This is a genomic window from Armatimonadota bacterium (genome assembly GCA_031081585.1).
Classification (GTDB): Bacteria; Sysuimicrobiota; Sysuimicrobiia; order Sysuimicrobiales; family Humicultoraceae; genus Geohabitans; species Geohabitans tengchongensis.
In genome coordinates, this window is sequence record JAVHLY010000006.1 from 1 (window position 1) to 102373 (window position 102373).

General features: G+C 73.7%; 104 protein-coding genes. 21 read left to right on the top strand and 83 right to left on the bottom strand.

What is annotated here, in order from left to right:
• Positions 1–411: aminotransferase class V-fold PLP-dependent enzyme (locus tag RB146_03470; GenBank protein MDQ7828040.1), on the top strand; the 411-nt coding region annotated here is incomplete at its 5' end.
• Between the two features lie 9 nt (positions 412–420).
• On the opposite strand, the gene RB146_03475 is transcribed toward RB146_03470, so the two are convergent.
• The 36 genes from RB146_03475 to RB146_03650 all read right to left on the bottom strand — a co-directional run bounded on the left by RB146_03475 (position 421) and on the right by RB146_03650 (position 34768).
• The gene (locus tag RB146_03475; protein ID MDQ7828041.1) at positions 421–1779 is read right to left on the bottom strand and encodes a TrpB-like pyridoxal phosphate-dependent enzyme; all 1359 of its coding nucleotides are present in this window, start codon (positions 1777–1779) and stop codon (positions 421–423) included.
• Positions 1780–1895: 116 nt separating this feature from the next.
• On the bottom strand, positions 1896–2276 hold the full coding sequence (locus RB146_03480) for a VOC family protein (protein ID MDQ7828042.1): 381 nt from the start codon (positions 2274–2276) through the stop codon (positions 1896–1898).
• A gap of 168 nt (positions 2277–2444) precedes the next feature.
• Positions 2445–3566: an NAD/NADP octopine/nopaline dehydrogenase family protein gene (locus RB146_03485; protein MDQ7828043.1), complete on the bottom strand. Its 1122-nt coding sequence runs from the start codon at positions 3564–3566 to the stop codon at positions 2445–2447.
• 5 nt (positions 3567–3571) lie between these two features.
• Complete coding sequence (locus RB146_03490; protein ID MDQ7828044.1) at positions 3572–4729, bottom strand: enolase C-terminal domain-like protein; 1158 nt, start codon at positions 4727–4729, stop codon at positions 3572–3574.
• Positions 4726–5616 carry a RibD family protein gene (locus RB146_03495; GenBank protein MDQ7828045.1) on the bottom strand — a complete coding sequence of 297 codons (891 nt, stop codon included), beginning with the start codon at positions 5614–5616 and terminating at the stop codon, positions 4726–4728. The genes RB146_03490 and RB146_03495 overlap by 4 nt, the downstream gene beginning before the upstream one ends.
• On the bottom strand, positions 5613–5888 hold the full coding sequence (locus tag RB146_03500) for a lipoyl domain-containing protein (GenBank protein ID MDQ7828046.1): 276 nt from the start codon (positions 5886–5888) through the stop codon (positions 5613–5615). The genes RB146_03495 and RB146_03500 overlap by 4 nt, the downstream gene beginning before the upstream one ends.
• Before the next feature lie 10 nt (positions 5889–5898).
• Positions 5899–6918 (bottom strand): alpha-ketoacid dehydrogenase subunit beta, encoded by a 1020-nt coding sequence (locus RB146_03505; protein MDQ7828047.1) that lies wholly within the window; start codon positions 6916–6918, stop codon positions 5899–5901.
• Positions 6915–7925, bottom strand: coding sequence for a thiamine pyrophosphate-dependent dehydrogenase E1 component subunit alpha (locus tag RB146_03510; GenBank protein MDQ7828048.1), 1011 nt, complete (start codon positions 7923–7925; stop codon positions 6915–6917). Before RB146_03510 ends, RB146_03505 begins: the two co-directional genes overlap by 4 nt.
• 15 nt (positions 7926–7940) lie before the next feature.
• Positions 7941–8774 carry a TIM barrel protein gene (locus RB146_03515; protein MDQ7828049.1) on the bottom strand — a complete coding sequence of 278 codons (834 nt, stop codon included), beginning with the start codon at positions 8772–8774 and terminating at the stop codon, positions 7941–7943.
• Positions 8771–9583, bottom strand: a complete 813-nt coding sequence (locus RB146_03520; GenBank protein ID MDQ7828050.1) for a carbohydrate ABC transporter permease — start codon at positions 9581–9583, stop codon at positions 8771–8773. The genes RB146_03515 and RB146_03520 overlap by 4 nt, the downstream gene beginning before the upstream one ends.
• A complete protein-coding gene (locus tag RB146_03525; GenBank protein MDQ7828051.1) occupies positions 9573–10505 on the bottom strand; it encodes a sugar ABC transporter permease in 933 nt (310 codons plus the stop codon). Before RB146_03525 ends, RB146_03520 begins: the two co-directional genes overlap by 11 nt.
• Positions 10502–11302, bottom strand: coding sequence for a sugar phosphate isomerase/epimerase family protein (locus RB146_03530; protein MDQ7828052.1), 801 nt, complete (start codon positions 11300–11302; stop codon positions 10502–10504). The genes RB146_03525 and RB146_03530 overlap by 4 nt, the downstream gene beginning before the upstream one ends.
• Positions 11303–11306: 4 nt before the next feature.
• Entirely contained in the window at positions 11307–12578 is a 1272-nt protein-coding gene (locus RB146_03535; protein ID MDQ7828053.1) for an ABC transporter substrate-binding protein, read from the bottom strand.
• Between the two features lie 20 nt (positions 12579–12598).
• Positions 12599–13375, bottom strand: coding sequence for an SDR family NAD(P)-dependent oxidoreductase (locus RB146_03540; GenBank protein MDQ7828054.1), 777 nt, complete (start codon positions 13373–13375; stop codon positions 12599–12601).
• Positions 13372–14232 carry an IclR family transcriptional regulator gene (locus RB146_03545; protein ID MDQ7828055.1) on the bottom strand — a complete coding sequence of 287 codons (861 nt, stop codon included), beginning with the start codon at positions 14230–14232 and terminating at the stop codon, positions 13372–13374. Before RB146_03545 ends, RB146_03540 begins: the two co-directional genes overlap by 4 nt.
• A gap of 161 nt (positions 14233–14393) precedes the next feature.
• Positions 14394–15743 (bottom strand): dihydroorotase family protein, encoded by a 1350-nt coding sequence (locus RB146_03550; protein ID MDQ7828056.1) that lies wholly within the window; start codon positions 15741–15743, stop codon positions 14394–14396.
• A gap of 31 nt (positions 15744–15774) precedes the next feature.
• On the bottom strand, positions 15775–16416 hold the full coding sequence (locus tag RB146_03555) for an isochorismatase family cysteine hydrolase (protein ID MDQ7828057.1): 642 nt from the start codon (positions 16414–16416) through the stop codon (positions 15775–15777).
• Entirely contained in the window at positions 16395–17657 is a 1263-nt protein-coding gene (locus RB146_03560) for an amidohydrolase family protein (protein MDQ7828058.1), read from the bottom strand. The genes RB146_03555 and RB146_03560 overlap by 22 nt, the downstream gene beginning before the upstream one ends.
• Positions 17654–18571: a dipicolinate synthase subunit DpsA gene (locus tag RB146_03565; GenBank protein MDQ7828059.1), complete on the bottom strand. Its 918-nt coding sequence runs from the start codon at positions 18569–18571 to the stop codon at positions 17654–17656. The genes RB146_03560 and RB146_03565 overlap by 4 nt, the downstream gene beginning before the upstream one ends.
• A complete protein-coding gene (locus RB146_03570; GenBank protein ID MDQ7828060.1) occupies positions 18568–19692 on the bottom strand; it encodes a Xaa-Pro peptidase family protein in 1125 nt (374 codons plus the stop codon). Before RB146_03570 ends, RB146_03565 begins: the two co-directional genes overlap by 4 nt.
• Before the next feature lie 56 nt (positions 19693–19748).
• Positions 19749–21182, bottom strand: a complete 1434-nt coding sequence (locus RB146_03575) for an amidohydrolase (protein MDQ7828061.1) — start codon at positions 21180–21182, stop codon at positions 19749–19751.
• 14 nt (positions 21183–21196) lie between these two features.
• A complete protein-coding gene (locus RB146_03580; GenBank protein ID MDQ7828062.1) occupies positions 21197–21586 on the bottom strand; it encodes a VOC family protein in 390 nt (129 codons plus the stop codon).
• Positions 21587–21589: 3 nt separating this feature from the next.
• Positions 21590–21781: a 2-hydroxymuconate tautomerase gene (locus tag RB146_03585; GenBank protein MDQ7828063.1), complete on the bottom strand. Its 192-nt coding sequence runs from the start codon at positions 21779–21781 to the stop codon at positions 21590–21592.
• Positions 21769–22632, bottom strand: coding sequence for an ABC transporter ATP-binding protein (locus RB146_03590; protein MDQ7828064.1), 864 nt, complete (start codon positions 22630–22632; stop codon positions 21769–21771). Before RB146_03590 ends, RB146_03585 begins: the two co-directional genes overlap by 13 nt.
• 107 nt (positions 22633–22739) lie before the next feature.
• Positions 22740–23555, bottom strand: coding sequence for an ABC transporter permease (locus RB146_03595; protein ID MDQ7828065.1), 816 nt, complete (start codon positions 23553–23555; stop codon positions 22740–22742).
• Between the two features lie 17 nt (positions 23556–23572).
• A complete protein-coding gene (locus tag RB146_03600; protein ID MDQ7828066.1) occupies positions 23573–24544 on the bottom strand; it encodes an ABC transporter substrate-binding protein in 972 nt (323 codons plus the stop codon).
• A gap of 68 nt (positions 24545–24612) precedes the next feature.
• Positions 24613–25407: a GntR family transcriptional regulator gene (locus tag RB146_03605; GenBank protein MDQ7828067.1), complete on the bottom strand. Its 795-nt coding sequence runs from the start codon at positions 25405–25407 to the stop codon at positions 24613–24615.
• A gap of 166 nt (positions 25408–25573) precedes the next feature.
• Positions 25574–27520 (bottom strand): ABC-ATPase domain-containing protein, encoded by a 1947-nt coding sequence (locus RB146_03610; GenBank protein ID MDQ7828068.1) that lies wholly within the window; start codon positions 27518–27520, stop codon positions 25574–25576.
• 10 nt (positions 27521–27530) lie between these two features.
• Positions 27531–28724, bottom strand: coding sequence for a M20 family metallopeptidase (locus tag RB146_03615; GenBank protein ID MDQ7828069.1), 1194 nt, complete (start codon positions 28722–28724; stop codon positions 27531–27533).
• A 20-nt stretch (positions 28725–28744) separates the two neighbouring features.
• Positions 28745–30124, bottom strand: a complete 1380-nt coding sequence (locus RB146_03620; protein MDQ7828070.1) for a S41 family peptidase — start codon at positions 30122–30124, stop codon at positions 28745–28747.
• Positions 30125–30254: 130 nt separating this feature from the next.
• Complete coding sequence (locus RB146_03625; protein ID MDQ7828071.1) at positions 30255–30977, bottom strand: cytochrome c biogenesis protein CcdA; 723 nt, start codon at positions 30975–30977, stop codon at positions 30255–30257.
• Between the two features lie 138 nt (positions 30978–31115).
• Positions 31116–31889: an SAM-dependent chlorinase/fluorinase gene (locus RB146_03630; protein ID MDQ7828072.1), complete on the bottom strand. Its 774-nt coding sequence runs from the start codon at positions 31887–31889 to the stop codon at positions 31116–31118.
• 35 nt (positions 31890–31924) lie between these two features.
• Positions 31925–32725: a DNA-formamidopyrimidine glycosylase family protein gene (locus RB146_03635; protein ID MDQ7828073.1), complete on the bottom strand. Its 801-nt coding sequence runs from the start codon at positions 32723–32725 to the stop codon at positions 31925–31927.
• A gap of 2 nt (positions 32726–32727) precedes the next feature.
• The gene (locus tag RB146_03640) at positions 32728–33594 is read right to left on the bottom strand and encodes a DNA-formamidopyrimidine glycosylase family protein (protein MDQ7828074.1); all 867 of its coding nucleotides are present in this window, start codon (positions 33592–33594) and stop codon (positions 32728–32730) included.
• Positions 33595–33615: 21 nt separating this feature from the next.
• Complete coding sequence (locus RB146_03645; protein MDQ7828075.1) at positions 33616–34272, bottom strand: O-methyltransferase; 657 nt, start codon at positions 34270–34272, stop codon at positions 33616–33618.
• 265 nt (positions 34273–34537) lie between these two features.
• On the bottom strand, positions 34538–34768 hold the full coding sequence (locus RB146_03650; GenBank protein ID MDQ7828076.1) for a hypothetical protein: 231 nt from the start codon (positions 34766–34768) through the stop codon (positions 34538–34540).
• Between the two features lie 286 nt (positions 34769–35054).
• On the opposite strand from RB146_03650, the gene RB146_03655 reads away from it, so the two are divergent.
• The 3 genes from RB146_03655 (at position 35055) to RB146_03665 (ending at position 36880) form a co-directional block, all read left to right on the top strand.
• Complete coding sequence (locus tag RB146_03655; protein ID MDQ7828077.1) at positions 35055–36104, top strand: S41 family peptidase; 1050 nt, start codon at positions 35055–35057, stop codon at positions 36102–36104.
• Between the two features lie 176 nt (positions 36105–36280).
• Positions 36281–36481 (top strand): cold-shock protein, encoded by a 201-nt coding sequence (locus tag RB146_03660; GenBank protein MDQ7828078.1) that lies wholly within the window; start codon positions 36281–36283, stop codon positions 36479–36481.
• A gap of 126 nt (positions 36482–36607) precedes the next feature.
• Complete coding sequence (locus RB146_03665) at positions 36608–36880, top strand: YggT family protein (GenBank protein MDQ7828079.1); 273 nt, start codon at positions 36608–36610, stop codon at positions 36878–36880.
• Here RB146_03665 and RB146_03670 read toward each other — a convergent pair.
• A complete protein-coding gene (locus RB146_03670; protein ID MDQ7828080.1) occupies positions 36863–38092 on the bottom strand; it encodes an MFS transporter in 1230 nt (409 codons plus the stop codon). The two genes, RB146_03665 and RB146_03670, sit on opposite strands and share 18 nt — an antisense overlap.
• Before the next feature lie 75 nt (positions 38093–38167).
• Here RB146_03670 and RB146_03675 point away from each other — a divergent pair, with 75 nt between their 5' ends.
• Positions 38168–41062, top strand: coding sequence for an FAD-linked oxidase C-terminal domain-containing protein (locus RB146_03675; GenBank protein ID MDQ7828081.1), 2895 nt, complete (start codon positions 38168–38170; stop codon positions 41060–41062).
• Positions 41063–41203: 141 nt separating this feature from the next.
• Here RB146_03675 and RB146_03680 read toward each other — a convergent pair whose 3' ends face one another.
• From RB146_03680 to speD, 14 genes are all read right to left on the bottom strand, one after another.
• Complete coding sequence (locus tag RB146_03680; GenBank protein ID MDQ7828082.1) at positions 41204–41977, bottom strand: DUF72 domain-containing protein; 774 nt, start codon at positions 41975–41977, stop codon at positions 41204–41206.
• 39 nt (positions 41978–42016) lie between these two features.
• The gene (gene hisIE, locus RB146_03685; GenBank protein ID MDQ7828083.1) at positions 42017–42769 is read right to left on the bottom strand and encodes a bifunctional phosphoribosyl-AMP cyclohydrolase/phosphoribosyl-ATP diphosphatase HisIE; all 753 of its coding nucleotides are present in this window, start codon (positions 42767–42769) and stop codon (positions 42017–42019) included.
• Positions 42766–43554 (bottom strand): imidazole glycerol phosphate synthase subunit HisF, encoded by a 789-nt coding sequence (gene hisF, locus RB146_03690; protein ID MDQ7828084.1) that lies wholly within the window; start codon positions 43552–43554, stop codon positions 42766–42768. Before hisF ends, hisIE begins: the two co-directional genes overlap by 4 nt.
• Positions 43548–44294, bottom strand: a complete 747-nt coding sequence (gene hisA, locus RB146_03695) for a 1-(5-phosphoribosyl)-5-[(5-phosphoribosylamino)methylideneamino]imidazole-4-carboxamide isomerase (protein MDQ7828085.1) — start codon at positions 44292–44294, stop codon at positions 43548–43550. Before hisA ends, hisF begins: the two co-directional genes overlap by 7 nt.
• Entirely contained in the window at positions 44291–44980 is a 690-nt protein-coding gene (hisH, locus tag RB146_03700) for an imidazole glycerol phosphate synthase subunit HisH (GenBank protein MDQ7828086.1), read from the bottom strand. The genes hisA and hisH overlap by 4 nt, the downstream gene beginning before the upstream one ends.
• Positions 44977–45603 (bottom strand): imidazoleglycerol-phosphate dehydratase HisB, encoded by a 627-nt coding sequence (gene hisB, locus RB146_03705; protein ID MDQ7828087.1) that lies wholly within the window; start codon positions 45601–45603, stop codon positions 44977–44979. Before hisB ends, hisH begins: the two co-directional genes overlap by 4 nt.
• Positions 45603–46751: an aminotransferase class I/II-fold pyridoxal phosphate-dependent enzyme gene (locus RB146_03710; protein MDQ7828088.1), complete on the bottom strand. Its 1149-nt coding sequence runs from the start codon at positions 46749–46751 to the stop codon at positions 45603–45605. The genes hisB and RB146_03710 overlap by 1 nt, the downstream gene beginning before the upstream one ends.
• A gap of 25 nt (positions 46752–46776) precedes the next feature.
• Positions 46777–47406, bottom strand: a complete 630-nt coding sequence (gene hisG, locus RB146_03715; GenBank protein ID MDQ7828089.1) for an ATP phosphoribosyltransferase — start codon at positions 47404–47406, stop codon at positions 46777–46779.
• Positions 47394–48701: an ATP phosphoribosyltransferase regulatory subunit gene (hisZ, locus tag RB146_03720; protein MDQ7828090.1), complete on the bottom strand. Its 1308-nt coding sequence runs from the start codon at positions 48699–48701 to the stop codon at positions 47394–47396. The genes hisG and hisZ overlap by 13 nt, the downstream gene beginning before the upstream one ends.
• Before the next feature lie 121 nt (positions 48702–48822).
• On the bottom strand, positions 48823–49656 hold the full coding sequence (gene efeU / locus RB146_03725) for an iron uptake transporter permease EfeU (GenBank protein MDQ7828091.1): 834 nt from the start codon (positions 49654–49656) through the stop codon (positions 48823–48825).
• Between the two features lie 221 nt (positions 49657–49877).
• A complete protein-coding gene (locus RB146_03730) occupies positions 49878–50216 on the bottom strand; it encodes a YerC/YecD family TrpR-related protein (GenBank protein MDQ7828092.1) in 339 nt (112 codons plus the stop codon).
• 118 nt (positions 50217–50334) lie between these two features.
• Entirely contained in the window at positions 50335–50904 is a 570-nt protein-coding gene (locus RB146_03735) for a Uma2 family endonuclease (protein MDQ7828093.1), read from the bottom strand.
• Positions 50905–51001: 97 nt separating this feature from the next.
• Entirely contained in the window at positions 51002–51988 is a 987-nt protein-coding gene (locus tag RB146_03740; GenBank protein ID MDQ7828094.1) for a kelch repeat-containing protein, read from the bottom strand.
• A 69-nt stretch (positions 51989–52057) separates the two neighbouring features.
• Positions 52058–52534, bottom strand: coding sequence for an adenosylmethionine decarboxylase (gene speD, locus RB146_03745; GenBank protein MDQ7828095.1), 477 nt, complete (start codon positions 52532–52534; stop codon positions 52058–52060).
• 191 nt (positions 52535–52725) lie between these two features.
• On the opposite strand from speD, the gene RB146_03750 reads away from it, so the two are divergent.
• On the top strand, positions 52726–53436 hold the full coding sequence (locus RB146_03750) for an SIMPL domain-containing protein (protein MDQ7828096.1): 711 nt from the start codon (positions 52726–52728) through the stop codon (positions 53434–53436).
• 18 nt (positions 53437–53454) lie between these two features.
• Here RB146_03750 and RB146_03755 read toward each other — a convergent pair whose 3' ends face one another.
• The 12 genes from RB146_03755 to RB146_03810 all read right to left on the bottom strand — a co-directional run bounded on the left by RB146_03755 (position 53455) and on the right by RB146_03810 (position 65891).
• Positions 53455–53958: a PaaI family thioesterase gene (locus tag RB146_03755; GenBank protein ID MDQ7828097.1), complete on the bottom strand. Its 504-nt coding sequence runs from the start codon at positions 53956–53958 to the stop codon at positions 53455–53457.
• A 49-nt stretch (positions 53959–54007) separates the two neighbouring features.
• Positions 54008–54715, bottom strand: a complete 708-nt coding sequence (locus RB146_03760) for a 5-formyltetrahydrofolate cyclo-ligase (protein MDQ7828098.1) — start codon at positions 54713–54715, stop codon at positions 54008–54010.
• Positions 54716–54822: 107 nt separating this feature from the next.
• Positions 54823–55737 carry an ABC transporter permease gene (locus tag RB146_03765; GenBank protein ID MDQ7828099.1) on the bottom strand — a complete coding sequence of 305 codons (915 nt, stop codon included), beginning with the start codon at positions 55735–55737 and terminating at the stop codon, positions 54823–54825.
• A 7-nt stretch (positions 55738–55744) separates the two neighbouring features.
• Positions 55745–56665 carry an ABC transporter permease gene (locus RB146_03770; GenBank protein ID MDQ7828100.1) on the bottom strand — a complete coding sequence of 307 codons (921 nt, stop codon included), beginning with the start codon at positions 56663–56665 and terminating at the stop codon, positions 55745–55747.
• Between the two features lie 96 nt (positions 56666–56761).
• Positions 56762–58309 carry a glutathione ABC transporter substrate-binding protein gene (locus RB146_03775; protein ID MDQ7828101.1) on the bottom strand — a complete coding sequence of 516 codons (1548 nt, stop codon included), beginning with the start codon at positions 58307–58309 and terminating at the stop codon, positions 56762–56764.
• A gap of 167 nt (positions 58310–58476) precedes the next feature.
• Positions 58477–59130, bottom strand: coding sequence for a DedA family protein (locus tag RB146_03780; GenBank protein MDQ7828102.1), 654 nt, complete (start codon positions 59128–59130; stop codon positions 58477–58479).
• A 7-nt stretch (positions 59131–59137) separates the two neighbouring features.
• On the bottom strand, positions 59138–60157 hold the full coding sequence (locus tag RB146_03785; protein MDQ7828103.1) for a hotdog domain-containing protein: 1020 nt from the start codon (positions 60155–60157) through the stop codon (positions 59138–59140).
• Complete coding sequence (locus RB146_03790; protein ID MDQ7828104.1) at positions 60157–61545, bottom strand: dipeptidase; 1389 nt, start codon at positions 61543–61545, stop codon at positions 60157–60159. Before RB146_03790 ends, RB146_03785 begins: the two co-directional genes overlap by 1 nt.
• A 150-nt stretch (positions 61546–61695) precedes the next feature.
• A complete protein-coding gene (locus RB146_03795; protein MDQ7828105.1) occupies positions 61696–62592 on the bottom strand; it encodes an ABC transporter permease in 897 nt (298 codons plus the stop codon).
• A complete protein-coding gene (locus RB146_03800; GenBank protein ID MDQ7828106.1) occupies positions 62564–63484 on the bottom strand; it encodes an ABC transporter permease in 921 nt (306 codons plus the stop codon). Before RB146_03800 ends, RB146_03795 begins: the two co-directional genes overlap by 29 nt.
• 86 nt (positions 63485–63570) lie before the next feature.
• Positions 63571–65130, bottom strand: coding sequence for an ABC transporter substrate-binding protein (locus RB146_03805; GenBank protein MDQ7828107.1), 1560 nt, complete (start codon positions 65128–65130; stop codon positions 63571–63573).
• A gap of 200 nt (positions 65131–65330) precedes the next feature.
• Positions 65331–65891, bottom strand: coding sequence for a YceI family protein (locus RB146_03810; protein MDQ7828108.1), 561 nt, complete (start codon positions 65889–65891; stop codon positions 65331–65333).
• A gap of 91 nt (positions 65892–65982) precedes the next feature.
• Here RB146_03810 and RB146_03815 point away from each other — a divergent pair, with 91 nt between their 5' ends.
• The 3 genes from RB146_03815 to RB146_03825 all read left to right on the top strand — a co-directional run bounded on the left by RB146_03815 (position 65983) and on the right by RB146_03825 (position 69614).
• On the top strand, positions 65983–66894 hold the full coding sequence (locus tag RB146_03815; GenBank protein ID MDQ7828109.1) for a hypothetical protein: 912 nt from the start codon (positions 65983–65985) through the stop codon (positions 66892–66894).
• Between the two features lie 198 nt (positions 66895–67092).
• A complete protein-coding gene (locus RB146_03820; GenBank protein ID MDQ7828110.1) occupies positions 67093–68058 on the top strand; it encodes an ornithine cyclodeaminase family protein in 966 nt (321 codons plus the stop codon).
• Positions 68055–69614: a leucyl aminopeptidase gene (locus tag RB146_03825; GenBank protein ID MDQ7828111.1), complete on the top strand. Its 1560-nt coding sequence runs from the start codon at positions 68055–68057 to the stop codon at positions 69612–69614. Before RB146_03820 ends, RB146_03825 begins: the two co-directional genes overlap by 4 nt.
• A 52-nt stretch (positions 69615–69666) precedes the next feature.
• On the opposite strand, the gene RB146_03830 is transcribed toward RB146_03825, so the two are convergent.
• A complete protein-coding gene (locus RB146_03830) occupies positions 69667–70374 on the bottom strand; it encodes an MBL fold metallo-hydrolase (GenBank protein MDQ7828112.1) in 708 nt (235 codons plus the stop codon).
• 60 nt (positions 70375–70434) lie between these two features.
• On the opposite strand from RB146_03830, the gene RB146_03835 reads away from it, so the two are divergent.
• Positions 70435–72162, top strand: coding sequence for an adenine deaminase C-terminal domain-containing protein (locus RB146_03835; protein MDQ7828113.1), 1728 nt, complete (start codon positions 70435–70437; stop codon positions 72160–72162).
• Between the two features lie 194 nt (positions 72163–72356).
• Here the strand turns inward: RB146_03835 and RB146_03840 are convergent, their stop codons facing one another.
• Positions 72357–72797 (bottom strand): peroxiredoxin, encoded by a 441-nt coding sequence (locus RB146_03840; protein MDQ7828114.1) that lies wholly within the window; start codon positions 72795–72797, stop codon positions 72357–72359.
• Positions 72798–72944: 147 nt separating this feature from the next.
• Here RB146_03840 and RB146_03845 point away from each other — a divergent pair, with 147 nt between their 5' ends.
• Entirely contained in the window at positions 72945–73397 is a 453-nt protein-coding gene (locus tag RB146_03845) for a VOC family protein (GenBank protein MDQ7828115.1), read from the top strand.
• Between the two features lie 74 nt (positions 73398–73471).
• Here the strand turns inward: RB146_03845 and RB146_03850 are convergent, their stop codons facing one another.
• The 9 genes from RB146_03850 to RB146_03890 form a co-directional block, all read right to left on the bottom strand.
• Complete coding sequence (locus tag RB146_03850; GenBank protein ID MDQ7828116.1) at positions 73472–74443, bottom strand: TGS domain-containing protein; 972 nt, start codon at positions 74441–74443, stop codon at positions 73472–73474.
• A gap of 331 nt (positions 74444–74774) precedes the next feature.
• Complete coding sequence (locus RB146_03855) at positions 74775–75290, bottom strand: DoxX family protein (protein MDQ7828117.1); 516 nt, start codon at positions 75288–75290, stop codon at positions 74775–74777.
• A gap of 164 nt (positions 75291–75454) precedes the next feature.
• A complete protein-coding gene (locus RB146_03860; protein MDQ7828118.1) occupies positions 75455–75886 on the bottom strand; it encodes an Hsp20/alpha crystallin family protein in 432 nt (143 codons plus the stop codon).
• 163 nt (positions 75887–76049) lie between these two features.
• Positions 76050–77372, bottom strand: a complete 1323-nt coding sequence (locus RB146_03865) for a hypothetical protein (GenBank protein ID MDQ7828119.1) — start codon at positions 77370–77372, stop codon at positions 76050–76052.
• Between the two features lie 25 nt (positions 77373–77397).
• Positions 77398–78528, bottom strand: coding sequence for a mandelate racemase/muconate lactonizing enzyme family protein (locus RB146_03870; protein ID MDQ7828120.1), 1131 nt, complete (start codon positions 78526–78528; stop codon positions 77398–77400).
• Positions 78525–79283 (bottom strand): coenzyme F420-0:L-glutamate ligase, encoded by a 759-nt coding sequence (gene cofE / locus RB146_03875; protein ID MDQ7828121.1) that lies wholly within the window; start codon positions 79281–79283, stop codon positions 78525–78527. Before cofE ends, RB146_03870 begins: the two co-directional genes overlap by 4 nt.
• A gap of 13 nt (positions 79284–79296) precedes the next feature.
• Positions 79297–79980 carry a prephenate dehydrogenase/arogenate dehydrogenase family protein gene (locus RB146_03880; GenBank protein ID MDQ7828122.1) on the bottom strand — a complete coding sequence of 228 codons (684 nt, stop codon included), beginning with the start codon at positions 79978–79980 and terminating at the stop codon, positions 79297–79299.
• Positions 79977–81239 carry a pitrilysin family protein gene (locus RB146_03885; GenBank protein MDQ7828123.1) on the bottom strand — a complete coding sequence of 421 codons (1263 nt, stop codon included), beginning with the start codon at positions 81237–81239 and terminating at the stop codon, positions 79977–79979. Before RB146_03885 ends, RB146_03880 begins: the two co-directional genes overlap by 4 nt.
• Complete coding sequence (locus tag RB146_03890; protein ID MDQ7828124.1) at positions 81236–82549, bottom strand: pitrilysin family protein; 1314 nt, start codon at positions 82547–82549, stop codon at positions 81236–81238. The genes RB146_03885 and RB146_03890 overlap by 4 nt, the downstream gene beginning before the upstream one ends.
• A 99-nt stretch (positions 82550–82648) precedes the next feature.
• On the opposite strand from RB146_03890, the gene RB146_03895 reads away from it, so the two are divergent.
• Positions 82649–83476: a crosslink repair DNA glycosylase YcaQ family protein gene (locus tag RB146_03895; GenBank protein MDQ7828125.1), complete on the top strand. Its 828-nt coding sequence runs from the start codon at positions 82649–82651 to the stop codon at positions 83474–83476.
• A 20-nt stretch (positions 83477–83496) separates the two neighbouring features.
• Here RB146_03895 and RB146_03900 read toward each other — a convergent pair whose 3' ends face one another.
• Complete coding sequence (locus RB146_03900) at positions 83497–84252, bottom strand: SDR family oxidoreductase (GenBank protein ID MDQ7828126.1); 756 nt, start codon at positions 84250–84252, stop codon at positions 83497–83499.
• A gap of 71 nt (positions 84253–84323) precedes the next feature.
• Between RB146_03900 and RB146_03905 the strand changes: the two genes are divergently transcribed.
• Positions 84324–85460 (top strand): DNA polymerase IV, encoded by a 1137-nt coding sequence (locus RB146_03905; protein ID MDQ7828127.1) that lies wholly within the window; start codon positions 84324–84326, stop codon positions 85458–85460.
• Here RB146_03905 and RB146_03910 read toward each other — a convergent pair.
• The 3 genes from RB146_03910 to RB146_03920 all read right to left on the bottom strand — a co-directional run bounded on the left by RB146_03910 (position 85406) and on the right by RB146_03920 (position 88023).
• The gene (locus RB146_03910) at positions 85406–85888 is read right to left on the bottom strand and encodes a peroxiredoxin (GenBank protein ID MDQ7828128.1); all 483 of its coding nucleotides are present in this window, start codon (positions 85886–85888) and stop codon (positions 85406–85408) included. The two genes, RB146_03905 and RB146_03910, sit on opposite strands and share 55 nt — an antisense overlap.
• 116 nt (positions 85889–86004) lie before the next feature.
• Positions 86005–87114, bottom strand: a complete 1110-nt coding sequence (locus RB146_03915) for a hypothetical protein (GenBank protein ID MDQ7828129.1) — start codon at positions 87112–87114, stop codon at positions 86005–86007.
• A gap of 21 nt (positions 87115–87135) precedes the next feature.
• Positions 87136–88023: an MBL fold metallo-hydrolase gene (locus tag RB146_03920; GenBank protein ID MDQ7828130.1), complete on the bottom strand. Its 888-nt coding sequence runs from the start codon at positions 88021–88023 to the stop codon at positions 87136–87138.
• Between the two features lie 197 nt (positions 88024–88220).
• Here RB146_03920 and corA point away from each other — a divergent pair, with 197 nt between their 5' ends.
• From corA to RB146_03935, 3 genes are read left to right on the top strand one after another with little or no spacing between them, the layout of a single operon-like run.
• Positions 88221–89174, top strand: a complete 954-nt coding sequence (corA, locus tag RB146_03925) for a magnesium/cobalt transporter CorA (GenBank protein MDQ7828131.1) — start codon at positions 88221–88223, stop codon at positions 89172–89174.
• Positions 89175–90548 (top strand): nicotinate phosphoribosyltransferase, encoded by a 1374-nt coding sequence (locus RB146_03930; GenBank protein MDQ7828132.1) that lies wholly within the window; start codon positions 89175–89177, stop codon positions 90546–90548.
• A 44-nt stretch (positions 90549–90592) separates the two neighbouring features.
• The gene (locus tag RB146_03935; protein MDQ7828133.1) at positions 90593–91504 is read left to right on the top strand and encodes a copper amine oxidase N-terminal domain-containing protein; all 912 of its coding nucleotides are present in this window, start codon (positions 90593–90595) and stop codon (positions 91502–91504) included.
• On the opposite strand, the gene RB146_03940 is transcribed toward RB146_03935, so the two are convergent.
• The 5 genes from RB146_03940 to RB146_03960 are packed head-to-tail and all read right to left on the bottom strand — an operon-like array spanning position 91491 to position 97504.
• Positions 91491–92291 carry a sugar phosphate isomerase/epimerase family protein gene (locus tag RB146_03940; protein MDQ7828134.1) on the bottom strand — a complete coding sequence of 267 codons (801 nt, stop codon included), beginning with the start codon at positions 92289–92291 and terminating at the stop codon, positions 91491–91493. The two genes, RB146_03935 and RB146_03940, sit on opposite strands and share 14 nt — an antisense overlap.
• Positions 92288–93439 carry an ABC transporter ATP-binding protein gene (locus RB146_03945; GenBank protein MDQ7828135.1) on the bottom strand — a complete coding sequence of 384 codons (1152 nt, stop codon included), beginning with the start codon at positions 93437–93439 and terminating at the stop codon, positions 92288–92290. The genes RB146_03940 and RB146_03945 overlap by 4 nt, the downstream gene beginning before the upstream one ends.
• 16 nt (positions 93440–93455) lie before the next feature.
• Positions 93456–95141, bottom strand: coding sequence for an iron ABC transporter permease (locus RB146_03950; GenBank protein MDQ7828136.1), 1686 nt, complete (start codon positions 95139–95141; stop codon positions 93456–93458).
• Positions 95142–95144: 3 nt separating this feature from the next.
• Positions 95145–96149 carry an ABC transporter substrate-binding protein gene (locus RB146_03955; protein MDQ7828137.1) on the bottom strand — a complete coding sequence of 335 codons (1005 nt, stop codon included), beginning with the start codon at positions 96147–96149 and terminating at the stop codon, positions 95145–95147.
• Positions 96149–97504, bottom strand: coding sequence for a M20/M25/M40 family metallo-hydrolase (locus RB146_03960; protein MDQ7828138.1), 1356 nt, complete (start codon positions 97502–97504; stop codon positions 96149–96151). The genes RB146_03955 and RB146_03960 overlap by 1 nt, the downstream gene beginning before the upstream one ends.
• Before the next feature lie 122 nt (positions 97505–97626).
• Between RB146_03960 and RB146_03965 the strand changes: the two genes are divergently transcribed.
• From RB146_03965 to RB146_03985, 5 genes are all read left to right on the top strand, one after another.
• A complete protein-coding gene (locus RB146_03965; GenBank protein MDQ7828139.1) occupies positions 97627–98466 on the top strand; it encodes a GNAT family N-acetyltransferase in 840 nt (279 codons plus the stop codon).
• A gap of 6 nt (positions 98467–98472) precedes the next feature.
• A complete protein-coding gene (gene menC, locus RB146_03970) occupies positions 98473–99579 on the top strand; it encodes an o-succinylbenzoate synthase (protein MDQ7828140.1) in 1107 nt (368 codons plus the stop codon).
• Positions 99580–99632: 53 nt separating this feature from the next.
• Positions 99633–100769: a sulfite oxidase gene (locus tag RB146_03975; protein MDQ7828141.1), complete on the top strand. Its 1137-nt coding sequence runs from the start codon at positions 99633–99635 to the stop codon at positions 100767–100769.
• A complete protein-coding gene (locus tag RB146_03980) occupies positions 100766–101926 on the top strand; it encodes an FAD-binding oxidoreductase (GenBank protein ID MDQ7828142.1) in 1161 nt (386 codons plus the stop codon). The genes RB146_03975 and RB146_03980 overlap by 4 nt, the downstream gene beginning before the upstream one ends.
• Before the next feature lie 302 nt (positions 101927–102228).
• Complete coding sequence (locus RB146_03985) at positions 102229–102372, top strand: hypothetical protein (GenBank protein ID MDQ7828143.1); 144 nt, start codon at positions 102229–102231, stop codon at positions 102370–102372.
• Position 102373: the final 1 nt, after the last annotated feature.

The following is a 102373-nucleotide window of genomic DNA, read 5'->3' on the forward strand; positions in this document are numbered from 1 at the left end:
CTAGGACGGGCGGCCTCACGCCTGGTGGCGGAGCACGAGTGGCAGGGCACGCGCGACATCGCCGCCTGGCTCAGCGTCCCCGAGGCCATCCGGTTCGTCCAGACACACCTGGGACCGAAGGTCCGCGACCGCTGTCACGCCCTGGCCCGGCGGGCCCGCGTCGAGATCACCGCCCTCACCGGCCTGCCTCCGCTCAGCCCCGACGATGCGGGCTGGTACGCCCAGATGGTCAGCGTGCCCTTGCCCGTGGCCGACCCCGAGGCCGCGCAGCGGCACCTGCGCGGGGAGGGGATCGAGGTGCCGGTCTTCCGCTGGACCGACCGCTGCCTGCTCCGGGTGTCGGTGCAGGCCTACAACGAGCCGGCCGACATCGAGCGCCTGGTCGCGGCGGTGCGACGGCTCCTGGGCTGACCGGGCACCTCAGGGCTGCAGAGGCGCCAGGGCGGCCATCGCCGCCTCCACCGCCTCCTGCGGGTAGGCGAAGTCCTCCAGCCGGCCGGCCAGGAACTCCTCGTAGGCGCGCAGGTCGAAGTGCCCGTGCCCGCTCAGGTTGAAGAGGATCACCCGCCGCTCGCCGCGCTCGCGCGCCTCCACCGCCTCGTCGATGACCCGGCGGACGGCGTGCGCCGACTCCGGTGCCGGCACGATCCCCTCGGCCCGGGCGAACTGCACCGCCGCCTCGAAGACGGCCCGCTGCGGGTACGCCGCCGCCTCGATGTACCCGTGGTCGTAGAGCAGGCACAGCGACGGCGCGTCGCCGTGGTAGCGCAGCCCGCCGGCGTGGATCCCGGGCGGCACGAAGGTGTGGCCGAGCGTGTACATCTTGAAGAGCGGAGTGGTGGCGGCGGTGTCGCCAAAGTCGTAGAGGTAGCGCCCGCGGGTGAGGGAAGGACAGGCCTCGGGCTCCACCGCCACGAAGCGCGTCTTCGCCCCCTTGAAACGGTCGGGCAGGAAAGGGTAGGCCAGGCCGGAGAAGTTACTCCCCCCGCCCACGCACCCGATGACCACATCCGGCCCTTCCCCGGCCAGCTCCATCTGCCGGCGGGCCTCCAGCCCGATCACCGTCTGGTGGAGGAGGACATGGTTGGCCACGCTGCCGATGGCGTACTTGGTGTCGTCGTGGGTAGCGGCGTCCTCCACCGCCTCGCTGATGGCGATGCCGAGGCTGCCCGGCGAGTCGGACTGGCGCTCCAGGACGTCCCGCCCCGCCCGCGTCCGCTGGCTGGGGCTCGGCACCACCTCGGCGCCCCAGGTCTCCATCATCACGCGGCGGTAGGGCTTCTGCTCGTACGAGACCCGCACCATATACACGGTGCACGCCAGGTCGAAGAGCCGGCAGGCCAGGGCCAGCGCCGAGCCCCACTGCCCGGCCCCCGTCTCCGTGGTCAGGCGTCGGGTCCCCGCCTGTCTATTGTAGAAGGCCTGGGCCACGGCGGTGTTGGGCTTGTGGCTGCCGGCCGGGCTCACGCCTTCGTACTTGTAGTAGATGTGCGCGGGCGTCTGGAGGGCCTGCTCCAGCCGGTAGGCGCGGTGGAGCGGCGTGGGGCGCCACAGGCGGTAGACGTCGCGCACCGGTTCGGGGATGGGGATCTCCCGCTCGGTGGAGACCTCCTGGAGGATGATCTCCGTGGGGAAGATGGGAGCCAGGTCGTCGGGACCGATGGGCTGCTTCGTCCCCGGGTGGAGAACGGGCGGCAGCGGGACGGGCAGGTCGGCCAGGACGTTGTACCAGGCCTTCGGCAGGTCGCGCTCGTCCAGGACGAACTTGGTCTGGGGCATGACACCATCCCTCCCGGTCGCACGACAGCTCCGTGCGGTGACTCCCTGAGGAACCCAGCAGGGGCCATTCGCCGCGGCCCGCCCGGCTTCCCGCTGGGCGCCCCCTCCGCGCCCCCCTAGGCGTCAGCCGGCTTCGATGGGGGTTCGATGGGGGCGTGCAGCTCGACCATGCGGCCGTCGGGGTCGTAGAGGTAGGCCGAGCGCCCCCAGGGAAACCGCGCTGGTCCCAGGACCGCGTAGCCGGCGGTCCGCAGGCGCTCGCACTCCGCCTCCAGGTCGTCCACCTCGAGGGCGATGTGGTCCACGTCCGCAGGCCAGCCGGGGGCGGGGGGCCCATCGCCGACCGGGTGGACGAGCAGCGTGACTCCGTCCACCGAGAAGTGGTAGGCACCCTGACCCGAGGCCGGGATCGGGTGCTCCAGCAGGGCGGCGTAGAACGCGGCCACAGCGTCCGGTTGCCTCGTGAACCGGGCCACCTCGCTGATGCGGCGCCTCATCCCTCCCCCCTTCACCCCAGTGAACGCCGAGGAGTCCATGACTTCGAAGGCTCTTCACATAGCGTCACTCAGCGTCGCTTAGCGTCACTCAGCGTCGCCGTCGGCGCCTCCTCCAGGGCGGCCGGTCCGGTCCCCATGGCGGGAACGGCGATTCGCGACCTCGCCGCCTCACCGCGGAAAACCCTCCCAGGGGCCGTTTGCCGCCAGTCGTTCCACCTCCGCCCGCGTCGCCCCGGCGATGCCCAGACGGCCCGCATGGAGCCCGACGGCCCGGTAGTCCACGCCGGTGACCACGGAGGCCAGGTGGATGAGCGCGTCCACCGTGGGCACCGACACGGCCGCGGCCTGCGCGAAGGCGGCCATGGGGACCAGGCCGTAGCCCACGTCCTCCTCGATGTACCGCCCCTCTAGGTTGGGCGGGGCCTTGATGTACCTGTTCGGGACGCTGTCGCGCAGCGCTTCGAAGACCGACCCGGCCTCCCAGGCGCGGCGCGACGTGAAGCCGGCCCGGTAGAAGAACTCCAGGAAGGAAGGCGTCTCGACACCGTAGGCCCGGGCGATCGCCTGGCGGTCCCGGTCCAGGGCCTCGATGGCCCGGGCCACCCCCGGGGTGGTCCCCTCGTAGTAGTAGTAGAACTGCCCGGCGGTGTGCTCGACCCACCCGGTGTTCAGCACCATGCCCGCCGGGTGGAGGACCGCGTTGAAGTTGGACAGCGAGGTGACCAGCACCGTGGGGACGGGCTGGAGCTGCGGGTAGTAGCGCGCCAGCCGCCGGCAGGCATCCTCCCTGAGGCGCGCGGGCAGGACGCCGGCGGCGACGGTGCGGGCGGGCCCGGTGATGTTCACCCTGGTCGGCGAGACCATGCGGCAGATGTAGGTTAGCGTGTTGAACTCGACGACGGGCACCGGAGGAGCACCGCGGTCGGCGAGCCGCCGGGCGACGTGCAGGGCGCTGCCGGTGTTGCTGGCGTTGAGGACCACCAGCTGGCCGGGCTCCAGGCAGTGCGCCAGCTGGTCGACGTAGAAGCTCTGACCCGGTGCGGGCACGGTGAGCATGACGACCTCCGCCCCGCGTACCGCCTCGGCCACCTCGGTGGTGATGCGCCCCACGGGTACGGTGGCCTCGCCCGGCGCTCCTGTGACCTCCACACCGCCCAGGCGCTGGAAGGGCAGGAGCCGCTCGGGACTCCGGTTGCACAGCGCCACGCGGAAGCCGCGCAGCCCCAGGTCCGCCGCTGCGGCCACGCCGCCGTTGCCCGCCCCCAGCACCGCCACGTCGATCCGCTCCACGGCGGCTAGCTCCAGGCCAGGCGGTAACGGCCCAGCTTGTCCGGGTCCACCGTAATCCCCAGCCCCGGCCCTGAGGGCACGCGCAGGGCGCCGGCACGGTATTCGAAGGGCGCGGCGAGGAGGTCATCGGTGTAGATCCGACCGGCCACCCGGGTCTGCTCCCGGCCGGCCACCGTGGTGATCGGGATGATGGCCGGCACCGTGACGGCCGCCGACGCTGCCCCCAGGTGCAGATTGGCCGCGTTGCCGATGCCAAACTCCGCCGAGCCGCCCACGTCGGCCTCCATCCCCGCTGCCTCCAGGACGGCGGCCATCTGGCGCGCCCGGTACAGGCCGCCCGGTTTGGTCACGTAGAGCGAGACGTACCGCGCCGCACCGGCCTCCCGCAGGTGGAGGACGTCGCGCGGCGTCCAGGCGCTCTCGTCGGCCATGATGGGGACACTGACCGCGCGGGCGACGGCCGCCAGTTCGTCGATCCCTTCCGTCGGCTGCTCGGCCAGGGCCAGCCCCCACCGCTCCAGGACCCGGAGGGTCCGGATGGCCACGGGGACGGTGTAGGCCTGGTTGGCGTCGAGCCGGATCTCCACGTCCGGTCCCACGGCTTCCCGCACCGCCTCCACGGTGCGGATGTCCCGTGCCGGATCGGGGCCGCCTTTGACCTTGATGTGCGCGATCCCCTCCCCGACGACCTGCCGCGCCTCCTCCACGGCCGCCTCCACGTCCATCAGGCCGATGCTGTGCCCCACGGGGATCCACTCCCGCACCTTCCCGCCCAGGAGCTCGTAGACCGGGACGCCCAGGGCCCTCCCCTTCAGATCGTGCAGGGCGATGTCCAGGGCGGCCTTGGCGTAGGGGTGGCCCTTGATGACGCGGTCCATGACCTGATGGACCCGGGGCAGGTCGAAAACGTCCTCCTCCCGGAGGGCGGGCAGGAGGAGGTCCTGCAGCACGTGGCGCACCGTCTGCGGCGTCTCGCCGTAGTGGGTGCCGTAGGCGCCGCCCCAGTCTGGCAGGCAGGGCGTCTCTCCCCACCCCTCCAGGCCGTCCTCGCCACGTACCCGCACGACGACGTAGCGGCCGATGGGTCCCTGCAGGCCCGCCCACCGGTGCACCCGGCGGGTCGGCAGGCCGACCAGCATCACCTCGAGCTCCGCAATCCTCATGCTCCGCCCTCGCCCGCTGCCCGCCGCCGCCCCGCCCTGGCGACCCGGGAGCGGAGGAAGAGGTAGTCGCCGGCGCGCCGGACGCTGTGGAGGGAGAGGTGGGGCGCCACACCCGGCAGGAAGCCGGCGCCCTCCACCAGGCTCGGACGGGGACGGCGGCGGGACCCATCGCCGATGATGAGAGGACAGATCGTCAGGAACTCGTCGTCGACGCAGCCGGCCCGCAGCAGGGTGCCGTAGGTCCGCGCGCCCCCCTCGCACAACAGCGTGCGCACGGCGAACCGCCGGACCAGCATGGCCAGCAGCCGGCGGACCTGCACGGTGGCCGTCCCGAATGCCAAGACCTCCACCCCCCCTCGCCTGGCTACGGCGCGGGCAGCCTTCACCCCCCTGGTGGTGGTGGCCACGAGGACGCGCTGCCCCGTGCGGAACACCCGGGCCCGGCCGGGCAGCTCACCCGTCTGGGAGAGGATGACCAGCAGAGGGACCCGCTCCCGCCCCTCGGCGCGTCGGAGGGCGGCGAAGGCGGCCGCGTCGGCAGGAAAGATGTGTTCCGCGGTCCACACGTGGGAGGGGGAGGCCCGCAGGGTGCCGTCCCCGACCATCACCGCGTCCGCCCGCGCCCGCAGGAGGCCCATGAGCCAGCGGTCGTGCGGGTTGCGCTCGCTGACGTCGGCCGCCCCCCTGTGCCCCGGCACGTTGAAGGAGATCCGCCCGTCGTGCGAGGTGGCGAAGTTGACGAAGGTGTAGGGACGGCGCTCCCCACGGGGCAGCCGCCAGTCTCCACCATAGATGGCCCGAAAGGGCTCCGGCAGGGGGAGATCGCCTTCCTGGTCCCGCTCGAAGAGCAGGGCAAAGGGCCGACCGGGGCCCGTGGGCGCGATCACCGCTCCCCGCTCCGCACCCGCATTGCCTCTTCCGGGGTCGAGGCGATGACGGCGATGGGCGTCCCCACCGTCACCGTGTGGCCTTCGCGGACCAGGATGCGGGCCACCACGCCGGCACAGGGCGCGGGCAGCTCCACATTCGTCTTCTCGGTTTCCACAATGCAGAGGACGTCGCCTTCGGTCACGGGCTCGTCCTCGTCCACCATCCACTCGACGATGCGCCCCTCCGCCATGGTCAGCCCCCACTTCGGCATGCGCACCGTCTCGACCATGTCCGGCACGCTACGGCCGCCCGGCCGCCATGACCGCCCGGATCCCTTGGACGATGCGCGCCTCGCCGGGGAGGACGGCGTCTTCGAGTTCCGGCGCATAGGGGACGGGCGCGTTGAGCCCGGCGACCCGGACGATGGGCGCGCGCAGGAGGTCGAAGCACTCCTCCGCCACCAGGGCGGCCACCTCCGCCCCAAAGCCGGCACGCCGGGGCGCCTCGTGGACGATGACCAGGCGTCCCGTGCGGGCCAGGGAGCGACGGAGGCCGGCGCGGTCGAAGGGTACCAGCGAGCGCGGGTCCCACACCTCGACGGAGATGCCCTCGGCCGCCACCGCCTCGGCGGCGGCCAGGGCGCGGGGGACCATGGCCAGGTAAGCCAGCACGGTGACGTCCGTTCCCTCCCGCACCACCCGCCCGCTGCCCAGGGACACGGTGTAGTCTGACGCCGGCACGGCGCCCCGGCTCGTGTAGAGCAGTTTGTGCTCGAAGAAGAGGACCGGGTCCGGGTCCCGGATGGCGGCCTTGAGCAGCCCTTTGGCGTCGTACGGGGTCGCGGCGGTGACCACCTTCAAGCCGGGCGTGTGGGTGAACCACGCCTCCAGGCTCTGCGAGTGCTGGGCGGCCGTCGCGCCGGCCGTTCCCGTGACCATGCGGATGACCAGGGGGACGTTCACCTGCCCGCCCGTCATGTAGCGCAGCTTGGCCGCCTGGTTGACGATCTGGTCCATGGCCAGGGTGGCAAAGTCGCCGAACATGATCTCCACCACGACGGGGATGCCGGCCAGCGCCGCCCCCAGGGCCGTGCCGACGATCGCCGCCTCGGAGATCGGCGTGTCGAGGACGCGGTGGGGACCAAAGCGCTGCCACAACCCCTGGGTGACCCCGAAGACGCCGCCGGGCTCGCCGATGTCCTCGCCCAGGAGGAGGAGCGCCGGGTCGCGCGCCAGCTCCTCCTCCAGCGCCTCCCGGATGGCCGCGGCGTAGCTGAGCTGACGGTCGGCCGCCTGCGGCTCAGGCCGGCGGGGGGTCATGCGAGTGCGCTCCCGTCGTGGGTCTCGACGTAGACGTCCTCCAGGGCTTCGTCGGCCGCGGGGCGCGGCGCCTGCAACGCGAAGCGGACGCCGGCCTCCAGCCGCGCCTCCACCGCGCGCTCGACCTCCTCCAGGTCGGCCGTGGTGAACCCCGCCTCGGCCAGCAAGCGCTCCCGGAAGGTGACCACGGGATCCCGGGCCTGCCAGGCGGCCACCTCGTCCGGCGGACGGTAGTGTCCCATGTCGCCTTCGTAGTGCCCGCGCAGGCGGTAGGTCTTGCACTCGACCAGCGTCGGCCCCCGCCCCTGGCGCGCGTCGGTCACGGCCTTGCCCACGACACGGAAGACATCGAGGACGTCGTTGCCGTCGGCGACCACCCCCGGCATGGCGTAGGCCACCGCCCGCCCGGCGATGTCCCGGATCGGCTGGTGCCTGTGCTGGGGGGTGAACTCGCCGTAGAGGTTGTTCTCGCAGATGAAGACGACCGGCAACCGCCACAGGGCGGCCAGGTTCAACGACTCGTGAAACACCCCTTGGTTGGAGGCCCCGTCGCCGAAGAAAGCCACGGCCACGCCGGCTGTGGGGGCCCCGGTCCCGGCCAGACGGGCGCGCACCGTCAGGGCGAGCGCCAGGCCCACCGCGATGGGGATGCCGCCGCCCACGATGCCGTTGGCGCCCATGATGCCCAAGGCCGCGCTGGCGATGTGCAGGGACCCGCCCTTCCCCCGGTTGTAGCCTTCGCGGCGGGCAAAGAGCTCCGCGTACATGCGTCCGGGATCGGCGCCGCGCGCCAGGATGTGGCCGTGCCCCCGGTGGGTGCTGGTGATGTAGTCCTGGGGCTCGAGGGCGGCGCAGGCGCCCACCGCCACCGCCTCCTGTCCGATGGAGGGGTGGAGGAAGCCAGGGATGTGGCCGGCCAGGCGCAGTTGGGCCGCCCGCTCCTCGAACCGGCGGATGAGCAGCATGTCCGCGTACAGCCGTCGGAGGAAGTCGGGGGTGTAAACCATGGAGGCGCGCATGGCTCACCCGCCCTCCCGGCGGGGAAACCGGTCGGCAAAGATCGCGTGGATGGCCCGCACAGCCTCCCCGGACGTGCCCCGCGGTTTCACCTCGAACACCAGGGTCCCGTCGAAGCCCAGCTGGTGGAGATGCCGGTTGAGGTTCACAAAGTTGATCTCCCCGGTCCCCGGCTCGTGACGTCCGGGGACGTCGGCCACGTGCACGGCGGCCACCCGGTGGTGACACCGCTCCAGCGTCGCCATGAGGTTGCCTCCCGCCTGCTGCTGGTGGAAGTAGTCGTAGGTCATCGCCAGGGAGGGGTGGTCGACGGCCTCCACGAGGCGCAGGCATTTCTCCGCCGTGTCCAGGAAGTACCCGGGGACCGAGACGGGGTTGATGGCCTCCAGCAACAGCACGACCCCGTGGGCCTGGGCCAGCGCGGCGGCCTGCCTCAACCCCTCCACCGCGTTCTCGAAGGCCTCCGCCTCGGCGAGCGGCCGGGTCGGGGGCACCACCGTCCCGTCCTGGCGGATCTCCTGGACGAAGGCGTGGACGGCCGGACACCCGACACGCCGGGCGCAGGCCAGGGACTCGGCCAGGCCGTCCAGGTTCGGGGCGTGCTGGGTGCGGTCAATGAGGGAGTAGCGGCGGTTGCCGAAGAAACCGGTAATGACCACGCCGGCGTGCGCCGCGGCGTCCGCCAGCCGGTCCATCTCCTTGGTGCGCCAGTCCCAGAACTCCACGCCCTGGAACCCCGCCTGGGCCGCCGCCGCCACCCGGTCCACCAGCGGGAGCTCCGCGAACAGGAACTCGATGGACGCCGACGTGCCGACCACGGACCCGGGCGGGCGGCTCATCCCTTCAGCCCCGACATGGTGTACGTGCCGACGATCTCGCGCTGGGCCGCCAGGAACAGGGCCATGGCTGGCACCGTGGCCATGGTGGCCGCCGCCATCAGAGGGCCGAAGAGGGTGCCCCCCTCGGCGCTGACGAACCGGGCCAGCCCCAGGGGCAGGGTGGTGGCCCGGTCGCGGGCGACCAGCAGCGGCCAGAAGTACTCGTTCCAGTTCTGGATGAAGAAGAGGATGGCCAGCGCCCCCAGCGCCCCGCGGTTGACCGGCACCACTACCCGCCAGAGGATCTGCCAGCGGGAAGCCCCCTCCAGCGCCGCCGCCTCCTCCAGGGAGGCGGGGAAGGCCAGGAAGTGCTGGCGCAGGAGGAAGATGCCAAAGGCGCTGGCCAGGTGGGGCACCGCCAGCCCCGGGATGGTGTCGATCCAGCCCAGGCGGGAAACCAGCAGGAAGTTGGGGATCATCGTGATCTGAAACGGCACCAGCATGGTGCCCACGGTCAGCAGGAAGATCGCCTCCCGCCCGGGCGGGCGGAGGCGGGCGAAGGCGTAGGCCGCCAGGATGCTGGAGAGCAGCTGCCCCGCCACCACCACGGCCGCCACCGCTAGGCTGTTGACGACGTAGCGCAGCATGGGCACCCGGGTCCAGACGTAGCGGAAGTTCTCCAGGGTGGGGGCGGTCGGCCACAGGCTCAACGAACCGAAGACCTCCCGCTCGGTCTTGAACGCCGTGGTCACCATCCACAGGAGGGGAAACACCTGCAGCGCCGCCGCGGCCAGCACCACGGTGAAGGCCAGGGGGCGGTTAACCCTCATAGTGGACGAACCGCTCCAGCAGCCGGAACTGCGCCCACGTCGCCCCCAGGAAGGCGACGAACATCACCACCGCCACCGCCGAGGCCAGTCCGGTCTGGAAGAACTGGAACCCGTAGTCGTAGATCAGGTAGACCAGGTTGGTCGTGCTACGATTGGGGCCGCCGGCGGTGAGGATCTGGATGGGCGTGAAGGTGTGCTGGGCCGTGGCGATGAGCGTGCTGAGACCGACGAACAGCGTCGTCGGCGAGAGGAGGGGCCAGACCACGTGGCGGAAGGTCTGCCAGGCCGAGGCGCCGTCCGCAGCCGCGGCGTCCAGGTACTCGGCGGGGATCGCGGCCAGCCCGGCCAGGTAGATCACCAAGTTGTACCCGAAGCTCTTCCAGGCCATGAGCACCACGATGGCCCAGAGGGCCCAGTCCGGGTCGCTGAGCCAGGAGCGCCCGGGCAACCCCGCCAGCGCCAGGGCCCGGTTGGCCACCCCGTGGATGGGATTGAGGATCCACAGCCAGACCATGCTGCCCACCGCGAAGGAGACCACGGACGGCGAGAACAGGGCCAGCTTGAGGACCGGCTGCAGCCGGCGGGAGAGCGCCAGCAGGCACACCGCCACGGCCAGGGGGACGCCGGCGGCCAGAGGGAGCACGGCACCGAAGTACTTGAGGGTGGTCCAGACGGCGCCCCAGAACTCCGCGGAGCGCGCCAGGTCCCGGTAGTTCTCCAGCCCCAGGTAGGTGCGTGTGGGCGCGATGAGGTTCCAGCGGAAGAGGCTGAGCTCAACGGTCCGGAGGACCGGCCAGTAGGTGAACACCAGCAGCACCACCAGCGCCGGAATTGCGTACAGGTAGCCCAGGGGGCCCCTCCCCGTGGCCTCCCAGCTGCGGGGTCGGCGCAGAGCCCACCCGGCGGCCTGGGCGCGCGTCACCGGGCCAGCCACCGGGCCAGCAGTGCCGCGCCCTCCCGCAGCCGGTCCAGGGCCGTGCCGGGCGCGTACTCGAGGACGCACTGACAGCGCGCCGGCAGCGCGTGCAGCACCGGGTGGAGCGCGGCCCACCCGATGGTCCCGTCGCCGATGGGCAGGTGCCGGTCGGCGACGCCGTCGTTGTCGTGCAGGTGCACGGCCACGAGGCGGGACGCAAGGGTGCGGAAGGCCTCGGGGAGGTCCCACCCCGCCAGGTAGGCGTGGCCCACGTCCAGGAGGACCCCCGCCGTGTCAGGCAGCCGGGCAGCCAGGGCTGTGAACTCCTCCTGGTCGCAGACCTCCTGCCCGTGCCAGCCCACGTTCTCCACCGCCAGCACCACGCCGGCCTCGCGGGCCAGCGGGGCCAGGATCCCGATGGCCTCCTCCGCCCGTCGCAGGCAGGCAGGCCGCGGCAGGCTGGGGTCGCCCCGCCAGCCGACGTGCACCACGACGTAGGCGGCCTCCAGCCGGTGCGCCCACTCCAGGGCCTGGCGGTAGACGCCCAGCGCGGCCTCGCGGACGGGCGCGGTGTAGCTGGCGATGTTCACGTCCCAGGCGGGCGGGTGGAGGGAGACGGGGCCGGCGAAGGCGGACCGCGCCCGCCGCACCTCCTCGAAGGCGTCGGCAGCCCACCACTGGGGGCCTTCCATGAAGATCTCGAGCGCCGGGATGCCGGTCCGTGCCAGCGCCTGCAGCCCCGCCCCGATCGGCTCGGTGAGGACGGCAAACTGCGACACGGCCAGGCCGGGCCCGCTGGGCATGGGCTCAGCGCCCGACCAGGTCGGTGATGCGCGCCTGCGCCTCGTCCAGGGCCTGGGCGACGGGCGTGCGGCCGCTCAGGATGGCCGTCACCGCGTCGAGGATGGCGCGCTCGGCCTGGGGCCCCTGGCTGCCGGGGAAGTTGGTCCACCGCACCACGGCGTCCAGCGTCTCCAGAGCCGGCCGGGCCAGCGGGTTGAGGGGGCGCACCTTCTGCGCCTCCACCATGCGCCGCAGCGGGGAGAGGTACCCCAGCCCGGTGGTCCACCGGCTCAACCCGTCCGCGGAGACCAGGTAGCGGATCAGCTTCCACGCGGCCTCCTGCTGCCGCGGGTCGAGGGCGAAGACGAAGAGGTTGTTGCCGCCGGCGACGACGCGGCGCGGGCGCGTCCCGAAGGTGGGGAAGGCCGCCGTCCGGAGCGTGAAGCGCGCGCTGCGCTGGAAGTTCTCCAGGTTGGCGATGGAGGCCACGTGCATGGCGATCTCTCCGCGCAGGAAGCTCGCCTGCGCTTCGTCGGAGGTGGCCAGCGGCGTGACCCGGTGGACGTTGACCAGGTCGCTGTAGAACTGGAGCGCCTCGCGGTTGGCCGGGGCGTTCACCGTCACCCGGCGGTTGTCGAGGCTCATGAACGCGCCCCCGGCGGACTCCACCAGCGACTGGATGACGAACGTGTCCCGGTTCCACAGGAAGACCCCGAACTTGCCCGTCCTGGCCCGAATGGCCAGAGCCGCCTGGAGCACCTCTTCCCACGTCGCCGGGGGGCGGTCAGGGTCCAGGCCGGCGGCCCGGAAGAGGTCCGCGTTGTAGAACATGACGGGGACGCTCAGGCTGTAGGGGATGCCGTGCTGCCGCCCGTGCTTCTGCCCGAAGGCCACCACCCGGGGCGCGAACCCGGCCAGCAGCTCCTTCCAGCCCGGGAACTCCTGGGCGGGCTTGTGTGGAAAGGTGTCGATGACGAACTCCGTGAAGTTGTAGCCGATCACGGCCACGGCCGGAGGGGTCCGGGCGGCGATGGCAGCCTGGAGGCTCTGCAGCAGGCCGATGTAGCCGCCCGGCTGCAGGCGCTCGACGACGCGCACGCTGCCCTGGGACTCGTTGAACCGGCTCACGACGCTGCGCAGGACCGGGCCGCCGAAGGTCTCGGAGAAGATGTGCCAGTACTCGATGGTGATGCCGCCTGCCGGCGCCCCCCCGGTCGGTCGCACCCCCCAGACCCCCGGGAGCAACAGCGCCAGCGCCATGGCCAGCACCACCCCGATGCCGCGTGTCGACCTCATGATCCCTTCCCCCCTCCCCCTCAGGTCATCACCAACCCGCCGTCCACGTGGATGGCGTGGCCGGTGATGTAGGCCCCGTCCGGTCCGCACAGGAAGGCCACCACGCCGGCCACGTCCTCGGGCGTCCCCAGGCGCCCCAGCGGGATCTGTCCCGGCCGCTCCCGCAGGAACGTCCCTGGCGCCCGCCCGTCGCGCGCCGTGACCGCGGCGTCCACCTCTTCCAACATGCGGGTGTGAATGTTGCCCGGGCAGACGGCGTTCACCGTGATGCGATGCGGCGCCAGCTCGACCGCCAACGCCCGGGTCAGGCCCAGGAGCCCGGTCTTGGACGCCACGTAGGCCACGTCTTGGCCGAAGGCCGTCTTGCTGGAGATGGAGGCCATGTTGACGATGGTGCCCTGCCCGCGGGCGAGCATATCCGGGACCACCGCGCGTGCGCACAGCAGCGGACCCGTGAGGTTGACCGCCAGGCTCTGGTGCCAGTCCTCCAGGGGGAAGCCCAGCAGGGGCGTGCGGCGGTAGACTCCGGCGTTATTGACCAGGATGTCGATGGGCCCCAGCGCCTCCCGGGCGTCGCGGCAGGCCCGGGCGATGCTCGCCTCGTCGCGCACATCGAGCCGGGTCGCGATGGCCCGCCCGCCGGCGCGGGTGATCTCCGCGGCCACGCCCGCGGCGCTGTCTTCCTCGATATCCGCCACGACCACGGCCCCCCCGTCCCGCGCCAGCCGCAGCGCGATCCCCCGGCCGATCCCCCGACCGGCTCCCGTCACCAGGGCGACCCGCCCCGCCAGCGTCACCGACGCCCTCCGACCGGGCGCCGGCGGCCGGCCCCCCGACCGCTCCCTGTCCGCCACCGGTCCGCCGTCAGGTGGCGCCGCCCACCCGTCCGGCCGGCCGGGTGACCCAGCTCCTCAGAGAGGCGCGCCGCCGTTTCCACCACCACCCGGGCCAGCGGCGGGATCCGCCCGGACGGGATGTCGGCCGCGATCCCCGAGATCCCGATGGAGGCCACGACCTCGCCACCCCTGCCCCGGACCGGCGCGGCGATGCAGCGGATGTTGCGGTGGAACTCCTCGTCGTCCACGGCGTAGCCCTGGCGGCGAACGACCGCCAGGTGCCGCTCCAGCGACGGCAGCGTCACGCGGGTCTTGGGTGTGAACTTGGTCAGTCGGGCGTCGGCCAGCACGGCGCGCAGCCTGTCCGGCGGCAGACCCGCCAGCAGGGCCTTGCCCACGGCGGTGCAGTGCGCGGGGGCGACGTGACCGATGCCGATGTCCACCTGGACGCGGGAGGGCCCCTTCTCCTGGCCGACGTAGACGGTCCACAGCGGGTTCTCTGGCGCCAGCACCGCCAGGTGGGCGCTCTGCCCGGTCCGCGTCACCAACGCGGCCAGGTACGGCCGCGCGCGCTGGGGGAGGTCCATGCGGGAGAGCACCCGCGCCGACAGGGTCAGCAGGCCGGCGTCCAGGTCGTACCGGCGAGTCTGCGGGTCCTGGCGCACGTAGCCCCGCCGGCTCCAGGCCGCCAGGATACGGAAGACCGTGGCCTTGTCCAGGCGCAGGACGCGGGTCAGCTCGGACACCCCCAGCGGCCCCTCGCTGGCCACCAGCGCCTCGATGACCGCCAGCGCCCGCTCCAACGTCCGCGTGCGCACCCCTCCTGGGTGGTCTGTTTTATTGAGCGCAACTCTGTTTCACTTCTTCCCGAACAAATACCTCTTCGACACCCGGGCGGGTCCCTTCCTCCTCCCGCGCCCCTACCCCCGCACGCCGGGACGGCGCGGCGGCTCCGACCTCTTCCGCCGTGGGCCGCGGCTCAGTACGACCGCAGGACCCGACCCGCCGGCGGTCCGATGACCTCCCCGTCGCGGAAGACCACGCGCCCCCCCTTGATGGTCGTCGTCGGCCAGCCGCGCAGGCGCATGCCATTGGCCGCGGTTTTGAACCGCGAGACCGTGGTCTGCGGGCTCACCACCCGCTCCCGGTCCATGTCGACCAGCACCAGGTCGGCGTCCTTGCCGACGGCGATGGCCCCCTTGCGGTCGTCGATGTGGTAGAGGCGGGCGGGGGTGAGACAGGCCACCCGGACCAGGTCCTGCAGGGTGATCCGCCCCCGGTGCACGCCCTCCGAGAGGAGCAGGGGCAAGGCCACCTCGATCCCCGGCATGCCGGCGGTGGCCTGCCAGAGGTCGTCGGTCTCGTGCTTCTCACACGAGATGTGGTCGGTACCGACGGTGGCGATGGCCCCGGAGCGCACCCCCGCCCACAGCCGCTCGCCGTTGGTGCGGTCGCGCAACGGCGGGTTCATCTTGCCGATGGCGCCGATCCGCGGTCCCGCCTCTTCCGGAAAGACCGTGAGGAACTGCACCAGCGTCTCCAGGATCAAGGGGCGCTGGGTCCACCGCTGCGCCGCCTCGATGCCCTCGGCGGCCGCCAGGTGCAGGACGACCGCGCGGCAGCCGGTGAGCTCGCTGAGGTAGGCCATCGTGTGGATGTCCGCCACCTCGCAGAAGGCCGGTCGGGCGTCGGTCCACGCCTGCAGGTCCCGCCGGCCCGTGCGCTGGACGGCCGGCAGCGTGTAGCGGATGATCTCGACGTCTTCGCAGTGGAGGGCGCAGAGGGCGTCGATCTGCGCGCACTGCCGCATGGTCAGGTAGGCGTCACCGTCGTCCAGGGGTTCGATGTCCAGCTCCGCCACGGCCCGGACACGGTAGTCCAGGTGCAGCTTGTAACAGAGGACCCCGAACCGCTCCCGGTACTGGGGAATCTCGTCGATGTGGCGGCGGTTCTGGATCTGAAGGTGGAAGACGACGTCGCAGTGAGAGCGCGCGGCCACCACCTGCTCCCAGGCCGGATAGACTTCCAGGTACGACGCCTTGGCGCGGGCGTGGGGCATCATCACCGTCGTGCCGCCCGCCACGGCCGCGGCGCTGGTCTGCTCCACGTCCACCTCGAAGGGGTAGTGGACCCCGAGGTGGATGTGGGGCTCCACCCGGCCCGGCAGCAGCACCTGCCCGCGCCCCTCCAGGACCTCCTCAGCTGCAGGGCCGTCCCCCTCGTCGCCCATGGCCACGATGCGCCCTCCCCGCACGGCCACCCAGCCCCGGAAGGTCAGGTCGGGGGTCACCACGTGGCAGTCGCGGACCACCAGATCGACTCGCGCCATCGCTGCCTCCTCCCGGACCCGTCCCCCCGCCTCAGGATCCCGGTGCGGGCGCGGGGGACGCGGCCAGCATCTCCAGGACCTGGTCGGAGGTCACCACCAGACCGCAGTAGTGCGCCCAGACGGCCAGGGCCATCTCGTGCCAGTCGCGGCGGATGCCGCCGATGCAGTCCGCGACGATGAGGAGGTCGTAGTCGCGCATGTACGCCTCGCGGACGGAGGTGTCGATACAGGCGTTGGTGGTGGTCCCGGTGACCAGGAGCGTGCGCCGGCCGAGAATGCGCAGCAGCACCTCGAGGCGCGTCCCGTAGAAGACGCTGAACTTGTGCTTCTCGATGACGTGGCTGCGCCCGTCCAACAGCGGCTTGAGCTCGTCGGCGATCTCCGCATCCCACGTGCCGGGCTGGCAGGCGATCCGGGCCCGCTTCTGGGTATGGGGCTGGATGCGGTGCAGGGTGCGGGTGCGGTCCTCGGGCAGGTGGTGCTGCACGGTCCAGATGTCGGGGATCGCCCGGGCCTTGCAGGCCTCGATGAGGCGCCGCAACGGCGGGAGGATGGCCGAGAGCAGTGTGGTGTCCACGCCGCTCAGCCCCAGGGTGCCCTGGGGGTGCAGGAAGGCGTTCTGGGCGTCGATGACCAGCAGCGCCGTATCGTTTACATCGAGGGTGTAGTCCATACCGGTGCCTCCTCCACGCCGCCGTCCGCCACGGAGAGGGGGGCCACCCGACCTCCCCGCACCACCAGCGCCCGGCGAGGCAAGCTGACCACCGGACCGTCGGGCGGCCGGCAGTCCAGGACCACCAGATCGGCCCGCCCGCCCGGCCGCACGCCGTAGTCGCCCAGGGCCAACACCTCGGCAGCGGCGGTGGTGACCATCGTCGTCAGTGCCGCGCGCTCGGCCTCTGTGGTGAGCTGCGCCGCAATGCCCAGGACGAAGGCCGCCAGCAGCGGATCACCGTTCCCATACGGCAAGAACGCATCCTGCACGTTGTCCGAACCGCAGACCACCTGCACGCCAGCGGCCAGCAGCTCGCGCACCGGGGCGATGCCCCGTGGGCCCGAGGGGTCGCCCCGGCCCTGCAGGAAGAGGTTGGTCAGCGGCAGGACCGCCACGGTGATCCGCGCTGTCGCCAGACCCTCGATCAGGGAGGCGCGCTCGGTGGCGTCGACGCAGGCCAAGGCGGAGCAGTGGCCGGCCACGACGCGACCGGCATAGCCATGGGCCAGGGTCGCCGGGATGAGCGCCGCCAGGCCAGGGCAGCGCGGCTCCGTGTGTTCGTCCACATGGAGGTCCACCCCCAGCCCGCGAGCCTCCGCCAGCTCGAAGAGGACCTTCAGGACCGGCCCCGGATCGTCGTCGATGCCGATGCTGGCGCCGAGACTGTCGCATCCCAGGCGGGCGGCCTCGACCAGCAATTCCCGGGTGGGGCGTTCCGGGAGCCCGTGCCGCGAGGCAAAGGCGACGACCTGCACACGCAGCCGATCACCGTACTCCTCGCGCAACGCCAGCGCCGCCTCGACGCCGAGCAGCCCGACGGCCGGATCCACATTCACGTGGGCGCGTAACGCCCCCACGCCCCAAGCCTGGACGGTATCCAGCAATCGGCGGCCCCGGGTCATCAACCCCGGGCGGTCCCTGACCTGGCGCAGAGCCGCCGTGGCGGTGACAGCGCCGGCCAGGTCGGCAGCCGGCCCGGTGAGGTCCAGCGAGAAAGCCTTGTCCAGGTGCAGGTGCGGTTCGACCAGCGCCGGCAGCACCCACCGCTGCGCGCCGGACCACTCCCCACGCCCCCGGCCCTCCAGCCGTGGCGCCACCTCCGCGATCCGCTCCCCCACCATGGCGATGTCGCAGGGCATCGGCCACCCGGGGACGGTGACGTCCCGCAGGATCAGGTCGTAGGCCGCTGCGGAGCTCACGGCGGCCACTCCGTGGCCAGGATGCGCGTGATGCCCAGCCACTGGCTGTACCCCACCGTCCGGGGGGCACGCCCGCCCAGGCCCCTCGCCCACACCACTGGCACCCCCAGCTCGCCGGCGGCAGCCAGGTCGACGGCCCCCGGCGGCCCGCTGAGGTCGATCAACAGGCACTGCGGGTCCAGGCGGGTCAGCACCTCGCGGGTGAAGAGGCGCGCCGGGGCCGTGTTGAAGATCACGCACATGTCGCGCGCACGCTCGGCGAGCGCCTCCAGGGGAACCGCGGCGCACCCCATCGCCCAGGCCCGCGCCAGCTGTGCGGGGTTCCTGGCGGCCACCGTCACGCGTGCGCCGAGCCCGCGCAGCGTAGCCGCCAGCACGGGACCGATCCTGCCGAAGCCCACGACCATGCAGGGGTGTCCGTGCAGGGTGACTTCCGTGTGCTCGATGGCCACCCGGATGGCCCCCTCGGCAATGGCGGGGGCGCGCAGCAACATCAGGTCCTCCTCCTGCTCGTACTCGCGGAGGCGCAGGTGCAGCGCCTGCGCAGCCTCGGCCATCTGCGGGCTGGCACGGCCGGTGATGAGGACGGCCCCGGGACGCACGCCCCGCAGGGTGGCCGTGTTCACCACCAGCGGGTCGGGGGCGTGGGGGGCGAAGAGACTCCCGTCCGCCGCGGGCAGGGGGACCGGGCAGATCACCACGTCGGCGTCCCGTACGGCTTCCGCCACCGTCGAGGCGGGAGTTCCGGGCACGTCGCCGGTGACAGGCAGCCCGCAGGTCCGGACGACGGCCCCGGCCCGCGCAGCCTGGCGGGCGATCTCCACCTCGCGGCCGTCCCCGCCCAGCACGGCCACGGTGCGGCCGCGCAGGTCCAGATCGGGTACCGCCCCCACGACCACGGCGTCCCCGTTCACGGCCGGTCCCCCGGCACCATCTGCCACAGCCGGCCCACGTCGTACTGGCAGGTCGCCACCTCGCACCCCGTTGCGGTCACGATCACGGTCTCCTCCAGCTGCATGCCCAGGGCCGGGAGGGTGACCAGCGGCTCGATGGCCAGCACCATTCCCTCCTCCAGGGTCGTGTCGGCGTAGCGGTTGAGGTAAGGCTCCTCGTGCAGGGTCAGGCCGAGGCCGTGGCCCAGGAAGTGCAGCGTCGGCAGCCTCCAGGCGTCCATCTTCTCGATGTACGCTCGGAAGATGGCGCGCGTGCTGGCGCCCGGGCGGATCAGGTCCAGGGCCAGGTGGCGGCACTCCACCAGCCGCCCCCAGAGCGCCTCCTGCTCCGGGGTCGGAGGGCCCACCACGGCCGTCCGGGCCACGTCGCACACGTAGTGCTGGACCGTCCCGATGACGTCGATGCGCACCACCTCCCCCGGCCGAATCTCCCGGCGGGTGGGCGGCCCGTTGAGCATGGGGGTACGCTCGCCCGCGGTCACGCTGAGCATGGTCAGGTTCTCTCCACCGGCCGCGCTGAAGGCGTCGGCGATGCGCCGGCCCAGGTCGGCCTCGGTCATCCCCGGCCACCACGTCTGCAGCCCGGCATGGGCCGCCTGCTCCGCCACCTGCGCGGCACGGCGCAACCGGGCCAGCTCCTCGGGGGTCTTGACCATCCGCAGGGCGGCCAGCACCTCGTCGACAGGGACGAGGTGGGCCACGCCGTCCAGCGCCTGCTCCAGGAGGCGGTAGTCGGCGTAGTTCAGGTAGGCTGCCTCGACGCCCACCGCCCCGCGCAGGCCCCGGGCCCGAATCGCCTCCGCCAGCACCAGCACCGGCCGCTGGGTGAACTCGTTGTAGGCGGTCACCCGGGCCACGTCCGCGTGGGCCCGGGCGAAGCCCTCCTCGACGTCCACGACGAACAGCTCCGCCTCGCCTTCGCCGGGCACCAGGGCGATGGCGTGACGGTGGCGGACCGTCCGCTGGGAGGGGATCAGGGCGCCGGTGGTCCAGCAGACGTTTTCGGGGGCCACGATCACCATGGCCGCCAGCCCCAGGCGCGCCATGGCCTCGCGCTGGCGCCGGCGGATCTCCTCAGGCATCGCCCATCCCCTCCGCCTCCCCGCCTCCCGGCCGGCCGGTAGCCAGCGCGCCCCGGTCAGTCATAGGCCGTGCTAACCGTGGGGGTGACCCCCGGGCGGATGCCGGCGCGTTCCACCACCCGACGGGCGTGCTCCCGCGCCAGGGCGTAGACCTCGTGCTCGTCCACCGTGAGGACCCGGCGGTCGCGCATGACCACCCGGCCGTCGATGATCACGGTGTGGACGGAGCTCACGCTGGCCGAATAGACCAGGGTCTGGATGGGGTCGCCGTAGGGGACCCAGTCGCACGCTTCGAGGGTGAAGAGCACCAGGTCGGCCCGCTTGCCCACCTCCACGGAGCCGATCTCATCATCCCACAGCAGGGCGCGGGCTCCGTCGATGGTGGCCATGCGTAGCGCCTGCCGCGCGCCGATGAGCGTGGGATCCATCCGGGCGTCCTTGAAGAGGCCGGCCGCCAGGTACATCTGGCGCATCATGTCCAGCGAGCCCGCCGCCGAGGGACCATCGCAGCCCAGGGCCACGGTGATCCCGGCCTGGAGCATCTCCGGGTACTTCCCGATGCGGGTGGCGCCCTTGGCCAGCTTGAGCGCGGTGCCCGGACAGAAGGCCACCTTGGTGCCGGCCTCGGCCAGGTAGGCGATCTCCTCGCTCCGCACGGCCACCACGTGGGCCAGAACCAGGTTGTCCTGCAGGGCGCCCCACTCGTGCAGCAGCGTGACCGGCCACTTCCCGGTCCGGCGCTCGCTGGCCTGCGCCTCCTCGATGGACGACGCGATGTGGTAGGTCGTCCCCACGCCGAGGCGTCGAGCCAGCGCCGGTGCTCCCGCATGGAGCTCCGGGGAGCAGGGCTCCTTCCCCTCGATGTTCACCCACACCCGGATGCGCCCCCCGCCGCTTCCGTGGTACTGCCGCACGCAGCGCTCCAGCTCGCCCAGCGCGGCCTCGGCACTGGGGAAGAAGTGGCGCTCGACCATCTCGGGAGTCCAGTGGGGCGGCAGCCGCTCAGGCAGGCGGTCGGCGGCGTGGCGCCCGGTCACCGCCCGCACGCCCACCCGCTCCAGGGCCCGTACGACGGCCCCCACGTCGCTCTGTGCCCCCATGTCCAGGGCGCAGGTGGTTCCGGTCTTGATCATCTCGATGCCGGCCAGCAGGGTGGCGACGTACTCGTCCTCGGCCCGCATGGCCGCGTAGACCGGCTTGGCCCAGTTGAAAACCCACGGGCGGGTCGACAGGGTGTCGACGAAGACGCCCCGGACCAGCTGCTCGGAGAAGTGGAGGTGGGCGTCGACCAGTCCGGGCATCACCAGGCGCCCGCGCCCGGGGATCACCTCGTCGAACGGCGTCTCGCCGTAGCGACGGTCGATCTCCTCCGTGGGGCCCAGGGCGGCGATCCGGCCGTCCTCCACCACGATGGAGTGCGCGGTGAGGACGCGGTCCTGGGGATCGACGGTGAGGACCACGTCGGCGTCGCGGATCAGCAGGCGTGCCATGGCTATGCCCGGCCTCATGCGGGGCCTTCGTCCCGCCACCGATCGTGCAGCTCGATGCGCGTCCCGTCGGGGTCGACGACGTAGATCGAGGTCCCGTACGCGGCGGTGGTCACCGGCCCCTCGGAGGGCAGCCCGGCCCGGAGGAGTCGCGCCCGCAGCGCGTCGAGGTCCCGGACGCGGAAGGCGATGTGGTCCACCAACCCCGGCCCGGCGGGGATGCCGGCCGGGCGGGCCGTCAGGCCGAGCCCCTGCTGCAGGACGACGAGGGGCCGGCCGTCGCGCAGCGTCCCGCGGTCCCGCACGGTGAAGCCCAGCACGTCGACGAAGAACCGCTCCGCCGCAGCCAGGTCCCCGACCTGCAGCAGCACGTGGCTGAGCCCCTCGGGACGAGAGGGCGCGGCCACCACCTACCGCTCCCGGTCCGACCCCAGGACCCCCGCCCGGGCCCAGTTGTGCCTGGGGACCTCGTGGATGATCACGTGGAGGTGATCCGCGCTGGCGCCAGCGTGGCGGACCATTGCCTCGGTGATCGCCGCCACGAGGCGGCGCTTCTGTTCCAGCGTCCGTCCTTCCCACATCTCCACCGTCACGACGGGCACGGCGTCACCCCCTTCTCGTCAGTGTGCTCGCGCACTCGGCCGGCCCCCCGGCCGCGGCCGGCCTCACCGGGCGGGCCCAGGAGGCCCTGGCTGCGGAACAGGTCGCGGATCCTCCGCACGGCGCTGTGGAAGGCGTCCTCCTCCCGCAGTGCGGGGGTCCGCGGCCGCCCCAGCGGGACCTCGACGGACTGGACCACGCGCCCGGGGCGCGGCGACATCACCACCACCCGGTCGGCCAGCAGGACCGCCTCCTCGATGGCATGGGTAACGAAGACCACGGTGTTCTGCCGGTCCTGCCACAACCCGAGGAGGTACGTCCCCAGTTCTTCGCGCGTAAAGGCGTCCAGCGCGGCAAAGGGTTCGTCCATGAGCAGGAGGGGCGGGTCGTGGATGAGGGCCCGGCAGAGGGCCACCCGCTGGCGCATGCCGCCGGAGAGCTCGTGCGGGTACCGGTGCTCGAACCCGGCCAGGCCCACGCGCTGCAGGAGCTGGCGGGCACGGTCGACGGCGGCGGCGCGGGAGAGGTTCTTGATCTCCGCGGGCAGGAGGACGTTGCCCAGGACGGTGCGCCACTCCAGCAAGGCGTCCCGCTGGAACACGACGCCCACGTCCGTGTAGGGGCGCGTCCGCACCTGGCCGTCGACGGCGATGGTCCCGCCGGTGGGAGGGATGAGCCCGGCGATCATCAGGAGCAACGTGCTCTTGCCGCACCCGCTGGGCCCGACCAACGCGACGAACTCTCCCGGCCGGACCGCCAGGCTCACCCCCTCGACGGCCAGGATATCCGCCCCGCGGGCGCGGTACCGCTTGGACACCCGCTCCAGGGCGATGCCGACGGCCTGTTGTGTCATGCCCAGTCCGGGACGCGTCTGGCCACGGGCGGCTACCCCTCACGCCCTCACGAACCGGTTGGTGCAGGAGTCTCCAGCGGCAGATACCGAGCCACCCTTCACCCCCATCACAGCGTCTCCCGGGCAGCCTCCAGCTGCTCCTCCCCCGGCCGCCAGCGGACCACCAGCCGTTCCAACACGCCGACGGCGTAGAAGAGCACGATGCCCAACGCCGACAGGACCGCGATGGTCGCAAAGAGCATCACCGTATCCAGATTGCTGTTGGCCTGGAGCTGGATGTACCCCAGCCCTTCGTTGGCGGCGATGTACTCCCCCACGATGGCGCCGACGACCGCGAGCGTAATGGCCACCTTCAGGCCCCCGAAGATGCTTGGCAGGGCCCGGGGGAGCCTCACCTTGAGGAAAACCTGCAGGGGGGTCGCCCCCAGGGACTGCGCCAGGTAGATGGTCTCGGGTTCCACCGAGCGCATCCCGATAACGGTGTTCACGACGATGGGGAAGAAGGCGATGAGGAAGGCGACCGCCACTTTGGAGAGCAGCCCGAACCCGAACCAGAGTACGAACAGCGGGGCCAGGGCGGTCTTGGGAATCGTCTGGAAAGCCACGATCACCGTGTAGCTCACCCGTTCGAAGACGCGCGAGTACACGATGCCGATGGCCACGGGGATGCCGACCAGGGTACTGGCGAGGAAGCCCAGCAGGATTTCCTGTGTCGTGGGCAGGGCATGGCGCAGGAAGAGGTCGTGGCGACTGACCAGCATCCCCGCCACCGCGGACGGCCGCGGGAGGACGAAGGCCGGCACCTGCAGGGCCCGGACACCCGCTTCCCACAGGAGCACACCGGCCAGCAGGACCCCCAGGGACGGACCGTGGGTCTGGAGCAGCCGCCCCGTGCTCTTCCCGACCCCGAGCCCGCGAGCCACTGGTTGCCCCGCGGATCTCAGTCGCCGACGAAGCGGTTCGTGAAGTACTCCGTGGGCGCCTTCACCTTCTGCAGCAGCCCCCCGCGCGCCAGGATCTCCACGGTCTTCCGCCACTCGTCCATGGAGTTCCAGCCCAGCGGCCGGCCTGCCACAGCGCGTGTCCGCACCAGCTCCAAGGTGAAGCTGATCTGCAGCGGTGTCGTCTCACGATCGAGGGCGTCCGGGAAGAGCCTCACCAGGATGTCGGAGGCCTCCACGGGGTGGCGCAGCGTGTACTCAAAGCCCTCGTTGGTCCCGGCCACCACGGCCCTGACTGTCTGCGGGTTCTGCTCCGCAAATCGCAGGCTGGTAACCAGTCCGTGGCCCAGGATGTTAAACCCGTGGTCGGCGACCCAGAGGAGGTTCAGGCGGCGCCCCGCCCGGACCTCCACGACCGGGACCTCGTTGGTGTAGAACGCCGACAGGACATCCAGGCGGCCCTGGAGGAACTGGGCCAGCCGGGCGCTGGGATCCAGGTTCACCAGCCGGACCTTGGACTCGTCGATGCCGTTAGCCCGGGCAAATGCCGGCCAGATCCGCTGGAAGGTATCCGCGGGCGAGGTGCCCACGCTTTTGCCCTCCAGGTCCCGCGGGGAGGCCAGGGGGCCAAACGACGCCAGGACCATGGGGCTCTTGCGAATGTAATTGGCCACCATGACGATCGGCATGTCCTGGGACACGCCCTGAGCCGTCTCGATGGCCCCCACGTAGGCGAACTCGTCGTTGCCATTGGCCAGCGCGGTCAGCGTGGGGCCGGCACCCGCCCCCTCGAGCACCCGCACGGAGACCCCGCGCTTGGTGTAGAAGCCCTTCTGCACAGCGACGAAGAGGGGCGCGAACTCCCCCTTGATCTTCCAGCTCAGGCGGATCGTCACCGTCGGTCGCGTCTGCGCCACGCTCGCGGCCGGGACGAACATGCCGCTCAGGAGGACCGTCACGACCGCCGCCAACCAAACCTTCCCCCACCGTGCCCTTCCTCGCCCTCGCATGGCCCACCCCCTCTGCTCCGCCGGGCCGTCTACCCCGACAGAGAGTCTCGGCCTCCGTCCGCCTCCCCGGTCATCGGCCCCTCGGTCCCCACGGACCGGTCCGCCGGCCCGTCTCCGCTGGCGCGCAGGGCCCGCACCGACGCCATCGTGGACTGCAGGTGTCTGGACATGCGCTCGGCCGCCTCCGTTGCGTTGCCGGCCTTGATCGCCTCGAGGATCAGACGGTGCTGCTCCACCGACTGCAGGGCGCGACCCGGGAGTGCCATCACCGCCCGCCGGTCGGCGAAGACGTAGTTGATCGAGCGCGAGAGGTAGACCAGGTAGGGGTTGCCGCCCAGGTCGGCGATGAGGCCGTGAAAGGCCAGGTCGATCTGCTCCAGGGCGACGATGTCCCGGCTGCGGGCGGCGACGGCCATCTCGGCCACGTTGGCCTCCAGTGCCGAGAGGTGCCGCCCCGCGTCCCCGGAGGCGTTGGCCACAGCCCGGGCGGCCAGGGCCGCCGCCTTCGTCTCCAGGACCTCTCTGACCTCAAGCAGAGCCAGGACATCGTCGCGGTGCGACTCCAGCCAGGGCAACCAGGCGGCCGGATCGCCGGCTCCGTCAGCGGTCGGTGACGCGACAACTGTCCCCCGCCCCTGGCGGACGTCGACCAGCCCGAGGGCCGACAGGATCTGGATCGCCTCCCGAACGGTGGATTGGCTCACGCCAAATCGGAGCGCCAGTTCCCTGACGGAAGGCAAGTGGGCCCCCGGACCCAGGCGGCCTTGGTGAATCAGCTCGCGGATCTGCTCGACCACCTGCTGCGCGGTGGTCTGCAGACGCACCGGGCGAAAGTCAACACTCATCCGTTTACCCGTTGGTCAGACCAATTCTAGCGCCTCATTACCGACATCGGCAATTCGAACACTTGTTCAATAAAGGTGGTATCTCACGGTGGGCCCCTCGGGGCCACCGCAATGCGGGTGACTCATACACCGTCCGTGGGAACGATCAGGTGTCGATCAAGCCCGGATCGCCAGCAGCGTCCGCCTGCCGCATCTCCGTGTCAGCTCCAACCGGCGCGTCAGCCTCCATCGGTGACGGCTGGCTCCGCCCTGACCCTGGTGGCGCGCCCAGCGGCATCGGGGGGGGCATGTGGCTGCCTGGGGAACGCCCTGCGTTTGCCCCCACCTCACCCGCGCCCGGCATCATGGGCTCCGCGGAGGGGGTGTCGGCTCCGCCTGCCTGTCGCACCACCAGCGTCCGCAGCCGGTTGATGGCTGCGGCCACCTCGAACCGCCGCGGCCGCGCGTAGTCGCCCGGGTGGCCCTCGAAGGTGGAGAGGACCTCGAGCCCGCGCCGGTCGATGTCCGCCATGAGCGCGTCCAGCACCTGGCTCAGCGTGCGGGTGCCGTCGAAGTACTCCTGCTCCAGGGCGTAGAAGATGGCGTCCCCGATGGCCCGGGTCTGGCTCTCGTCCACCACCTGCTCCACGGCGGAGAGGTCGATGACATCACGCCCGAAGACGATGGTCCGCAGCCCCCGGGCGTTCACCCGTACCCGCCGCCCCCGGTAGGGGTTGAACCCCTGCGGGAGGGGCAGACGCGGGCGGGGCGGGCCGAAGGGCCGTCCCTCCGGCACGCGCCGGTCCCCGTGCTCGGCCGCCAGCCGCCGGGCCTCCTCCGTCACCACCCGGGGCACGAAGTGGTCCATGAGGATGACCGTGTCGGCCACCCCCAAATAATCCCCCGACCCGCCGATCACCAGGATGGTGGAGACACCCAGGGCGTCGCGCAGGTGGCGCACCTGGTCGACGAAGGGGGTGATCGGCTCCAGCGCCTTCGGGACGAGCCGCTGCATCAGCTCGTCACGGATCATGAAGTTGGTGGCACAGGTGTCCTCGTCCATCAGGAGGACCTGCGCACCCACCTCGAGCGCCTCCATGATGTTGGCGGCCTGGGAGGTGCTGCCGCTGGCGTTGTCGGTGGAGAACGCGGTCGTCTCCACCCCGCCGGGCAGGGTGCCGATGAAGGGGCTGATGTCCACCCGGGCGATCCGGCGGCCGTCTTCAGCCCGGATCTTCACCGCCCCGGGGAGCGTGACGACGTACTCCCGCCCGTCGCCGGGGACGTGCGGGTAGACGCCGCGGACGAGGGCGCGGAGCAAGGTGGATTTCCCGTGAAAGCCGCCGCCGACAATCAGGGTGATCCCCCGCGGGATGCCCATGCCCGTGACCGGGCCACGGTTGGGCGCGTGCAGGGTGACGCGGAGCCCCTCCGGGGCGCGGAAGGGCACGGCACGGTGGGCGGGCAGGGGGAGCTCGGAGACGCCGCTCTCCCGCGGGAGGATGGCGCCCTCGGCGACCAAGGCGACGAGCCCGTGCTCGCGCAGGGCAGCCTGCAGGGCGGCGTGGTCCTCGGCGACCTCGACGTGCCGGCGGGCCGCCGCCCCATCGAGCCGCGACCAGTACAGGGCCGCCTCCAGCGCGCGCGGGAGCTCGTCGAAGAAGAGGGCTGTCGCGTCTTTGGGCAGCGGCCGGCGGCCCTCCGCGGGGAGCCCTGCCGCCAGTCGCACCTCCACGTACTCCTCCGTCAGCCGGACGGCGGTGCGCTCGAGGATCTCCTGCCCCCCGGCGTCCACCGTCACCTGCCCGGACCGGCCCGCGCCCCGACGCGGCCGGACATGCGCCCGCAGCGCCTCGGCCATGCGGCGCCCCAGGAAGTCCTCCAGGGCCACCCGTCGGACCCGCGTGGCCCACAGCTCCGGAGGGAGCTGGGCTTCGGCCATGTCGACCCGGATCCGGAGCAGGGAGGGCGGGGCGAAGGGGTCGGGCTGGACGTGGTCGATGTAGAGGACGTGGCGGGGGAAACGGTAGGCCCCCATCAGGGCCTTGTACGCTCCATAGCCCTTCCCCTCGATGGTCAGGAGCTTGTCGCGGAGGCGTTCCGCCGGCAGCATCCTCCGAGGGTCAGGACCGCCCCAGCAACCTGATGGCCACCTGGGCGTAGAAGGTCGCGGCGGTCATCACATCGTCCAGGTCGACGTACTCGTCCGACGCGTGGGCCAGCTCGGGGATGCCGGGGCCGAAGAGGATCGTCTCCACACCCCGCACGCTGAAGAAGCGGCCGTCGCTGGCCTGCTGGTAGCCCACCGGGCTGGGGTCCAGGCCCAGGGTGATGGCCGCCTCCTGGGCCGCCCGCACCAGCAGGGCCTCGGGAGAGGTCTCCACCGGCGGTCCCGTCTGAATGGGCTCGACGGTGACGTCCAGGTCCGGGTCCTCGTGCCGCAGGCGGGCGATCACGCGGTCGATCTCGGCCAGGGCCTCCTGCGGGCTCTCCTCCGGGAGGGTCCGGCGGTCGATGGTCGCCTCGCACCGGTCGGGCACGACATTCGTGGCGATGCCGCCGCGAATCGTCCCGAAGCTCAGTGAGGGCGGCGGCGTGAGCGGGTGGGTGCGCCGGGCCAGCGCCGTCCCGATCTCGGCGTCCAGCGCCGCCAGCACGCGGACCATCGAGCGGATGGCGTTCACGCCCGTCCAGGGCGTGGAGCCGTGCGCCGTGCGCCCCCGCGTGACCAGGCGGACCCAGAGCACGCCCTTCTCGGCGATGGCGATGCGGTTGTTGGTCACCTCCCCCACGATGACGCGGTCGGGGCGCAGGAAGCCGCGCGTGACCAGCATCTCCGTGCCGCGCGCTCCGCCCACCTCTTCGTCGCTGACGAGGGCGAGGAGCAGCGAACCGGCCAGCGGGACGGCCAGGCGCGCCAGCGTCTCCACCGCCACCACCATCGCCGCCGCACACCCCTTGGGGTCGCCGGCACCGAGCCCGTACAGCCGCGTGCCTACCAGCTGCGCGGCGAAGGGCGGGTGCCGCCACGCTCCAGGGTCGCCCGGGGGGACGGTGTCCAGGTGGGTGAGGAGGAGCAGCTCCGGCCGGCCGCGGCCGAGCCGCAGGAGCAGGTTGGGCTTCTTGGGCTCGTCGGCCAGAATCTGGAAGTCGAGGCCGGCGCTGCGCAGCCGGGACGCCACCAGGTCCACGGCGCGGCGCGTGTCCCCGGGCGGGTTGGTCGTGTCGGTGCGCACGAGCGCCCCCAGCAGCCCGCACAGCGTGGGCCGCTGTCGGGCGATCTCGGCCGTGACATCGGGGACGGTGACCTGGGCCATCGGACAGGGTGCCTCCGTGGCTAGGGTCGCGGGGACTGCGCCACCGTCGGTACCCGGCCGGCGGCCACCCGCTGCCGGGCGAGCTGCACCGCCCGGGCCAGCGGCGGGTCCACCCCCCGCTCCAGATCCTCGACGGTGAGCTCCAGGGTGACGTGCGGGGTCACGCCCTCGCGCTCCAGCCGGGCGCCCTTCGCCGAGCGCATCCGCAGGATCGTCACCGAGAGCGCCGAGCCGTCGGAGAGGCGGTAGAGCGTGCTCGCCTCCACGGCGCCGGCCGTCTTCGTCCCCACGATCAGGGCCCGCCCGTGCTCCTTCAACGCCGCGGCCAGCAGCTCGGCCGCCGACGCGCTGCCCTCGTCCACCAGGACCACCATCGGCACCGTCCGCGGCAGGAAGGCCGGCGCCCGGGTGCGCACGACCGTCGTCTGCCCGCCCCGCGTCGTCTCCTGGTAGATGGGGAGCCCCGCCGGGAGCAGCAGGTTCAGCGTCCCGCGCAGCTCGTGGAGGAAGCCGCCGCTGTTGCCGCGCACGTCCAGCACCAGCGCCCGCATCCCCTGCCCGAGCAGCCGCCCCAGCGCGGCCCGCATCTCCGCCGTCGTCCCCTCGACGAACTGGTAGAGCTGGACGTAGCCGATGCCGGGCTGGACCATCTCCGCGGCGAAGACGGAGGGCATCTCGATGGGCGCCCGCACCACGGTCACGACGAGCGGCGTGGGGCGGCCGGGACGCTGCAGGGTCAGCGTCACCGCCGTCCCCTCGGGACCGCGGATCAGGTTCACCACCTGGTCCACCTCCAGGCCGCTGGTGGAGACATCGCCGACGCGCAGGATGCGGTCGAACCGTCGCACGCCGGCGCGCTGGGCCGGGGTGTTGGGGATGACGTCCCGCACGTAGAAGCGCCCCTCGTTCGGCAGCAGCACGATGCCGACACCGGAGAAGAAGGCCTCGCGGCGCTGCTTGCGCAGGCGCTCGGTGTACTGCTCCGGCGTCATGAAGCCTGTGTGGGAGTCGTTGAAGGCGGCGGTCATCCCGCGGATGGCGGCGTAGGCCAGCGCCTGGGCCGAGAGCTTCCCCTGGACCGCCGCCTGTGCGGCGTCGAAGCGGGCGCGGAAAAGGCGGTCCGCCTCGCCGTCGGTGGTCCCCGGCGGCAGGGGCTCGAGGGTGACGGTCACGCCGGCCGCGGCCAGCGCCCGCTCCAGAGTGGTCAGCGCCGCGTTCAGCAGCCGCACGCGGTCGACCGGGTCGACGTAGTGCTGGTCGAGCACCCCGAGGGCCTCCAGGACCAGCCCGGCGTCGGCAGGTGCGGCCTGCCCCCGGCCGACATGCGGCGCCAGGAGCAGGCCCGCAGCCAGGACCACCCCGAGGGCCAGGACCTGCCACGGCGCAGCCCGTCGCTTCACGTCGCTCCTCCCATCAGCGCAGCCGCCTCCGCGCCGCGCACGGTCTCGACCCTCCCGCCCTCATCCCGCGGACGGCGCCGGTCCCGCACACCGCCGCCCGTCCACCGCCGCGCTCACGGTGCCAGCCCCCTCACAGCGCCGGCCGGAAGGGCAGCAGCCGGAAGAGCCAGGCGTTCACCGTATACACGAGGTCGGTCACCAGCGCCAGCCCCATGACCACCAGGAAGGCGCCGCTCAGCGCCGTCGTCGGTCCGGTCAGGCGGCGCAGGACGCCGAGCGTGTCGAACGCCAGGACGAGCGCCGCGGCGGTGACGAGGAACGGCACCCCCAGCCCGAGCGAGTAGGCGAAGAGCAACGTCGCGCCCGTCGCGGCATCCTGCTGCGTCGCCGCCAGCGTCAGCACCGCCGCCAGCACCGGCCCCACGCACGGCGTCCAGGCGAAGCCGAAGGCCATCCCCACGGGGATCGCCCCCAGCAGGCCAACGGGGCGGTGGGTCAGGCGGATGCGTCGCTCCCGCAGGAGGAACGGCGCACGGGTCAGCACCGCCACCCCCAGGAGGAGGACCACGGCCCCACCCACGCGGCTCAGCCAGACCCGGTTGGTCAGGACGAAGCCGCCGACCACCGAGGCCGACGCCCCCAGCGCCGTGAACACCAGGGCAAACCCCAGGACGAAGAGGGCCGTGGCGCTGAGCACGCGGGCCAGGTGACGGCGGCGCTCCCGCGGGTCCAGCGCGGGGAGCGCGACCCCCGAGACGAACGAGACGTAGCCGGGGATGAGGGGGACGATGCAGGGCGACAGGAACCCCAGCACGCCCGCCGCGAAGGCGACGAGGATGCCGACCTCAGCCACGTTCACACGCTCTCGAGCCCCTCTCCGCCTCGCCCCCAGCCTTCCCGCGCCATTCTAGCACCGCCACGCCGCTTCGCTCTGGCACCGGCGCTCCGCTCGTGCAACGGCGCTGGGGCCGCCGGTGTTCCTGGGTACGTGCTACGCCGGCTTCAGCCGCACCGGCGCGCCCGGCCCGAGACCTAGCACCGCCGCGGCGCTCCCCTCCCGGACCGCGACCTCCACGAGGCCGTCGCTGCCCGCCAGCACGAGGAGTTCTCCCGTCACCCCCTCGCCGTACGTCCGCCGCACCGCCACCTCCCGCGTGCTGCCCGGCGTCTCCAGGCGGAGGGCGCCGGCCCCGGGCAGCAGGGTCGCGGGGATGCTGGTGATCAGGTTCCCGAAGGGGTCGATGTAGAGGACCTCGCCGACCAGATCCTCCCCCTCCCGCCGCCCCACGGCCCAGGCGAGGTCGACGAGGTCCGTGACCGGCACGCCCAGGCGGTCGGGAAGTTCTCCCGCCAGCAGGCGGGCGGCGGCCGGGGCAAACAGGTCCCGCCCGTGGAACGTCGTGGAGGCACCCGGGAGCGCCACACCCGGGTCAAGGGTCCAGGCCTGCGGCCGCCCCAGACGGCGAGCCGCGGGGAGCAGCAGCCCGTTGTCCGGCCCGACGAAGAGGTGCCCCCCGCTGCGGACCACCAGCGGGCGGCGGGCGGTACCGACGCCGGGATCCACCACGGCCAGGTGGACCGTGCCCGGCGGGCAGAACGGCGCCACCGCGGCGAGCAGGTAGGCCCCCTGCCGGACGTCGTGGCGCGGCACGTCGTGGGTGATGTCCAGGAAGAGCGCCTCCACCCGCGCGGCCACGACGGCTTTCATCGCGGCCGGGTAGGGCGAGGCGGACCCGAAGTCGGAGAGCAGGGTGAGCAGCCGCATCCCGTGTCAGCCAGCCGACGCCCGGGAGCCGTGCATCACCGCTGGCAGGTGGGGCACCAGAACGACGGACGGCCGCCCAGGCGCCCCTGCCGGATCGGCGTGCCGTCGCGCGGGCAGGGCTGGCCGGCCCGCCCGTAGACCGCCAGCGGGAACCGCCCGTGCCGTCCGCGGGCGTCGACGAAGTCCGGCTCGCCGCCCAGGCGGACGGCTTCGCGCAGCACGGTGCGCACTGCGTCGTAGAGCGCCGCCCGCTCGGCCTCACCGAGGGACTCCACCGGCCGGTGGGGCGCCAGGCCGGCCCGGTGGGCGATTTCGTGAGCCCAGAGGTTGCCGATCCCGGCAACGCGCGCCTGGTCGGTGAGGACCGTCCAGACGGCGCCCCGGGCCCCCGCCAGGCGCGCCTCGAAGGCGGAGCGCGTGAAGGCGCGGCTCAGCGGGTCGATCCCCAGCTCCTCGACGCCGGGCACCTCGTGGTCCCGCAGCCGCACCAGGTGGATCTCGCTGAGCTGCAGCTCCCGGAACTCAAGGGCGCTGCCGTCATCGAAGGTGAGGAGGAGCGCGGTCTCCCGGTCGGGAGCGGGAGGGCGCCGGTGGAGCCGCACCGCGCCCCAGAGTTTGAAGTGGAAGCGCAGCGCGTGCCCGTCCACACGCAAGACGAGCGACTTCCCCAGCCGTTCCAGGCGCTCCACGCGCTTCCCGCGCAGCGCCCGCGCCAGGGCGGGGGCAGTGTGGGTGCGCACCGCCACCGGCCGCAACACCTCCACCGCGGTGATGCGCCGGCCCAGGATGGGGCGCAGGGTGCGGCGGGCGGTCTCGACCTCGGGCAGCTCGGGCACGGCTAGCGCAGGAGGCGGGAGAGGCGGCGGTCGGCGTAGACCTTGCCGCCGGTCTGGCAGGTCGGACAGTAGGTCGTCTCGTGCTCGGCGTAGTAGACGGCGGCAAGGAGCGTCCCGCAACGCGGGCAGGGCTCGCGGGCGTGGCGGTGGACGCGCAGCAGGTCGAGCGGCTCGCGCTGCGGCCAGGTGCCGGCGAAGCGGCGGCGGTGCGCCTCCACCGCCCGGTCGAGCACGATGCGGACGGCCTCGTAGAGGCGGCGGCGGGCTGCGTCATCCAGCGTGGCGGTGATGGCGAAGGGGGAGCAGCGGGCCTCCCAGAGGATCTCGTCGGCATAGGCGTTGCCGATGCCGGCCAGGAACGTCTGCGTGGTGAGGAAGCGCTTGGCCTGGGTGCGCGCCCGGTCCAGGAGGGCGTCCAGCACGTCGGGAGTGAAGGCCGCCTCCAGCGGCTCCACGCCCAACGCCGCGACCGGCTCGAGGCGCTCCGCCTCGGCGGTGGGGCGCACCCACAGCCCCGCCCGCTTCCTGGGGCCCGGCTCGACCAGGCGCACCTCTTCGCCGCCGTCCAGCCGCAGCACGAGGGCGACGTCGCGCGCCGGCCGGCGCGCGCCCGGGGCGAGCAGCAGACGGCCATCGCGCTTCAGGTGGAGGATCAGGGTCAGTCCCCCGCTCAGGTCGAGGAGGAGGAGCTTCCCGCGGCGGCGCGCGGCCTCCACGCGGCGGGGCGGCACGGCCGCGACGCTGCCGAGCGGCGGCTCCACGGTCTTGAGCAGGGAGGGGGCCAGGACGTGGACGCCGGTGACGGGGCGGCCGACGACCTTCGCCCTGAGCGTCTCCACCAGGACCTGCACGAAGGGCAGCTCAGGCATGGCGCGCGGCCGCCGCCTCCCTCACCGGCGCAGGCTGAGCGTCACCCCGTCGTGCAGCGGCAGGATCACGGAGAGGAGCGCGGGATCGCTGAAGGCGCGCGCGTTGTAGGCGCGGACGCCCTCCCGGGCCTCCTCGTCCCAGAACCCCGGGCCCGAGCCGGGGATGACCTCTCCCCCGAGGAGGGCGTTGTCCGCCAGGATGAGGCCGCCCGGCGTGGTCAGGCGCAGGGCGTGCTCGAGGTAGGCGGGGTACTCGGCCTTCACCGCATCCAGGAAGATCAGGCCGAAGCCGGGGTCCAGCTGGGGCAGCACGTCCAGGGCGGCACCCACGCGCACCTCCACCACCTCCGCCAGCCCCGCCTCCGCCAGATTGCGCCGCGCCCGCGCCGCCATGGACTCGCGCAGCTCCACGGTGAGCAGCCGGCCGCCCGTCTCGCGCAGCGCGCGGCCCATCCAGATGGCGGCGTACCCGATGGCGGTGCCCACCTCCAGGGCCCGCGCCGGGCGGGTCGCCCCGATCAGGGCCGCCAGGAGGTGGCCGACGTGGGGGCCGGAGATGGGGATGCGCTCCTCGCGCGCCTGGGCCTCCAGATCGGCCAGCAACGGGTCGCGTGGAGGCAGCAGGCCATCGAGGTAGGCGTTGAGTCGCGCTTCGAGCACGTCCGGCATGCGCGCCATACGGCAGCCTCACGCCCGCACGATTGGGGCGTCACCGGAAGGCGGCACCCCTGGGGGGACGGCACTACGGTAGCGCGGCCGGTCGTACCCGTACAGCCACGGGAACGATAGTGGAGAAGCGAGGGGGGGTGGAGGAGCGCCCGGACACCCACCCCATCGCCGGGGCCGCGACCCGGCCACCGGCCAGGTCGCGGTGAAGGAGGCAACGGGACCCGGCACCCGCAGGAGGTGCCGGGCTCGCCTCCACGCCCGGGCCTGCTCTTGCCTAACGCCCGGCCTGCTGGCGGACGATCCGCTCCGCCTCGGCCCGGCTGATCCAGTTGCCCGTCTGCTGGAAGACCAGCCAGCGCAGGTAGCCCGGCAGCGACATGTACATCGTCTGCTGGCTGAACGGCTCCAGCGTGCTGACGTTGGGCACCTGCTGCGCGGCGGCCCCCTGCACCAGCAGGGCGCCCACGACGAGCGCCGCGAGGACAAGGGACGCCAGGACTCGCATGGCGCACACCTCCCTGGATTCTGGCATCGGGTCGGGCGGTCCGCCCCAGGCGGCCCGCCCGGAGAAGAGTTTCCCCCGCCCCGGGGACCGGCTAACTCCTCCGCCCGACAGAGGGGCCGGAGCGGATCGGACAGAGGAGTTCCCCCGAACCGCCATCGAGACAGCCGGGAAGTGGCCGCAGGGTGCATGGAGGCTGCGGGGCCGACGGCTGGCAGGGGGCAGGGGCGCGGCGATGAAGCAGGCCCCGACGACTGGCAGGGGCGCGGCGGCGGGCAGGCGAAGAGTGATGCGACCGAGAGCGATGTCCCGCTGCTACTGCGTCGTCGCGCTCCTCGTCGTCGCCGCGCTCGCGCTCCCCGACCCGACCGCCGCCGCCGAGGCCCAGACCGCCCTGGCCGCGGTCCTGGGAGCCTACCACCGTCTCCACGACGAGCACCTGCAGCCGCTTGGCCCCGAGGTCCTGCTCACCCGCGCGCTGGCCGCAGCCTTCCGCCAGGTCAGGGTGGGGCGTCCCGTCCCGTCACCGGTGGTGGCCGACGTCGGCGAGGCGGGGCGTCCGGCAGGCGCCTTTGACCTGCGCGGCGACGAGGCCCGGGACCTGCAGCGGTTCCAGCAGGTCTTCCTGCTGGCCCTGGCGGGCGCGCCCCACCTCCCACCGTTGGTGGTGGGGCACGCGGCGATCCGCGGGATGACGCAGGCGTACCATGATCCCTACACCCGGCTGCTGGACGAGGACGGGGCTGCGGGGCCGCCGGTCCCCGGACGGACGGCCGTCACTGTCCGCGCCCTCGACGGCGGGCTGGCGCACCTGGTCGTGCCGACCCTGGCGGGGGCCGTGCCGCGTCAGGCCCTGCAGGCCATCACCGCGCTGCAGGCCCGCGGGACGCGAGGGCTGATCCTCGACCTGCGCGGCAACGGCGGAGGACCGGTCCTGGGCGCCATGCTGCTGGCCGGCCCGTTCCTGCCCTCCGGGCCCGTGGCGCGGGCGCGCTACCGCAGCGGGCGGACCGTCCCCTACCCTGTCCTGCCGGCGCGGCGGTTCGAGGGCGGCGTGGCGGTCCTGGTCGACGGGGGCACGGCGTCGGCGGCGGAGATCCTGGCCGCGGCGCTACAGGAGGAGGGCATCCCGCTGGTGGGCCGGCGGACGTACGGCAAGGCGCTGGTGCAGAGCGTGTGGCGCCTCCCCGACGGGGCGATCCTGCAGTACACGACTGCGCGCGTCCTCACCCCGCAGGGGCGGGACCTGGGCGATCACGGGCTCGCCCCCGACGTAGCGGTGGCCCGGGGTGAGGACCCGCTGGCCGCCGCGGCCGCGCTGCTGCGGGCGCGGCCCTGAGGGCTGAGGCCATACAGCGCGGTGTACTGCCTGAGGCCATACAGCGCGTTGCGTTCCCTCCCGGGGTGTGCTAGACTCCGCGCGGCAGGTAAGGCGCGGGGCGTCCCCGTACGTCAACAGCGCAGTATCTGTACGTCACCCGCCCAGGGCGGGACAAGAGGAAAGGGGTTGTCTCCATGGCAACTGGTACGGTCAAGTGGTTCAGCGCGGAGAAAGGCTACGGCTTCATCTCCGTGGAAGGCGGCAAGGACGTCTTCGTGCACTACACGGCGATTCAGGCCGACGGCTTCCGGAACCTCCAGGAAGGCCAGGCGGTGCAGTTCGACATCGTCGAGGGGAAGAAGGGGCCGCAGGCCGCCAACGTGATCCCGCTCTAAGACGCACCTGTCGGACCACGACCGGGAAGCCCGGGCATGCCCCGGGCTTCCGGCATTTCTCAGCCCCCGGGACACATCCCCCGGGAGACAAGGAAGTGGCCGGCGGGAGGTGAAGTAGCCGAGCCGATGGGACTGCTCGGTCTGGTGCAGCTCCTCTTCCGGCTCGTCTACCTCCTGCTGCTGGCCCGGGTGGTGATGTCGTGGGTCTTCCCGCGCGGTGTCGACCACCCCGTGGCGCTGGCGATCTACCGGCTCACCGACCCCATCCTCGAACCGCTGCGCCGGCTCGTCCCCCCCATCGGCGGCCTCGACATCTCCCCCATCCTGGCGTTCCTGGTCCTGGGCCTCCTCGAGCGGCTGGTCGTGGAGGCGCTGGTGGCCTCAGGGCTGGCCTTCTGAGTCCCCGTCCCGTCGGTAGCGCCTGCGCCCCCGCGGGAGGCCCGGCACCGTGAGCGCTCCCAGCGCCAGGAGGGCCAGGGTGACGGTGAGGGTGCGCTGCAGGCCCACCGCGTCGGCGACGGCACCGAAGAGGGTGAGGGTGAGGGCGGCCACGCCCCAGGCCAGACCCATGACGATGCTCGAGGCCAGGCCGGCGTGCTGCGGCAGGACCTCCTGGGCCATGACGATGGTCACCGGCGCGGAGAGGTAGATGATCACGCCGGCCACCGGCAGGAGGGCGAGGCGCCACCCCACCGGGGCCTGGAGGTAGAGCGCGAGGAGCGGCAGCGCGAGCAGGAAGGAGAGGGCCAGCACGGCCCGCCGGCCCCACCGGTCGGCCAGCATGCCGCCCGTGACACCTCCGATGGCGCCGATGCCCCCGAAGAGGAAGACGGCGGTGCCGCCCATGACCAGCGACACCCCCTGCTGCCGAAGCAGCAGCGGCAGGAAGGTCAGGAACGTCAGCGTCACGATGCTCCGGACGACCACGTAGGCCCACAGCAGTCCCAGCGTGCGGCGCTCCAGCGCCAGCGCCGACCCGAGCGTGCCGCGCCGCGCGGGCGGGGCCGTGGGCCAGCGGGCGACGGCCAGCGCCAGGGCTGCCGCCGCCACCACCCCGGGGAGGGCCGCCGCGCCTGTCGCGTCCAGGCCCTGCCACTGCACGATCGCCGAGATGTACAGGGGGCCCAGCGCGTAGGCCAGCTCGCCGCCGGCCACGAAGATGGAGAGCCCGGCGGCGCGCCGGTCGCCGCTCAGGTGGCCGGCCAGGGCCGCGCCCTGGGGGTGGAAGGCGGCGGTGCCGAGGCCGGCGGCGAAGAGCGCCAGGACGAGCACCTGGTACGCCGGCAGGAGCCCCAGCAGCGCCATCGCCGCCACGGTCAGCGCCGGACCCACGGCGGCCAGCACGCCGGTGCGCAGGCGGTCGGCGAGCAGGCCGAAGAGGGGCTGCGCCAGAGCCGCCGCCGTGTTGAGGATCGTGCCGAGCAGGCCGGCCAGCGCCAGGCTGAGGTCGAAGCGCGCGACCACCAGCGGCAGGAGCGGGGCCAGCCAGCTCATGTGGAAGTCGTTGAGGAAGTGGTTGGCCGTCACCCCGAGCAGGCGGCGGAGGTCGGGCGCGCGCGGCGGAGCGACGGGAGGCACGGCTGGAGCCGGACGGGTCGGTGCGAGGGACACGCCGCCCATTATACCGGAGGTCCCCCACGCGACGAGGAGACGGCGCGCGCGGCCGGCGAATCCCTTGGCGGAACCATGACGACGGAGACGCTCGCCCGACGGCTGCGCGAAGCCGTCCGCGGGGAGGTGCGCTTCGACGCCTTCTCCCGCGTCCTCTACAGCACCGACGCCTCGATCTACCAGATCCTGCCCATCGGCGTGGTCCTGCCCCGCGACGCCGACGACATCGCCGCGGCGCTGCGGGTCTGCGCCGACGCCGGCGTGCCGGTGCTCCCGCGCGGGGCCGGCACCAGCCTGGCCGGCCAGACGGTCGGGCGGGCCGTGGTGCTGGACTGCTCGCGCCACATGGACCGCATCCTGGAGGTCGACCCGGCGGAGCGGCGGGCGCGGGTCGAGCCCGGCGTCGTGCAGGACGTCCTGAACCAAGCCGTGGCCCCCTACGGCCTGCGCCTGGGCCCCGACACGGCCACGAGCAACCGGGCCACGCTCGGCGGGATGATCGGCAACAACTCCGCGGGCGCCCGCTCCATCGTCTACGGGAAGATGGTCGACCACGTCGAGCGCCTGCGCGTGCTGCTGGCCGACGGCACCGAACTCCACCTGGGGCCGCTGGACGACGCGGCGCTGGCGGCCGTCCGCGCCCGCCCGTCCCGCGAGGGGCGGCTGGTGGACACCGTCCTGCGCCTGGTCGAGGCCCACCGCGACGAGATCGACCGCCGCTACCCCAGGCTCCTGCGGCGCGTCGCCGGCTACAACCTGCCCGAGCTGCTCCTGCGGCCCTTCAACCTGGCCCGCCTGATCGTCGGCTCCGAAGGGACACTGGGCGTCGTCACCGAGGCCACGGTGCGCCTCGTCCCCCGCCCGCGCCACACCGCCCTGGCCGTGGTCCACTTCGCCGACCTGCTGGAGGCGCTGGAGGCCACGCAGGTCATCCTGCCCCACGGCCCCTCGGCGGTGGAGCTGCTCGACCGCATGATCCTGGAGATGACCCGCGCCCAGCTGGAGTACGCCCGCCGCCTCACCTTCGTGCAGGGGGAGCCGGAGGCGCTGCTCATCGTGGAGTTCAGCGGGGAGCGCCGGGAGGAGGCGCTGGAGCGCCTCGACGCCATGACGCGCGCGCTGGCGGCGGCCCGGATGGGGTACGCGGTCGTGCCCGCCGTGGAGGCGGCCGAGCAGGACAACATCTGGCGCGTGCGCAAGGCCGGCCAGGGGCTGCTGCAGGGGGTGAAGGGCGACACCAAGCCCATCACCTTCGTCGAGGACACGGCGGTCCCGCCGGCGGTCCTGGCCCCCTACATCCGGCGCCTGCGGGCGATCCTGGAGGCGCACGGCCTGCGCGCGGCCGTCTACGCCCACGCCAGCGTCGGCTGCCTGCACGTCCGCCCCCTCATCAACTTGAAGGACGCGCAGCAGGTGGCCACGATGCGCGCTGTCGCCGAGGCGGTGGGGGAGCTGGTCCTGGAGTTCGGCGGGGCGATGAGCGGCGAGCACGGGGACGGGTTGGTGCGCGGCTGGTTCCTGGAGCGCTACTTCGGGCCGGTGGTCTACGACCTCTTCCGCCACATCAAGCGCGCCTTCGACCCGCAGGGGCTGATGAACCCCGGGAAGATCGTGGACGCCCCACCCATGACCGAGGACCTGCGCTACGGCCCCGGCTACCGCACGATCGCCGTCCCCACCGTCTTCGACTGGAGCCGCGACGGGGGGTTCGCCGCCGCGGTGGAGCTGTGCAGCGGCGTGGGCGCCTGCCGCAAGACCACCGACGGCGTCATGTGCCCCTCCTACATGGCGACGCGCGAGGAGGAGCACAGCACGCGCGGGCGCGCCAACCTGCTGCGGGCGGTCCTCTCCGGGGTGCTGCCGCCCGAGGAACTCACCGGGCGCCGCCTGTACGAGGCCCTCGACCTCTGCCTGGAGTGCAAGGGGTGCAAGGCGGAGTGCCCGGCCAACGTGGACATGGCCAAGATGAAGTACGAGTTCCTGGCCCGCTACCACGAGGCGCACGGCACGCCCCTGCGCGCCCGCCTCTTCGCCCACGTCCACACCCTGAGCCGCTGGGGCGCCGCGGCGGCCCCCCTCGCCGGGGCGCTGGCCCGCTCCACCCCGGTGCGCTGGGCGCTGGACCGGTTCCTGGGGATCGACCGGCGGCGGCCGCTGCCGCCGCTGGCCCGCCCCACCTTCGACCGCTGGTGGCACCGGCGCAACGGGACCGCTCCGGCGCCGGACGCGCCGCGCGTGGCGCTCTTTGCCGACACCTTCACGCGCTTCACCGTGCCCGAAGTGGGGCGGGCGGCGGTGCAGGTGCTGGAGGCCCTGGGCTACCGGGTGGAGGTGCCGGCGGTGGGGTGCTGCGGGCGGCCGATGATCAGCAAGGGCCTCCTGCGGGAGGCGCGCCGCGCCGCCGAAGCCAACGTCCGCCGCCTCCTCCCCTACGCGGCCGCGGGAATCCCCATCGTCGGGCTGGAGCCCTCCTGCCTGCTCACCTTCCGCGACGAGGTGCCGGACCTGCTGCCGGGCGAGGACACGCGCACCCTGGCCGCGCACGCCGTCCTCATCGACGAGTTCTTGGCCCGCCACCTCGAGGCGTCGCCCGCGGGGCTGGGCGCGGTGGGGGACGGGCGCCGGGTACTGCTGCACCCGCACTGCCACCAGCGGGCGGCGGTGGGGACCGGGCCTGCTACGGCAGTGCTGCGGGCGGCGGGGTTCGCGGTGGACGTGGTGGACTCGGGGTGCTGCGGGATGGCCGGCGCCTTCGGGTACGAACGGGAGCACTACGCGCTCTCCATGGCCATCGCCGAACGCCGCCTGCTCCCGGCGGTGCGCGCGCTCCCCCCCGAGGTGGAGGTGGTGGCGATGGGCATCTCCTGCCGCCAGCAGATCGCCCACGGGACGGGTCGGCGGGCGAAGCACCTGGTGGAGGTGCTCGCCGGCGACGCGGGCCGCAGCGCCGTCCGGGCGGCGAGAGCCTAAGGGTCCGGAGCGGTCCCCGCTCGATCTCCAACCCGCAACGCGTGTAGCGCGGACGACACCGCGGAGTCGGCCAACCCGCCGCGCGGCGCCTCTTGCGCGCGGCGGGGGTCGAGGCCGGCGGCCTCGGCCGGCACGAGCGCCTCAGCCAACGCGCCGCGCTCCCCGGCCCGCGCGGGCGCCCGCCGGCTCGCCCGCGCGCACCAGCGCGGCGAAGCGGCGGGCGTCCTCCCACATGGCCACGTTGTTGAAGAGGACGTACGTCTCGCCGCGGCAGCGGGCGCGCAGGAGGGCCAGGTCGTCGTCGGTGTAGCGGTAGCGGTACCCGCCGCGCCCGTGCAACCGGTAGTAGCGCGGCCGACCGGCGACCGGCGACGCGACGAACGGGTCCACGGCGTGGATCAGGTCCAGCTCGCGGCACAGCGCGCGCACGAGGGTAGCCGGCCACGCACCGCGGGGCTCCCAGGCGAAGCGCAGGCCGTCCCGGTCGACCCGCGCGAAGAAGCGGCGCAGCCGCTCGACGTTGCCGTCGGAGGGGAGGAAGCTGGCCGGGCACTGGAAGAGGACCAGGCGGGCGCGCAGTACCCGGGCGATCTCCCGCGTCGCCTCCCAGGCCTGGGCCACCTCCTCGGTGGGGGCGAAGCTGCCGTAGCGGTCGTGGTGCGCCTCGGGGATGGCGCGGCCGAGGCGACGGTAGGTCGGGCTGGTGGGCGGGTGGGTGATGAGCTGCCAGGCCTTCAGGGTGAACTCGAAGGACTCCGGGACGCGCGCGCGCCACCGCGCCGCCGTGGCCGGGCGCGGCGGGCGGTAGAAGGTCTGCTGCACTTCCACCACCGGCATCTCACGGGCATAGAGGTCGAGCCGGCGGGGGAACCCGCAGCAGCCGACGCGGATGGCCTCGGGGCGTTGCACGGGCATGCGCTCGCGGCCCCCCTTCGCCGCGAGGGCGCAGGGCTCCTACGGACCGCCCCTCCCGGCGCGGCGGCGCCGCAGCACGCCGCGCACCGCCTCCAGGCTCACGCCGCGCTCGACCAGCAGCACCAGGGTGTGGTAGAGGAGGTCGGCCGCCTCCTCGGCCACCCGCTCATCGCGCTCGGCGACGGCCGCGCGCACGAGTTCTCCGGCCTCCTCACGGACCTTCGCCCCGATGCGCGCGCGCCCGGCTCGCAGGAGGGCGGTGGTGTAGGACCCTGCGGGCAGCTCGGCACGGCGGCGGACGAGCAGCGCAAAGAGCTCGTCCAGGATGTCGGGCGCCGCTCCCCCGGGTGTCGCCGGCGGGAGGAGGGTCGAACCATCGGGAGCGCGGAAGAAGCAGGAAGGCTCGCCGGTGTGGCAGGCGGGGCCGGTCTGGTCCACCAGCAGCAGCAGAGCGTCGCCGTCGCAGTCCACCCGCACCTCGCGCACCGTCTGGGTGTGGCCGGAGGTCTCGCCCTTGCGCCACAGCGCCGCTCGGCGGCGGCTCCAGTACCAGGCCTGCCCGGTGGCCAGCGTGCGCGCCAGCGCCTCGGCGTTCATCCACGCCACCATGAGGATCCGACCGGTGCGCGCCTCCTGCGCGACGACCGGCAGAAGACCGTCCGGGCCGAACTGCACGGCGCGCGTCCGCGCGTCCTCCGCAGCCCGCGCGTCCTCGGCAGGCCGCCCATCCTCGACCGACCGCACCGGCATGGGGTCGGGCTGCGGCCTGCCGGCGGCGTCCGTCCCGCTCATGGGATCGGTCCTCCCACCGGCGTCTCCCGGCGCACCGCCACGCCCCGCGCCTCCAGGTAGCGCTTCACCTCGTCGATGCGCACCGCCCCCGTGTGGAAGATGGACGCGGCCAGGGCGGCATCGGCCTTGCCCGCGGTGAGGACGGCGTGGACGTGCTCCGGGGTCCCCGCCCCGCCCGAGGCGATGACCGGGATCGCCACGGCCTCGGCGACGGCGCGCGTGAGCGCCAGGTCGTAGCCCTCCTGGGTGCCGTCGCGGTCGATGCTCGTCAGCAGGATCTCCCCGGCGCCCCGCGCGGCCACCTCCTGCGCCCACGCCACCGCGTCCCGCCCGGTGGGGCGGCGGCCGCCGTGGGTGTAGACCTCCCACCCGTCGCCGGCGGCGCGCCGCTTCGCGTCGATGGCCACGACCACGCACTGGCTGCCGAAGCGGTCGGCCGCCTCCTCGACCAGCGCCGGGTCGGCCACCGCCGCCGTGTTGACCGCCACCTTGTCCGCGCCCGCCCGCAGGAGCCGCCGCACGTCCTCCACCGAGCGCACCCCGCCGCCGACGGTCAGCGGGATGGTGAGACGGGCCGCGGCCGCCCGCACCGCCGCCTCGAGCGTCTCCCGGCCCTCCACGGAGGCCGTGATGTCGAGGAAGACCACCTCGTCCGCGCCCTCCCGGTCGTAGAGCGCGGCCAGCTCGGCGGGGTCGCCGGCGTCACGCAGGTTCACGAAGCGGACACCCTTCACCACCCGGCCGGCATCCACGTCCAGGCAGGGGATGATGCGCGCGGCTACCATGCGCCTCCTCCCGTGGCCGTTCCCGTTCCGACAGCCATCAGGTCAACCCGTCCCTCGTACAGCGCCCGGCCCACGATGGCCCCGGCCGCGCCCGCCTCCGCCAGCGCCGCCAGGTCCTCGGGGCGGCCCACGCCCCCGGCCGCCAGGACGGGGACCTGCACAGCCCGGCAGAAGGCCCGGACCGCCTCCACGTCCGGTCCTGTCAGCGTCCCGTCCCTGCTCACCGCCGTGTAGATGAAGCGCCGGATCCCCGCGTCGACCAGCCGCCGGGCCAGGTCGAGCGGGGCGTCCCCGGCCGCCCTCCACCCGTCCACCATCGCCCGCCCGCCCCGCACGTCCAGGGCCGCAGCGACCCGCTCGCCGAACCGCCCCGTCGCCGCAGGGGCCAGGGCCAGGGCGGCGGTGCCGAGCACCACGCGGGCCACGCCGGCAGCGAGCAGCCGCTCGACGTCCTCGAGCGTGCGCACGCCGCCGCCGGCCTGCACCGGCACGGGGACCGCCCGGGCGATCGCCTCGATGAGGTCGCGGTGCACGGGACGGCCGGCGAAGGCGCCATCGAGGTCCACCACGTGCAGCCAGGGAGCGCCCCGCTGTGCCCAGGTCCGCGCCACCGCCACCGGGTCGCCACTGTAGACGCGCTCGCGGGCGGGATCCCCCTGGACGAGGCGGACGCAGCGGCCGGCGCGCAGGTCCACCGCCGGGATCACCGCGAACGTGCGGAGCGGCGCGGGGAGCGTCATGGCACGGGCGCCGGATGGCGGGGCTCGCCGCCCAGCCGGCCCGCAGCGGCCAGGCGGACGATCCCTTCCAGCAGGCGGCGGCCGGTCGCCCCGCTCTTCTCCGGGTGGAACTGCACCCCGAGGAGCGCTCCACGGCCCACCACTGCCGCCACGGGGCCGCCGTAGTCGGTGACGGCCAGGACATCCTCCGTGCGGCCCGGGCGCACGACGTAGCTGTGGACGAAGTAGGCCCACGCGCCCTCGAGGCCGTCCAGCACCGGGTGCGCGGCCGTGCAGCGCAGGCGGTTCCAGCCCATGTGCGGGACCTTCAGCTCCGCCGGCAGCCGGACCACCTCGCCGGGGAGCAGCCCCAGCCCCTCCGCCCCGCCGCCTTCGCCGCTGCGCTCGAAGAGCAGCTGCATCCCCAGGCAGACGCCCAGCAGCGGGGTGCCCCGTCGCACCTCCTCCACCAGCCAGGCCGGAAACCCGGCGGCGGCCAGACGGGCCATGGCCGGCGGGAAGGCGCCCACACCGGGCAGCACCAGCAACGCCCACGGACCGGCTTCCGGCGCGGGCGCGGGCAACACCGTCACCGCCGCACCCGCGCGGGTGAGCGCGCCCACCAGGCTGAAGAGGTTGCCGGCCCCGTAGTCGATCACGCCGACGCGCGGGGCCTGCGGCACGGACGGGGCGCCCGGAGCGCTCACAGCACGCCCTTCGTCGAGGGGATGGCCTCGCCGCGCACCCGGGTAGCCCGTCCCAGGACGATCCCCGTCCCCTTGAAGGCCGCCTCCAGCACGTGGTGCGCGTTCTCGCCGTGCCACTGCACCAGGTGGAGCGTGACCGCGGCGTGCGTGGTGAAGGCACGGAAGAACTCCCGCGCGAGGTCGGTGGGGAACGTGCCGAGGAGCTGCGGCGGCACGGTCAGCCCGTAGTGCAGGTAGGGGCGGCCGCCCACGTCGACGGCGGCCAGCACGAGCGCGTCGTCCATGGGCACGTGCTGCGAGGCGAAGCGCACGATCCCCTGCCCGCTGCCGACGGCCTCGCGCAGGGCCTGGCCCAGCACGATCCCCGTGTCCTCGACGGTGTGGTGGGGGTCGACCGCCAGGTCGCCCCGCGCGTGGACCTCCAGGTCGAAGCCGCTGTGCCGGGCCAGGGCGGTGAGCATGTGGTCGAGGAAGGGCACCCCGGTCGCCACCACGCTCTCGCCGGCACCGTCCAGGGTGAGCGCCACGGTCACCGCCGTCTCGGCGGTGCGGCGCTCCACGCGCGCCAACCGCAGGGCGCGCTCCCCGCCGCCCGCTGCCGACGCGCGCGCCCCCGGCGGCATCAGGCGCCCTCCCCCAGCACGCGCCGCAGGGCGGCGACGAACCGGTCGTCCTCCCCCGGCTGCCCCACGCTCACCCGCAGGCAGCCGGCCAGCGCCGGCCAGGCGGAGACGTCGCGCACCAGCACCCCGTGCGCCAGGAGGCGCGCCGCCACCTCGGGCGCGGGCAGCGGCGTGCGAAAGAGGAGGAAGTTGGCGTCGGAGGGGAAGACGGTGACACCCGGCACCTCTCGGAGCGCACCGGCCAGCCGCTCCCGCTCCGCCACCACCGTCCGCACCCGCTCGGCCACGAGGTCGGGGCGTTCCGCCGCGGCCCGGGCCGCCTCCAGCGAGAAGACGTTCAGCGTGTAGGGTGGCAACGCCCGGCGCACCGCGCCGATGACCTCCGGGTCGGCGACGATCCAGCCGATCCGTGCGCCGGCGAGCGCCAACGCCTTCGACGCGGTACGCAGCAGGGCGACGTGCGGGTACCGGTCTAGCAGCGGCCGGTGCGTGCGCCCGGCGAAGGCGGCATAAGCCTCGTCGACCACCACGAGCCCGGGGGCGCCGCGCACGACCGCCTCCACGGCCTCGGGGGAGAAGGCGTTCCCGGTAGGGTTGTTGGGCGAGGTGAGGAAGACCACGGGCGCGGTCTCGCCCGAACCCGCCCCATCCGCTGCCGGTTCGCCCGCTGCCGTCTGGCGCGCGGTTGCGTGGCGCGCGGCCGCCAGCACCGCCCCGGGGTCGAGCGCGAAGTTAGGGCGCAGCGGCACCTCGACCAGACGCGCGCCGGCGCTCGCCGCCAGCGCCCGGACCATCGAGTACCCGGGCACCGGGAAGACCACGGCACCGCCGGCGGCGAAGGCCAGCAGCACTCCCAGGATGGCCTCGTTGGAGCCGTTCGTCGCCAGCATCATCTCCGGGTCGACGCCCTCCAGGCGGGCCAGCGCCGCGCGCACCTCCGCCGCGTCGGCCTCCGGGTAGCGGTGCCACGCCCGGGCGGCCACGCGCTCCAGGACGACGCGCTTGAGGTCGGCCGGCCAGTCGGCCGGGCTCTCGTTCCGGTTGAGCCGCACCGGCGCGTGCTGCGCGACCCGGTACAGGGGCAGCGCGGCCACTTCCGGGCGGGGCCGGGCGCGCTGCGGGATCGGGCGGACGCCGGGGCGCGGCATCACGCGGGGCTCACGAACGGCCGATTCATGTGGCCTGCACCGCAGGCGCCACCGCCTCGAGCAGCGCCCGCACGCCCGGCGCCTTGAGCCGCAGGCTCACCCGGTTTACCACCAACCGGGCGGTGGAGCGGAAGACCTCGGCCACCTCGACCAGGCGGTTCGCCCGCAGCGTGCGACCGGTCATCACCAGGTCGACGATGGCGTCCGCCAGGCCCACCTGCGGGGCCAGCTCCAGCGCCCCGTGCAGGACGATGACCTCCACCGGACGGCGGGCCTGCTCGAAGAACCGCGCCGTCACGCGCGGGTAGCGGGTGGCCACGCGCAGCGGGGCCGAGCCGGCGAGCAGCGCCTCCCGGCCGGCCGGCACCGCCACCACAGCCCGGCAGGCGCCGAACCCCAGGTCGGCCAGCTCGTAGACGTCGGCCTCCTGCTCGAGGAGCAGGTCCTGGCCGACGATGCCCGCGTCGGCCGCGCCGTGCTCCACGTACGTGAGGATGTCGAGCGGCTTGGCCACGAGGATGCGCCCGCCCTCCGGCCCCGGCAGGACGAGGGCGCGCTCGGGCGGCGGGGCGTCGAGCAGCCGGAGCCGCTGCAGCAGCGCCACGGCCTCGGGGAAGAGGCGGCCGGTGGGGACGGCCAGCGTCAGTGGCTCCACGCTCCCACCTCCGGACCCCCGGCCACCTGGTGGGCGTCCGCGGCGGCCACCACGTCGGCGGCCCCTGCCACCGGCACGCGCCGCTCGACGGTGGGACCGTCGCCGCGGAGCCGGCGCACGCGAGCACCGTCGCCGTCCACCCACATCACCCAGCGCGCGCCTTCGCGCCCGGCCCGGTCCAGGGTCTTCTCCCAGGAGCGGCCCGGCTCGGCGATGACGGCGGCCCCGGCCTCGCGCAGGCCGCGGGCCAGGCGCAACGCGGAGGCGCGCGCCGTCGGTTCCGCCCAGGCGATGAGGACGTCCAGCTCCTCCTCGCCGTCCGCGACGAGGGCCACCACGCGGTCGACGCCCAGGGCGAACCCCGTCGCCGGGGCAGGGGTCCCGAAGGCGGCCAGGAGGCCATCGTACCGCCCGCCGCCGAGCAGCGGGTAGCCCGAGCCGGCCCCGTAGCCCTCGAAGACGACGCCGGTGTAGTAGCTGAAGTCCCGGATGATGCTGAGGTCGACCGCCGCCGCCTCGCCCACACCGTGCTCCTCCAGCCGGCCCAGCAGCGCCTCGAGCCCCGCGAGCGCGGCCTCCCCGCGTTCCGTGCGCACCACCGCCCGCGCCGCCGCCAGGGCGTCACCCCCCTGCAGCAGCGGCAGCTCGCGAAGGAACGCGCCGAGGTGCCGGTCGGGGACCGTCGTCTCGATGCCGGCGAACTGCTTGCGGTAGAGACGGGCCACGAGCGCGTCCCGCGTCTCCGGGGGCAGCGCGCCCAGGGCGTCGTCCAGGAAGCCGATGTGGCCCACCGTCACGACCGGCCGGGCGATGCCGGCGCGCCGCAGCGCCTCCACGGCCAGCGCGATCACCTCGGCGTCCGCGTCTACGCCGTCCTCGCCCAGGCGCTCGACCCCGGCCTGCGTGAACTCCCGCAGCCGCCCCCGCCCCTCCTCCTGCTCCCGGTAGACCGGCGCCACGTAGGCCAGGCGCAGCGGCCCGGCGGCATCCGGCAGGAGACGGGTGGCGGCCAGCCGGGCGATGGAGACGGTCAGGTCGGGGCGCAGGGCCAGCAGCTCCCCCCGCCGGCCGACCACCTTGAAGAGGCGGTCCTGGATCCCGGGCCCGCCGCCGTGGACGAGCGTCTCCAGGTACTCCAGCGCGGGGGTGAGGACCTCGCGGTAGCCCCAGGCGCGGAAGGTGCCCCGCAGGCGGCCGACCACCCGCAGGTGGCGGGCCGCCTCGGCGGGGGCCAGGTCGCGCAGGCCGCGGGGCAGCGCGGCCCAGCGCTGGCGGGGGCCGGTGCGCAGGCGCAGCGAGACTTCACTCCTTTAGCAAGTTAAATTGCTACCGAAGCAAACTGCCGTTGAGGATACCCCGGCGGTGGCCGGCACGTCAACCCGGTGGGGCGGCAGGGCGGCCGCGGCGCGAGGTCGGCTAACCGACGCGCTCGGTCGTCGGGCGCAGCTCCCGGAGGGTGGGCGGGCGGAAGTAGGCCCACCCCACGAGCCCGAGGTAGCCCCCGTAGGCCACGACCTCCACCAGCGAGGGGTCGCCGTTGTAGCCGAAGAGCGCGGCCAGGAAACTCCCCAAGAGGGACCGTTCGTCCAGCACGGCGTTCGTGTTCCAGACGGGCTCCACGAGCGCCGGTACCAGGCCGGCCTCGTGGAACTCGTGAAGGCCGTGGGCGAGCAACCCGGCCGCGAAGAGGAGCAGCAGGATGCTGGTGACGTTGAAGAACGCCCGCAGGTTCAGCCGGTAGGTGCCGCGGTAGAGCAGGTAGCCCAGCACCGCCGCGGCCGCGAGGCCGAGCCCTCCGCCCAGCAGCGCCGCGGAGGCCGAGGCGGTCGTGATCGCCGCGATCATGAAGAGGACGGTCTCGAGCCCTTCCCGCCCCACCGCGACGAAGGCCAGCAGGCCCAGCGCCCACAGGGAGCCGGATTCCAGCGCCGTCTGCACCTGGGCCTGCAGGTGCGCCCGGATGCCGATGGCCTGACGCCGCATCCAGAAGATCATGTAGGCGAGGACGCCCGCGGCCGCCACCATGGTAGCGCCCTCGAAGATCTCCTCGGCGTGCCCCTCCAGGCCCCCAGCCGTGAGGAAGATCGCTACGCCGGCGGCCACGCTGAGCACGATGCTCGACACGGTCCCCAGCCAGACGGCGCCCGCCTTGTCCCGGTGTCCGGTCCTGGCCAGGTAGGCCAGGATGATGCCGAGGATCAGCGCCGCTTCCAGACCCTCCCGCAGGGTGATCAGCAGAGACGAAGCCATCGCTGCTCCTCTCCTGGGCCCGCGCGCGGGCTCGTGGGCCGGCGCGCGGGCTCGACGTGCCGGGGCCCGGGTGTCACGCCGCGGGTAGGCTACCTCGGTGCGTGCGGCGACAACAAGGGGATTGCCGAACAATCGTTGTTACCAGCCAACAGGAGATGCGTCGGCCTGCGTGCGGGTCTCCGCTCTCCAGGGTGGTGCAGGAACCAGGCCAGCGGGGCGCCTCAACCGCGGCCCCCCCGCCCCGGGCGCACACCCAGACGGGTGAGCACCAGGCGGTAGCCGTCGGCGCCGTACTCCAGGAAGCGGCGCACACGGCTGATGGTGGCGCTGCTGGCCCCCGTGCGCGCCGCCACCTCCTGGTAGGTCCGTCCCTCGAAGAGGAGGCGGGCGATCTCCAGGCGCTGCGCCATCGCCTTGAACTCGCCGATGGTGGCGACGTCCTCGAAGAACCGGTAGCACTCCTCCACGGAGGTGAGGGTGAGCACCGCCTGGCAGAACCGGTCGGCCAGCGGGTCCTTCAGGCGCGGGTTGATGGGACGCCGGGGGCGTGGCACGGCCATGGCTGCTGCCTGCTTCCCCGGCCTCGGCGCATCCTCCTGCGCCCGCTGAGGCCTGGACCCCCGGCATCACGCGGCCCATGGTGCCCGCGGATGAGCAGGCCCTTCGGCGTGCGTCCCCTCAGTCCTCGAAGAGGGGCTTCAGCTCCAGCTCAAAGCCCGGGAGCTCCGGATCCAGTGGAACACGCGCGGGCTCGCGACTGACCTCAGGCGCGCGGCCCGGGCGGTGAACCTCCACCGTTCGCGTGTAGGGGTCCACCAGCACGGCCACCCGCGCGCCGTTCCTCAGGTAGGCCTGCAGCTTCTCACGCACCTCTTCGGCGTCCTGCCCCCGTGAGCGGAGTTCAAAGACCGCGTCCGGGCACAGGGGCACGAACCCCTCCCGTTCCTGCCGGGTCAGGACCTCCCACCGCTCTCGGGACACCCAGGATGCGTCGGGAGAGAACAGCGCCCCGTCGGGAAGCCGAAATCCCGTGGAGGAGTCGAAGACGACACCGGTCCGGGTCCGCTCATTCCACCCCTGGAGCTGGTAGCCCAAGTTCACGCTGCGCCGCCCATGCTCTCCTCCCGGAGGGCTCACCACCAGCCTCCCGTCCGCGGTGCGCTCAAACTGATACCCCGGGTTCCGCTCCGAGAGCCGCAACAGCTCCTCGTCCGTTACCGCCCGCAGCAGGTCGATCCGAACCACCACGGAAGACCTCCTCCCGGGCTCCGGAGAGCTCCGGAGAGATTGTAGCGTGCCGGCGAGACGATCCGGCCGCGACGGCGCCCTTCCTCCGGAACCCGGATCAGTCGGGGATGTAGACCTCGTTGGCGCCGCTGAACGACCCGCCCGGGCGCGGCCCGCCGCTGAGGGCGTAGACGCGCCCCTCCAGCGCCACCGCGGCCAGCCCGTGGCGCGGCGTGGGCATGGGCGCGCGGGGGGTCCAGCTCCCCGTGCGCGTGTCGAACTCCTCGTTCTCGGGGTAGGTGGTGGGCCGGCCCAGTTCCCCGCCCATGACGAAGACGCGGGGACCCACCGCAGCCGCACCGTACCCGCTGCGCGGCGTCGGCATCGGTGCCGCCATGCGCCAGGTGTCGGCGGCCGGGTCGTAGACCTCGGTGACCGGCAGGTTCCGCCCACTCCGCCGTCCGCCGAAGGCATAGACCCTCCCATCCACCGCCACGGCCCCCAGGTGGTCGCGCGCCACGGCCATGGGGGCGAGCGCTCGCCACCGGTCCTGGTCCGGATCGTACAGCTCGACGGCCGTCACGTCGCCTCCCGGCCCCACGCCGCCCACGGCGATGATGCGCCCGTCCACGACCGCTGCGGCGAGCGCCCCGCGCGGGGTCGGCAGCGGCGCGCGCTGCCGCCAGCGGTCCTGTGCGGGGTCGTACTCGAAGACGGCGGCGAGCGGTGTCCAGCGCGCGTCGAACCCGCCGATGACGTAGAGCCGGCCGCCGACGGCGGCCGCGGCGGCGTGGTGCACGGCGATGGGCAGGGAGGTCCGGGGGTGCCAGGTGTTCGCGGCGGGATCGTACTCCTCCACCGCCCCCGTCACCCCGCCCGGGACCAGACCGCCAATGACGTAGATCCGCCCGCCCAGCGCGGCCCCCGCCACCTCGGTGCGCTCTGAGGGCATCCGTGCCCGGGACTCCCAGCGTCCCGCACCGGGGGCAGCCCGCAGCGGGACCGCCTGCGTGCTGAGGAGCGCCAGGACGGTCAGGAAGGCCAGGGCAGGGGCAGGCGGGGTGGAGACGGGGCGGAGGGCCTGACCGGGCGAGATGCGCGCCATCACCCGCGCAGGCGAGCGGGACGCAGGGACGGCCGGACCTTCATCGGTTGAGCACGGGTTGGGCGACGCTCAGGTGCGCACGGCCCGGCGCGGCTGGTTGACGCGCGCGGTCCGGCGCGGCTTGGAGGGCGCGCCGTCGAGGCGGGCGGGCAGCGTCTCCTCCCAGGTGACGATGCTGTGGAAGAAGACGCGGTCGCCCTCCTCCAGGCCGCGCGTCACCTCGGTGATGTGGACACTCGTGGCGCCAAACTCCTTCAGCGCGTACTCCACGGCGGCCTCGGGCTTGGCCTCGTTCCCACAGGTGAAGATGTCCAGCGCCACGTAGCGGAGCTCGGGCCAGGTGTGCACGGAGAGGTGCGACTCGGAGATCACGACGACGCCGGAGACGCCGTTCGGGTTGAACCGGTGGAAGGAGATCGCCCAGACCTGGACCCGAGCCGCCTCGGCGGCGCGCACCAGGATCTGCTCCACGCGCTCGACGCTCCCGATGACCTCCGGGGTGCAGCCGGAGGCCTCGACGATGTAGTGGTGACCCACGGCGTCCACTGGTCCCACCTCCCCCCGAACCGCAGCAGCGGTGTGCTCCCGGCGACGCGCAGTGCGCCGGCCTTCCATGACGGCGTGGAGTATAACACCCCCCCTCCCCCTGTCAACGCGACGGCTGGCATGAACCCCGGAGGCCGCTCGGACGTTTCACCGGCGGCGAGGCATCGAGGCTCGCCGGAGGGGTGAGGACCATGCGACGGACCTGGCTGGTGGGCGTGACCGCGCTCGTCCTGCTGCCGCTCCTGGCCGCAGCGGCCCCACGGGCCCATGGGCAGGGAGGGGCGCCACCACCCGACCGCAACGAGATCGTCACCCGCGGCACGGGACAGGTGGAGGTCCCGCCCACACAGGCCAGCGTGGAGGTGGGCGTCGAGGTGCAGCGCCCCACCGCCGCCGACGCCGCTACGGCGGTGGCGCGCACCGCCGAGCGCATCATCACCCGGCTGGCGGGATTGGGCATGGCGCGGTCGGCCGTCCGGACCTCCGGGGTGCAGCTCACCCCGGTCTACACCACACCCCGAGAGGGCGCACCGCAGCTCGCCGGCTACCGGGCGGTCTACACCCTCAGCGTGGTGGTCACCGACCTGGCCCTGGCCGGGCGGGTCCTCGACGAGGCGGTGCGCGGCGGCGCCACCACGATCCTCGGGGTCACCTTCGGGCTGCGGGACCCGTCGGCGGCGCGCCGGGAGGCGCTGGGCGCGGCGGTGCGGGAGGCGCGCGAGAAGGCCGAGGCCATCGCCCGTGCCGCGGGGGTGCAGATTCGGGGCGTGGAGCGGATCATCGAGGAGGGCGTGGAGGTCCCGGTCCGGGCGATGGAGCGCCTGGCTCTCGGTGCGCCGATGCCGGTGGAGGGCGGGCTGCTCACCGTCACGGCGCGCGTGACGATGGTCTTCCGGTACTGAGGGCGCCCGGGGGGCGCCTCAGGCGCCCCCCGGCGGGCGTGCCATCGCCTCGGGCAGGCGCACCGCCACTGCGCGGGCCCGGGCCGTGACGACACCGGCCGCCCGCAGCTCCGCCTCCACCACCACTTTGCGGTCGGTGACCTCCGTCGCCCGCCCGCGCAGCTCCAGCTCGGGACCGAGCGGCGTCGGCTTGAGGTAGTCGACCTGCAGCGACGCCGTGACGAAGCGCGCGACGGGTCCGTCGCCGAGCCGCTGCCCGGCCTGCGTTGCCGCCGCCGCGGCTGCGGTGGCGGTGCTGTGGCAGTCGAACAGCGAGGCGATGAGCCCGCCGTAGACGAACCCGGGGACGGCGACGTGGTGCGGCGCCGGGGTGAAACGGGTGCGGCTCTCCCGCCCGTCCCAGTAGGTCTTCAGGTGATAGCCCTGCGGGTTGAGGCGCCCGCACCCGTAGCAGTGGGCGAAGTCGTCCGGGTAGCAGTCCTGGACGGCAGGGCCCAGGGGCCCGCACGCTCCTGCCGTCATCGCGCCCGGACCGGTCCCCGTGGTCACTGCGGGGCGCCCGCTGCCGCCATCACCGCCTCGGCACTCTCCGCTGCTCCCGCAGGGCCTGCAGGACGGGGATGGCGGCGATCTGCGCCGGTATGAGGTGGCTCCAGAGCACCCCGCGCGGGCGACGCGGGCGGGCGGGGCGGATCACCGCGTCCGGCGTGACGATGAGGTCGACGCGAAAGTCGTGCGCCGTCTCCGGCAGGGGCTGGTCCACGACCTGCAGCGGGTGCACCGTCGTGGCGATGACGGTCTGCCGGTCGACGAGCCCCGCGGTGACGAGCAGGCCGAACTCGAGGTCGGAGTACCCGCCGCCCTTCCCCACTCGCGCGCCCCGGCGGTCCACGGCCACACTCCCGCAGACGATCAGGTCGATGCGCTCCATCTGCTCCACCCACACGGGTCGGCCCCAGCGAAACGCTCCCCGAATCGAGGCGGCCTGCCGGGGCGCGACGGTGAGCCGACGCGGGTCCAGTTGGACGAAGGGCTCGGGCGCCGCCAGCCGCGGGACGGCCATGTAGAGCACCTTGCCCTCGGCCAGCGCCCGGGCCCGCACGGGCAGCTGCGGGCTGTCGGGATTGGCCTTGACGACGCGGGCCGCCTGCCATTCGGGCGTGGCGGCCAGCCGCTCCGCCGCCGCCTCCGCCCCGACGAAGTTGGGGATGCGGCCAGGCGCGCCGGGGAAGCGGACTACCCCGCGGTCCTCCAGCAGGCGCCACAACCGCTCCCGCACGGCCGCCTTCGCGGCGTCTGCGGCCTGGGGGGGCGGGGCATCACCTGGCTGCGTGCCCCTGGAAGGATGGTGCGGGGCGGCGGTGCGCCGGGTGCGGCGGGCGGCCCTCACGGGCCCGACAGGCGCAGGCGTGGGTCGAGGGCGTCGCGGATGGCGTCGCCCAGCAGGTTGAAGCCCAGCACCGTGACCATGATGGCCAGTCCCGGGAAGACCACCGTGTGCGGGGCCAGCCGCAGGTACTGACGCGCGCTGCTCAGCATCGCTCCCCACTCCGCCGCCGGGGGCTGCGCGCCTAGCCCCAGGAAGCCCAACGCCGCCGCCGAGAGGATCGCGCCGGCGATCTGCAGCGTCGCCTGCACGATGATCACCGCCAGCGTGTTGGGGAGGACATGCCGGGCCAGGATGCGCACCGGGGTGGCCCCCAGAGCCCGCGCCGCTTCCACGAACTCCTGGGCCCGCAGGGAGAGGACCTGACCGCGCACCAGGCGGGCATAAGTGGGGACGCTCACGATGCCCACCGCCACCATCACCTGCACGAGCCCCACCCCCAGGATGGCCACGAGGATGATGGCCAGCAGGATCCCCGGGAAGGCCAGCATCACGTCCACCACCCGCTGCACGATCAGGTCGGTCCACCCGCCGAAGTAGCCGGAGAGCGCGCCGAGCGGCACCCCGGCACTGACTCCGATGGCGACGGCGATCACCCCGATGAGGAGCGAGAGGCGGGCGCCGTAGATCAGGCGGCTCAATACGTCCCGGCCCAGCTCGTCCCGACCGAGCAGCGCTGACCGTCCCGGCGGCTCCAGGCTGCGCTCCAGCGCCGGCTCGTAGGGGTCCTCGGGGGCGAGCAGGGGCGCCAGCAGCCCGGTCACCAGGAAGACCAGCAGGATGATCCCCCCGGCCAGCCCGGCCCGGTTGCGGACGAGCTGGCGCCAGACCGCCGCCCCCCGCGTGACGCGACCCCAGCGCACTGCCGGGACGGACCCGGTGGCGGGCAGCCGGACGGCGCGGACGGTGCGCACTGAGGGGTCACTCATAGCGGATGCGCGGGTCCACCAGCGCGTAGAGCAAGTCCACCACCAGATTCACCAGGACGAAGGAGAGGGCCACGAGCAGCACCGCCCCCTGCACCACCGGGTAGTCGCGGTTCAGCGTGGCGTCCACCATGAGACGGCCGATCCCCGACCAGGCGAAGACGCTCTCCGTGAGCACGGCCCCGCTCAGCAGCGTCCCCGTCTGCAGCCCCACGACGGTGATGACCGGGATGAGCGCGTTGCACAGGGCGTGACGGTTGATGACGACGCGCTCCGCCAGCCCCTTGGCCCGGGCGGTGCGGATGTAGTCGGCGCGCAGCACCTCCAGCATGGCCGACCGGGTCATGCGCGCGATGATCGCCGCCGAGGTGAAGCCCAGCGCGGCGGCCGGCAGGACCAGGTGGGCCAGGGAGTCGCTCCCCACCGCCGGCAGCCAGTTGAGCCAGACCGCGAAGACCAGGATGAGCATGAGGCCGGACCAGTAGATGGGCATGGAGAGCCCGGCGAGCGCCACCACCATCACGGCGGTGTCGACGAGGGAGTAGGGGCGGACGGCCGAGACCACCCCGGCGGTGACGCCCACGGTGGTCGCCACCAGCATTCCCGCAGCGGCCAAGCGCAGCGTGTTGGGGATCCGGTGGGCCAGCTCCTCGGTGACGGGGGCCCGGGAGCGGACCGACCGACCCAGGTCCCCCCGCAGCAGCCCGGCCATGAAGTCGGCGAACTGGACCAGCAGCGGCCGGTCCAACCCGAGATCCCGGCGGATGCCCTCGACCAGCTCGCGGGTGGCCTGCTGCCCGGCCATGATCTGGGCCGGGTCGCCCGGCACGATGCGGACCATGACGAAGACGACGAAGGCCACCCCGAACAGGACGGGGACGGTCAGCAGGAGGCGCTTGACGATGTACCGCCACATCGCCCTAACAACGACATATCTCCGTTGTCAGGCCCCGGAGACCAGCGGGGGCGGGGTCACCCCCCGCCCCCGCTCCCTGCCGGTGCCCGCCGGCAGTCAACGGCGGAAGAAACCCTGCATGGCCACCAGCCGCTCCGCCGGGTGCATGTAGACGTTCTGCACCTCGGCCCGGTAGGCGGTGACCTGCGACTCGCTGTGGAGGAAGATCCAGGGCGCGTCCTCCATGATGAGCGCCATCGCCTCGCGGTAGATCCGGTTCCGCTCCGCCTGGTCGAGCGTGGTGCGGCCCCGGTCGAGGAGCGCGTCCACCTGGGGGTTGCGGTAGAAGCCCCGGTTGAAGCCGGCCGGCGGCCACTGGCTGGAGTGGAAGAGGTTGTACAGCCCGTAGTCGGCGTCGCCGGTCACCGTCCCCCACCCCAGCATGTACATCTGGTGGGTGGCCTCGGCCTGGGGCTTGTTCGTGAAGGCGACGAGGGAGCCGATGTCCATGGGCACGAGCTCGACCTCGACGCCGACGCGGCGCAGCAGGCCCTGGATGGCCGCGGCAATCTCGGCGTCCCGGATGTAGCGCGCCACCGGGTGGTGGAGGGTGGCCCGGAAGCCGTTGGGGTAGCCGGCCTCGGCCAGGAGCTGGCGGGCCCGCTCCACGTTGTACTCGTAGGTCATGATCCTGGCGTAGCCGGCCACACCGGGCGCGATGGGCGCGTCGGAGACGCGTGCCGTCCCGCCGAGGATGGCCCGGACGATCGCCTCCTTGTTGATGGCGTAGTTCAGCGCCTGCCGGACGCGGCGGTTGTTGAAAGGCGGGCGGGTGACGTTGAAGCCGATGAAGATCGTCCGCAGGCTCGTCTGCACCTCCACCCGCAGCGCCCGGTTGGCGCGCAACCGCTCCACGTCGCGCGGCGGGACGCGCTTGGCGATGTGCACCGCCCCGCTCTCCACGGCGGCCACGCGGGCGCCGTCGTCGGGGATGACGCGCCACTGGATCGCGTCGAAGTGCCCCTTCTCGCCCCAGTACTCCTCAAAGCGGGTCACGGTGATGCGGTCGCCGCGGACCCACTCCCGGAAGCGGTAGGGGCCCGTGCCCACGGGGTTGCGGGCGTACTCGTCCGGCCCCAGGCGCTCGATGGCGGTGGGACTCTGCATGCAGACCCCGCCGTGAGTGAGGTTGAGGACGAGTGGGGCGAACGGAGCGTTGGTGAGCAGGACGAGCGTGTTCGCATCCAGGGCCACGACCTGCGTCACCCGGTCGATCAGCGATCGGAACGATGCCCGGGTGGCGGGGTCGAGCACCCGGTCGAGGTTCCACTTGGCCGCCTGCGCGTTGAAGGGCGTGCCGTCATGGAAGCGCACGGTGGGGCGCAGCCGGATGGTCAGCCGGCGCCCGTCGGGGGAGAAGGTGAAGGCCGTGGCCAGCCGCGGCTCCACGCGGCCTTCCGGGCTGAGCCAGAAGAGCGTCTCGCAGATGTGCTCCATGCGCTCGGCTGTGGGCGAGTCGGTGTAGCGGTGGCCGTCTAGCGTGGTGGCGTCGCTCCCCTCGGCGATGATCAAGGTACCGCCGCGGGCGGGCGCGGGAGCGGCTCCCGCGACGGCACCGGCCGCCAGCATCGCGAACGCGAGCAGACAGACCGCGAGTACTCTCATCCCGACCGATTCCTCCCCGTCGCCCGGCCCCGGCCGGGGCGGGCACTCACGATCGATACGTTGGGTCCCTGCCGTGAGGTGAACCCAGCCTGGCTTGTTCGCCTGCCAGGGCGACTTCCCCTCTTGACGCCCGGGCCGCGAGGTCCGGTCGCGTCGGCACTGGGGCCTCAGGCCTCCTCCCCCACCCCGGCCGGACGGGATCGGCGGTGCCGCCACACCTCCAGGGCCAGGGGGACCAGGGAGGCCGCGACGATGAGCAGCACCGCCACGCTGAAGTTGCGCTCCACCCAGGGGAGGGTGCCGAAGAGGTAGCCGCCGACCACGAAGAGGGCTACCCACACCACCCCGCCCGCGACGTTGTAGAGGAGAAAACGAGGGTAGGTCATCCGGCCGATGCCGGCCACGAAGGGGGCGAAGGTGCGCACCACCGGGACGAAGCGGGCCAGGATGATCGTGGCCGCCCCGTACTTCTCGTAGAACCGGTGCGTCCGCTCCAGGTGCTCCCGCCGGAAGAGGCGGGAGCGCTCTTGGCGGAAGACCCGCGGCCCCACGTGGTAGCCGGCCCAGTAGTTCACCGTGTCGCCGAGGATGGCAGCGGCCGCCAGCCCCACCAGCAGGACGCCCAGGTCGAGGGTGCCGCGCGCGGCGAAGGTGCCGAGCGCGAAGAGCAGCGAGTCGCCCGGCAGGAAGGGCGTGGCCACGAACCCGGTCTCGGCGAAGACCACCAGGAAGACGATGGCGTAGGTCCAGGTCCCGTAGGTGAGGAGGAGCGTGTCCAGGTGGCGGTCCAGGTGGAGGAGGTAGTCCAGCAGCGTCGTCACGGTACGGTCATACCCCCATCCCTGGCCGCAGCCCCCCGGCGATCCCCGGCTCCGGGGCCCCGCCGCCCCCGCGCAGCCCTGCCAGGCGGGCCTGCCGGGCCTGCCGCCGCTCCGCCGCCGCCTGCCAGCGCCGCCGCTCCGCCGCCGTCCGGGGCTCGTAGGGCGGGAGCGGTGCCGGCCGCCCGTCGGGGCCCACGTGCACGGCGGTGAGGAAGGCGGTGCAGGTGTGGCGCAGCTCCCCCGTGCGCGGGTTCTCCGCCAGCACCTTTACGCCGATCTCCATGGAGGTGCGGCCGACATAGTTGATGGCCGTGCGGTAGGTGACGATCTCCCCCACGAAGATCGGCGCGTAGAAGTCGAGCGCGTCCAGGGAGGCGGTGACGACCGGCCCGCGGGCGTAGCGCACGGCCTGGATGGAGGCGCACTCGTCCAGCTGCTGCAGCAGCGTCCCGGCGAAGAGCATGTTCGCGCCGACGGCATCCTCGGGGAAGACCAGGCGGGAGACCTCGGCGGCGAAGCGCAGCTCCTCCGGCTCGGCGGCCACGTCCCGGGCGCGCTGGCGGCGGTCGGCCAGGCGTTGCATCCGCGCCGCCTTGCGGGCGCGGGCCCGCTCCGCCAGCTCCCGCTCCTCTGCGGTGGCCGGCTCCACCGCCGCCCCCACCGGCCGCGGCCGGCCGCCGTCGTCCACGGCCACGAGGACCAGGTGGGCCGTGGTGGCGCGGCGCCGCTCCCCGGTGCGCGGCTGCTCCGCCTCCACCTCCACGCCCACCTCCATGGACGCCCGCCCCACGTGCTCCACCTGCGCCCGCAGGACCACCAGGTCGCCCACGCGCACCGGGGCGAGGAAGTCGAGGTCGTCCATGCTGCCGAGCACCACGTTGCCGCGGGCCAGCCGCATGGCCACCAGCGTGGCCGCCGAGGCGATCCAGGCCATCATCCGGCCGCCGAAGAGGTTGCCGTAGAGGTTGCCGTGCTCCGGCAGGACGAGGTGGACGACCTCCTGCCGGGTCTCGGCGATGGACGGCATCAGGCAGGCCGCCCTGGGAGCCCTGCGCTGCCCAGCAGCTCCATGAAGCGGATCACCGTCTCGATCCCCTGGTAGAAGTTGGGCAGGTGGAACTTCTCGTTGGGGGCGTGCAGGTTGTCGTCCGGCAGCCCGAAGCCCATGAGCACCGCCGGGGCCTTCAGCGCGTTCACGAAGGCGGCCACCACCGGGACGCTGCCCCCCTCGCGCATGTAGACCGGCGGCCGGCCCACCACCTCCTCGAGCGCCCGGGCGGCCAGGCGCACCGGTGGGGCGTCCGGCGAGACCTGCACGGGGTCGCCCAGCGACAGCGCCCGCACCTCGGTGCGCACCCCCGGCGGGGTGAGCGCCTGCACCCGCCGGGTGAAGGCGCGCAGGATCGTCGCCGGGCGCTGCCGCGGCACCAGGCGCATGCTGATCTTCGCCACCGCCCGCGCGGGGATCACCGTCTTGGCGCCGGGGCCGGTGAAGCCGCCGGCGATGCCGTGCACCTCCAGCGTGGGGCGGACCCAGCGACGCTCCAAAATGGAGTACCCGTCCTCGCCGGGGGCCGCGTCCACCCCGAGGTGCGCCAGGTAGGCCTGCTCGTCGAACCCCAGGCGCTCCCAGGCCTCCCGTTCCTCGGGGGCGGGCGGCTCCACCGCGGCGTAGTAGCGGGGGATGGTCACCCGTCCCCGCCGGTCCTTCAGCCCGGCGACGATGCGCGCCAGCGCCTCGACGGGATTGGGGGCCGCGCCACCGTACTGGCCGGAGTGGAGGTCGTGGCGCGCGCCCCGCGCTTCGACCTCCGTGTAGATCAGCCCGCGCAGCCCGGTCACGAGCGCCGGAACACCCGGGGCCCAGTACTGCCCGTCGCAGACCAGCGCCGCGTCGGCGGCCAGCTGCCGGCGGTGGCGCGGCACGTACTCCACCACCCGCGGGCTGCCGATCTCCTCCTCGCCTTCGATGAAGACCTTCACGTTCACGGGTAGGGTCCCCGTGGCGCGCAGCAGCGACTCGATGGCGAAGAGCTGCAGCATCAGCTGCCCCTTGTCGTCCGACGCCCCCCGCGCGTAGAGATCCTCCCCGCGCACGGTGGGCTCGAAGGGCGGCGTCTCCCACAGCTCCAGCGGGTCGGGCGGCTGGACGTCGTAGTGGCCGTAGCACAGCAGTGTGGGCCTGCCCTCGGCGCCCAGCCACTCGCCGTAGACGATGGGGTGGTCGCCGCTCGGGATCACGCGCGCGCTGAAGCCCAGGTCGGCCAGGCGGTGGCACAGCCAGGCGGCGGCGCGTTCCAGGTCGGGACGGTGCTCGGGGAGCGTGCTGACGGTGGGGATGCGGATGAGGTCCTTCAGCTCCTCCAGGAACCGGGCGCGGTGCTCTCGGGCGTAGGCTCGGGCGTCCGTGACCATCGTGACCTCCGGGTCGGACTGAGATGCGGAGCCGGCGACGGGCCGGCCGCCCCTGGAACCGTGGGCCACAGGGGAGTTCGCTGGAGGGGCGGGTTGCCCTCCCCGTCAGGGCAGGGTGACCCGCCTCGTCAAAGCGGGTGCCTCGACCTTTCAGGCCCGCAGGACCGTGCGCGGGTCGAGCGCGTCGCGCAGCCCGTCCCCGAGTAGGTTGAAGGCCATCACCGCCAGGAAGATCGCCAGCCCCGGGAAGGTGGCGATGAACCAGTAGGAGAGCAGGTAGGTCTGCCCTTCACCCAGCATTGTCCCCCACTCCGGGGTGGGCGGCCGGACGCCCAGGCCGAGGAAGCCCAACCCGGCGGCCGTCAGGATGGCGGTGCCCAGCTGGAGCGTGGACTGGACGATCACGGGCGCGACCGAGTTGGGCAGCACGTGCCGCGCCAGGACCCGCCACTCGGGAGCGCCGAGCGCCCGGGCCGCCTCGATGAACGTCTCCTCCCGCAGGGAGAGGGTGACCCCCCGCACCAGCCGGACGTAGACGGGGACCGCCGCCACCGCCACCGAGACCACGACGTTCGTCACCCCGACCCCCAGCACGGCGATGAGGGTGAGGGCCAGGAGGAAGCCGGGGAAGGCCAGGAGCAGGTCGATGATGCGCTGGACCGCCATGTCTACCATGCCGCCGAAGTAGCCCGAGACCAGGCCGATGGGCACACCCACCGCAGCAGCCAGGAGCACGGCGAGCAGGCCGATGAGCAGCGAGAGGCGTCCGCCATAGGCGACCCGGGTGAGGATGTCGCGGCCGAGCTGGTCGGTCCCCATCGGGTGGGGCCACGACGGCGGCTGGAGTACCCGGGTGAAGTCGGCCTCGTTGGGGTCGGCGGGCAGCACCACTGGCGCCAGGACAGACGCGCCGAAGAGGCCCAGCAGGATGACGAGCCCGGCCACCGCCGTGCGCCGGCGCCGCAGCCTGACCCAGGCTCCCCGGGCCGGAGCGGGACGCACCAGCAGCAGGGGGAGGTCACTCGTAGCGAATCCGCGGGTCGACATAGGCGTAGAGCACGTCCACGGTTAGGTTGACCAGGACGAAGGCGAGGGCGAAGAGGAGCACGATCCCCTGGATGACCGGATAGTCCCGCGCAGTGATCGCCGAGACCAGCAGCCGGCCGATCCCCGGCCAGGCGAAGGTGGTCTCCGTGAGCACGGCACCGCCGAGGAGCGCACCGAACTGGAGGCCGACGACCGTGATCACCGGGATGAGGGCGTTGCGCAGCGCGTGCCGCGTCACCACCTGCCGCGGCGGGAGTCCCTTGGCCCGGGCGGTGCGCACAAAGTCCATGCCCAGGGTCTCCAGCAGGCTGCCGCGCGTCATGCGGGCGATGATGGCGGTGGAGAAGGCGGCCAGGGTCAGCGACGGGAGGATCAGGTGGGCCGGTCCGCCGTAGCCGCCTGCGGGCAGCCAGCGCAGCCGCACGGCGAACAGCAGCATGAGCATGATCCCCAGCCAGAAGACCGGGACGGAGACGCCGACGAGTGCCGCCACCATCACCGCGTAGTCCAGCGGCGAGTTGGCGGTGGTGGCGGAGACGATCCCGGCGACCAGGCCGAAGAGCGTGGCCAGCGCCGTGCTGGTCACCGCCAGGGTCACCGTGGCCCGCAGCCGGCTGCCGATCTCCGCCGCCACCGGCGTGCGAGTGGCGGCGGAGATCCCGAGGTCGCCCCGCAGGGCCGCGCCCAGGAAGCGCAGGTACTGCTCGTGCAGGGGCCGGTGGAGGCCCAGCTCCACGCGCAGCCGCGCCACCTCCTCCTCCGTCGCCAGCAGACCGGCGATGAGACGGGCTGGGTCGCCGGGGATGAGCCGGACCATGAGGAAGATGACGACAGTGACGCCGAGCAGCGTCGGCACCGCGTAGAGCAGGCGGCGGAGGATGTACCGACCCAGGACCGGTCCCCCTCATGCCCGGACGGTGCGGGAAGGCGGGCCGCGGCGGCGCCCGCGAACCGACTGTCGCGGTGGCGTCCGGGCGGCTACTGCCAGGTGGCGTGGATGGCGTCCCACTTCTCGATCGGGGTGATGCTGACACCGCGCAGGTTCTTCACCGTGGCCACGTACCACTTCTGCGTCCACAGGAAGATCCAGGGCGCCTCGTTCCAGATGATCGTCTGGGCCTCTCGGTAGAGCGCCTTGCGCCGCTCCTGGTCGACGATGGTGCGCGCCTCCTCCAGGAGGGCGTCCACCCGGGCGTTCCGGTAGAAGGCCGGGGCCAGCCCGCGGTTCGGGTGCTGGGAGGAGTGGAACTGCCCGAAGAGCACCCCGTCGCAGTCCAGGACCACCCAGGCCCACCCCAGCACCAGCATCTGGAGGCGGGTCCGCTCAGGCGGCTGGGTGATCTCGGCCACGTAGCTCGGCCAGTCCATGGTGGCGACGTTGGCCCGGATCCCCACGTTGCGCAGCTGGGCCGCGATGGCCTGGGCGAACTGGAAGTCCTGGATGTAGCGGCCCGTGGGTGTGAGGAAGGTGACCTCGAACCCGTTCCCAACGCCCGCCTCGCGCAGGAGTTGCTTCGCCTTGATCGGGTTGAAGGGCCACCCGCCCGGCTGGACCGGGTGGTGGCCGAACATCATGCCGGGGCAGGGGGAGTCGGCCACCGTGCCCAGGTCGAAGAGCACGCTGCTCAGGATGGCCTTCTTGTTCACGGCGTAGTTCATCGCCTGCCGGACGCGGGCGTCCTTGAACGGCCCCCACTGCGTGTTCATGGCGACGAAGATGATCCGGTCGGTGGGAGCGACCACCATGGTGACGTTGGGGTGCTCGCGGAGCCGCCGCACGTCGGGGGCCGGCGGCAGCATGGCCATGTGCACGTCGCCGGCGAGCAACATGGCCTCCCGCGCCCCGGCGTCGGGGACGATGCGGAACATCACCTCTTCGAAGACCGGCCGCGGGCCCCAGTAGTTGGGGTTCCGGGTGACGAGGATGTGGGTGCCGCGCACCCACTCCTTGAACATGTAGGGGCCCGTGCCGGCACCGGTGGCGTCGCGGGTGAGGTTGGCCGCGCCGATGCGCTGGGCCGCGGTAGGCGAGATGATCGCGGTGGTGGTGTAGGTGAGGTTGGTCAGGAGCGTGGGGCTGGGCTTGCTGAGGACCAGGCGGACGGTCTGGGGGGTCGGCGTCTGGACCTCCTCGATGGCGTCGATCAGGAAGCGCGTGGGGACCCGAGTCCTGGGATCCAGCAGGCGCTCCAGGGTGAACTTGACCGCCTCGGCGGTGAGCGGCGTGCCGTCGTGGAAACGCACGCCGCTGCGCAGGGTGAAGGTGTAGGTGAGGCCGTCGCGGCTCACCTGCCAGCGCGTGGCCAGGTGGGGGACGACCCTGTTCTCCCTGTAGTCGTAGGCGACCAGGGTCTCGTAGATGTAGTCGACCATGTTGGCCACAGTCGTCGTGGTCTGCCCCGCGGGGTCGAGCGTGTCGGCGTCGATCCCCACGGCGATCCGGAGCGTCCTCGGCGGCGCCTGCGCCTGCGCCGGAGGGGAAGCCAATGCGGCCAGGACCACGCAGAGGAGCAGGACACCGTGCAGACGTCCTCGCATCGGTCCACCTCCCGCGGCCCGCTGCGGGCCGGCCCGCCCGGGCCGGGATGACTCCGCTGCGCTAATACGTGAAACCGCGAAGCGCTCCCTGCCCGCTGCCCATACCGGCCTCCCCGGCCCTGCGGCAGGCTCCCGCCGTTGGGAACGGCGGGCACGACAGGGGGACGGTGCCACCGGCCGGCCGCGCCGTGGCTGCGCCGTCACGGCGGGCGCAGCACGGCGGCGATCCGGATGAGGATGAGGTCCTCGGCCACGAAGATGAGGAAGCGCGGGACCGGCAGGCCGAACTCCGTGAAGCGGACGGTGGTCTCGCCCTGCGCCGCGTACCCCGCCCCCGTCAGGCGGACCGTCAGGGGGATCACCACCTCCCGGCTGACGGTGCGCACGGTGAGGCGCCCGCGCAGCGTCGCCGGGAAAGGCTCTCCACTCACCCGCTCGGCGGTCGCCGTCCCCTCAAAGCGGATGAAGGGGAACTCCCGGGTGTGCAGGAAGGTGGCGCCGCGCATCTGCGCGTCGCGCAGGGAGGCGCCTGTGCGGATGGTGCGGGCGTCGACCCGTGCCTCGACGGTGGCTGTGTAGCCGCCGTCCACCGCGCGGACGACGACGGTCCCGCTCACCTGGTCGGTCTCTCCGCTGAACCCCCCGCGGTTGTCCCGCACGTGGAAGGTGACCCGGCTCTCCCCCGGCACCACGACGAACGTCCCGGTGGGCAGGGCGAGCTGCACCACCCAGGCCAGCAGCCCCAGGAGGACCATGCGCATCCGGCTCTCCCTCCTCCCGACCATCGTGCCCCGCCCGTGTCACGGGAGCGTGGCGCCGTACCAGAGGCGTTCGTGGGAGAATAGATGGGCCATGCGCCTCTGGCTCACGCGCCTGGGCGACGCCCGCGCCCGGCAGGGGGCCGCCCGTCTCCTCGCCGCTGGCTGTGCCCTGGGCTTCCTGGTCACGATGGCCGTCCTGCAGGTCACGGGACGGGGAGGCGAGCGCTGGGTCTTCGTGCTGATCGTCTGGGGCGCGCTCGTCTTCCTGCCTCTCTGGCTGGTCCTCCAGGCCTTCCAGACCCTCGGCCCGGCGCTGCGGGGGTACGCCGCCGCGGCCCTGGCGACCCGGGAGGACCGCTACGCCCGCCCCGGCAGTGTCGCGATCGTGGTGGAGGAGCTCTTCGCGCGCACCGTGGTGATGCCGCGCATCGCCACCCCCGCGCAGGCGGCCCGGGCCCGAGAGGGCGCGGTGGCGCTGGTGGCCCGGGCGGCCCGGCACGACGACCTCCTCGGCGCACTGCACCGGGCCACCGCCCGCTGCGCCCTCGGGGTGGACGCGTGGGTGCGCGAGGTTGGGCGGTGGGCGGAGGTGGAGGCGGCGGACAGCATCCAGGCCCGCTGGAGCCAGACACGCGCCCTGGCTGCGCTGGCTGCCCTGACCCGGACGTTGCTGGCCGTCTACGAGGATGTCGCCGCCGACCGGCTGGGCCCAATGGGCCGGCCGCTCGCCGCCCGGGGCTTCGACGGGCGCTCCCTGGCCGCCTTCCTCGACGCGGCCCTGGACTACTGCGACGACCTCTCCCTGGAGGTGGAGGTCCCGCGCTGGGAGGAGCCTCCGCTGGCGCTGGCCCCGCCGCCGGTGAGCGCAGACCCCGAGGCGGTGCGCACGGCCTGGCAGGCCTACGCCGACGCCCCCGACCCCAGTCGCGCCGCGCTGGACGGGTTCCTGCGCACCGTCCTCCCTGAGCGGGAGCGCTCCCTCCGGGGGCTGTCGGTCAGCTGAGTTAGGGCCTCGGCCGGCGGGCGTGCCCGGCGGAGCGACCAGCTCGGTCCGGGCCGAGTTCCGTTCGGCTCCTCCGCGCTGCCATCCGTGCCATCCCGGCGCACCGTCGACCACCTCTGCGCCAGGCCCGCCACTTGGGCCTCGTACCCGTTTGCCTGGCGCGCACCGCAGTGGCCCACGAGAGCGCAGGGCGATGGTATGCTGGAGGCCGTGGCGCTCTACCTCCGCGAGGCCGACGTCGCCTCGCTCGTCACCCTGGACGACGTCATCGACACCGTGGAACGCGCCTTCGCCGAGGCGGCCGCCGGGCGGGCCGTCAACCGTCCGCGCCAGCGCGTCCAGGTCGAAGGCGGGGTGCTGCACGTCATGGCGGCGGGCCTGCCGGACTGGGGGGTGCTGGGCCTGAAGTCCTATGCCACCACCCGCGGGGGGCGCCGCTTCATCGGCCTGCTCTACGACCTCTACGACGGCCGGCTGCTAGCGATGATGGAGGCCGACACCCTGGGCCAGCTGCGCACCGGTGCCGCCAGCGCCGTCGCCACCAAGTACCTGGCCCGCCCCGGGGCGGGCACCCTCGGCCTCATCGGCACCGGGTGGCAGGCCCGCTCCCAGGCGGCGGCGATCGCCCGCGTGCGCCCCATCGCCCTGGTCAAGGCGTACAGCCGCACGCCGGAGCGGCGCGAGGCCTTCGCCGAGGAGATGACCGCCGAGCTGGGGGCCCAGGTGGTGGCCGTCGACTCCCCGGAGGAGGCTGTGCGCGACGCGGACATCGTCACCACCATCACCTCGGCCCGCGACCCGGTGGTGCAGGGGGCGTGGCTGCGCCCGGGCGTGCACGTGAACGCCGCCGGCGCCAACGCCCTGCCGCGCCGCGAGATCGACACCGGCGTGGTGACGCGCGCCGCCCGCATCGTCGTGGATTCCCTTGAGCAGGCCCGGCTGGAGGCGGCCGAGCTGACGGTACCGGTCGAAGACGGGCTGCTCACCTGGGAGCGGGTGGCCGAGCTGGCCGAGGTGGTGGGGGGGCAGGTCCCGGGGCGCCGGGACCCCGAGGAGATCACGCTCTTCAAGTCGCTGGGCATCGCGCTCGAGGACGTGGCCACCATGCACCTGGTCTACCGGCGCGCCCGCGAGCGCGGCGTGGGGGAGGAGATCGGCCGGTGATCGACCTGCAGGTGCTCACGACCGACCCCCGACGCCACGCCTGCGAGGCGCTGGTGGTGGGCGTCTTCGCCGGTGTGCGGGAGCTGGGGGGTGCGGCCGCGCACCTGGACCGCGCGCTGGGCGGCGAGCTGCGGCGCACGCTCGACGAGGAGGCGTTCTCCGCCCGTCCCGGCGAGACGGCGGTGATCCACACCCAGGGCCGCATCGCCCCCCGGCGCCTGATCGTGGCCGGGCTGGGGCCGGGGCCCGAGCTGGAGGGGGAGCGGGTGCGGACGGCTGCGGCCGCGGCCGTCCGCCGGGCCCAGGACCTCCACCTGCAGCACCTGGCCTTCGCGCCCCTGCCGGCGCCGGCCGACCGTCTGGCCGCTCTCACCCAGGCGCGGGTGGAGGGGATCCTGCTCGGCGCCTACCGCTTCACCCGCTACCTGAACGCACCGCCTCGGCCGGTGCGGCGTGCGGACATCCTGGCCGCCGACCGGGAGGATCGCGAGGCGGTGGAGCAAGGGGTGGCCTGGGGGCGCCTCTTCGCCGAGGCGACGGTCTTCGCCCGCGACCTGGTGAACGAGCCGCCCAGCGACCTCACCCCGGCGCGCTTCGCCGACCTGGCTGCCAGCCGCGCCCGCGAGCGCGGACTGGGCGTCGAAGTACTGGGACCCGACGCGATGGCGCGCCTGGGGATGGGAGGAATCCTCGGGGTGGCCCGGGGGAGCCGCGAGGAGCCCCGCCTGGTCGTCCTGACCTACGCTCCGCAGGGCGCGGGACGCACGGTGGCCCTCGTGGGCAAGGGCCTGACCTTCGACAGCGGCGGGCTCGACCTCAAGACGGCCGAGCAGATGCAGACGATGAAGTCCGACATGGCGGGGGCTGCCGCCGTGCTGGCCACGATGACCGCGCTCCCCGCGCTCGCCCCGCGGGTGCGGGTGCTGGGCCTGCTCGGGCTGGCCGAGAACATGCCGGGCCCGGGGGCGATGAAGCCGGGCGACATCCTGCGGATCATGAACGGCAGGACGGTGGAGATCACCAACACCGACGCGGAGGGGCGGCTGGTCCTGGCCGACGCCCTGGCCTACGCCGCGGAGCGGGCGGACGTGCTCATCGACGTCGCCACCCTCACCGGCGGAGCCCACGTCGCCCTGGGCCCGTTCGCCGCTGCGCTGCTCGGCACTGATGCCGGGCTGATGGAGGCGCTGCGCGCGGCCGGCGACGCCGCCGGGGAGCGGCTCTGGCCGCTGCCGCTGTACGAGGAGTACACCGAGGCGATGCGCGGCCGTGTTGCCGACCTGCGCAACTCGGCGGGACGCTACGGTTCGGCGGAGAAGGCGGCGGCGTTCCTGCGCGAGTTCACCGCTGGCCGCCCCTGGGCCCACCTGGACATCGCCCCGGTGGCCTTCCTGGAGAGCGAGGAAGGGACGGGTCCGTACCGCCCGCGCGATTGCGCCACCGGCTTCGGGGTGCGCACCTTCCTTCACTACTTGGCGCGCCTGGAGACCGGACCGCAGCGGCCGGGACGCGCGGCACCGCGCCCGCGCATCAGGAAGCCGCTGCGGGCCGCGTAAAGCGCGCCGGGCCGCCTGGGGGGCGCGCCCGACCGCCTGGGCGCGCGGAGTCCTATCCCTGGTGGGCCAGGACCCAGACCGCCCGCTGCGGCGGCAGGTCGGCCGGGCGGATCGTCGCCGTGTGGCCGCGGTGGGCGACATTGGGCTTCCCGCTGAGGAAGGGGTCCACCGGGCCGATGGGCCACCCCGCCGTGGCCGGCGTCTTGTAGTGCATGGGGATGACCAGGCGCGGGGCCAGCAGCTCCACGACCTGCGAGGCCTCCTCCGGGCCGATGGTGTAGTGGCCGCCGACCGGGACCATCAGGACGTCTGGGCGACCGATGGCCCCGGCCTGGTCGGCATCGAGGGTGTGCCCCAGGTCGCCGAGGTGGACGACGCGCATTCCCTCGACCTCGTAGATGAAGACCGCGTTGCGGCCGCGCTCCGCGCCGCGGCTGGCGTCGTGGTAGGTCGGGACCGTGGTGATGCGCACCTCCCCCACCGCCGTGTTCACCCGGGCCCAGTCGCCGCCGGGAGCGAGGCCGCGGATCACCGTGGGCGACCCCTTGGCCATGGCCACGTGGTTGTGGTCGAAGTGCTCGTGGGAGACGGTGACGGCCGTGGGCGCGACGTCGGGGATGGGGTAGCCGCACTCCGTGTTGAACGGGTCGATGAGGATGGAGGTCCCGTCCGCCGCGGACAGGAGGAAGCAGGCATGGCCGTAGTAGGTCAATTCCACCCGGATCACCTCCTGCGCCGCCGCCCCGGGCCGTGCCGCCACCGGACCGGCCCGGGCGTGCGCGTGCTGTCGCTGTGGACACTCCTATGGTAGGGCGGTAGCGTGCGCCGCACCACCCGCACCGCGGAGGACCTGCGGGCGCTCGCCGCCGTGGCGCGGGGCGAGGCGCCGGCCGACCTCTACCTGGCCGGCGGCCGCGTCCTCAACGTCTACTCGGGCGAGGTGCTGGAGGCCAACGTCGCCGTGGCGCGCGGGCGCGTGGCCTACGTGGGTCGGCGGCGCACGATGGTGGGCGAGCAGACCACCGTCCTCGACGTGACCGGCCGCCTCCTCGTCCCCGGCTACTTCGACCCGCACTGCCACCCGGGCGCCATGTACACGCCGGTGACGCTGGCGGAAGCGGTGCTGCCGCGCGGCACCGTGGCGGCCGTGGCCGACACCCTCTTCCCCCTGGTCTACGCCGACCCGGCCCGCCTGGAGCAGGTGCTGCAGGACCTGAGCCGCCTGCCCTTCCACTACTACTGGTTCCTGCGCCTGCACGCCCAGGCTCCGCTGCCGCAGGAGGCGGAGCGCTTCGCTCCGGACCGCCTCGATCGCCTGCTCCACCTGGAACCGGTGCGCACCGCCGGGGAGGTGACGCGGTGGCCCCTCCTCCATGCGGGCGATCCGCGCCTCACCGAGCTCGTGGCGGCCGTGCTGGCCGCGGGCCGCCGCGTCGAAGGCCACGCCCCCGGCGTGGGGTGGGAACGGCTGCAGGCCCTCGTCGCCGCAGGGGTGAGCAGCGACCACGAGGCCATTACCGCCGAACAGGCGCTGGACCGGCTGCGCGCCGGCCTGTACGTCATGCTGCGCCACTCCTCCCTGCGCGGGGACCTGCCCGCGCTGGCGGGGGTGGCGTCCGTCGCGCGCGCCTTCTCCGGCCGGCTGATGCTGACGCCGGACGGGCCGGACGCCACCTTCATCGCCGACCACGGCTACATGGACGCCGTGATCCGCCAGGCGCTGCTCGCCGGCGTCGACCCGGTGGCCGCCTACCAGATGGCCACCCTCAACCCGGCCACGTACTACGGCCTCGACGAGGAGCTGGGCGGGATCGCCCCCGGCCGTCTGGCCGACCTGAACGTGCTGGTGGACCTGCGCGACCCCACTCCCGAGCGGGTGATCGCCGGCGGGCGGCTGGTGGCCGAGGAGGGCCGCCTCACCGCCCCGATCGAGGCCCCGGAGTGGGTCAGCGCCTTCCCCCGCCGCTACGCCCCCACCTGGCGCCCCGACCCGTCACTCTTCGCCCCGCCGCGCGGCGCGGCCATCGCCCTCCACCTGCAGAACGCGGTGATCACCCGGCGGCGGGACCTCACCCTGTCGGACGGACCGCCACCAGGCGTGCAGGTGCTGACCCTCCTCGCCCCGGACGGGCGGTGGGTGGCGCGCGCCCTCCTCAGCGGCTTCGCTGACCGCCTGGGGGGCCTGGCCTGCACCTACACGGTGGGCGGGGGGATGGCGGTCGCCGGCGACGATCCGCACGACATGGCGGCCGCCGCCCGGCGGACGCTGGAGCTGGGGGGCGGGGTGGTGGCGGTGGAGGACGGGCAGGTGCGGTTCGAGCTCCCCCTGCCCATCGGCGGGTTGATGTCCCCCGAGCCCCTCCACCGGCTGGCCGCCCGGGTGCGAGAGCTGGGCGCCTTCCTGCGGGCCCGCGGCTACCGCCACGAGGACCCGACCTACACCCTCTTCTTCCTCTCCTTCGACTCCCTGCCCGACCTGCGCCTCACCGCTCTGGGGATCTGGGACGCCCGCGCCGGCAGGGTCCTGGTTCCCCGCGAGGAGCGCTGACCGCCGCCGCAAGCCGCCTCCTCTTCATCATCGTCCTCCTCCACCTGCAGACCGTCCCGCCCTGGGACGCGGGCGAGCTCGTGCGCCGGCTGGACGCTCTCCTCCGTGCCCATCCGGAGGAGGATGCGCTGACGGACTCCTGTGCTGTTCCTTCCGTGATGTGCTCCGCGCTTTCAGGAGACTCACCGTGAGGGTCAGCCGGCCTTTGTGCGGAGGTAGGCGAGGACGCGGTCGGCGTCGCGGAGGGGGTTGACGCGCCTCCAGATCTGCTCCACGCGCGCCTCGCGGTTGACGAGGACCGTATCGCGGCTGAGGATTCCGAGGAATCGCCGGACGCCGTACGCGCGCGCCAGCGCTCCCTGCGGATCGGGCACCATCGTGAGGCCCGTGCGCTCCGCGAAGCCGCACTGGGCCTCCGCGCGGTCCGGACTCACGCCCACCACCGTCGCGCCAAGCCGCCGGAACTGGTCCGCGAGCGCCGCGTACCTGCGGGCCTGCAGGGAGCAACCCGGCGAGCCGGCCTTGGGGTAGAAGAACAGCACGAGCCATCCCGTCTGAGCGCGCTCCCTCAGGTCCAGCTCGTGGCCGACGGAGTCCCGCACCTGGGGCAGTGGAGCCGGATCGCCCTCGCGCACACCCCGATTATAGGCGGAGTCGCCGACGGCCCCCGGGGTCGCGCAGCGCGGCCTGAGGCATGCGCATCCGCCGCCGCAGCGGCGAGGGAGCGCATCCCGGCGGTACAATACAGGTGATCCGCGACGCAGCGAAGGAGGCGGGAGACCATGCCGAAGTTCGTGCACGTCGAGATCCCGGCCGTGGACCTGCGCCGGGCGAAGGCCTTCTACGGCAAGCTCTTCGGCTGGTCGTTCCGGGATTTCGACCGTGACTACACGCTGATCCTGGACGGCGGCGAGACGATCGGCGGCATCTACCGCGTCCGGCGGGCCATCCCCCGGCCGGACCGCCGGCGGCCGCAGACGCGGGCCTACGTGGCGGTGGAGGACATCGACACGACGCTCAAGGCGATCCGCCGCGCCCGCGGCACCATCGTCGAGGAGAAGCAGGAGGTCCCGGGGATGGGATGGTGGGCCGGTTTCGCCGATCCCCAGGGCGCCGTGCTCTACCTCTGGCAGCGCATGCCGCAGCGCGACGAGGCCGGTCGCCCGGCCACGGCGATGAACCTGGAGGAGGAGGGGCGCGAGGTCTCGCGGGAGGCGCAGCTGGTCAAGGGCTGAGTCCTGCGCCGGGTCCACGAAGCCCCGCGCCGCCGCATAGCGACCGCGCGGCACTCACCGGTGCCTCTCGGCGCTCACCGGTGTACTTCGAGAATGTCGCCGTCCTCGAGGAGGTGGTCGCGACCGACCATCTGGCCGGCGTACTCGTCCCGGCCCCACAGCCGCGCGTAGCGCAGCTGCGCGGCAAAGTCCTTGTGGATCGCCTCGGCGGCGTCCAGCACCGTGGCCCCCCGCCGCAGGATGAACGGGGCGCTCAAGTCGGCCTTGCGGCCCGGCGGCTTGCTGTAGACCCGGATCACCCCCAGGCTCTCGAAGAGGGCGCGGCGCAGGGCCTCGAGCCCCTCCCCTGTGACGGGGGAGACTGCCACCACCGGCAGGCGCCCCCCCACGAACTCCCGCAGGAGGTCGAGGCGGACCGCCGCCCCGGGGGCGTCGACGTGGGTGGCGACGGTCACGGCGGACTTCCCCTCGTCCGTCGCCTGCGGCGCGCGCAGGGGGATGCGGGCCTCCTCCAGCAGCCGGAGCGCCGTCTCGGCCTGCCCCAGCACGTCCTCGTCCCCGAGGCTCAGGGTGAGCGCGACCGCGTCCGCCGTGCGGATGATGGCGTACAGCCACCCCTCGCTGAACTCCCGGGTGAGCGGCGGCAGGTCGACGAGCTGGATCTGCACGTTCTCGAAGGGGACCATGCCCGGCAGCGGCATGCGCGTGGTGAAGGGGTACGGCGCCACCTCGGGCTCGGCGCGGCTGAGGGCGCGCAGGAGGGCCGACTTCCCGCTGTTCGGCGGGCCGACGAGCACCACCTGACCGGCCCCCTCGCGTTCGACGTGGTAGAAGGGCTTCTGGCGGGCGGTGCCCCCCTTGCGCTGCATCTCCCGGCGGACCTGCGCGATGCGGCGCTTGATGTCCGCCTGCATCTTGTCCGTCCCCTTGTGCTTGGGGATGGTGGCGAGCATCTCCTGGAGGGCGGCCAGGCGGTCCTGCGGCGTCGTCGCCGCCTTCCACTTCTTCTCCGCCGCCAGGTACTCGGGGGTCAGGTTTGCCGGCATCGTGCCATCCCGCTCAGCACCGAGCGATCACGCCGCCCGTAGCCGCCGGCCGACGGCAGCCCACGCGCGGCCGCTGTTCCCATCTTCGTCGGCCGCACGCTTCCCGGGAAGAGCCCCGCCGTGACGGACACCCGCCCGGCAAGGCGCGCTCCTGCTGAAGGGATGCCAGCCCGTTGGAGGGATGCGGGCCCCGCGCGGGCGGGCACGCGGCAGGAGCCGCGTGGAGGCGCAGGGGGGAAGCGTCCGAGCCCGCGCGGGGACCGGCGAGATCGGGGCGCGCCTCGACCCCGGGCGCCGCCGGGGCCCCCGGCGGCGCATCGTCACCGGCCGATCAGCCGGTCTGCTGCGAGCCGTGGGCCGGCACGGGCGCGACGACTGTCGAGCCCACGACCACCACCAGCGCCAGGGCCAGCCCGGCGACCAGAATCGGGACGACCGGCAGCGTCCGGCCCAGGACCGAGTCCACCGCGTAGGCGCCGGGACCGGTGAGCGCCACGCCCGTCACCACCGTCAGGTTGGCCAGGGCGTACTCCCAGCCGCCGTTCGCCACCCACGGCCCGCGGCCCCAGTGCGCCCGGGCGATGGCCATGAGCATGACGGCGCCGATCAGTACCGAGCCCACCGGGTTGAGGAGCCCGAGGGCGAAGAGCGCCCCGCCGAGCGTCTCACAGAGCCCGGCCACGAGCGCCCAGAGGCGCCCGGGGCGCAGCCCCAGCGACTCCATGTAGCCTGCCGTCCCGGCGAGCCCGTACCCGCCGACCCAGCGGGTGAGCTTTTGCAGCCCGTGTCCCATGAACAGTCCCCCGATCACGACACGGATCATGACGAGACCGAGGTCAGCCGGCATCGCCTCCCACCTCCTTCGCTGTCCTCAGTTGTCGTCCGGACAACGCCCCCCTGGGGAGGGGCAGCGGCGCGACGGGGGTAGCGCCCGGGGCGGGTGCACTCCCCGCCGCACCGCTCCACAGACCGGGCGCGCCCTGACGCGCGCCGGCCCACCCGTCGCGTCCGTCAGGCGCGCACCAGCTCCACCGGGACCTTCTTGGGCAGCGCCGCCTGGACCACCGGGATGGTGATCTCCAGGATGCCGCCCACCCACCGGGCCTTCACCTGCTCGGCGTCGAGCCCCTCGGGCAGCTCCAGGGTCCGCTCGAAGCGCCCGTAGGCGATCTCCCCGAAGATGCGGTCGTCGGCCGGCACCTCCGGCCCGCGCCGCTCACCGGCGATGGTGAGCGTCGAGCCGGTCAGCCGGACGTCCACGCTCGTCGGGTCGACGCCCGCCAGCTCCGCCCGGACCACCAGGTGCCCGTCCCTGTAGAAGGCCTCGCAGTTCGGAGCGAACGCCACCGCCTCCGACCGCTCGCCGAAGACCCGCTGGACCAGGTTCATCAGGTCCCGCTGGAGCCGAAACAGCTCCTCGAACGGCGTGCGCCGGACCAGCATCGTCGTTCACCTCCTTTCCTGCGTTGGGTGACCGGCCGGGACGCCCGGGGGCAGGAGCCACCCAGGGCCCCGGAGCCTCCACCCATTCTTAAAAGGGGAACGGGGTCGATATTGTCAAGGGGATTGGCTTAACAGTGCTCGCGGGCGGGCGCGGGGAAAGGGCTCAGGCCAGCCCGAACTCCTGGAGGAGGTGGCGCTCCACGTCCGCCGCCGCCTCCAGCATGAAGGCCTCGATCTCCTCCGGGGTGCGCGGGGCCGGCCGGTCAGCTGGCGGCGTCCACACCCGCGTGGCGTAGAACTCGAGGAAGGGCGAGATCGTCGGGAAGGGGTAGATGACGTAGACCTTCTTGCCGGTCGTGTGGGCGTGGATGACCTCGGAGAGGACCCCGAACGACATCTGGCTCGTCGGGTAGAAGACGACGTTCACGTCGCTCTGGTCGATCAGGCGCAGGTCGCGCACCACCGTGGCCCGCCCCAGCAGCAGCCGGGTGCGCTCGTCCAGCCCCTGCGCCCAGGCCCGCGCCTCCTCCAGCGATCCGGCCCAGGCGCGGATCTCCTCCCGCTGCTCCGGGGAGAACTGGGCGTCGAACTCCTCCGTGCCGATGCGGGCGAAGGCGGCGGCCTCCTCGTCCTTCACCGAGAGCGGGTCGAAGACCACGAAGTGCTCGCGCAGCCGGCGGGCAAACGCCCGCGCGGCCTCGATGAGGTGCCACAGCCCCTCGCGTCTCAGGTTGGTGATGGGGTAGCCCAGGTAGATGCGGGGCCTTTTAAAGCAGATGAGGTCGATGAGGGTGCGGGTGGGCTCGTCGTGGGCGATCAGGTAGTGCGGCACCCGCTCGTAGGCGGCCAGCATGCGGGTGAGGAAGACCTCCTGCTCCTGCCACATGATCAGCTCGCTGGTGGGGAGCTGGCCGCGCCACTGCGCCGTCTCGTGCAGGCGGCGGTGGATCTGGTAGACGCTGTCCACCACGGTGATGTAGAAGATGCCCTCCGGGCGCACCGGCGGGGCCAGCCGCAGCTCCGGGAGCATCTCCTGGACGGCGGTGGGGGCGGGCTGGGCCGACCGCCGGCGGGTCTCGTCGACGATGAGCTTCAGGTAGTGGGTGTCGAGGCCCGGGATGAGGTGCCCCTTCCACCAGAAGCAGGCGTGGGTGACCAGGATAGTGGCCACCTCCGGGGCCCACAGCTCCGGGTCGTTCACCACCTCGGTGAGGACCACGGCGCGCAGCTGCTGCAGGGCCTCCGGGGCCATGTCCAGGATCGTCTCGGTGCTGATGTCCAGCCCCATGTCCCGCGCCCGCCGCAGCATCAGGTCGCCCACGTCCACCAATCGCAGCCGCTTGATGGGCGAGGTCCAACGCCCCTCCAGCTGGGCGGACGCGATCAGGCGCTCGGCGTCCGCCACCACCCGCACCAGGTAGCCCGGGGCGCCGCCGGACTCGCGCACCTTGCCGCTGCCGCTGATGCCGGTGGCGATGACGATCATCAGTCCGCCCCGCCCGGGCCGGGCCTCAGCCCCCGGCCACGCGGAAGGCCCGCACCCGCTCCCAGTCCACCTCCAGCCCGAGCCCCGGGCCGGTGGGGAGCTCCAGCATCCCCTCCCGCGGCTCCGGGAAGGGGGTGGTGAAGATGTCGCGCAGGGGGTTGGGGATGAACATGGCCTCGTAGCTCAGCAGGTTCGGCACCGCCGCGGCCAGGTGGAGCGAGGCCAGGTGGGCCACGCCGGCGGAGAAGCCAGTGTGCGGGGCGTACGCCAGGTTGTAGGCGTGGACGAGGGCGCCCAGCCGCAGGGCCGCGGTAAAGCCGCCCACGCGGGCGATGTCGGGCTGGACCACGTCGATGGCCCGCCGCTCGATCAGGTCGCGGAAGCCGAAGAGCCCGAACTCCGACTCGCCGCCGGCCACCGGGATGGACTGGCGGCGGCGCACCAGCGCGTACCCCGAGACGTCGTCCGGCGGCACCGGCTCCTCGATCCAGGTGATGTCCAGCGGCTCCACCTCCCGGCACAGGCGGATCGCCGTGGCGGCGTCGTAGGCGCCGTTGGCGTCGAGCATGAGGGCCACCTCCGGGCCCACCGCCTCGCGGATCGCCCGCACCGTGGCCACGTCCGCGCGCAGGCCGCCCTGCGCCTCGCTGCGTCCCACCTGCACCTTCACCGCCCGGTGCCCCTGCCGCACCAGTGCCGCCGCCTCGGCCACCATGTGGTCGGTGGCGGCGAAGTAGACCTTGGAGGCGTAGACCGGCACCCGTTCCCGTCCCACCCCCCGCAGGAAGCGGAAGAGCGGCTCCCCGGCGGCGCGGGCCAGCAGGTTCCACAGGGCGATGTCCACGCCGCTCATGGCCTCGACCACGAAGCCGCGCGAGTGGCCCCACCGGCGCAGCTGCCCGAACATCGCCTCCCACAGGCCGCCCACGTCGCGCGGGTCCCGGCCCAGCAGCACCGGGGCGAGGAGGTCCTCGACGACGGTGGCGGTGACGCGCGGGGCGCGGCGGGCGATGCACTCCCCCACCCCGTGCTGCCCGTCGTCAGTCCACACCTCCACCAGGGTGGCCACGAACGTCTGGAACGGGCCCATGGCGAAGAGGATGGGCCGCTCCAGCCGGCCTGCCAGGGCGTGGGTGACGATGCGCTCGATCTTCACCGGTACAGGTCCTCCTCCACCGGCCGCACCAGCTGGCGCGCGCGGCCGTCGCCCGGGGGGAGGCGGGCGCCGCGCACCAGGACCACCGGCGTCCCCTCGTCGCTCTGCCCCTGCAGCAGCCCCGCCGCCGCGGCCAGCTCGTCGGCGACGGCCTCCACGCTGGTGCGCAGGACGTAGCCGTAGCGGTCGCGCCGTCCCACGTAGCTGAGGAGCGGCGCGAATCCGGCCAGGCCGATGGCCACGCCCACCGCCCCCTCCCGGTGGGGGCGGCCGTGGCTGTCGCTCACCACCACGCCCACGTCCACCCCGAAGCGCGCCCGCATCGCCTCGCGCAGGCCCGCCGCCGAGCGGTCGGGGTCGAGGGGCAGCAGGCTGACCACGTCCTCGCTGCCGGCCACGTTGGAGTGGTCCACCCCGGCATTGGCGCAGATGAACCCCAGCCGGTGCTCGGCGATGATCAACCCCGGGCGGCGCCGGTTGATGGCGCGCGACTCCCGCAGGACCACCTCCACCAGGCGCGGGTCCTTGCCGGTCTCCGCCGCCAGCGCCAGGGCCTCCCGCCCGGGGGTGACCTCGCGTAGGTCGGCGATGCGCCCCTCCGCCTTCGAGACCACCTTCTGGGCCACCACCAGCACGTCGCCGTCGGCGGGGACGATCCCGCAGGCGGCCAGCGCGTCGGCGATGAGGGCGGCCAGGTCCATCCCCGGCCGCACCTCCGGGAAGGGCTCCAGGGCCCACAGCGTCAGGATGCGCATCGGCTCGGCGGCCTCACGAGGTCGGCGGGGCGGCCGGCGGGGTGGAGCGCGGCGCCAGGTTAGTCAGGCGCACCCCGACGGCACGCCGGCGGCGCACGGCCAGGGCCGTCACCAGCGCCCCGAACCCCTCGAGCGCGCGCGCCGCCGCCAGCGGCCCGCAATCCACCGGCCGGCCGCCGAAGGCCTCGACCAGCCCGGCCACCGCGGCCCGCGCCCCGTCGTCGTCCCCGCACAGGAGGACGTCCTGGTCGAGCGGCCGCTCCGGGCGCCCCAGCGTCGAGGCGGCCACGGTGTGGAAGCCGGCCACCACGCGGGCGGTGGGCGCGGCCGCCTGCGTCTCCTCGGCGAAGGCGCGCGCCGCGGGCGGCGCGAGGCCCCCCGGGACTTCCGGCGCAAACGGCACCGTCACGTCCAGCACCAGCCGGCCGTCGAGCAGCGGAGCGACCTCGCGCAGGACGGCGGCGTGGGCCTCCCAGGGGACGGCTACGACCACCAGGTCGGCCGCACGCACCGCCTCGACGTTGCCCGCCCCGCGCACCGCCGGACGCTCCAGCGCCGCGGCCGCCGCAGCGCCCCGGGCCGGATCGCGGGAGCCGATCACCACCGACCAGCCGGCTGCGACCGCCCGGAGGGCGAACCCCCGGCCGAATGGTCCGGTGCCTCCGACGAGCCCGACCGTGCGTCCCGAAAGGGTCATCGCTCCGGCCCGGCCACGGCCAGCGCGTAGCGGTCGAGCGGGAACGCCTCCGCTGCGGCGCGGATCTCCTCGGCGGTGAGCCCCCGGACGATACCGGGGAAGCGCTCCAGGTAGTCGAGCCCCAGCGCGTAGTACTCGATCTCCCCCAGCGCGGCCGCCACCCCGCCGTGGGTCTCCAGCCGCACCGCCAGCGACCCGGTCAGGTAGTCGCGCGCGTCGGCCAGCTCGTCGGGCGCCGGTCCCTCCTGTTGGAAGCGCGCCACCTCCTCCAGGATCGCGCCGATGGCCCGCTCCACATTGGCCGGGTTCACCCCGGCGCGCACCCACCAGGGCCCCGGCAGCCGGCCGGCGCGCAGCTCCATGGAGGCGTGGTAGGCCAGGCCCATCCGCTCCCGCACCCGCTCGCCCACCCGTCCCATCATGCCGAGCTGCCCCAGCAGCACGGTGGCCATCATCGCCGGGTAGTAGGCGGGGTCGGTGCGGGCGGGGCCCACCCCGCCGAGCACGATGTCCGACTGGCTCTTGCCGGGCAGGGGCACCTCGCGGCGCCGCACGCCCTCGGGCACGCTCACCGGTGGGATGACCGGTTCGACCGCCTCCCCGGCCGCCTGCCACCCCTCGAAGGCACGCGCCGCCTCTTCCTGGGCCCGGGACCAGGGCAGGTCGCCGACCAGCGCCAGGATGGTGCGGTCGGGGCGGTAGTGGCGCGCGTGGAAGGCGGCCAGGTCGGGGACGCCGAGCGCCTGCAGCACTGCCTCCTCCCCGTCGGGCGGGGCGGCGTGGGGGTGGTCCGGCGGGAAGGCCAGCTGGCGGAAGGCCCGCTCGGCGGCGTGCCACGTGTCCAGGGCGCGGACGCGCACCTCGGTGAGCAGCTCGCCGCGCACCTTCTCTACCTCGGCCGCAGGGAAGGCCGGCCGGGTGACGACCTCGGCCAGCAGGCCGAGGAAGGCCGTTGCGTCCTCCGCCAGCGCCCGCCCCACGACGGCCACCACCTCCAGCGCTGCGGTAACGGTCAGCGTCGCCCCCATGCCGTCGAGCTCTTCGGCCAGCTGCTGCCCGCTGCGCCGCCGCGTCCCCCGCTCCAGCGTCCGGGCCACGAACCGGGCCGTACCGGCGTGGCGCCCGTCGAACATGGCGCCCGCCTGCACGAGGAGGTGGACGGCCACCATCCCGCTGCCCGGGCGCTCGACGGCCAGCAGCCGCAGCCCTCCGGGGAGGACCGCGCGGCGGATGCGCTCGGCGGCCAGGACGACGCTCATGCGTCCACCCGTGCGGCCATGCGCCGCCCGGCCGCCGCGCCCTCCTCCGGGACGTACCACCCCACCGTCCGCCGACGCGGGTCGAAGACCCGCGCGGCCACCCGCTGCACGTCGGCGGGGGTCACCCGCTCGACCCGGGCCATCACGTCGAAGAGGGCCTCGGGGTAGAGGAGGAGGGCGTAGGCGCCGAGGGCCCCGGCGAAGGCGTGCACGCCGTCGCGCACGTAGCTGAACTGCGCCCGGGCCTGCCGCCGCACGCGCGCCAGCTCCTCGGGCGGCACCTCCGTCGTCACCAGCCGGTCCAGCTCCTCCAGGATGGCCGCCTCCACCGCGGCCACCGGGACGCCGGTGTGCACGGTGGCCACGATGCGCAGCAGGCCCGGGTCGAGGGAGGCGGTGACCGAGGAGACCACTTCCGTGGCCAGCCCGCGGTCGACCAGGGCCCGGTAGAGCCGGGAGGAGCGCGCGGGCGCCACCGCCCCGCGCACGGCGTCGAAGCCGCCGAGTACCCCGTCGAGCACGAGCAGCGCGGGCAGGTCGGGATCGCGCGCCGCCGGCGCGTGGTAGGCTACCTGGACGTAGCTCGTGGCGCTGCCGGGCCGCTGCACCACCACCCGTCGCTCCCCCTCCTGGGGCGGTTCCTCCACGGTCACCGGCGGGGGCGGCGGGCCCGGGTCGAGGGGGTCGAAGGCGCGGCGCACCTGCTCGAGCACCGCCTCGGCGTCGAACGCCCCCACCGCCACGGCCAGGGCGTTCCCGGGGTGGTAGTAGGTGCGGTAGTGCGCGTAGAGGTCGTCGCGGGTGAGCCGGCGCAGGTCGCCCTTCCAGCCGATGACGGGGAGACGGTAGGGGTGCACCTTGAAGGCCAGCGCGTCCACCTCCTCCTGTAGGTAGAAGAGCGGGAAGTTCTCCGCGCCCTCCCGCTCCGAGAGGATGACGGTGCGCTCGCGCTCCACCTCCTCCGGGTCGAAGCGGGTGTTCCGCATGCGGTCGGCTTCCATCGCGATGGCCACGGGGAGGTGCTGGGCGGGAAGGACCTCGTGGTAGGCGGTGTAGTCCTTCCAGGTGAAGGCGTTCCACCGCCCGCCCAGCCGGTCGATCGCCCGCGTGAGGACGGGGTAGGGCCGCGTGGGCGTGCCCTTGAAGAGCATGTGCTCCACCCAGTGGGAGATGCCGGTGCGCCCGGGCTGCTCGTTGCGGCTCCCCACGGCGTACCAGAGCCAGAAGGTGGCCACGGGCGCGGCGTGGCTCTCCACCACCAGCACCCGCAGGCCGTTGTCCAGCGTGGTGGTCTGGACCCGTTCCGACACGACGAGCTCCGACATGGCGATGGCAGTGATTCGCCCTCGGTGCGCTCCATACCCCCCGGCGTGCGGGGCGACCTCTCGCAGCGTACCATGGAGGCGGCTGTGGTCGAGCCGCGTCTGCGCCCCGTCCAGGTGGCCCGGTACCGGTCCGCGCTGCGCCGTCGCTTCCGCCTGCGCAGCGCGGCGGCGTGCGCCCGCTTCGTCGACGCGCTGGGGTTCTGCTACGCCTTCACCGCCGGCCCGGGGGCGGTCCCCGGAGTCTTCGACGTCATCGGCACGCGCAGCGTCGACCGTATGTGGTCGTGGGCGTGGCGGTGGAAGGACGAGCTGGCCACGCGCCGGCGCGTCTTCTACGGCCGCGTCCTGCGGCGCAAGCCCACCTTCGTCTCCCGCGCGCTGCTGCCGGCCTTCTACGCCCTCTCCGGGAACGTCGGGGAGGGCGACGACCACTTGGCCGCCTACGAGGCCGGCCGCCTCTCGCGGCTGGCGCGCGACCTCTACGAGGAGATCGCCCGGCAGGGGCCGCTGACCACGTGGGACCTGCGCCACCGCTTCGTCCCGCGCGGCGACCGCGGGCACTCCTTCCACCGCGCGCTGGCCGACCTGCAGGAGCGCTTCCTCATCGCCAAGGTGGCGGAGGTGGCGGGGCGCGGGGCCTACGCCTTCATCTGGGACACCTTCACCCGCTGGATGCCCGACGTGGTGGCGGCGGCCGCCCGCCTCACCGACGCGGAGGCGGCGGCCGCCATCCTGCGCGCCTACCTGCGCCTGGCCGGGGCGGCGCCGCCGGCGGAGGTGGCCGACCTCTTCCGCTGGCCCCCCTCGCTGCTGCCGGCGGCGGCGGCCGCGGCCGGGACGGTCACGGTACGGCTGGACCGGACCGACGCTTGGTCCCTGCCCGAGCTCATCCCCCGTCTCGTCCGGGCGTGAGCGCGCCCGTCGGCTCCTGCTCAGCGTGCCGTCAGGCCGCCGTCCACCATCAGGGTCACGCCGGTGATCCACCCCGCCTCGTCGGACGCCAGGAAGAGGACGGCGTAGGCCACGTCCTCGGGCGTCCCCACCCGGCGCAGCGGGTAGGCCTGGGTGAGGCGTTCCCAGTCCTCCGCCGTATAGCGCTCCCACAGGTCACGGTTGAGGGCGGTCGGCACGAAGGCCGGGCAGACCGCGTTCACCCGCACCCGCTCGGGCCCGTAGGCCACCGCCATGGTGCGCGTGAGGGCGACGATACCCGCCTTGGCGGCGTTGTAGGCTACCGTCAGCCCGCTCCCCGCCCGGAAGGCCAGGTAGGACGCCACGTTCACAACCGCACCGCCGCGGGCGCGCAGGTGTGGGAGGGCGTGGCGGGAGACCAGGTAGCACCCCGTCAGGTTCGTCCGGAGCACTCCCTCCCACCGCTCCAGGTCCAGCGCGTGCAGCGGGGTGCGGTCGATGACGCCGGCGTTGTTCACCAGGACGTCGAGCCCGCCCAGGCGGTCGACCGTCCCGGCCACGAGGGCCTCCACGGATGGCTCGCTGCCGACGTCGGCGGGCAGGAAGTGCACCTCCCCGAATGCGGCGAGCCGGTCCCGCACCGCCTGCCCCCGCATCGGATCCCGAGCGGCGACGACCACCCGGGCACCGGCATGCAGCAACGTGCGGGCCACGGCCTCGCCGATCCCCGAGGTCCCGCCGGTCACCAGGGCACGCCGTCCGTCCAGCCGGAACACTCCACCCTCCCCCCGGCCCGCGCAGGTCCGACGCCACGACGCCCATCCGCCTGGGGCGCTATGCTCAGAACGTGGGTCGGCTGATCCTCCACGTCGACATGGACGCGTTCTTTGCGGCCATCGAGCAGCTGCGCCGCCCGGAGCTCCGCGGCCGGCCGGTGGTCGTCGGCGGGGACGGCGACCCGCGCAAGCGCGGCGTGGTCTCCACCGCCTCCTACGAGGCGCGCCGGTACGGCATCCGCTCGGCCATGCCCCTGCGCCACGCCCTGCGCGCCTGTCCCCATGCCGTCTTCCTGCCGGTGGACTTCGAGACGTACCGCACCTACTCCGCCCGGCTGATGGCCCTCCTGCGCGAGTACACGCCGCTCGTCGAGCCGGTCAGCCTGGACGAGGCCTTCCTGGACTGCTCCCACCGGACCGAGGACCCCCTGGCGCTGGCCCGGGAGATCCAGGCGCGGATCCGCGCGGAGCTGGGCCTCACCGCCTCCATCGGGATCGGCCCCAACAAGCTGGTGGCCAAGATCGCCGCCAACCTGCAAAAACCCGGAGGCCTGACGATGATCTCTGCAGAGGAGGTCGAGGAGCGCCTGCGCCCGCTGCCCGTGCAGGTGCTCTGGGGGGTGGGGCCCAAGACTGCAGCCTATCTGAAGCAGACCCACAACATCGAGACCGTCGGCGACCTGCGGGCGGTCCCGCTGGCCGTGCTCCAGGAGACGCTCGGCCCGCGCCACGGCGAGGACCTCTACCACATCTGCCGGGGGGAGGACGACTCGCCGGTGGTGACGGCGTGGGAGCCCAAGTCGTACAGCCGGGAGACGACGTTCCAGGTGGACGTCCGGCGGCGGGAGACGCTCGTGCGCACCGTCCAGGCCCTAGGGCGCGAGGTCTGGGCGGAGTGCGTTCGGGAGGACGGCTACCGCGTCCGCACGGTGACCGTCAAGGTGCGGTACCACACCTTCCGCACCCAGACCCGCGCGCTCACCCTGCCGCAGGCCACGGACGCCCTCGACCTGCTCCTGCGCACCGCCGTGGACCTGCTGCACCGCCACACCCTGGACCGGCCGGTGCGCCTGGTGGGGGTGCGGTTCTCCGGCCTGGAGCGTCCCCCGACCGAGGGAGCGGCGGCGTCAAGCCAGACGGACCTCGTCGGCGCTCAGCCTGCCTTCCTGGACACGAGCCGCCGGACCGCCTCGCGCACCTCGTCGTAGGGAGGTTCCGTCCCCGGGACCTCGGCCACCCAGCGGTAGGCAACCGCTCCGTCGTCGTCGAGGACGACGACCGCGCGCCGCGCCACCCCGGGCAGGAGGCCACGCGCGAAGGTCGGGTCTTCCAGGCCGAAGGCCCGCACCGCCTCCAGGTTGTAGTCGCTCAGGAGCGGAAAGGTCAGGGAGAGGTGCTCGGCGAAGGCGCGGAGGCTCCAGGGGAGGTCCACGCTGATCCCCACCACACGCGCCCCCAGCCCGGCAAAGGCCTGGAGGTCGTCCCGAAACGCACACATTTCCCGGGTGCACGTGCTGCTGAAGGCCGCCGGGAAGAAGGCCAGGACGAGCGGCTGCCCGAGAAGGGCCGAGAGCCTGACCGGCTGGCGCTCGTAGTCAACCAGGTGGACATCGGGTACCCGCTCACCCTCGCGCATCACGTTACCCTCCCCTGCCCTCCCCGCCGTTCTTCGGCACTCTGGGATAGCGGCGGGGACGTCTCGGCGATCTCCTCGACCTACATGCGCCGCCCCAGGCTCTCTTCCGGTCCGCCTTACCCCATCGGAGCCCGGGCCACCGTCGCCCGGGCCAGCACTCTCCCCACCGCCGCGCTGCCGAGCGACAGGAGGGCGAGCACGGGCAGGGCCACGACCAGAGCCGCCGGGTCCATGGGCGCCTGCCCGACGATGCGGGGACCGACCAGGCCTTCGACCGCGACGACGGCCCCAAACGTCGTGGCGACCACCGGCCATGCCCCGGCTCGACCGCGCCCCCGGAGGGCGAGCGCGGCCACGTCGGCGGCGAGGGCCGGGACGAGCACCAGCAGCGGCACCGTCGCGAAGACCCGGGCGAGGTAGGCAGGCGCCAGCCAGGGCATCGCCGGCGTGGCGGGCAGCCCGGTCGGCAGGACGAGCGCGTAGCCCAGCGCGGTGAAGGCGCCGCTGAGGGGACGGAGGAGGATCTGCGCGAGCGGGGCCAGGCTCCACCCTGCCGGCAGGTGCAGGGCCGTGGGGACCAGGACCACCGTGCAGGGGGCCAGGGCCGCCACCAGGGTCGGGAGGAGCCAGGGGCCGAGGAGCCCCGGCTGCAGGTAGCTGTAGCGCACCCCGGGGGCCAGCGCGAGCAGCACCGGCTGCAGCAGGAAGGCCAGCGCCACGACCAGGACGCCCCGGGCTCGCTCCTCGGCCGCCAGCGTGGCCGCCCCGAGCACGATGGTCCACCCGGCGGCGATGAGCGAGAGGTGCGGCGGGCTCCACAGCGTCACGTCGAGGCCGAAGAGGCGGTGCCACACCTCATCAAAGGGGGCCGAAGCGAGGAACCAGGCCGCGCCCAGTGCGGAGAGCCACAGGCCCCGGGGCGCGGTGGAGCGCAGCGACCTCTCCCGGGCCAGCGCGACACCGTGCGCCTGCCAGAGCCCGACGGCCACCGACGCCACCACCAGGAGGGCACCCCCGTAGATGACCAGGTGCGGGGGAATCCAGAAGCTCTCGCGGCCGACCCGGACGTGCCAGCTGATGTCCCAGTTCGTGCCGGCCCCGATGAGGAAGGCCCCGGCCAGCACGAGGACGGCGGTGCGGAGGTAGGAAGCACGGTCGGCCGCTGCAGCCGCGAGCGAGGTCAGCGGCCGCGCCACCGTGCCTGTCGTCCCTCCCGGCGTGGTCATCGCTTCACACCCTGACAGCACTCAGGCCGGCGATGCGGACGCCCGGGCGGCCAGGCGGCGCACCCAGGCGATCGCGGTGGGCAGCACCAGGGCCAGCGCGTGGTCGGGAAAGGCCCGGCGCAGGGCAGTCACGATCGCGGCCTCCTCCTCGCCCCTGGCGAACGCGTCCCGCACCACCGCCTCCACCGTGTCGTGGTAGTGCGCCTGCAGGGTCAACAGCTCCGGGCCGCCGGGCGGGCCGTGCCCGGGGACGAAGACCTCGGCGCCGCGGGCGCGGAGCGCCTCCAGTCCCCGCCGCACGCCGTCGGGGGAGGCATCCTCGTAGTTGAAGTGGTACCGGTGGAAGACCAGGTCGCCGGTGAGAGCCACCCCCTGACCGGGGAGGTGGAGGAAGGCATCGCCCGGGGTGTGCCCCCACCCGGGGTGCCAGACCTCCACCTCCAGGCCATCGAGGTGCAGGGTCACCCCCGTGGAGAAGGTGACCGTCGGACGGACGGGCTCGGCGTCGTCGAAGAGCCCGGCGAGCGCCGGGACGGCGCGCCGCGCGGCGATGAGCCCGGGGTGCTCGGCGGCGATGCGCTCGGCGCAGGCCGCGTGGGCCAGCACGGGGATGCCGCGGGCGGCGAACCACGACGCCCCCAGGGCGTGGTCGGTGTGGTGGTGGGTGAGGACGACGAGGCGCACCGGGGCGGCGGTGTGGCGACGCAAGGCCGCGTCCACCAGCCGGGCGTGGGCCGGAGCGACCAGCGGGTCTACCAGCACCACGCCATCGTCGCCGAGCAGGGCGACGGCATTCGTCCCGTAACTGGTGGCAAGCTCTTCACCGCCGAGGGTCCAGACCAGGACGCGCTCGTGCGGGCGAGACTCCTGGAGGCGGCCGCCGGGCGAGACGTTGAACGGTGCCGTCACGTCCCCTCTATCTTAGCGCCCGCACCCCTCCTCAGGTCGGCGGAGGCCCGGGCCACGGTGCTGCGGCGGATCCGCCACCTCTGGCGCCCGGCGGAGGCGTGGCCTACGCTAGTCGCGGTCCCGCCCGGCCGACAGGGCAGGAGAGTGCCGTCTGGCGCGTCCGGCGGCGCCCCCGGCACCCTGCTGGAACGACGACGATGCAGATTACGGTCTACCGTCCCGACGGCCTCCAGGAGGAGGCCCCGGAGCGCCTCGCGGCCCTCCTCCGCGGGGACGGGGGCGGTGTCTGGGTGGACCTGGACCGCAGCCGGCCGGAGGATGCGGCGGCGCTCGACCGCTTCGGCTTCCACCCCCTGGCGGTCGAGGACGCCCGCAAAGCCGGGCAGCGGCCGAAGGCCGAGACCTACGACGGCGTCCTCTTCCTCACCTTCCACGCGCCGCAGCTGGAGGGCGCGGACGTGGTCTTCGACGAGATCGACCTCTTCTTCACCCCGCGCCTGGTCGTGACCGTCCGGCCCTCCCGCTGTCCGGTCGTGGAGGAGGCCCGGCGGCGGCTGGCCCACGCCCCCGCAGCCCTGCGCCAGGTGCCAGCCTTCCTCCTGCACACCATCCTCGACGCCGCCGTGGACGCCTACTTCCCCGTCGTCGACGCGCTGGACGCGGAGATCGACCGGCTGGAGGACGACGTGCTGGCCCGGCCCTCCACGGCGGCGCTGGCGCGGCTCTTCCGCATCCGGCACGTCCTGCTGGACGCCCGGCGCCACGTCGTCCCCCTGCGCGACACCCTGAGCCTGCTGATGCGCCACGAGACCGAGGGGATCGTCCCCGAGGTCGGCCCCTACCTGCGCGACGTCTTCGACCACGTGCTGCGCATCACCGACCAGATCGACACCCACCGCGACCTGGTCACGGGCGCCCTGGAGGTCTACCTCAGCCAGGTTAGCCACCGCCTCAACGAGGTGATGAAGGTCCTCACGGTCATCACCGCGGTCTTCGCCGCCCTCACCGTGATCACCGGCATCTACGGGATGAACTTCGAGCGCGCCCTCCCGGCCTGGGAGGCCCCGGGCGGCTTCCTGGGCGTGCTGGCGGTCATGGGGGCGGTCACCGCCGTCATGCTCGCCCTCTTCCGCTGGCGGGGGTGGGTGTAGGTGGCGCGGCCGTATCCCACCTTCGGGTTCGTCACCCCGGACACCGTGGGGCTCCTCACCGACCTCTACGAGCTCACCATGGCGGACAGCTACTTCCGTCAGGGGATGAACGAGCCCGCCACCTTCGCCGTCTTCGTGCGCGAGCTGCCGCCCGACCGCTCCTTCCTCGTCAGCGCGGGGCTGGAGACCGTCCTGGCCTACCTGGAGCAGGTGCGCTTCCCGCCCGAGGCCATTGCCTACCTGCGCTCGCTGGGCCGCTTCAGCGACGGGTTCCTCGACTACCTGCGCGACTTCCGCTTCGGCGGCGACGTGCGGGCCATCCCCGAGGGGGAGGTCTTCTTCCCGCTGGAGCCGCTCGTCGAGGTGACCGCGCCGCGCATCGAGACGCAGCTCATCGAGACGATGCTCCTCAACACCCTGAACTTCCAGGTGATGATCGCCACCAAGGCGGCGCGGGTCGTCCTGGCCGCCCAGGGCCGCCCGGTCATCGACTTCTCGCCGCGGCGCGACCACGGGGCGGACGCGGCGGTGAAGGTGGCCCGGGCGTCCTACATCGGGGGGTGTGCGGGCAGCTCCTGCGTCCTGGCCGGCCACCTCTTCGGGCTCCCGGTCTTCGGCACCATGGCGCACTCCTACGTCATGTCCTTCGAGGACGAGCTGACGGCCTTCCGCGCCTTCGCGCTGGACTACCCCGACAACTCGGTGCTGCTCATCGACACCTACGACACCGTGCGCGGGGCGGAGCACGCCATCACCGTGGCCCGGGAAATGGCCGCGCGCGGGCAGCGCCTGCGGGGCGTGCGCATCGACAGCGGGGACCTGGTGGCGGCCAGCCGCAAGGTGCGGGCGCTGCTGCAGCAGGCCGGCTTCGGCGACGTGCAGATCGTGCTGAGCGGCGGGCTCAACGAGTTCAAGATCGCCGACCTGCTGCGCGAGGGCGCCGAGGTGGACGCCTTCGGGGTGGGTACGGAGCTCGGCACCTCCGCCGACGCCCCCTTCGTGGAAGGGGTCTACAAGCTCGTCGAGGACGTGCACGGTTACCGCATCAAGCTCAGCGCCGGCAAGGCCACGCTGCCCGGCCGCAAGCAGGTGTGGCGCACGGTCGACGCCGAGGGGGTGCTGGTGCGGGACGTCATCGCCCTGGCCGACGAGCCGGGCCCGCCCGGGGCCCGGCCCTTGCTGGAGGAGGTCATGCGCGGCGGGCGGGCGCTCCGGCCCGAGCCGCTCGACGCCATGCGCCGGCGCTGCCAGGAGGCGGTCGCCCACCTCCCCCCGGCCCTGCGCGCGCTGCGGGACAGCTCGCCGCCGCCGGTGGGCCTCAGCCCGGCGCTGGAGGCGCTGCGTGACCGCATGTACCGGGAGGGCGAGGCGTGAGGCCCGTCCCGGGGGCGTGGGGCGTTGGGACCAGGAGGGCCATCGTGGCCTGCATCCCGGCCGTCCTGCTGGTGGCGGTCCTCGCCCCGGCCGGCTCCCGTCCGCCCGCCGCGCGGCGCGCCGCCGCCCAGCCCCCCATCACGGTGGTTCTCGACGGGGAGCCGCTCACCCTGGACGTCCCGCCCATCCAGGTGGCGGGACGCGTGCTCGTCCCGCTGCGGGGGATCTTCGAGCGGCTCGGGGCGTCGGTCAGCTTCGACCCGCTCGCCCAGACCGTCACGGCCCGGCGGGGGGCGGTCGTCATCGTGCTGAGGCTGGGGAGCCGGGAGGCCCGGGTGGGGGACCGCATCGTCACGCTCGACGTGCCGGCGTTCGCCCTCCAGGGCCGGACCATGGTGCCGCTGCGCTTCCTCAGCGAGGCGCTGGGCGCGCGGGTGGACTGGGAGGAAGGCACCCGCACGGTGCGCATCTACACCATCCCCCTCCCGCCCTCGCCCGGCGCATCCCCGCGGCCCGGGCCGGGGACGGCGCGGACGGTCCAGGGGACGCTCCTGCGGGTCGAGCTCTCCCAGAACCGCCTCCAGGTGCTGGAGGGCACGGTGGTCCACCTCGTGGTGGTCACCGCCGAGACGGCCATCTTCCGGCGGGAGACGACGAGCGGGGTGGGCGGGTCGGCCAACCTGCGCGAGCTGCGCCCGGGAGACCAGATCGTGGCGGAGGTGCGGGGCAGCGGCGAGGCGGTGACGGTGCGGGCCTTCTACCGCCAGGTGCGCGGGGTGGTGGAGACCATCGCCCTGCGCACCATCACCCTGCAGGGGCTGGGGGCCTTCACCCTGCACCTGGAGGTGGCCGTCTCCGGGCGGGCGCGCTCGCGGGACGAGGTGCGGCCGGGGATGACGGTGGTGCTGCGCCTCAACCCCCAGACCCATATCGTCTGGGAGATCACGGTGGAGTAGCGCGCGCGGCCCCCAGCAGCCGGTCGAAGGCGCGGCGGTTGGCGGCCACCGTCTCCAGCTCGCGGCCGGCGGCGTACCCCTCGATGGCCACGAGTCCCCGGTAGAAGGCGGCCAGGCGCGCCAGCGGCGGCGCCAGAGGGTAGATCCCCTCGTCCAGCGGCACGTGCACCAGGCGCTCCGTGGAACCGCTCAGGTGCACGTGCACGACCAGCGGTTCCAACCCGTCCAGGTCGAGCGGCTGCCTGTTGGAGAGCAGGTGGGCGATGTCGAGCGTCAGCCCCAGGGCGGGGGAGGCGGCCTCGGCCACCAGGCGCGCCACCTGGCGCGGGCTGGTGACGAACTCCCCCGGGCGCGCCTCCATGTTCTCCACGCCCACGCGCAGGCCGAGCCGCGCCGCCGCCGCCCCCAGCGCGGCGAAGCCCTCGACGAGCGCGGGCCAGTAGGCCTCGGGCGCGTCGCGCGACGAGGAGAGGCTGCCGGGGTGGAGGGTCACCACCACCGCCCCGAGCCGCGCCGCGTCCTCAAGGGCACGGGCGTACTGCCGCCGCGACTCCTCCCGGATGCCCGGGTTCTGCGAGGTGACGTTCAGGTCGCGGCTGGGGCCGTGCACGGTCACGACCAGCCCCCGGCGGGCGGCCTCTTGCCCGAGCGCGACCGGATCGGCCTCCTGCGCCCAGAGGTGCTCCGCCCAGAGCTCCACCCCGGCGTACTCCCACCGGTGGGCGGCCTCGAGCGCGTCCCGGATCGGATGGGTGCGCAGCGAGGTGGTGGAGAGGACCGGCCTCATGGGGTGCCCGGCCGAGCGACGCGCGGGTCGGGACGATGGTCGGGGTCGTCCTCCGTGGCGGGGAAGAGGAGAACCCGGGTCAGGCGGAGCCGGAGGTGGGTCCCCTCCTCGACGGTCACCCCCGGCGGGGTCTGGACACGCAGCACGTGCCCGTCTGCGCGGACCTTGTAGTCCACGACGTTGCCCATGAAGTTGCGCACCTCCACCGTGCAGGGGATCTCGCCGTCGGGGCCCAGGGCCACGTCCTCGGGCCGCACCGCCACCAGGACGGGATCGCCGGCAGGCGGCCCGCCTGCGCTGCCGGCCGGCGCCGCGGGGCCCTCGGCGGGGAGGCGCAGCCGCCGCCCCAGGACCTCGACCGCCACCCCGGCGGCGTCGCGGCCCAGCAGCCGCCCCGGCAGGAAGTTCATCAGCCCGATGAAGTCCGCCACGAAGCGGTCCGCCGGCCGCCGGTAGATCTCCAGCGGCGGGCCCACCTGCACGATGCGCCCCTCCCGCATCACCGCCACCCGGTCGGAGAGGGCCATCGCCTCGGCCTGGTCGTGGGTGACGTACAGGATGGGGACGCGCAGGCGGCGCTGCAGCTCCTTCAGCTCGAAGCGCATCTGCTCGCGCAGCTTGGCGTCGAGGTTGCTGAGCGGTTCGTCCAGGAGCAGCAGCTCCGGCTGGCGCACCAGCGCCCGGGCCAGGGCCACCCGCTGCTGCTGGCCGCCGGAGAGCTGGGCCGGGTAGCGGCGCTCCAGGCCGCTCAGCGCCACCACCTCCAGCACCGCCCCCACCCGGCGCGCCACCTCGCGCCGGTCGAGCCGCTGCAGGCGCAGCGGGTAGGCGACGTTGTCGAAGACGGTCATGTGCGGCCAGACCGCGTAGTTCTGGAAGACCATGCCGATGGCCCGCCGCTCCGGCGGGACGAAGAGGCCCGAGGCGGGGGCGGAGACCACCCGCCCGCCCAGCCGGATCTCGCCGCGCGTCGGCACCTCCAGGCCGGCCACGCAGCGCAGCGTGGTCGTCTTGCCGCACCCGCTCGGCCCCAGCAGGGTGAAGAACTCCTGCGACCCCACGCGGAAGGTGACGTCCTGGACGGCCACTACGCCGTCGAAGGTCTTCCACAGCCCCCGCACCTCCAGGCGGTCCTCGACGGCGGTCACCGTGCCCTCCCCGGCCTCAGAAGCCCAGCCGGCCGCGCGTGGCCCAGCGTAGCAGGAGGTTGCCCGTCAGGATGAACGCCAGCACCACCACCGAGAGCGCGGCGGCGATCTGCGTGTAGCCGGAGTCCTGCATGTTGAAGATCGTCACCCCGATGGTCTCGGTGCGCAGGCTGAAGAGCAGGATGGACATCGTCAGCTCCCGGCTGGCCGGCATCGCCACCAGGATCCACCCCGCCGCCATCCCGGGGCGGACGAGCGGCAGCACGATGTCCCGGAAGGTGCGCAGCGGCCCCGCCCCGGCGACGCGCCCGGCTTCCTCCAGCGAGGCGTGGATCTGCTGCAGCGTGGCGGCGGTGGTGCGGATGGTGAAGGGGAGGTAGGCGAGGACGTAGGCCAGGAGGATGATGGCCAGCGTGCCGTAGAGCCAGCGCCCCCACGCCAGCAGGACGGCGATGGCGATGACGGTGTGGGGGATGGCGGAGGGGAGCGTGCCGACGGCGTCGAGCCAGCCGCTGCCGCGCAGGCGGGCCTTCACGTGGACGTAGGCGATGACCGTGCCGAGCGCCATGGCCACGGTGGCGGCGGCAACGGCCAGGACGAGGCTGTTGGCCAGCGCGCGGCGGGCCTGCTCCAGGCCCAGGACGTAGGCGTAGTGGCGGGTGGTCAGGCTGGCGGCCGCCAGCGGCGCGCCGAAGTAGCGCAGGAAGGAGGTGAGCACGAGCGCGGCGATGGGCAGGACGGCGATGGTCACGGCGAAGGCCGCGGCCAGGGCGAACGCCGGCCAGCGCAGCGGGCCCAGGCGCAGGGACTGGGGGTGGATGGCCTTGCCGGCGATGACGGCGAAGCGCCCCTCCCCGCGCTGCACCCACCGCTGGGCCAGCAGCGCGGCCAGCGAGACGGCCACCAGCAGCATGGACATCGCCGTGGCCAGGCCGAAGTCCGGCAGGGTGAGGGCGCTGTAGATGCTCGTGGTCAGCACGAAGAAGCGCGCTCGCAGCCCCAGCAGCGCCGGGATGCCGAAGTTGGCCACGCTGCCCATGAAGACCAGCACCCCGCCGGCCAGGATGGCCGGCCACACCAGCGGCACGGTGACGTGGCGCATGACCTGGAGCGTGCCGGCCCCGGAGGTGCGCGCCGCCTCCTCCAGGCTCACGTCCATCCGCTCCAGCGCCCCGGCCACGGTGAGGAAGACGTAGGGGAAGAAGTGGATGGCCAGGACGGCGACGATGCCCCCGGGGGAGTAGACGGTCCACGGCGCCCGCTCCAGGCCCAGCAGGTCGAGGAGCGGGCGCATGAGGTACCCTTGCGGGCCCAGCAGCTGCGTCCAGGCGATGGCGCCGAAGAAGGGCGGGATGGCGTAGGGCAGGACGACGAGCGGCCGCAGCCAGCGGCGGCCGGGCAGGTCGGTGCGCACCAGCAGGAAGGCCAGCACGGTGCCGGCGGCCATGGCCAGTGCGCTCGCGGCCGCGCTCACCCAGACGGTGTTCCACAGCGCGCGCACGTTGGCGGGGGCCACCGCCCGGCCGTAGGCCGCCAGCGTCCAGGCGCCCTCGGCGCGCAGGCTGCGCACCAGCACCTGGGCCAGCGGGTAGACCACCAGCCCGGCCAGCGCCAGCGCCGCCAGCCCCACCAGTAAGAGGCGCGGGTCGGCCGGGCGGGCGCGGGGGAGAGGGACGCGGAGCGCCCCGCTGCCGGTGGCCACGGCCTACTTCAGCATGATCTCCTCGAAGCGCTGGCGGATCTCGGCGGCGTTCTGGGCCGCCCACTCGAAGGGCACCGGCAGCGTCCGGATCTCCGAGGGCCGCGGCAGGCCGCGCGGCGGGGCCACGTCGGGCCGCACCGGGATGATGCCGCGCTCCGCCAGGGCCTGCTGCCCCTCCCGGGAGAGGACGTAGTCGACGAACAGCCGCGCTCCCTCGACGTTGCGGGCGCTGCGCGTGATGGCCACGGGGCTCGGGATGCTCACCGCCCCCTCCTCCGGCCAGATGATGGCCAGCGGCGCCCCGTCGCGGATCATCCCGTAGGCGATGAAGTCCAGCGTCATCCCCACGCCGAACTCCCGCGCCGCCAGCGCCGCCGCCACCTCGGAGTTGCCGCGCAGCACCTGGATGCCCTCGCGGCGTGCCCGCTCGAACCAGGCCCACCCGTACTCCCGCACGAAGGTGGCTACCACGACGAAGACCGAGCCGGAGAAGAAGGGGTTGGGCATGGCCGCGGTGCGGCCGAAGCGCGGGAAGTCGGCCCAGCGCCGCGGCGCGACCCGCTCGGGGATCAGCGTGGTGTTCACGGCGATGATCATGTTGATCAGCCGTCCCGCGGTGAAGAAGCCGCCGGGGTCCCTCCAGGCGGCGGGGATCTGGCGCGCCTCCGGGGAGCGGTAGGCCTGCAGCGCGCCCCGGTCGCGCAACGTGAGGAAGACCGGCGCGTCGGCCAGCCAGAGGAGGTCGGCGCGGATGCCGCCGGTCTCCAGCTCGGCGAAGATGCGCCGCTCCAGCTCCGTGCTCCCCGAGCGCAGCACCTCCAGCCGCAGCTGCGGGTAGCGGGCCATGAAGGCCCGGGCGAAGCTCGTGGCGATCTCCTGCGGCAGGGAGGTGTAGAGGACCACCGTCCCGCCCGGCGCGGGCGCGGCCTGCGCCCCGCCGGCCGGCCACACGGCGGCGCCAGCCAGCGCCGCCACCAGGACCAGCCCCACCAGGTGCCGGATCGTCATCACCACGCCTCCTCTCCGAAGCGCTCCAGCAGGCGCGCCACGAGCCCGATGGTCTCCGCCCAGTCGCTCAACCGGATGTTCTCGTTGGGGGAGTGGCCGCGCGCGTCCCAATACGACGTGCCCAGGCTGACGATGGGGATCCCCAGCGTCGTCCCGAGCGGGTACATCGGCCCGGTGCCGGCCGAGGTGGGCTGCAGCAGGACCTGCCGCCCGGTGGCCTCCCCGGCCACCCGCGCCGCCATCTGGATGAAGGGGTGGTCGATGGGGGAGCGGTAGGCGCGCTCCCCCCCGAGCAGCTGCACCTGCATCTCGGAGAACCCCTGGGCGGCGAAGTGCTCCTGCACCAGGCGGGCGATCTCCTCGGGGTCCTGGTCGGGGACCATGCGGAAGTCCACCTTGGCGCAGGCGCGCCGCGGCAGGACGGTCTTGCTGCCGGGGCCCCGGTAGCCGCTCTCCAGCCCGCAGACGGTGCAGGTGGGCATGAAGTAGAGGTCGTACTGGGCGTCCGCCCCGGTCTTGCCGGCGATGAACCGCTCCACCCCGTAGAGCCGCTTCAGGTCCTCCTCCTCGAAGGGCAGGCGGCGCACCGCCTCCAGCTCCTGCGGTGAGGGCGGCCGCACGCGGTCGTAGAAGCCCGGCACGCGGACGCGCCCCGTCTGCGGGTCCTTCAGGGAGGCCAGGGCCCAGACCATCTTCATGGCCGCCCCCTCGACGATGGCCCCCAGCGAGGAGTGGAGGTCGCGGGAGGTGGCCTCGATGGCCAGGTCCAGGTAGCAGATGCCCTTGACCCCGGCCGAGAGGTGGAGCCGCTCCTTCATGTCGCGGGCGCCGAACTCCCAGATGCACGCGTCGGCGGCCAGGCGGTCACGGTGCTCGCGGACGTAGCGCTCGAAGTGGACGCTGCCGATCTCCTCCTCCCCCTCGACCAGGAAGCGCACCCGGCAGGGGAGGTCGCCGCGCACCGCCTGCAGCGCCCGCACCGCGGCCAGCCGGGACACCAGGTCGCCCTTGTTGTCGGCGGCGCCGCGGGCGTAGAGCTTCCCGTCGCGCACCGTCGGCTCGAAGGGCGGGGTGACCCACTCCTCCAGCGGGTCGGGCGGCTGGACGTCGTAGTGGTCGTAGAAGAGCAGCGTCCGCCCGGGCCCGGGGAAGTCGGCCACGACCAGCGGAGCCGCATCCGCTGCCCGCAGCACCTCCACCTGCGCCCCCGCCCCCTCGAAGAGCTCGGCCACCAGCGCGGCGCAGGCCTCCACGCCCTCCCCGGTCGCGGCCACGCTGGGCTGGCGCAGGAGGCGCTTCAGGTCCTCCAGGTAGGTCTCCAGGTGCTGCCGGATGTGGGCCTGCAGGGGGTCCACCGCTCACCTCCCGTCACTCGCCGTGCACCGGGTTCCGCTTGAATTGGGTTCCGCCCGCGCTACAGTTATCCCTGGTGATGCCTCCTTCCCTCCCCGCCACGGGGCCCTCGCCCGGGGTCGAGGTGGCGGTACGCCCCATCACCGACCTGGCCACCCTCCGCCAGGTGGAGGCGCTGCAGCAGGCGGTCTGGGGGATGGCGCCGCTCGACGTCGTTCCCGCCCACCAGCTCCTGGCGGCGACGGCCGCCGGCGGCGTCGTGCTGGGCGCCTTCGCCCCCGACGGGACGCTCGTGGGGTTCTGCTACGGGTTCGTGGGGATGCGGGATGGCCACCCCTTCTTCTACTCGCACATGGCCGGGGTGGTGGACGCGTACCGCGGGCACGCGGTGGGGCTGGCGCTGAAGCGGGCGCAGCGCGAGGCCGCGCTGGCCTGCGGGCTGGACCGCATGGTCTGGACCTTCGACCCGCTGCAGAGCGCCAACGCCCACTTCAACTTCCGCAAGCTCGGCGTCACCGCGCGGCGCTACTACGTGGACTACTACGGTGAGATGTCGGACGCCCTCAACCGCGGGCTCCCCAGCGACCGGCTCGAGGTGGACTGGGAGCTGCGTTCCCCGGAGGTGGTGGCCCGCCTGGAGGGCGAGGGCGAGCAGGCGGACGCCCGCCGCGCCGAAGGACGCTGGGATGCCGCCGCGCAGGAGGCGCCGGCCGCCCTGGAAGCCACCGCGGGCGGACCGGGGCCGCGGCCGGGCGATCCGTTCACCGACCTGGACGCCCCGGCGGTGCGCCTGGCCATCCCCGCCGACCTGGGCCGCCTGCGCCGGGAGGACCCCGGCCTCGCCCTGGCCTGGCGCGAGGCCACCCGCACCGCCTTCCTCGCCTACTTCGCCCGGGGGTACGCCGCCGTGGACTTCCTGCGCGGACCGACCGTCGGCCACTACCTCCTGCGGACGGTCCGGTAGCCGCCGATGCGTGTCGAGGCGGTGGAGCTGCGGGAGGTCCGCCTGCCGCTGCGCCTCCCCTTCGAGACCTCCTTCGGCCGCTCCGAGACCAAGGTCTGCGTGCTCGTGCGCGTGTGGGCGGACGGCGCCGAGGGGTGGGGAGAGGCGCCGGTGGACGCCGCCCCGCTCTACAACGAGGAGACGGTGGCCACCGCCTGGCACGTGCTGGAGGCCTTCATCATCCCGGAGGTCCTCGGGCGCCCGCTGGAGCACCCGCGGGACTTCCCGCCGCGCGTGGCCCGGCTGCGCCGGCACCACATGGCCAAGGCCGGGCTGGAGGCGGCGCTGTGGGACGCCTACGGACGCCTCGGCGGGCGGTCGCTGCGCGCGCTGCTCGGCGGCGTCCGCCAGCAGGTCGACGTGGGGGTGAGTCTCGGCATCGAGCCCGACGTGGAGGTGCTGCTCGACCGCATCGGCCACTTCCTCGACCAGGGCTACCAGCGCATCAAGGTGAAGATCAAGCCCGGGTGGGACGTGGCGGTGGTGCAGCGCATCCGCGAGGTCTACGGCGACGTCACCCTCCAGGTGGACGCCAACGCCGCCTACACGCTCGACGACGCGGCGGTCTTCCGCACCCTCGACCGCTTCAACCTCCTCCTGATCGAGCAGCCCCTGGAGGAGGACGACCTGGTGGACCACGCCGCCCTGCAGCGGGAGGTGCGCACGCCGATCTGCCTGGACGAGTCGATCACCTCGCCGTCCGTGGCGCGCAAGGCGCTGCAGATCGGCGCCTGCCGCATCGTGAACATCAAGCAGGCCCGGGTCGGGGGGCTCGGGGCGGCCACCGCCATCCACGACCTCTGCCGCGCTCAGGGCGTGCCGGTGTGGTGCGGGGGCCTGCTGGAGACCGGCGTGGGCCGGGCAGCCAACCTGGCGCTGGCCAGCCTGCCGGGCTTCACGCTGCCGGCCGACCTCTCCGCCAGCGACCGGTACTTCGACGAGGACATCATCGACCCGCCGGTGCGCCTGGGCCCGGGCGGCACCATCGCCGTGCCCGACGGGCCCGGGCTGGGCGTGACGGTGCGCATGGACCGCGTGGAGGCGGTGACGACGCGCCAGGCGGTGTACCGGTGAGGCGGCCCGCCCGGGGAGGCGAGAGGGCAGGGCCGCCCGCGCGGGAAGGCGATATGGCGGGGCCGCACCCGCGAGTCGGCGACGCCGCGGCGGCCCAGGCCCGGGCGGGCGACGTGGCCAGGGCGACGGGCGCGGGTGCGCTCGTCACCGTCGAGGCGCACCCGTACAACGCCGAGACCCCGATGCGGGCCCTGGGTGCGCTGCCGACCCCCCCGGAGCTCGTCTACGTCCGCACTCACTTCGACCTCCCCGAGCACCTCGCCGACCCGGACTTCCGGGCAGCCTGGAGGCTCCGGATCGACGGGGCGGTCGAGCGCCCCCTCGACCTGGGCCTGGCGGACCTGCAGGCTCTGGAGCCGCGCCGCGTCACCCTGACGATGGAGTGCGCCGGGAACGGCCGCGCGCTGATGACCCCGCCCCCACCGGGCACGCCGTGGCGGCTGGGGGCGGTGAGCACGGTCACCTTCACCGGGACGCCCCTGGCCGGTCTCCTGGCCCGTGCCGGGGTCCGGCCGGGCGCCGTCGAGGTGCTGGGCGAGGGTGCCGACCGCGGCGAGGTGGCCCGCGGCCGCGTGGAGCCGTTCCGGCGCAGCCTGCCGCTGGCCGCCGCCACCCACCCGGACACCCTGCTGGCCTGGGCGATGGACGACCGCCCGCTCCCGCCGCTGCACGGGGCGCCCCTGCGCCTGGTGGTCCCGCGCTGGTACGGGATGGCGTCGGTGAAGTGGCTCGTCCGCCTCACCGTGCTGGAGGAACCGTTTGCGGGGTTCTTCCAGCGCGAGCGCTACATCTACGAGGACGAGGAGGGCACGCCCCAGGGGACGCCGGTGACGACGATCCGGGTGCGCGCGGTGATCGCCGATCCCCCGAACGGCGCCCGCCTCCCCGCCGGACCCCTGACCATCCGCGGCACCGCCTGGTCGGGGGACGGTCCCATCGCCACCGTGCGCGTGAGCACGGACGGTGGGGCCCGCTGGCAGGAGGCCGCTCTGGGGGAGAGCCTCTCCCCCTACGCCGCCCACCCCTGGCACCTCACCTGGGCCCCGCCGGGACCGGGCCGCTACACGATCGTCGCCCGGGCCATCGACACCCTCGGCAACGCCCAGCCGCTGGCGCCGCGCTGGAACCGCCACGGCTACGGCAACAACGTGGCCCACACCGTGAGGGTGGAGGTCATGGAGTCGTCATGAGGGTGGGCGGCCATGAGACGCCGGTTGGGGCCGACATCGTCGTGGTCGGCGGAGGGCTGGTCGGGCTCGCCACCGCCTATCACCTGGTGCGGGAAGGGCGGCGCGTGGTGCTGGTGGACCGCGGCGACCGCGGGCGGGCCACCGACGCCGGGGCGGGGATCCTCTCCCCGGCGGTGAGCGGGCGCGGGGAAGCCCTGGCCGCCTTCGCGGAGGCTGCGGCCGCCTACTACCCCCGGCTGGTCGACGCCCTGCGGGGCGAGGAGGCGGGCGAGACCGGCTACGCTGCGGCGCCGCTGCTCTTCGTCGCCGCCGACGACACCGACCTGGACGCCTTCACCGCCCTGAAGGAGATGCTGACCCACGCGCGCCGGGTGCCCGGACGCGCCCACCCCACCGAGGTCTCCCCCGGGCATGCCCGCAGCTTCCTCCCCCTGCTGGGGCGGGTGGCGGCCGCGCTCCTCGTCCCCGACGCCGCCCGTGTGGACGGCCGCCTGCTGAGCGCCGCCTTGCGGCGGGCGGCGGAACGGCGCGGGCTGGCGGTGCGGGCGGGGAGCGTGGAGCGCCTCCTCGTGGAAGGCGGACGGGTGCGCGGCGTGCTGGTCGACGGGGAGCGCCTGGACGCCGACCAGGTGGTCGCCGCCGGCGGCGCCTGGTCGCGGGCGCTGGGCGAACCGCTCGGACTGCCCCTGCCGGTCGAGCCGCAGCGCGGCCAGATCGCCCACCTGCGCCTGCCCGAGTCCACGGACGGGTGGGCGATGGTGATGGCGATGGACGACCACTACCTGGTTCCCTGGCCCGACGCGCGCGTGGCCGCCGGCGCCACGCGCGAGACCGGTTCAGGCTTCGACCCGCGGCCGACGGCCGGCGGCGTGCACCAGGTGCTCTCGGCGGCGCTGCGCCTCGCCCCGGGGCTCGCACGGGCCGAGCTGCTCGAGGTGCGCGTGGGGCTGCGTCCGCTGTGCGCCGACGGGCTCCCGGTGATCGGTCCGGTGCCGGGGGTGGACGGGGCGTTCGTGGCCACCGGCCACGGCCCTGCGGGGCTGCTGCTGGGGCCCTATACCGGCAAAGTCCTGGCAGAGGTCATGCTGGGGCGCCCGCCGGAAGTGGATCTGACGCCCTTCCGGCCCGACCGGTTCGCCAGTTCCGGCCGGTCGTAGAGCATCAGTGTCCGCGTGCCCGGCTACGGGAAGCACACCGTGCAGCTCGGCTCGCAAGGCAGCCACCGACGCGTGCAGCTCCGCTCGCAGGGCAGCCACTCTCCGACGCGTCCGCCGCCATCGCCGCTCTCCAGCCTTGCAACGCTCACCTCACTCCATCGTCCAGAACACGAACATTTGCGCCCTCCCCAGGAGGACTTTGCGGGATGTGCGGTGAACCCCCCCGTCGAACGCCGAGACTGTGGTGGGCTGCGACGCCCCATGACCGGGGCGTCGCCTCGTTTTCTGGGAGGTCAGAGACGATGGCAGAGCGCCAGGACGACCCCATGCGCCTCTGGGTGGGGACGTGGACCGCGGACGACGCGCGGAAGCAGGCTGAGGAGCGGCCGCAGCCCCGGCGCAAGGCGGTCGACCCGGTCGAGCCGGCCGACGACCGGCGGGCCTAGC

Coding starts and splice junctions, on each gene's coding strand:
- RB146_03955 (MDQ7828137.1), bottom strand. CDS start 96,149: ATGACGATCCGGCACCTGGTGGGGCTGGTCCTGGTGGCGGCGCTGGCT.
- RB146_03500 (MDQ7828046.1), bottom strand. CDS start 5,888: ATGGTCGAGACGGTGCGCATGCCGAAGTGGGGGCTGACCATGGCGGAG.
- RB146_03535 (MDQ7828053.1), bottom strand. CDS start 12,578: ATGAGGTCGACACGCGGCATCGGGGTGGTGCTGGCCATGGCGCTGGCG.
- RB146_03615 (MDQ7828069.1), bottom strand. CDS start 28,724: ATGGCCCAGGTCACCGTCCCCGATGTCACGGCCGAGATCGCCCGACAG.
- RB146_03555 (MDQ7828057.1), bottom strand. CDS start 16,416: ATGGACTACACCCTCGATGTAAACGATACGGCGCTGCTGGTCATCGAC.
- RB146_03805 (MDQ7828107.1), bottom strand. CDS start 65,130: ATGCGAGGACGTCTGCACGGTGTCCTGCTCCTCTGCGTGGTCCTGGCC.
- efeU (MDQ7828091.1), bottom strand. CDS start 49,656: ATGGCTTCGTCTCTGCTGATCACCCTGCGGGAGGGTCTGGAAGCGGCG.
- RB146_03650 (MDQ7828076.1), bottom strand. CDS start 34,768: ATGCGAGTCCTGGCGTCCCTTGTCCTCGCGGCGCTCGTCGTGGGCGCC.
- RB146_03865 (MDQ7828119.1), bottom strand. CDS start 77,372: ATGATCGTCATCGCCACCGGCATCAGCGGCAGCGGCAAGGTGCGCGAG.
- RB146_03475 (MDQ7828041.1), bottom strand. CDS start 1,779: ATGCCCCAGACCAAGTTCGTCCTGGACGAGCGCGACCTGCCGAAGGCC.
- hisF (MDQ7828084.1), bottom strand. CDS start 43,554: ATGGTAGCCGCGCGCATCATCCCCTGCCTGGACGTGGATGCCGGCCGG.
- RB146_03785 (MDQ7828103.1), bottom strand. CDS start 60,157: ATGCCGTCCATCGCCGAGACCCGGCAGGAGGTCGTCCACCTCGTCCTG.
- corA (MDQ7828131.1), top strand. CDS start 88,221: ATGCAGATTACGGTCTACCGTCCCGACGGCCTCCAGGAGGAGGCCCCG.
- RB146_03590 (MDQ7828064.1), bottom strand. CDS start 22,632: ATGACACAACAGGCCGTCGGCATCGCCCTGGAGCGGGTGTCCAAGCGG.
- RB146_03810 (MDQ7828108.1), bottom strand. CDS start 65,891: ATGCGCATGGTCCTCCTGGGGCTGCTGGCCTGGGTGGTGCAGCTCGCC.
- RB146_03910 (MDQ7828128.1), bottom strand. CDS start 85,888: ATGCGCGAGGGTGAGCGGGTACCCGATGTCCACCTGGTTGACTACGAG.
- RB146_03655 (MDQ7828077.1), top strand. CDS start 35,055: ATGCGACCGAGAGCGATGTCCCGCTGCTACTGCGTCGTCGCGCTCCTC.
- RB146_03675 (MDQ7828081.1), top strand. CDS start 38,168: ATGACGACGGAGACGCTCGCCCGACGGCTGCGCGAAGCCGTCCGCGGG.
- hisB (MDQ7828087.1), bottom strand. CDS start 45,603: ATGCCGCCGGGGGCGCGCGCGTCGGCAGCGGGCGGCGGGGAGCGCGCC.
- RB146_03815 (MDQ7828109.1), top strand. CDS start 65,983: ATGCGCCTCTGGCTCACGCGCCTGGGCGACGCCCGCGCCCGGCAGGGG.
- RB146_03845 (MDQ7828115.1), top strand. CDS start 72,945: ATGCCGAAGTTCGTGCACGTCGAGATCCCGGCCGTGGACCTGCGCCGG.
- RB146_03755 (MDQ7828097.1), bottom strand. CDS start 53,958: ATGACGGCAGGAGCGTGCGGGCCCCTGGGCCCTGCCGTCCAGGACTGC.
- hisA (MDQ7828085.1), bottom strand. CDS start 44,294: ATGACGCTCCCCGCGCCGCTCCGCACGTTCGCGGTGATCCCGGCGGTG.
- RB146_03795 (MDQ7828105.1), bottom strand. CDS start 62,592: ATGTCGACCCGCGGATTCGCTACGAGTGACCTCCCCCTGCTGCTGGTG.
- RB146_03490 (MDQ7828044.1), bottom strand. CDS start 4,729: ATGAGGATTGCGGAGCTCGAGGTGATGCTGGTCGGCCTGCCGACCCGC.
- RB146_03660 (MDQ7828078.1), top strand. CDS start 36,281: ATGGCAACTGGTACGGTCAAGTGGTTCAGCGCGGAGAAAGGCTACGGC.
- RB146_03790 (MDQ7828104.1), bottom strand. CDS start 61,545: ATGGTCACGGACGCCCGAGCCTACGCCCGAGAGCACCGCGCCCGGTTC.
- RB146_03575 (MDQ7828061.1), bottom strand. CDS start 21,182: ATGGCACGCCTGCTGATCCGCGACGCCGACGTGGTCCTCACCGTCGAT.
- RB146_03665 (MDQ7828079.1), top strand. CDS start 36,608: ATGGGACTGCTCGGTCTGGTGCAGCTCCTCTTCCGGCTCGTCTACCTC.
- RB146_03985 (MDQ7828143.1), top strand. CDS start 102,229: ATGGCAGAGCGCCAGGACGACCCCATGCGCCTCTGGGTGGGGACGTGG.
- RB146_03750 (MDQ7828096.1), top strand. CDS start 52,726: ATGCGACGGACCTGGCTGGTGGGCGTGACCGCGCTCGTCCTGCTGCCG.
- RB146_03855 (MDQ7828117.1), bottom strand. CDS start 75,290: ATGCCGGCTGACCTCGGTCTCGTCATGATCCGTGTCGTGATCGGGGGA.
- RB146_03975 (MDQ7828141.1), top strand. CDS start 99,633: ATGGCGGGGCCGCACCCGCGAGTCGGCGACGCCGCGGCGGCCCAGGCC.
- RB146_03740 (MDQ7828094.1), bottom strand. CDS start 51,988: ATGGCGCGCATCTCGCCCGGTCAGGCCCTCCGCCCCGTCTCCACCCCG.
- RB146_03915 (MDQ7828129.1), bottom strand. CDS start 87,114: ATGACCACGCCGGGAGGGACGACAGGCACGGTGGCGCGGCCGCTGACC.
- RB146_03820 (MDQ7828110.1), top strand. CDS start 67,093: ATGCTGGAGGCCGTGGCGCTCTACCTCCGCGAGGCCGACGTCGCCTCG.
- RB146_03770 (MDQ7828100.1), bottom strand. CDS start 56,665: ATGTGGCGGTACATCGTCAAGCGCCTCCTGCTGACCGTCCCCGTCCTG.
- RB146_03520 (MDQ7828050.1), bottom strand. CDS start 9,583: ATGAGGGTTAACCGCCCCCTGGCCTTCACCGTGGTGCTGGCCGCGGCG.
- RB146_03530 (MDQ7828052.1), bottom strand. CDS start 11,302: ATGCCCAGCGGGCCCGGCCTGGCCGTGTCGCAGTTTGCCGTCCTCACC.
- RB146_03885 (MDQ7828123.1), bottom strand. CDS start 81,239: ATGAGCGTCGTCCTGGCCGCCGAGCGCATCCGCCGCGCGGTCCTCCCC.
- RB146_03680 (MDQ7828082.1), bottom strand. CDS start 41,977: ATGCCCGTGCAACGCCCCGAGGCCATCCGCGTCGGCTGCTGCGGGTTC.
- RB146_03645 (MDQ7828075.1), bottom strand. CDS start 34,272: ATGGCGCGCATGCCGGACGTGCTCGAAGCGCGACTCAACGCCTACCTC.
- RB146_03570 (MDQ7828060.1), bottom strand. CDS start 19,692: ATGCCTGAGGAGATCCGCCGGCGCCAGCGCGAGGCCATGGCGCGCCTG.
- RB146_03730 (MDQ7828092.1), bottom strand. CDS start 50,216: ATGGCCGTGCCACGCCCCCGGCGTCCCATCAACCCGCGCCTGAAGGAC.
- RB146_03630 (MDQ7828072.1), bottom strand. CDS start 31,889: ATGCGGCTGCTCACCCTGCTCTCCGACTTCGGGTCCGCCTCGCCCTAC.
- RB146_03940 (MDQ7828134.1), bottom strand. CDS start 92,291: ATGAGGCCGGTCCTCTCCACCACCTCGCTGCGCACCCATCCGATCCGG.
- RB146_03550 (MDQ7828056.1), bottom strand. CDS start 15,743: ATGGCGCGAGTCGATCTGGTGGTCCGCGACTGCCACGTGGTGACCCCC.
- RB146_03880 (MDQ7828122.1), bottom strand. CDS start 79,980: ATGACCCTTTCGGGACGCACGGTCGGGCTCGTCGGAGGCACCGGACCA.
- menC (MDQ7828140.1), top strand. CDS start 98,473: ATGCGTGTCGAGGCGGTGGAGCTGCGGGAGGTCCGCCTGCCGCTGCGC.
- RB146_03505 (MDQ7828047.1), bottom strand. CDS start 6,918: ATGACCCCCCGCCGGCCTGAGCCGCAGGCGGCCGACCGTCAGCTCAGC.
- RB146_03980 (MDQ7828142.1), top strand. CDS start 100,766: ATGAGGGTGGGCGGCCATGAGACGCCGGTTGGGGCCGACATCGTCGTG.
- cofE (MDQ7828121.1), bottom strand. CDS start 79,283: ATGCGCATCCTGACGCTGTGGGCCCTGGAGCCCTTCCCGGAGGTGCGG.
- RB146_03610 (MDQ7828068.1), bottom strand. CDS start 27,520: ATGCTGCCGGCGGAACGCCTCCGCGACAAGCTCCTGACCATCGAGGGG.
- RB146_03850 (MDQ7828116.1), bottom strand. CDS start 74,443: ATGCCGGCAAACCTGACCCCCGAGTACCTGGCGGCGGAGAAGAAGTGG.
- RB146_03710 (MDQ7828088.1), bottom strand. CDS start 46,751: ATGCCGCGCCCCGGCGTCCGCCCGATCCCGCAGCGCGCCCGGCCCCGC.
- RB146_03640 (MDQ7828074.1), bottom strand. CDS start 33,594: ATGCCTGAGCTGCCCTTCGTGCAGGTCCTGGTGGAGACGCTCAGGGCG.
- RB146_03515 (MDQ7828049.1), bottom strand. CDS start 8,774: ATGAGCCGCCCGCCCGGGTCCGTGGTCGGCACGTCGGCGTCCATCGAG.
- hisIE (MDQ7828083.1), bottom strand. CDS start 42,769: ATGAGCGGGACGGACGCCGCCGGCAGGCCGCAGCCCGACCCCATGCCG.
- RB146_03480 (MDQ7828042.1), bottom strand. CDS start 2,276: ATGAGGCGCCGCATCAGCGAGGTGGCCCGGTTCACGAGGCAACCGGAC.
- RB146_03775 (MDQ7828101.1), bottom strand. CDS start 58,309: ATGAGAGTACTCGCGGTCTGTCTGCTCGCGTTCGCGATGCTGGCGGCC.
- RB146_03860 (MDQ7828118.1), bottom strand. CDS start 75,886: ATGCTGGTCCGGCGCACGCCGTTCGAGGAGCTGTTTCGGCTCCAGCGG.
- RB146_03510 (MDQ7828048.1), bottom strand. CDS start 7,925: ATGGTTTACACCCCCGACTTCCTCCGACGGCTGTACGCGGACATGCTG.